This window comes from Pyrodictium delaneyi, from assembly GCF_001412615.1.
Classification (GTDB): Archaea; Thermoproteota; Thermoprotei_A; order Sulfolobales; family Pyrodictiaceae; genus Pyrodictium; species Pyrodictium delaneyi.
The window spans coordinates 226,574-341,916 of record NZ_CP013011.1 but is presented as its reverse complement, the minus strand read 5'-3'; the positions used below and the strand labels follow the sequence as shown (position 1 = coordinate 341,916).

Below are 115,343 nucleotides of genomic sequence, written 5' to 3'. Positions count from 1 at the left end.
CTAATAGCGCGCATGATCCACTCGCAACGTATCCTAGCTCTCCTACTGCTAGTACTGCTCCTAATACATGTAGCTGGCGTGGAAGACTAGCCCGGCGGGATTTCCGGAGGCGTTCCGCCACCGTTCCAGACTCATGAATCTGTGCTGGAACCAGGGACACGGAACGCGGCTCTGAATAGGAATACAACCAGGTGGTCCTTCACCTGGAGGTGGGCCCGGATTGACAGCTAGGATGAATCGTGCTAGACTAGCCTCCATAGTCTTGCTGGCCCTCCTCCTGGTACCTATAGCGGCCCCCCTAGCCAAGGCGCAACAGGAACCGGGGCTAGTACTAGCATTGGAGACAAGCATAGAGAACGCGAAGAGGCTACTAGAGCGGCTAGGTGTTCCCAGCGACTCGCCGCTATGGCAGAAACTGTCGAACATAGAGGAGCAGGTAGCCACGGTTGAACAGCTGCTCAACGAAGGCAAGAAGAGTGATGCAGCCCGACTTGCTGGCGAACTATTCCGGGAAATAGGCAGTATCATACGTGAAGCTGTAAGAGAGTACTCCCAGGCCCCGGCAACACTCGCGATCGAGGTCCGGCGGCTTCTCGCCGAGGAGAGACTGTTACTCAGGATACTAGCCAGTATAGCTGTGAGGGCAGAACGGCTAGGCAACTTGACACTAGCAACTGTCAATGCCACTAATGTTACAGCGTGTATGCCAAGCCCAGGAGAGGCCGAGGAGATCGCCGGTAAAGCGGAGGAGTTACGGCTGAAGGTTGAGAATCTCTACAACCAGACACTCGGGCTACTCGGTGGAGACGTTTCCAACGAGACACTCGCCATGATAAGGAGCCAGCTAGCCGGGCTACGGAACGAGACGCGCAGCCTTGCGAAGGAGCTAAATCAGCTATGGACACGTGCTCTAGCATGTAACGTGGCGGCGAAGCTGGAGAAGAAGATAGAGATCCTGGAGGAGAGGCTGAAACAGCTCGAGCAGCGCGCAGAAGAGCTGAGGAGCAGGGGCCTCGACAGGGCTGCACAAGCGCTGGAGAAGAGGATAGAGGTCCTACGAGAGCGGCTAGAGAGGCTCATGGCGGCGGTGAATGCTACACTAGCGGGCGAGGCGGACCAGGACGACCTGGCGCTGGTGCTTCGGAGCCGCTGGATGCTGCCAAGCCTCGACGCAAAGATCATTGCAGCCAGGCAGAAGCTCAGCCACGCCATGATGGCACACGACCTATCGCTGCTGGCCCGGCTCCTAGACCGCCTAAGCAATGCTCTCGAGAAGGCTGCCGAGAGGCCGGCTGTGCCCAGCACTGTGCGTGAAAATATCCGGAACACAGCGTCAATGCTGGCTAACCTCTCCGATGCATTGAAGAGTTATATGGCCGGCAAGGTAGGGCTCGATAGCCTACTTGAAGCGGTTAACGCGACACGTGCAGCCTTAGAGCAGGTAAGAAACAACCTAGCTGGACTAGGCCCAGCAGCTAACATTGTAGAGAAACTCCTTGACCGCGTAGAGAGGCTCCTCAACCGGGTCGAAAAGGAGGCGAGGGCTGCTCCAGCCATGACAGCGAGGGGCTCACTAGCGGCTGCGGATCATATACTGGCGGCTGCACTGAGAATAGCTAGGCTAGCAGGAGAAAAAGAGACGGCAAACGCCCTAGCAGTGCTGAGAGAGCTAGTAAACTCGGCTAGAAATGCACTAGCTGCTGGAGACAATTCAGCCGCTCTGAGCTACGTAGACGAGGCTCTTCAGAAGCTTACAGAGATAAAGAAGAATCTAGCCTCGGAGAATGGATGGATATCGGACAGGCTCGAGATACTGCTAGACCAGGCTGAGGCGCTACTAGAACAAGCCCAGCAGAGCCTAGCACCTGCAACAGCATAAAGTCACCAGATAAGCAGTACCCTCCAGCAAAACCACGTATCCCTTACATTTTCTGCCCGGTGGCCCAATTCTGGCCCCCATTGAGGGCTCTACCCGTATTAGGAACCCTATGGTTAGCCTCTAGGATGGGGCGTGAATCCACCTAGTCTGGATAGGCAGACTCTGGGGCGATAACAACGGGTAAGAAGAACAACCGGATGAAAAGCCTTAGATTCACTGTGCACCCTCTTGTCAAGTACATGCTGCCCTTATCCCTAGTTGCTGCAGCAGCACCACTACTCTTAGCGACAGTGTGGAGCCTACTAGTAGGAGAAACAGATGAATACGTCCTCTGCTTGACAATATATAGCCTAGTATACTCTCTTATAGCTCTCATCTGGCTGACGGTCACTAAGCCAACACGGCCAGTAAAGATAGGTGAAACACTAGTCCTAGTAGCTTTCGCCTGGATACTAACACCACTGCTCTCTGCGATACCGATACATTGTGCCCTCGGCATCCCGTTCATCGACGCGTGGTTTGAGTCTGTTAGTGGCTTTACTACTACTGGTCTCAGCGTGTTTAATGGCGCGGTGGACCCTGACTACAACGTATACATACCCTCAGTAGAGGAACTCCCCTTTGTCATAACGACATGGCGTGCTGTGACACAATGGCTCGGCGGCTTCGGCATTGTGGTGATGTTCTACGTGTTTGCCCGGCTAGGCGGGCTCCCAGCACACCTAGTAGGCTTCGCCGAAGGCCGATTCGAAAGACTAGAACCAAGCATAGCTCATAGTGTTAGAGCACTTTTCGGCCTATACGTGGCCCTTACGTTCTTCTTTACCGTCCTATTCTACGTATCAGGTATGCCGGCTAACGATGCTCTATATCACGCTCTTACAGCGCTGTCCACGGGAGGGTTTAGTAGCCATAGTTATAGCCTTGGCTACTATCGCACAGCTATAGCAGTACTCCTGGCTGCAGTCCTTGCTATGAGTATTGGTGCATGGAACTATGCAGACCTCTACGCACTACTCAAGGGTATCCCGAGGAAGATGAGTGGTGAAATAAACGCCTACATAGGAGTTGTAGCAATAGGCCTCGTACTAAGCCTAGTACTGGTATCTGGGCGTCTCCCTGTACTTGATATACTGTTCTATGTGGTGTCGGCTCTCTCTACTACCGGCTTCCAGGTGAGCAGCCTCTCTCATGCACCTGCGGCTCTCAAGTATGTACTCGTACTCCTCATGTTTGTTGGTGGCTCGGCTTTCTCTACCGCGGGTGGTGTAAAGCTCTACCGCGTAATGGTGCTGGCTAAGTCGGTGAAGTGGAGTAGTGCCCGGATAATATACGGATCCGATTACTATGTCGCCCGGAAGGTCGGCGGAACAATAGTTAGTGAAGAAGAGATCGTGAAAGTGGCTAGCGTCTTCTTTCTTTTCGCTATACTCCAGGCCGTTGGCGCCTTGCTGTTACTCCACCTCGTACCCGGCACAAACCTCGTAGACGCACTCTTTGAAGCTACTAGTGCGCTTTGCACGGTAGGACTAAGTGTGGGAATAACCGGGGCAAACTTACACATGGCGCCCAAGCTGGTACTCATGGCGCTAATGACGCTGGGGCGGCTCGAAATTCATACATTTATATTAGTCCCAGTACTGATAGTGCATAGTATACGCGAAGAGGTACATCATCTAGCCCATGGGCGTTACGTGGGTTTATCCTAACGTAGCAGCCCTAGACGTATCCAGAGTAGTTCCTCGGCTAGAGGGCCAATGGAGAGCAGTACTCCAGCAGCTGTTAGTAAGGCTGGAGAATCACTGATGCTGTAAGCGACTATGGCCGACGAGCCTGATAACGTTGAGGAAAGCCACGCTACTGAAACTTTCCTTGCTAGTTTTCCGACTAGCTGATGCGCCGCTCCCAATGCATATGAACGGAGAATCCCGAGGCAATCATCAATGCGGCGAAGGCTAGTGCTGTTTGAGGTTCTGGATTCTCTGCTATAATCCTTAGGATTGACATTCCGGCTAGCCATAGAAGTCCTGAAGAAAACATTATACGTAGGACTCGGTGCCCCCAAGACGGTATGCAAGCGCATCGCTTGCTAGGCTTGTGAAGAGCCAGCCTAGTAGAGCGGCACCCATGGCACTTCCCGCGAGAATATTGCCAGCAGCACTGATTGCTAATCCTGCTGCACCTATTACGCCGATAGGGCTCGCCTCGCGTAGCCCAAAGACGGGGCCAGAGCTTCTGGTCATGCAGCGTGCAGCCTCCTAAAGTGTAGTGGTGGGGGGGTGACGTCCGGGAGAACACAGTCGCCTAGGGCCATGAGTATATAAGTGCGTTACAGGTGCGGCCCACCTAGTGGCGCGAAGAAGCAGTATGAGTACACGGGTCGCATGGACCACTGCACCTCCATGGAGGGAGTATAAGGGCGATGGTACTATCTAGCATGCGTAGAGTAGTGAGAGGCAGCTATATAGCCAGCAGTACTGGGCCTAGAAGGGGTACCGGTTTGCAGGAAGAGGCGCCGCCAGGGGCAAGGCTTGTACTAGAACCTGGCGGCGAGCTAACCTTCGGAAGGATACGTGCACGACTTGGCAGTGACGGCTCGCTCGAGGCATGTGACGACTATGGCTGTATAAAGGCGCGGGTCCCCCATGGTAGTAGTGTGTTCATGGACCCGGTGCCCCCGCTCAACAGGCCTTCGAGGATCTCGAACTGCCTCTACATAGAGTTCGAGGAGCAACTAATCGTGCCGGGCGGGCGTAGCAGCTTCTGGACTACAGCACCCTACGAGTTCATGGTCCACGTAAACGGTATCGTGCTCGGCTACCTCTCGCCCCTCAGGGTAAAGTACACGCTTATCGGCGATATAGTTGATGGCGTGGTTTGTCGTTACCACCGTGCCATAGTTACTAGTAGCCATCGAGAATTAACAGCAGGTGGCGGCCTAGGACTAGTCTCCGTAAGATTCCGTGGCTCGCCCGGCAAGGTCCCTGGTATAGGCTTCTACGCGGCGGGTGCCCCATTGTTCACTAACGGCAGCTTCGTTTACTATCCTGAAATCGAGGCAGAAGTAGACCAGCTAAGACTATCGGTAAGGGCTACTCAGAGACCCCCACTGAGTGGACTGAGGGAAGCAAGACGTGCCCGCCTACGAGCAGGTGGATTGCTACCACAAGTGTTCGTAGTCACGCTAGAGGGGGCGTAAGGAACCGTGGCACCTAACATGACTCTAAGTCTCCCAGGTGGTTGGGAGACGCTAGCGAGCGATATAGCACTAGCAGCAGCTGTCATAATCGCAAGCATCTTCGTGGCACTCATTGTAAGGCAGTTTATGAGGAGAAGCCTTCAGCCTCGGCTCCCCACCTACGTCTATAAGCCGATGGAGAATATGGTGTTTTACGGTATACTGTTGCTCGGTATAGTCTCAGCACTATCGCCGTTTGGGATAAGCCTCTCCGGCCTGCTGGTAGCTGGCGGCTTCGCGGGCCTCGTGGTAGGTCTTGCCTCGCAACAGACGGTATCCAACCTTATCAGCGGCATCTTCCTACTGGTAGAGCAACCCCTCCGTATAGGCGACCCTGTGACAGTGGAGAACGTGAGCGGTGTCGTGGTGGATATCAACATTCTCTCGACCAGGGTCAGGACGTGGGACGGCTACATAGTTAGGATACCAAACTCCACGGTATTCAACGCCCTGATAACTAACTACCAGCGTACCCGGGCGCGCCGCGTCGAACTAAAGATAGGCATTCACTACCGTAGTGACCTCGATAAGGCGATCCAAGTGCTCCGCGCGATGATGGAGGAGCACCCCTATTGCCTCGTTAACCCAGCACCCGAGGTATTCGTCAGCGACTACTCTAACTCTGCCGTGGTGCTCACAGCCCGCTGCTGGGCGCCGCCACAGGTATGGTTTAAAACAAAGGTAGAGCTACAGACAATGGTAAAGAAGAGGCTAGAAGAGGCGGGTATCGAGATACCATTCCCGCAGTTAGACCTGCATATTAGGGACTCAGCACCTCTGCCCATACGCATAGAGGAATCATCGAATGATCGAAAGCCAAGCTGATAGGATCCATAGTCCTCCCCAACTTTGCTTAGTCTTATGACGTGTTCCGGCTACGTGAATCCTTAGTCGCCATTTTGTAGCAGCCGACGGAAGAGTAATGTGTATTGAAATACGTGTACCTGACGCCTACTGTGACGATTACCACTGCTTCTAGAATTTAGTTGCGTAGAGGAGGGGGTCGGCGAGGTGTCCGGTCGCCACAGCCCCTGGGCGGGGCTCTGTGGAGGTGCATCCCCAGGGTACCTCATCCCCGAGGACAGCTGAGAAACAGACGAGGCGATGGTTCCTAGAGTTTTAGACTGAGCCGGCGAAGTTTCTCTTCGAGCACTTTCAAGTCGATGTTGTCCTGGAGCTTTATCACCGCTAAACCGCCGTGACCACCTATGTTCTCAGCTATGCCTTCCTTGAGGAGTCCTATAGCCATCCGGTATGCGCCGCGGCCCCGGCTACGTATTATGAGTAGGAGTGCACCGTCATCGCGTTGTACGAGTAAGGCTACCGGTTGACGTAGCATCTTGTAGAGCTTTGAGGCTAGGGCGCTCGCGCCGCGGCCACTCCAGCTGCGCCGTGCGTCGACGAAGCGTATGTAGCCTATCCTCTTGGCCGCGAAGGCTAGGTCGCGGGCCTTCTCCTCTATCTGGCGGTCGCTTTCCTCAGCAACCTTGAGGACGCGCTCGACAAGATTCATGTCTATTGGCGCGTCTTGTGGTAGTGGGCTAGCAAGCCACTTGACGAGCTTCCTCCAAAGCTCCTTGTCCCGCAGTACTGTGGAGGCCTTGGATATGCTTGCAGCGAGCCGGACCACCCGGTTCTCGGCCTCAGTCATGGGCTTCTTGCTCCTCTCTAGCACACCCACGGCCTTCATGAAGGCTTGTAGCCTCGGTGTAAGATGGCGTATCCCGAGGCTCCGCAGTAGCTGGAAGGTTAGCACAGCTGTCGGCTTGTGGCCGAGGTAGACCTCCTCGCTGAGCTCGTAGAGCCGCTTCGACATGTATATCGTCGAGAAGTGGTGGTCGATATAGATTATCCTGGTGGATGGGCACTCTCTGGCGAAGCCACTGAGCACCTCGTATAGCTTCTCCGTGAGGGGGATGTCGAGCACCACCAGGGCGTCGGGGCAGTTACCGCTAGCCGTCACGTTGGCGAGCGCGTCGGGGAAGCCACGGGGGCCAGCTGGCTCTAGCGCTATGTCGTGGCGGCCCTGGAGCGGGTACAGCTTCCGGTAATACTGGGCATAGTATATCATAGCCGCTGACGTCACGCCATCCGCGTCCCAGTCAGCTATAACAGCTACCGGCGTCCGGACTAGGCTCCTCGGCTTCCCGGTGCTAGGCACGGAGCCAGCCCCGAGACCCGAGGACTACACGGCGTAGCCCCCTATAGCTGGGTCGCAGAAGCGAAGAGGACGCTGTGCCGAGAGACGCAATAATACTAGTAGCGGTTCATGAGCCTATGGCCTCTTATACCCTCGGCGTGCCGTGTATATGGGGCTCGGTGCTCGGCTGGATTCGTCATCCCCGGTGGGTAGGCATAATCCCTGGCTCCTCACCGCCCACGGAGACGAGCTAGTGAGTGTATCTTCTACATATCTTTGGACGCTATACCCGGGGACTATTGCGCCCTAGGGGTTCTAGCCTTGATTAGTCGTTAATTATAATCCTGGGTGGCGTAAAGCATGCTCGTCATCTATCCGTCGACGGTCATGGATGAGGGCAGCGGCGCCGAAAAAGCTGCTGAGGCGCTAAGGCTAAACATACTAGCAAGACTCGCCGTGGAGCCAGCAACGCTGCACAAGCTCCTTGACGACCTCCGCTATCTAGAGGAGACGGGGCTCCAGCCTCCGGGCTACACTCTGCGTGATGTGCTGACCGAGCTCCGGCTATATCGCAGGGCGGGGATAGTCTACGAGGATCTAGCCACAGCGAAGCTGTACGCTGATCTCAGCATACTACGGCCGGAAACTAGGAGCACAATATACAAACTGGCAGCCACTATAGCTGAAGTTCTCGGCTTAGAGAGGCAGGCTGCAGAGACAGGTATACTGGAATCGAGTATGTCTTTGCACGTGTAGAACGTTAGCTGGCTTCTGCTGTTTTCTAGTGGTTGTTGCTCCTTCTGCCCGTAGAATATTCTTGTACAACAACATGTATCCTGCCAGATACTATACCCTAGTACGATGCTAGCTGTGGAGAATTGAATAATTCTATACATGCTCTGCACTTCGCGGGGTCAAGCCCAGGATCTACCATGGCGTGGAGCTGGCATGCATAACCTCGTCTAAGTACTTCAAGCGTTATGCGTACCAGTTGGTAGTGTATGTGGTATTCGTCGGGCTTTCTTGAAACTATCTCTTCTGCTAATTTTTCTAGCTGTTCATCTATGTCTGAATAGGACTTGAGGTCTAACGCGTGGCCTCGTTCTACCGATAGATAACGGGAAACCGCTGACTGAGTTATGCGAAGTAGCTTAGCTATTTCTGTCTGGGTTAGACCTTTCTCGCTAAGCTTCTCGACGAGACGTCTTCTCACCGAGGGATAGACATAACGGGAGGCTAATTCGAAGGCGTTGATCTTCATTGTATACTCCTCTGCTAGTCTTATATACCTGGAGTCTGCGGGCTTTTCCAGTTTTCTATATTATAGAATATTATGATACATAGTGTGTTTCGAAAGATTTATATATACGTATGTCGGCGTGTGTGCCGATATGACACGCGTCATACATGGTGGGCTGTCTTGAGCGGTCAAAAAATAATTATGAAGTGTAACCAATGCAGCATGAGTTTGCCAGGCGGTTGTACAATAGCAGGCGTCTGTGGTAAAGACCCGGACCTCAACTCGCTCCAGGAGGCTCTCATCTACGGAATAAAGGGCGTAGCAGCATACTATTACCACGCCTACGAACTGGGCTACAAGGATGACGAGATAGGCTTCTTCCTATCCAAGGCGTTGTACTCGACACTGACTAACGTGAACTTCAACAAAGGGCGCTTCATCGAACTAATACTAGAGACTGGCAGGATGCACCTTAAGGCTATGGAGCTACTGGACAAGGCATACGTTGAGACGTTTGGGGCCCCGACACCCGTCGAGGTCCCCACAGGGACGGAGGAGGGGCACGGAATACTCGTCACCGGACACTCCTACAAGGCGCTATACGAGCTACTCAAGCAGATCAGGGAGATGGGGCTCGAGGACGAAATAAAGGTCTACACGCACTCCGAGATGCTCCCGGCACACTCCTATCCAAGGATCCGCGAGTTCAAGGCGCTCTACGGCAACTGGGGAGGAAGCTGGGTCTACCAGAAGCAGGAGTTTAGCGAGTTCCCCGGGGTAATCCTCGGCACCACTAACTGTGTGCTGCAGCCCCTCAAACAGTACGCTGATAGGATCTACACCACGGGTATCGCGGGCCTGGAGGGGGTACCGCACATAGACGACTACAATTTCGAGAATCTGATAAAGCACGCCCTCAAAACGCCAAAGATGAAGAGAGTCGAGAATGGTAAGATAGTAACTGGGTTCCATCACACAAATGTACTTCCGCTAATAGACAAGGTGATAGACCTAATAAACGAGGGTAAGATACGCCACATATTCGTCATAGGTGGCTGCGACGTACCTAACCCCAAGATGAGCTACTACGAGAAGCTCACCCAGATGGTGCCGAAGGACTCGATAATACTCACAGCTGCTTGTGGAAAGTTCCGCTACAACCGCCGCGACTACGGCACCATAGAGGGTATACCACGGTTCATGGACTTCGGCCAGTGCAACAACGTCTACTCGATAATAGTGCTGGCAGCCGAGCTGGCAAAGAGGCTCGGAAAGGACCTCAACCAGCTACCAGTAAGCATAGTGTTGAGCTGGATGGAGCAGAAGGCTGTCGCGATACTCTACACACTCCTATACCTAGGCATAAAGGGGATATACATAGGGCCGAAGCCCCCCGAGTTCCTCACGCCCAGCGTATTCGAGGAGCTGAGGAAGAAGTTCGACCTACGGCTAATAAGCACCCCCGAAGAAGACCTCCCCAAGATGCTCGCCAAGGGCTCAACATTATCCAGCGACTCACCGCTAACAGCCTAGCTCTAGCTTGCTTCTTCCTCCCTTTTCCTACATTCCCAGCCCTCTTGACGGAATAGCCTTAGCTTCCGTCTGCTACGAGCCCGGCTAAGAGCATCCGGGCTTTCTCCTTGAACTCTGTAGCAGGGCCCTCGTTTACCAGCATGTAGTCAGCTAAGGCTATGACGCTTCCCAAGCCAAAGCCTAGCTCGGTGAGGTCGCGCTGCCGGAACTCCTCCCAGGTCTGGGGGTCTCCTGGGCGGCCACGCCGCCGTAGCCTCTCGAAACGTGTCCGGGGCGAAGCGTGGACAGCCACTATGACTACTCTGCCGAGCTTCTCGAACACCTCGACCTCTACGAGGCTCCGGACACCATCGATGAGCACCACGGGGCTGGGATCCTCCCGCAGCTTCTCCGCTATACGCTCGGCCACTACTGCAGGGCCATACTCCTCTCTCAGGAGGCGCGCGATCATGTTGAGGTTGGCGGGTGTCGGCTCAAGCCCCCGTCGCCGCGCCTCCTCCCTTATCACGTCGCCCATGACGTAGACGGGTATCCCCATGTTCCTGGCGATACTGGAGAACATGCTCTTGCCGCTGCCCGGCATGCCCGAGACGAGGACTATAAGGCGGCTCTGCTGCTCCACGGCTATGAGCCCTTGTAGACACGTGTTAGCAGCGGAGCGGGAGGGTAAAGAACTCAGAGCTGCTGGCTGCTGAGTGGTTGCGTGTGTACGCTCTTATCCTCCAAGCTGGCTAGATATTCCCCCTGGTGCTTCTGGTGTGCCTTGGAAGTGTAGTGTATGCGGTGCAGAGAACCCTGATGACGCGGACCGCTGCCTAGTATGCGGCACGCCCCGGGATATAGAGCCCAGGGCAACAGAGGCGGAGACTACAGCAGGCATGCCGGGCAGGACGATGGCGGAAGCGCAAGCACCAGAAGCGGCTGAGGCGGTAGAGGCCGAAACGGAAACGCCAGGAGAAGCGGAGAGTATGGAGGCTGCCACTGCGGAGCATGGAGTACCGGAGACTCCTAGCCCCGAGGCCGGTGAAGCCGAGCAAACGGCTGGGACAGAGGCACCACCCAACCCTAGGACGCATCGCTACTATCTAGTCGTCATAAATAGTCCCGTCACGGAACTCATGGGGATGAAGATCCCCCTACAGTTCGAGGTCTACGGCAGGATAAGCCTCGGCAGGAGCCTGGAAAACGTCATAGTAGTACCCGACCCGAGTGTGTCGCGGCGCCACGCGCTAGTATACATCGAGGACGACAAGGTGGTGCTCGAGGACCTGGGTAGCACAAACGGCACTTACATCTACGACCCCGGTGAAGCGGTATTCAGGAGAGTAGATAGGGCAGTTCTAAAGCCGGGTATGCTCGTACGCCTAGGCGAGGCAACGGTACTACGCGTCGAGGCTGAACCGCTAGTGTAACCTCGCCATTGTTTACGCGCCTCTATTTCTTCTCAAAGGCTCTAGGTGCTAGCCCTCGGAGGGAGGCCTGTGCCTCCTCGTACACGACCGCGAGGTAGGCTAGTGCTACGCCAGCCGCCATGACTGCTAGTGAGGGCTCGACTAGGAGCCGTAGCCAGATGTTGTCGTAGGGGTTTGGCTGGTAGGGCTCCGGCGGGTTGCCGAGCATGTAGAGGTTCACGGTCACCGGTGCAGCAGTGAAGCCTGCTAGGGCTAGCCACCCGCCTAGGATAGCTACTCTCCTCGTCCTGGTGTACTCTTGTGTCGCGAGCGCGGCTAGGAGGAGGACAATGCCCCACGCGGCGAGGAGTATGTGCCAGTGGCCAATGTTGTATGCTAGCTCTGCCCAGTCCCAGGCGGGGTCGCGGAAAGCCGGGTTAATGAAGACTGTTGGTTTGCGGAGGCTAGAGGCCACGATAGCGCCGGGCACTACCACTGATGCCCAGAGCGCTAGGGTGCCGACCCGGATGCCCAGGGCTAGCAGCCTCTCTTGGGGCTGGGTGCCCGTCGTGGTGGTCTTGAAGGCTAGGATTGTGACTCCGATGAGCAGTATTAACGAGGCCGGCGTTATGACTAGGTGTGCTATGCCGCCTACTGGCCAGACAGCGTAGGAGGCAACAGCAGTAGCTACTAGCCCGACTAGAACCATGTAGGAGGCAAGCCTCGTAGAGCGCCCCCAGCGTAGATGGAGCGCCCGGAGCGCAACGAGGAACGCGGCGACATCCGCCAGCGCCACCATCGCGTGCTCGTGCGCCACCATCGCCCGCCAGAGCTCGTTATCCTCGGCATAGTCGGGGTTAAACCGGGCCGCTATCTTTGCCTCAACGAAGCCCTTGTGGGCCTCCTCGTCCATGAAGCTGCTGCCGAGGTAGCCGCCGATAACGCCACCCACGAGCATCAGTGTCAGCGTGGCTCTCAGCGCATGGTCGAGCACGTCGCGGGGCCTCAACCGCACGGCCACGAGCAGACCAGATGCGAAGAGGACCGCAAGCCCGGCTATGAAGAGCCCGTGTAGCGGGGGGCTACGAGAGTAGTAGGCGTAGCCCAGCCCGCCCACAGCAGTCATAACGGCCCCAGCTAGGCCTAGCAGCCGGGTATCACGCCACTCTCCGGGGTAGAGCCGGGAGCCCAGAACTATCATCGAGTAGAGGAGGGCTGCGAAGACCACGTGGTAGTAGTGAGCTACTCGTGCCAAGAACCATTCTGCATCCCCTCTATCGGGAGGCACTATCTCGGCAGCATGGCCGTTGAACCGCGAGGCGGGCAAGTGCTCTGGGAGTCCTAGGAGGGGTCGGATACTCTCGAATGGAGGGGAGAGTAGGATACCCCAGCCGACGACCGGGACTATGAGCGTGAAGGCTGCGAGACGATGCGAAGGCACAGGGCCACCCATGGGGCTACCTAGGATTAGGGCCAAGGGGCTATATCCGCTATAGCGTGCGGCTCACCAGAATGTTGTCTCCGAGGGGGATTATCACGACAAGGGTCAAAGAAGTGGGATGAAACATTCATTGTGCGGAGAGGACCTGCCTTTCGGGTAGGAAAAAGGGGCTCATACCTGCGTATGGTGGATTGGTTGTTAGCAGTTGGCGACGCGCTTGAGGAAGCGGCGTGCCTGCTCCTTCTCCTCCTGGCTAGCCTTGTCCTCGTAGCAGAACCACCAGTCGAAGCACTTGAACTTCTGTAGCCTCTCCTTAGCCTCCTGCTCGGTGCTTGCTGGCGGCACTATTAGCTGGTCGCCTATTAGCTCGTTGTTCGGCCAGTTGGCTGGCACGGCGCGGCCGTACTTGCTGCTTAGCTGGAGCGCCTCTACGAGCCTTAGTATCTCGTCGATGTTCCTGCCGACGTTTAGTGGGTAGTAGAGTATCGCTCTTATCACGCCCTGGTCGTCGACTACGAATACTGCGCGTACGGTGACTACGCCGCTCTCGGCGTGTATCATGCCTAGCTTCTTGGCTACCTCGCCCATGGGGTCAGCGATTATTGGGAATGGTATCTCTACGCCTAGTTTCTCCTTGATCCACTCCTTCCACTTTATGTGGCTGAAGGTGTTGTCGACGCTTAGGCCTATTAGTTCAGTGTTGAGCTTCTTGAAGTCTTCGTACCTCTTGGCGAAGGCTACGAACTCTGTCGTACACACTGGTGTGAAGTCTGCTGGGTGGCTGAAGAGGACGAACCACTTGCCCTTGAAGTGGTCTGGTAGCTTGATGACACCGTGGTCGGTGACTACCTCCATCTCTGGGAAGCGCTCGCCTATTAGGGGTATGTTTCCGGGCATGGCTCTCTTCACCTATGCTGCCTCAGTTTTCCGTTCCAGTTTCTCTCTAGAAGTTGTTTCTGGTATTTATGTCTACTCCCATAATGTCATTAGGGCATAGCCTCTTTAACCCCCTTAAACGCCCGCTGAAGAAACCTTCCCTCCGGGTATCAATGCTACGAATACGTCGTTCACATTGATGCCCGTGAAGCCGCCTGTATCAATCACGCCTCCTACACGGCTGAAGAACCCATAGCTATCGTTCTCCTCGAGCGCCTGGCGCGGGTCAAGACCGAGCCTCAGCGCCCGTCCTATGGTCTCCCAGTCGACAAGCGCTCCGGCAGCAGGGCTATTCCCATCTACACCATCGGTGCCAAGACACGCGGCAACGTAGCGGCCGGCTGCACGCCCTCGGTGGAGCTCTAGAACGAGGGAGAGACATAGCTCCTGGTTACGTCCCCCACGGCCCTGTCCCCGGACAGTCACAGTGGTCTCGCCACCAGCGATGATAGCCGCAGGTGGCTCTACCGGCGAGGGGCCCCCGGCTGCCACAGACTCGACTACACCAGCCAGTAGCCGGGCTGCTTCGCGGGCCTCGCCTCTCATCCTGTCGGTGAGGATAACCGTGCGGTAGCCCCTGGAGGATAGGAGCCTCGCGGCAGCCTGGAGCGCGTCACGGTTACCAGCAACTATAACGTTGTAGACCCTCTCAAAGATAGGATCGCCCGGCTTAGGCGTCTCCGGCGCCTCGCCTCGGAGCCCAGCCTCTATCCACTTCCTCACACTATCGGGGATGGAGCCCCATACACCGTACTTCCTGAGTACCTCGTATGCGTCGCGGAAACTAGTCTCGTCGGGCGCAGTAGGGCCCGACGCGATAGTGTCGAGCCTGTCGCCGACAACGTCGCTTATGATCAGCGATACTACTTGCTGGGCCCGCGTATAGCGGAGCAGTTGCCCGCCCTTCACGGCAGAGATATGCTTCCTGACAGCATTCAGCTCGTATATCTCAGCGCCCCGGCGGAGGAGCTCCCGGACAACCGCGGCCTCATCCTCTAGGCTCATCTCGTCGGCGGGTACCTCGAAGAGCGCGCTACCACCACCCGAGACAAGCACTAGGAGCAGAGCATCGTCCGGGACACTCTCCAGGAACTCGAGCAGCCTACGGCTCGCCCCGAGGGTCCGTGTTCCCGGTACCGGGTGGTCACCCTCAAGCACCTCTATGGGGCCTACACGGCCTGCCATCCCGGGAGGCGCGATAACGACCCCGGCCTCTACTAGTCCATCGAGCGTCTCTACAACAGCCTCGGCCATCCCCCTAGAGGCCTTCCCAAAGCCTACAACGTAGACGCCACCGGCGGGGCAAAGCCTGCCGACATTCTGTATCTCCACGCAGCTTCCGCAACGCCTTAGCCAGCGTCGTAGGAGTCTCCGAGGCTCTACGGCCTCCAGGGCTGCTTCTAGCGCGTCGAGCAGGTCCCGGTGGAGACTAGTCTTCTCCAACAGGCTACGGTTACGGATAAACGCCAAGACCTGGAGCCCCTAGACGTAACACGGCTGCCGGGGGCAAGCAAAAACCACAACCCTACAAGGTTGCCGGGAGAGGAGCCCCTGGGGGAGTCCGTGGAGGTGCAGCTAGTCCGGCTCGTTACCGGCCCGCTCGAGACCAATACGTACGTGCTAGTAGGGCCCCAGGAGGACTGCCTGGTCATAGACCCGGGAGAATGCATTGCCGATAAGCTCCCAGAGCTGGGCTGCCGGAGAGTCAAGGCAGTACTGGCGACACATATGCACATAGACCACGTAGCTGGCGTTAATTGTCTCCGCGGGCTCGGCGCGGTCTTCGCCGCGAACCCGGCTGACAAGGTTGCTCTAGAGTTCTCCAGGAAGCTAGCCAGGATATGGGGTATCGAGGCTGACTGGGAGCCCCCAGAGGAGCCCGACGTAGAGCTGGCCGACGGTACACGGATAGCCTTTAGCGGTGGAGAACTATTGGCAGTGCATACTCCCGGCCACACACCAGGCCACATGGTCTTCATACTAGGAGGCGACGTAGTGTTCACCGGCGACCTGCTCTTCGCGGGGAGTGTCGGGAGGACGGACTTCCCCGGCGGCGACTACGAGGAGCTACTGGAGAGCATCCGGAGGCTCTACAGCCTCCTCCCCCTCGAGGCCAAGATCTACCCAGGCCACGGCCCCGCCACGACGCTCGAGCAGGAGAAAAGGAGCAACCCCTTCGTGGTAGAGGCTCTAGGTGGTTAACCTCTTGCATAATCCTTTACAACAACTACTAGTGCCATGAGTAATACTGGTAATTAGGCGGCTACGTGGCGGCGTATAAGGTTGGCTAGCCTCCGCAGCCCCCGGGAGAGAGTCACGTCTCTCGGCATTCACCGGCAGCTGGCTTGGTGAGGGTGTACGTGCTGTGGCTCTCCTCGTGGATCTACGTACAAGCCACAGGTACAGCTTCAGGACGCCAGTCAAGCTTGCATTCAAACTCACGCTTCTCCCCTCATCGTCCGGCAAGGCTGAGGGACTCCACTATATACTCCTAATAGACACTAGCGGCTCGATGAAGGGCCGGAAGATAGAGCTAGCAAAGGAGGGTGCACGGCTCCTGCTCCGCAATATCCCGGAAGGCAACTATGTGACGCTGATAGCTTTTGGCACCAGGGAGCTAGTCAGCGTACTAGCGTCGAGAACACCAATGGACACAGAGAGGGAGAGACTGCTGAGACTCATAGACGAGCTAGAACCTCATGACGGTACTCCCCTCTACCGAGCGTTGCGCGACGCCTACCAGATAGCCCGGGCCTCGGGCCTGCCCGGCTACATAGTGCTGCTAAGCGACGGCCAGCCGACGGATGTTAGCAGCCTGGAGCGGTTCAGGGAGCTAGAGCAGCCGCCAGGCTACCGGATGGTGTTAGTAGGCATAGGCCTAGACTATAACCACGAGCTATTCACTCTGCTAGCCGATATGAGTGGCGGCGACTTCTACCACGTGAGCGAGGCCGAGGTCGAGAAGCTGCCCGAGATACTGGGGAGTTTCAGCGTAGAGACGGTAGCTGCCCGGAGCGTGGAATTAGTACTAGAGAGCCCGGTTGGTGGCATCAAACTACTGAACTACGAGGAGCCAGTGATAAGGTTGCCAAGCATAGAGAAGGAGTCCGTTACAGTCCTCGGTGAGGTCGAGGTGCCACCGCTATACGAGGGCACAGTGCTCCGTGCCAGGATACGCTACGAGGACCCAGCTACGGACGAAATTGTAGAAGAGGTGAGGGAAGCTGACATATCCCCGGTGCATAGCCGCGACCTCTTCCTCAAGGGGATAGACAGAGAAGTCCTGGACGAGTACAACTACTTCCTATACATGGCCCGGGCCAGGGAGGCTCTGCTAAAGGGTAAACTAGACGAGGCTACACAGAAGCTCAGCGAGGCAGCGAGACTAGCCGAGCAGACGAGGAAGATAAGCTACATTGAGGCTACCCGTAGGCTGCTGGCAGCTGCCGAGCAGACTCGGAGGCTGGGGGACCGGGCAGCAGTAGAGGATGCCACACGCCGCCTACTAAGCGAGGCCACGCGCAGGCTACGCCACGTCTAAGGGGGCAGCTTGAGCCACGGCAAGACCCCTGGGTGTGTTGCGAGAGGTGGCGGTCTTGGCTCTAGAGGAGCTGCCGGAGCTGTTACGCGAGGCAGCCGAGCTGCTGCGTAGCCGCGGCCCCGTACTCGAGGCCAAGGCGGGCCGCGTCCTGGTCGTTGGGGACACACACGGCTACCCTGAGGTCTCTGAGTGGGCACTGAGCCTCGCAGACAAGGCTGGTGCCGACCTCGTAGTCTTCCTCGGCGACTACGTGGACCGTGGCACCCGGGGCTCCGAGAACCTCGAGCTGCTCGTACGCCGGCTCCTCGACGAGCCCGATAGGATCGTGCTGCTACGGGGCAACCACGAGTCCCCCCTGATGAACCTCTACTATGGATTCCGCGACGAGGTGGTCTCAAAGCTCGGTATAGACATTCTTGAGCCGCTCTACGACTTCTACACCAGCCTCCCATACATGCTGCTCGCCGACGGTATCCTCTACGTCCATGGCGGCGTGCCCTGTAGAGTATGTGGCAACGAGCCGGAAGAGCCTATCAGCCTTGCGGAGATACGCGAGAGGCTAGAAGAGCTTCATGGTAGCCGCCGGGGCCTCGACCCGGAGGACCATGTCGCGATGCAGCTGCTATGGAACGACCCCCGTGGCACGATAGACTGGTTCCTGCCGAGCGCCCGGGGCCCCGGAATATACTACTACGGCCGAGAGGCCTGGAAGACCTTCATGGAAGCAAACAGTCTCAGCCTCATAGTCCGGGGCCACGAGTCTCTCGACGCCTTCCATGTCTGGCTCCCCGACGGCAGCCAGCGCTACCGGATAGACCACGGCGCAGTCATGAATCCTGAGGAGCTCCGCTACAGTGTTGTAACAGTCTTCTCAAGCCTCTATCACGGTGCCGGTGCTGGCGCGGCCTTGGTCACAGAGGAAGGGATGGTATTCCTACGCTACCCTGAGGAGTTGCCCGGGTAGGAGCACGGAGAGCGTGGCCGGTATGAGGCTCTACGTCGAGACGTGCCGGGGGCTCCGGTTCTGCCCCCGCCCCCTGCCAGTACCTCTCCAGGCTGCTGAGCCCACGATCCTGGCCCGGATTGACCCCCTCCTAGCTACCAGCATAGCAGGCGGAGAGTCCAGCCTCTACGAGGAGCAGCTAGCCAGGCTGACAGAGGTCATAGAGAGGTTCTCCCAGGGCAGCTGCCTCTACTGCGGTGAGCGGGCTGCGGGGGTGGCTGGCGCCTGGGAGATAGAGCTAGCCAATGGTGAGGGTCACGCGCTCCTCGAGGATTTGGTGCCTCTCTGTAGTCGGTGCCTTGTAGCATACAGGCTGGGCCGTGCAGCTGAGAAGAACCTCCTACCCGCTGCTGTAGAGCGGGTAGCAGCCGTCAACAGGGTACCGGGCGATAGGGCGCTAGAGGTGGTAGAGAGGCTGCTCAGCGAGTGGCGGGCTGCCAACAGGGTTCGCCGCTGGAGGGTCGAGATGCCGGGGCTCGCCAGACACGGTGTACAGCCGGGCCCCCTAGAGACCCTGGCGAGAGAGATCGTCAATGGGCCATACACTGTAGAGGAGACCGAGCTTGTAGTAACCAACCCGGGCGCAGAGGCTAGCCGGGGCCGAGTAGCCGAGGAGCTGGAAGCTCTGTGCCAAGGCAGGCTCTCAGCCGAGACGCTCACCGCCAGGGCCCGGGAGGCGGGCCTTGAGGCCGAGACGCGCCGGGTCAAGACGCATTTAGAGGCGCTATTATCCACCGGGCTCTGCGAGAAGCCGCTCTACGAGGCCCTCGACGAGCTCGAAGGCGCCTGGGTAATTGTGCTCACACGTGACGCGCGAGCCCGGCTAGTAAAGGAGCTAGCCGGGCTAGTAAAGGGGAGGCGTGCCGGGTGGCTGACGCGGGTCCAGACGCCTCTTGAGCCCCGGGAGCCAGTCCACCTGGCGGTCTACACGCCTAGCCTACTCGACGTAACTGGAGTTGCTGAGGCTGCACGGGCTCTCCTAGAGCTACTAGGCGGCGGACTAGCCGAGCTTGCCTACAAGCCGGTTCTCCCAGGCCGCAAGCTAGCCAGCTACGCGATATACAGGATTAGAGTTGCTGAGGCAGGGAGGGAGTAAAAGATGCGGGTCTAGAGCTAGCCGGATAGGAGCTTGGCATAGCTCTTGCGTAGCTTCTCGTGGTACCAGTGGACCAGGGTGCTCTTGAACGCTATCTTCTTGCCCAGTACTAGTACGCCCTGGTCGGGGCCTAGACCTATACCCGCCATAGGCCGGCAGCTGGTTATCAGCGGCTTGTAGGGCTTCTCCGCCTCGCCGCGGAGCCGGGCAGCAATGTTCTCGACGGCCCTCGCGGCGCTGCGGAGCGCCTCCCGGGCCATCTTTAGGCTGATGCAGTCGTCCTTCCGGAACGCCATGGCGTCGCCGACTGCGTAGACGTTACCGCCGAGCCCGCTTACGTGGAGGTACTCGTCTACCTGTAGGAAGCCGCCCCGTGCCAGCGCCTCCCGGGGCACCTCTATCCCTGGGCCTCTGAGCCCAGCAGACCAGACCACTACGTCGCCCTCCACCCGGGTCCCATCCTTCAGCTCTACGCCGCCCTCGTACACCCTGGTTACCGGTCTGCCCATCTCGAACTTGGCGCCGAGCTTCTCCAGTATCTCCCGTGTCAGCTTGGAGGCCTTCTTGTTGCCCAGGAGCTGGATAGGCTCCTCAAGCATATCCACGAGCGTCACTCGTAGCTCCCTGCCCAGCCTCCGGGCCAGCCACAGCGCCTCCGCGGCAACCTCTACGCCTACGAACCCGGCGCCGACCACAACCATGCTGGAGATCTCGCCCCGCTCTATCTTCTCGCCGAGCCCCCAGGCCTCGTCTACGCCGTACACCGTGACGCTCAGCTCCTCAGCCCCAGGCACGTTGTAGAATGCAGGCCTGGCGCCAGCCGCTATCACAGCGTAGTCGTACTCTAGAGCCTCGCCGTCCTCGAGGTGTACGCGGCCGGGCTCGAGTGCTGTAACACGTTTATCTATGAGCTCGGCGCCGACACGTTTTGCGTAGGCCTCGACACTCCACTCTACGTCTCCGGGCCGGTAGCGGCGGCTAACCAGCGCCGGCAGTAGGGGCAGGAAGACTAGCTTGGAGTTAGCTGACACCCATATACACTCGCTGCGATCGCATAACCCGAGCTCCTGGAGCCGGCGTATAGCCTCTACGCCCGCGAACCCGCTACCAATTATGAGAATCCGGGCCACAGCAGCCACCCATGTCGGCTGGAGCCCTATGGGTCTCCAGCGGTAAAAGAAGAACTCCGTCTATGCACTGGGCTACACCAATCTCCACGAGTTTAATGACGAAGTGGACTAGGGTGAAGGGATCCGCAGATTCCTAGAGGCCGGAGAGCTCTCAGAGAGGTCCGGAGCATTATAGAACAGCTACCCAGGACGCTAAGAGGCGTATGCTGCTAGATACGCGGGGATCGTGATAGTAAGTTGCTGCACAGTGTATGACAGCTAGACAGAGGTGATAGAAATAGGCAGCGTAGGCATAGCAGAAAAACTCTATGTACATGGCATGGACATACACTAGGCTGGCACGCTTCAACCATTAATCAGCGCTAGGAATGCCGTGACGGCTAAACTCCTAGCGTGGTATCGTGTACTTCTCTGCGAGTTCTGCAGCCCCGTCTAGACCTAGGCTCCGGAGGGTGTCGGGCCGTGGGACTCCGTTGGGTGCCCAGCCACGCTCCTCATAGTACATCCGGAGCATATCAATGAACCTGTCACGGTCAAGTTTAGCACCCTTCAGCGGCCCCTTAGTGAGGGGGTCGCGGAACCAGCGCTCTGGCGGCATATCCTTCTCGATGCTCCAGCCGCCGTGCTCCCGCACCCATATCATCCTTATTAGGGCGTAGACTCGGTCAGCCACGGTGAAGATGTCATCGAGGCTGTAGCTTAGCCCGGTGGCTGCCTGGAAGAGGCGCACGTAGTGCTCCAGGCCGAGACCAGTCTCGACTACAGGGAAGCGGCAGGCCACGGCTGTCTCGAAGAGGCCGCCGCGGAACCTCTGCATCCATATCAGCTTCCGTACCTTCTCCCGGTTGTACTCGGTGCGGCCGTGCTGCACCTCCCAGCCTATCATCCAGGCATCCTTGTGGTGTGCCCCTATCGGGCTCGTAGCGTACGCGAGCGCCATGCCGGGGGCTGCGCGGCAGTCGTAGGCACTCACCTCTAGGCCCTTCACGTGCATAGCATACCAGGTCTCGCCGACCCTCTGGGAGAGCCTCGCCACGCCCTCGGCTAGTAGGTCTCCGACGCCGCGGCGGAACGTGATGTCCTCTATGAGCCTGGCTATCTTCTTAGTCTCGCCCCAGCCCGCGTCTAGCTCGAGCTTGCCCCTCTCAGCCGCCTCGAGGGCGTAGCCGAGGGTGCCGCCGAGGCTTATCGTGTCTAGGCCGTAGACGTCGGCTAGCCTGTTTAGCAGCCCAACCTCCTCTAGCCGGGATATACCCAGGTTGCTTCCCAGCATAGCCACGTTCTCGTAGTCTAGCTCTACCCGGCGCCCCTCAGAGTCGTCTATCACATGGCCACAAGCCATTACGCAGAGAGGGCAGCTACGGAGATCGACCTCTATCCGCTCCATGTAGCTGCCACTTATCCCCTCATAGCCCTCGAATACGGCCTCGCGGAAGTTGTAGGCGGGGAGCACGCTAGCCTCCTGCGCCCACTCTATCGTGAACATCGTGCCCTGCCGCATCCAGAACCCGTAGTTGGGGCTGGTCTTGATCTCGCGGATAGCCTCCACAGCATACTTCATAACCGCGTCGGGGTCGAATAGCTCCGGCTTCCCCGAGCCCCGGACAACTATCGCTTTCAGCCGCTTGCTACCCATAACAGCGCCTATGCCGGGGCGGCCGCCAGCTCTTCCCTTCATCGACACCACGGTGGCGTAGCGCACTAGGTTCTCTCCCGCAGGCCCTATGAGGAGTATCCCCGCGTCCCGGCCATAGCGCTCCACGAGCCGGTCATAGGCCCGGAACGCGTCGAGCCCCCAGAGGTCCTCCGCCGGCTCCAACCACGCACGGTCATCCTCCACGACCAGGACCACAGGCTTCTCCGAGACACCCTCCACGACTATAGCGTCCCAGCCCGCAGCCCTCATCTGCACAGCAGCCCACGAGCCGATATTCCCGTCGCCGTAACCACCAGTCAACGGGCTCTTAGCGGCAACCACGAGCTTACCCGTGTTAGGCCCCGGGAGCCCAGTCAAAGGCCCCACAGCAGCGATGAACAGGTTACGGGGGCCTAGAGGATCGGCTCCCGGCTCCAGGAAGTCCCAGAGAATCTTAGCCGCGAACCCCCGGCCCCCGATGAACATCCGAGCCATCTCGCCCGGGTAACGCCACTCCCGGAACTCGCCGCGGGAGAGGTCAACCCAGAGTACCCGTTTACTCCAGCCAAACAGATTGCTAGAACCCTGGGAGCCCACGGGTAGGACACCAGGATACCCCGGCCAGCTCTAGGGTTCAAAAACCACCCGCATCAGGCTACACCGGCAACAAAGCAACACGCAAACGTAGCATAGGGATATGTAGGCACACAACCAGAAACAATAGTGTCAAACCAGCGCCCCTCTCTCCCACCAGCCTTCCACTTATAAACCCAGCGAGTCATGAACCCTGGGAGCCCTTCTTCGGCCCAGGTAAAAGGGGCCACGGCCCAGTAATACCCGGGGGCCCGGGGTGAGCACAATCGCTCCAGCAACACCAGCAATACTGCCATGCAGCAGCTGCAGCGACGAAACCATGGTAGAGCAGATAATGTACCGCATAGGCCTCGGAATCTACACTACACTAAACTACTACGCAGTAAGCCGCTACGGCAAAACATACGCCCGCCTCGTCGTAGAGAACCCCAAACAAGCCTACGAGCTACTAGAAACAATAGCCGGAGCATACAAGGCACGCATCCTCTGGCACACACTCCAGAAAAAGCTACAGGCAAGCGCCTAGACTCCAAGCGATAAATTAAGAAGAGAAACCCGAGAACAAGATGCCGATTGGGGTACCCGGGGGAGGAAAAACCGTCGTCCATCGGGGCCGCGGAGCCCGCAGAGAGGGCGAGCGGCGGGGGATGAACCCTCTCTGCGGGCTTGACCCTTACATTACCATATTGGAAGAGGAACATCCACTGGTTCGCGAGCGAGCATCTCTCTTTCACCCTCTGTGCTTTGTCCAGAGCTATACTGGGGGAGAGGACTGGTTTACCTTGCACGCAAGTTGAGCAAAATGCCCGAAGGTAGGGAGGCTTGAAAATACACAAAGACCTAGACAAGATAGCAGCGCTTCTATCCTGTTATGATTTCAGGCTGGAGGCACAACGAATAGCAGATCATTTAGGTGTAAGCGATCAGCATGTGCGAAGCATAGTGAGAAAGATAAGGAATATAGATAAGGAAGAGTTAGCACGTCATCGTAGAAAATCTATAGCCATAATAGATTATAGGGCATTAGACTTACAATCAGTAACGATAGTAACGAAAAGTATTAGAGATATTATTGATTTCTTTGACAAGGTGGAGAATAAGCGTACCATGAATATCTGGTTTAGGTTAGATTTGCCATATAATAGATATCTGATATCAATCAATAAACTATTCGGCGGTAGACTAATGTTTACATATCGTTTACCTAAAGACTTGGTCTCAGATCTAGTTCACGAATTTGAGAAAAAATTTAAAGATAAAATATTTATAATTGATAATGGTAGTGCACTTCCCGTATACAATTGTACACAAGCTGTTGCAAGAGATCTCGAGAGTATTAGATTTACGTATGATGCTCATTCTGATATGTATAACAGTGTTCTTGATGTTGTCCCTATAGGTTCACGCATGAAACTCATTGATGTGATAATTGTAGCTATGATAGAGTATTATCCGCTTCTTAAGAATATAGATCTACGTGCTGTTAACTTACTCGCACGAGCTCGTGTAGAAGAGTTGAACGAAAAATTTTCATCTGATATAAGCTTTCGTTTCCGATTCATGAAAAATCACTATGATAGATTGAGTAAGCTTCGTTATGTCGGCCGTACTTGGATTGGCAGCTTCCTCCATGGTACTCAGGGTGATATTGAAGCTATTATGGTAATCACTAGTCGCGAATGCGCGGAGCAACTTTATGTATTTGCAGCTGCTACTCTTACGGGTACACAAGTATTTGCCGGTAATGAATATGCTGTCACAGCCTTGCTAGTTAATAGTGAGATTAAGCCTCTTCTGGGTAAGTTCTTGGAGAAGTATTGTAGTGGTAAGGTTCTCTCGGAGAGTACTATTGTGTATTCGCGTGCTGTTCCTATGCCTGTTGAGATGTTTGATCCGTGGCGTAATCGGTGGGATACGAGGCCGCATGATGTGGCTGAGGCGTTGAAGAAGTTCCGGTTGGTAGAGTAGCATTCGGTTAGTTTTTCTTGGGGTGTAGTGGTGTTTCAGCTAGGTATTCTAGGCTTATGAGTATATAGATTAGGCTCCATGTGGGGTCTGTGTTTGCCTCTTCTAGGGCTTTGTAGGTGAAGAGTAGGGCGAGAGCTATGGCTAGGATTCGGCGGGTTGAAGCCGCTACTATACGTATCTACCCCGCTTTAGCAGCCCGGCTAGGGGCCTGGGCATGCCGCTTTAGCCACCTCCATACAGGCGTTCTCTGGAGTCTGGGGCTCTCTGGCCCCTACTGTATAGTATAGGAGGCTTCTTGGGGGTATTATTGCCGCTGTCTCTCTAGCGGGTGCCAGTGGCTTGCCCAGTATGCTTGCTGTCCGGCTCTACGGGCCCCGCCGGCTCCGGGTGGAGAGGGTCTCGGTGCCGGAGCCTCCGGGTGGCTGGGTTCTGGTGCGTACGGTTGCTGTGGGTGTCTGTGGCACAGATAAATCGATGTACACTGGAGGCTACCGGCTCCGTAAGACACCGTTGATCCCGGGCCATGAGGCTGTGGGCGTGGTTGTCTCTGCGCCGCCGGAGTACCGGGGCCTCGTGGGGAGACTTGTCGTCCCGGAGATCAACCTGGTGAAGCCTGGGGACCTATGGAGGGAGCCCTGCCGCAGCATGTACACTCATTGCCCGGGCCGCCGGGTCCTCGGCATAGACTACGACGGTGCCATGGCCGAGTACTTCGCGGTGCCCGGGCACGTGCTGCACCCCGTCTCGGGGCTCGAGCCGCTAAAGGCTGTGTTCGTGGAGCCTCTCGCTGCGGTTCTCCGGGCGTTCACTCTGTACCCGCCACGCCCCGGGGCCTACGCCGCCGTGATAGGCTCGGGTAATCTTGCCCTCCTGGCGGCTCAGGTAATGGAGCGGGTCTACCGGCTCCGAGTCACAGTGTTCGCTCGCCGTGGCAGCCCGAAGGCCCGGGTTCTGGAGTCCATGGGGCTCCGGGTACGCTGGGTCGACGAGCTAGCCGAGGTTGTCGCTTCGGAGACTCCGTGGGGCATGGGCTACGAGGTCGTCTTCGAGGCCACCGGGAGTAGTGAGGGCCTAAAACTAGCAGTCGAGGCGGCTGCGCCCATGGCCACGGTTCACGTGAAGTCCACGCATGGTGGGGGCGGCTGGCTAGACACCACCAGGGCGGTGGTCAAGGAGCTCCGCATAGTCGGGTCTAGGTGCGGCACCTGGCGGGAGTTCGAGGCAGCGATAGAGCTACTCCGGGGACGCGTAGTCGAGCCCGTGGTCACTCACCGGGTCCGCGGCCTAGAGAACGCCCTAGAGGCCTTCGAGAAGGCACTGGAGCGTGGTAGCTTCAAGGTTGTACTGGAGACGGGCTACGAGCCGTCCTCGATGCCCGGGGTGCCTTAGCGGGTAGTAACTGTGTAATATAGCATGGTGGGTGCGGGATCCTTCGGGGTTTGCAGGGGGCTACGTCTAGCTGGGTGCCGTTTCTCTCTGGAGGCTTTGGAGGGCTTCTAGCAGCTCCCGGGCAGCCTTGGGGAACCTGGCTGGGTCTGCTCCTAAGCCTATGCGCAGCGTGCCTGGGAGCATGAAGCACTCGCCGGGGTTGACTAGTATGCCGTAGACTTCGAAGAGTCTCTCCGCTAGCTCCATCGTGCCCCGTGCCCATGGGACCCTGGCTAGTAGGTAGGCGCCGGCCGAGGGCCAGTAGGGCTCGAGGAGCCCCTGGTGCCCCTGCTCCTCCAGCATCCCGCGGAGGGCCTCGAGGTTGGCTGCCACTATCCTGCGGGCACGCTCCTCAAGCGCAGCCCGCACCTCGGGGCTGCCTAACACCCTGGAGGCGATGTGGTCGCTGAGGACCGGTATTGCTATAGTCGTGTAGTCCTTTACGCTCCACGCTCTCTCGATGGTTTTCTGGTCTGCTACTAGCCAGCCTACCCGGAGCCCGGGGAGCCCGTAGACCTTGGAGAGCCCGCTGGTAGCGACCGCTTGGCTGAGCCCCGCTACCTCGACTATGCTGGGTACGCGGCGCCCCGTGCCGTGCTCTAGGCCCCGGTAGACCTCGTCGAAGACTAGTATGGTGCCCCTCCTTGCCGCTGCCTCGGCGAGCTCCCCTAGCTCCCTCTCGTAGGCGGCGCTGCCCGTGGGGTTGTTTGGGTTGGTGATGAAGACGGCGCTGGGCCGGTGCTCCTCGATGAGGTGTACGAGCCTGTCCACGGGGAGCTTCCAGCCGTTTGCTGGGCTCCTCCACGCCTCCAGGACGCGGGCGCCGCGGAGCCTTAGGAGGCCCCACACCTGCATGTAGTTCGGCATATCCACGACAACGGTGTCGCCGGGCTTTACGAGCGCAGCCACTGCCAGGAGGTTGGCCTCCGCGCTACCGCACGTCGCTAGCACGTTCTCGGGCCCGGCGCCCTCGTAGAGGCCTGCTACAGCCTCGCGTAGCTCGGGGCTCCCCTGGGTCCAGCCATAGCCCAGCTCCACGCCGTCGAGGCCCAGGTCTAGCCCGTAGCGTTCGCGCAGCTCGTGCAGCGTCAGCGGCTCTACGCCGCTCTCGCTGAGCAACACCCGGGCCCGGGTCTCGTGGAGGCTCTGCCACCTCTCGAGGCAGAACCGGGGCAGGCCCGGGATGGCCTCGCCGCTGTAGGGGTCTAGGAGCCGCAACGCGGGCGACAGCCCAGGAGCAGAACCATATACACGGCGCCTGGTTAAAACCGGTTCCCCGGGCCTAGGGGCTAGAGCCCCGCCCTCCCGCGGAAGAACCGGACAACCTCATCTGCGCTCGGCCTCTCCCCGGGCTCCGGGGAGAGCATACGGGCTATGAAGTCCGCTGTCTCCCCCTCGACGCCGAGCCTCTCTAAGAGCTGCCGCGTACTCTGGGGCGAGTCGAGTACGCCGCTCCTTCTCCACGCCTCTAGCTCTCCGCGGCCCAGGGCGGCTAGGAGCTGAAGCGCCACCACACCGAGCGAGTATACGTCGAGGCTCGGGTCTGCCCGGGGCGGCTCTAGACACCTCTGGTTGCTCCGGCGAGTCTCCGGGTCCTGGCACAGCGCATCGTAGAGTAGCAGCTCCGGTGCCGCGTAGAGCGGGGTGATATTCTGCACTGGCTCTCCTATCCTCGTGGCACTGCCCAGGTCGGAGAGCTTGGGTAGAGGGCCGGGTCCGCCCCGGAGCGCCGAGGCCAGGCCCCGGGCGAGCACGCTGGGGGACGCGGGCGGCTGCTCAGTGAAGAGTATGTTCTGGGGCTTGACGTCGCCGTGGATGTAGCCCCCAGCGTGTATCGCCGCCAGCGCCTCCGCGGCGGCCGCTAGTATCGCCGAGGCTGCCCGGGCCCAGTCCCTGCTACGGCGTAGCGTATCCGCGCCGTTAGCGGCTATGGCCCGGTCTAGGAGCTTCTTCAGGTCGCCGCCAGCCATGTACTCCATTATCAGGGCCGGTGGGCTCTCCAGGTAGATCCCCGGGTCGTCCCGCGCCACGGCTAGCCGGAACTTCTCAGCGTCAATGTGCACGGCCTTGAGGGCTACTATGTAGCGGCTCCTGCGGCTCAGCTCCCGGAGGCTAGAAGACTCCCTCTCCAGCTCGTAGACAAGCTCCAGCGCAGTACGCGTCACAGTAGAGCCATCAGCCTCGACAGGCGCCGGGAGGATAACCTTCACCGCCGCCGGCTCCCCGGTGTACTTCTCCCGGGCCCGGAGCACCAGGCCGAAGCCACCACGGCCAATGACAGCCTCGACCCGGTACCCGTAGACCTCCCTGCCGAGCCAGCACTCCTCCACCCTTCCCGGCTCAGAGGCGAGGAGCCGAGGCCACTCCGAGAGACGCGGACACACTCTCCTGGCGCCCTGCTGCCCCCTAGAGCCCCCAATCCCAGACACAACTGCATCAACGACAGCATTCTCGCCGCCCAGCCCTCCTCGCTGGCGGGTCGCCGCCGGCTGCTCCTCGACCCGTGTGCGCGCGGAGCTCGCTGGCAGGGGCTCACTGGGGAGCATCGGCGGGTGCTCTGGCTGGACACCCGAGGCTAGTACGAGTAGCACAGTAAGCGCCATGAAGCCAGCCACGGGAATACCGCCCGAGAGCATCCCCGCGAGCCGGGCAGCACTACCCGTCAGTAGCGGCTCGTACACGAAACCGTGCTCCACAAGCCCGCCCACTAGCAGCAATAGGCCCAGCACAGTGAGGGGTACGCCGGCAGCGACGGACTCCACGACAGAGGAGACTCCTATCCCGATAATAATGTATATCGCTGGGTTAACGATCCAAGCATAGTCAAGGACGAGTGTATCCCAGCTTAGGATAGCCGCCGATAGGAGGAGCATTATGGACAACCCGCATACAAGGCTTACAGCAGAGTAGTTTAGATAGGCAGCAATAAGGAGCCCCACTGACAATAGAGCTAAGCCGGTAGTCGACGCGATTACTGCGAGACTTACTGGATCCAACCCATCCTCCAGGATAGCCAGCACAGAGTGACGTAGATCACTAGCACTATGCAACGGGGTATAGGAGGGGACACGCAGTATAGTGCTAGCAGCGAATGCGGAAGCACCAAGCAGTATCAAGCCCACAGAGATAACATAGTTAATATAGTTGTAGGACTCTCTCCTCACGTGTTTTCACCTCAGAACTATCCTGCCTTGACCCCTAGTGTAACTGCAACCAAGCCACCCATACACTCCTGTCAGCAGGGCTACTGTCACACTTCGGGCTTGCAGAAACTTAATTTTTAGATCTAAATGATAGTTTTAACGATTTGGATATCGATAAAAATGGTAAACGTAATAAGGATTTCATCCGGGAACTCAAACCATGCTTATACCTCTGTAACTTCTATAAAACAGTACATGGAGTCACCATCTATTTTGCTCTCCACCTCCCTCGCTCTAAACCGCTTTCCAAGAATCTTCTCCAAACTCCCAGCAATCATACCAGCCTCAAGGTAGCATACATGCATATTACTAGACTTGAGCTTGTCAAAGATACCCTGGACATACCTTGTACCAGCCAGGCTAGGAGGATTCTTCATTTTCAAAATAATCCTAGTCTTGTCGACAGCATTAACCTCTATAGTGCCAAAGCCCAGCTCTTCAAAAAGCTTAGCAACAACCATTATGACATCTGTGAGTTCCCGCCTAGTTACACCCTCGCGTAGCCTATTCTCAAGCTCTTCAACAAGTCCGTGTCCTATCCTCTTACCCAGATAGTAAAGAGGTCCACCTGCCGCAACACCCACTAGGTCAAAGAACGATGCGACAATTTCTGCGTAGGCCCTCATAGGTATCAGTATGTACCGCTCATTGCCTTCACCTATTCGGAGTTCACCCTCACTAAGTCTTATAGATGTTGCAACCACGATATATCACCACCTCTAGGCTACAGGCAGTAAGAGCGTGAACAGAGTGCACTAAAATACTACGTGGCGATGAAACAGAACCAGATGTTGATAGGAAATAACTTCACTTATGGTCTCACACTATGCCACATAGCAATTCATGTAGCCCGAGGCAGTACTAGTATAGCTAACGCTGCGTTACTCTTTCTTGGTTTTGTCTGCTGTGTTGATTCTCTGTTCTGAAGTGTTTCGACTCCTCTTTCTAATCTATGGGAACACTTCTTGGCTGGATTTGAAAGCTGCCGTGGGGGCACGCCAGGCCCCTAATAAGCATTCATGGGAACACATCCCACGTACACGAAGTATACGATGGTAGGGATCGGGGCTGTTCCCAAGGAGGAGAAACAAATAAATACAGGAACTATAGAATCCTACACCACTAGACCCAACAGGGAACCATACATTCCACACAAAGCATAACTCAAAAGAGAATTGTAAGAGGACCCTAGAAGCAGAAGTAGACCAGGTGACTCTACCGAGAGAAGCATAACTCAAAAGAGAATTGTAAGTCGTCTCGCCAGAGCGTATGCAAGGTTTATGGAGGTGGTGGTTTTGGCATAACTCAAAAGAGAATTGTAAGGGAGTGCAAGGTCCCCCGGGCCGAGTGCTCATGGCTGCATTCCTGCATAACTCAAAAGAGAATTGTAAGCAGCAACACGGTAGCGGATGAGGCGATAGAGCTCGACAGCATAAAGGCATAACTCAAAAGAGAATTGTAAGCTGGCTAAGTGCTTCTTCTGCAAGCATCTAATCGGTGTGCATAACTCAAAAGAGAATTGTAAGTAAACACGCTCAGACGGCGCAGCGGGAGTGGGAGCCATGGCATAACTCAAAAGAGAATTGTAAGATCTTCATCCGAGAGATAGCAGACCAGCGGGCTAGCATCCACCGGCATAACTCAAAAGAGAATTGTAAGTCTCCTCGCCAGCAGTAGCGCTCTCAATGAGTGACTCTGCGCATAACTCAAAAGAGAATTGTAAGGGGAGTAGCCGGGCCGGGGAACCCCCTGGGTGAAGGCCCGCATAACTCAAAAGAGAATTGTAAGTCGGGGCAGCGCTCGGGATGAAGGCCAGCAGGTTGGGGTTCTTGCATAACTCAAAAGAGAATTGTAAGGTGGCACCGTACGTGTATGGTTCGATGAGACACATGATACCGGCATAACTCAAAAGAGAATTGTAAGATAGCATTACCGCGTCCGCCGCTATTCCGGCGGAGACCGATGCGGCATAACTCAAAAGAGAATTGTAAGTGTGTTACCGGTCGATGTGCTAGTGCCACCGGGGACATACACCTGCATAACTCAAAAGAGAATTGTAAGTTTAAAGTGAGGTGAGAATGGTTTGGTTAGCTGCCCCGACTATGCATAACTCAAAAGAGAATTGTAAGAGATTCTGCACAAGTCATGAGTGCTGAATCTATCCGAATTCAGCATGCATAACTCAAAAGAGAATTGTAAGCCAACCGCTCAGCAGCCTTAGCCCAGACATCCCGGAGCCGCATAACTCAAAAGAGAATTGTAAGTTTTTCCTATCCTATTTCTGCCGGAGTTAATCCTCCAAAGGGATATGCATAACTCAAAAGAGAATTGTAAGTTGAGGAGCTGCTGGTATGGATGCTGCAAAGGGGCCACAAGCATAACTCAAAAGAGAATTGTAAGATAACGGATGCCGGGACTATCCATGCAACTGTAAGCATTTCGGTTGCATAACTCAAAAGAGAATTGTAAGCGATTCCTAACAACTCGCTGACAAGCTTGGCAGTACTCTCATGTGCATAACTCAAAAGAGAATTGTAAGTCGGCTACTTCATCGCCCGCTGGGGCATACGAGCCTACCGCGAGGCATAACTCAAAAGAGAATTGTAAGTTCCCGCCCAGCCTGGCGCCGATGGCCGGCGTGGGCTTCATGGGCGGGCATAACTCAAAAGAGAATTGTAAGTCTGCGCCCGCCTGACTGCCTGCATGACCTGGGCCTGCTCGGCTGGCATAACTCAAAAGAGAATTGTAAGCTAGCAGCGTGCCGCCGGCCAGCGCGAAGCCCATGGCGCGCGCGAGGCATAACTCAAAAGAGAATTGTAAGCGGATAATAGCCAGGAAGGCCATGGACGGCGGCATCACGATAGCGGCATAACTCAAAAGAGAATTGTAAGGCACCCTGCTAGAAATAAATGCCAGAGGAGGCAATGTGTGGTGCATAACTCAAAAGAGAATTGTAAGATGACTCCATTGCAATCCACGTACTTCCAGCACACTGTCTTGTTTCTGCATAACTCAAAAGAGAATTGTAAGGTTACTTCGCTATTGCAAACTTGTGCGTCTCTAAGAAATGGCATAACTCAAAAGAGAATTGTAAGACTGACACACCCCGTAGCGCCTACCGAGGTAGTAGACCATCTTCTTGCATAACTCAAAAGAGAATTGTAAGTCTCGTTGTAGCGGGGGCTTAGCCGTGTCGATGATGTATATGCATAACTCAAAAGAGAATTGTAAGTTGAAGCTCGCGGCGCCACTACACGACGCCAAGATCTATGCTGCATAACTCAAAAGAGAATTGTAAGGTGGCGGCGCAGAAGCGGGCTATGTCTGATACAGCCTTCTCTAGCATAACTCAAAAGAGAATTGTAAGCTAAAGAACAAGCCAGCAACAAGCTAGCAGCCACGGCCTGCACCAGCATAACTCAAAAGAGAATTGTAAGGCATGGTCCTAGAGCCCGGCCACAACATACACCTAAAGATAACAAGCATAACTCAAAAGAGAATTGTAAGTCTTTCTCTCTTCTAATGCTTCTTTAAGCCAAGTAAAATACTGGCATAACTCAAAAGAGAATTGTAAGCCTAGCAGCCTTCGCAGCATAGGGAGCCACGTTCCTTATGCGGGCATAACTCAAAAGAGAATTGTAAGTGTGTTCTTCTGCACAGTCCTTGTCGCACGCCTCTATGCAGTGCATAACTCAAAAGAGAATTGTAAGTGTGTCGAGATAGTGTGCTCCCGTGACGCTGAGCTCCCTGCTCACGCATAACTCAAAAGAGAATTGTAAGTGAATTTCTCTCCGGTCTCCGTGTCTATGAAGTGGATATACTTCGGCATAACTCAAAAGAGAATTGTAAGGTCATGGGGTCTACGTTGTACTGGTACTTGTCTTTGGTCTGTGCATAACTCAAAAGAGAATTGTAAGCGCTAACATACCTCGCTGCCTCGGGGCGGCTGGCGGAGGCATAACTCAAAAGAGAATTGTAAGATGTAGACTATGAAAGCCACTGCGCTGAGGGTGCCAGTCTGCTCGTTGGCATAACTCAAAAGAGAATTGTAAGCTCTATAGAGTTTCTGGATTTCTCGCTGCAAACAATGCCCCCGGGGTGCATAACTCAAAAGAGAATTGTAAGGTCGATGTTGACGTGCCGCCGGGTATCTCTATCTCATCGACGTATGCATAACTCAAAAGAGAATTGTAAGTAACAGAGCGGGCACAGAGTCTAGACCTAACAGCCGTAGCCAAGTATGCATAACTCAAAAGAGAATTGTAAGCCGAAGAAATGTGTGGGCTAGACGCTAGAACAGGGGCACGCATAACTCAAAAGAGAATTGTAAGCTCAGCACAGGCAGGGCGCCCGGCCACGGTTTCAGGCCCGGGAGCATAACTCAAAAGAGAATTGTAAGACGCGCCGCGCTAATAGCCGGCAGGATATTCGCAAAGTACCGGCATAACTCAAAAGAGAATTGTAAGGTGTCACGTAGCATGCGCTCAGCGTGCCGTACGCACCATCGGCATGCATAACTCAAAAGAGAATTGTAAGCGTGGTTCTCGTGCCGCGAGGTGGAGTTCACCAACATACGCGTCAAGCATAACTCAAAAGAGAATTGTAATGCAATGCTGCCGTGCCAGATGTAGTCTCAACAACGACGAAAGCTTGACTCAACGGAGAATTACTAAGATTACAAGCTTAGGGAGTCTAGACTTGTGATTAATAATGTAAACAGAGATATTATTATGTCTGGAATTAAACGTCTATAAGTGGCCGGCAGGGATACAGAAGGCCAGACCGGCCTAGCAGTTTCTGCTTTCATGTCGTACTCGTGGAGCTTGTTGAACTCCTCACGGCGCTCTTTAATGGCTCTTTTTATGATTCTTATATGATAATGTTTGTGTCTAATGCTTTTACTCATAGAGCATGCCTATGCTAGGTTGAGGGTGTTTCTACATTAGGCTCGGTTATGGATGCTTTGTATTTAGGTTTAGGGCTGGAATGTCTATATGTGTTTCTTTGCTGTCTCTTTTGGCTACCAGCTTGACTCTGAACTCTTTATTGGGTAGGAGCTTCTCTAGGGTCTTTAGCGCAACTAGTGTCTGTAGTACTGCGTAGACGGGTTCACCTGGTTCCTCGCTGGCTAGGCTACTTGTGGCTACAAGTACTGGCTTTGCTATCTTTGATGTAGCTGGATGTTGGCTCCATAGTTGGTGTGCTCCGGCATCACGGGTAGCTAGTATTGTGCCGTTTAGAAGTAGAGGGTCTATAAGAGGTATTGCTATATCACACATATAGTGGTGTGAAGGGATTAGCGATGCGCCTGCAGTCTTCAGCTCACTTATAGCTGTATAAGCTAGTGTATCCATGAATGTCTCTGCGGGGTTGACATGTTTCTTGGAGTGCTCTGCGTACCTTCTGGTTACTTCTAATACTACACAATATGGGAGCCAGTATATGAGTATCCAGAAAGGCTTCATTGTGGAGTCCAGCGTAGATGAGGTTTGTATCTGCAAGCACAGGTGCTGCTAGCTCGGAGAGGCGTCTCCCTGTTATCGTCAGATGCTCTAGCCCGGTGAATGCTGGTAGCTGGTCAAGAGGTTTCCGGCCATCCTTTGTGACGAAGTACTCGGCGAGATCGCGTAGCATTGCTCGGAGGTCTCTTGCGGCTTCTTGCCAGTCTCCGAGGCTACATGTATCGCGGATTACGATTCTTCGGCTCTGGCCCCCGGGCTCTGTAATTGCCTCGAGCCTGCCGCAGCCGTCTTTGGGCCATTCTTCCCTGGTGTCTTCAGCTATTAGGGGCCCCGGCCCTGTGGCAGCATTTATCCTTCTAGCTAGCTCTGCGACTAGACAACGGAGAGGAGGCAACTTGCCTGCTATGCGGTCTCTGCAGCCTCTACCAGTCAGGCTCGGCGTCTTATCGGCTGTATTGCGGCCGTGCCAGTCTAGGGGACGATAGCGGGGTGGTATGACTGTTAGCGGCTCGACTACACGGGGTACATAGGGGTAGGGTAGGCCCCGCCACTGGCCCCAGAGGAAGTCCAGGAACGTTGTCTCCACGCAGAGACCCCGGGCTATGGCGCGGCCTACTGCGATACCGGCCTCCATTGCTAGCCGGCGGCTCGCAGGTGTGGCTGTGACTACGGTGCAGCCTTTTGCCGCCGTGGAGCGGAGTATCTGGTGGATCTCCTCTGATGCGGTAGCCTCTCTGCCCTCCCGCCGTGTAAGCCAACTAGACACCGTCACAGCTCTGGCTTGGAGGCTTATGCCCAACTCTCCCAATATAGCCTGGACGGTTTCTTCGAGCTTCTTCCGGCTCCATAGCCGCTCTGAACTGGCTACTACGAGGCTCTCTACCGGGTAGTCCTCGTAGACCCGGGCTATGCTCGAGGCTAGGGCGTGTATCTCTAGCTTGTCAGCTCCTACGAGGGCTAGGAGTGTCCAGCTCATACCCCGGCCACGCTCTGCTAAAGCCGGGCCCGGAAGGCCTGGTATCGGCGGTTCTCGCGGAGACTCTGTGCTAGACTCCACGCGTAGCCGTATATATGGTCTCGGAGCCTCCTCCTCTTGCCTGCTGCGTCCGTGTAGGGCGATGCTAGGTTCTCGAGCACCCTCCTGGCTAGCTCGCGGCGTGCTGTGTAGGTGAGGCTGCCCTGGTATAGCTCGAATAGCTGCTGGTCGATGTTAGTGAAGAGCGCCTTATCTACCGCGATTGGCTTGAACGTGTCGCTGTAGTCGTAGACGAGGCTCGGCTTCCCGCTCCGGTCGCGGTGGAGGAACCCCGCGTAGGGGTCCAGGCCCGCCACGGTGAGCGCGTCGCTGGCCACGCTGTAGAGTATCGCGTAGCTGTAGCTGAGCGCCTTGTTCACCGGGTCCTCGCCCCGTGGGTCGCGGCCCCGGAACCCTGTGTCCCAGGGTATCAGCGCCGCTAGGGCTGACCAGTAGCGGCGGGCAGCCTGTGCCTCGAGGCCTCTTACGAGGTTCTCGTCTAGCCGGCGCCCCTCGTCTAGGGTGCTGCGTAGCCGAGCCGCGTACTCCTCTACCGCATAGCCGTCGTCGCGGAGCCAGGGCTCTCGCCGGCTCTTGGCGAGGTATCGTAGGAGCCTGGCCTGGTTCACTATCTTCGCGTACACCATCTCGGCAGCGTAGGCTAGGCCCCGGCCCTCGAGCTTGACTCGGTACTGGGCCAGCCGGCTCTCTATGGTCCGGTTAACCCTATCCACGGGCCGCAGCTCGCCCGCTACCTGGCCCCTCTGGCCGAGGACGACTAGGCGTACACCCAGCTCCGAGAGGCGGCGGAGGGCACGCCCCGATATCGATACGCCGCCCGTAGCGAGTACGAGGAGCTCCGTGTCAAAGGTGACGGGTATGGGCTTGGAGTCAGGGGCTTGGATGTAGACAACGCCGTGCCGGACGTATATACGCGACCCTGGGGTCGAGACTATTAGTACGTTCTCCAGGATGGACACCCCCGTGTACCCTACGCTAGGAGCAGCCCTGGACTGTGCCGCGGAAGGGGCACCATGCGGGGCACCCGTCTCCTGCTGGGCCCGGGTCTACCCCGTTCTCAACAATCATCGCCGCCTCGTCGCGGGCGCGTAGGAAGCTACGCCTCAGACCATCATCTATCGGTACGACACGCCACTCGGGAAAGGGATCGCCGCTCTCGCGCCGCCGGATGTAGACGGCAACCCCATAGTCTACGGGGAACCCTGTCCACGCCTCAAGGGCTAGAGCATAGCCAGCGAGCTGTAGCTCCTTCCTTCCGCCATATGTGCTATAGGGATCCGCCGTAGTCACCTCGACCGGGATGAAGCCCACGAGGAGGTCAGGCTTCACCATGTCGCTTAGGCCTACAGGCGCCCCGGGGAGCTGGGGCTCGACACGGACCGGGACCCCGCCCTCTACTAGGGACTGGAGGGCTAGCGCGGCGCCGAGGCTGTAGACCCGGAGGAGAAACCGGTCCGGCCGGACACCGAGCCGGCGGGCTAGCTGGCGCCGCGCAGCCGCAAGCTCCTCCACGTCGGTGACACCGCGGTCCACGAGCCTAAAAGGCTCTAGGAAGAACTCGTGGACGAGCATCCCGTAGACAGCCTGCTGGCTGCGCGGAGGCTTCACCCCTACTACCCGGCGGAGGTATATGTCGCGGCGGCTGGGGCAGTAGCTCGCTACTTCGCTGACGCTAGGCCGGTAACGGTAGCGGGGTGCAACATAGTCGAAGCGCCAGCCCCGTATCTCGGCGTAGGCTGCTCCCTCGCTGCCTAGGCTCCTTATGTAGTCCCAGACGCGGCGGGGCAGCACCAACCCGGCAGCGCCTAGTATTACTACTAGATGGAGGCTCTAGTGATAAGTAGTACCGTGGCTGCTTTATGATAGAATTGTTTATCAATAACCTCTGCAAAGTAATACCAGGTAATACCTAGCGGGGGTGTGGGGTCGCGCCCTACGTAGTAGTCTTCTACGACATAAGCGACGACAACCGCCGCCAGCGCATGGCAAAGCTCCTAGAAGCCCTAGGTATGACACGGGTGCAACGGAGCGTCTTCATAGGCCGCGGCGGCCAGACCAAGGCCAAGGAGGCGATACGGGCAGCTCAGCGCATCATAGACCGCGCTACGGACAGCGTTGTAGCCGTGGTCGTCCCGGACGACTACGTTCGCCGCATGCTGGTAGCTGGCCAGGTTATGGGTGACCCTGGCCGTGCAGCACGCCAAGTCACAGTCGTATAGCATTGTGGACGAGGAGAGGCTCCTCCCAATAACCCTGGTGAAGGAGTATTACTGGTGTCCAATGATAGCGTACCACAAGTTGCTCCTCTGGAGTGAGCGCCCAACGCAGAGCATGCAGTCGGGAGGCCTCACTGGCGAGCAACGGGCGGAGCTGGTAGAGAGGCTAGAAGAAGCCAGAATAGAGGTTCAGGAGCTTCTATGGGAGCAGCCTGTCCAGAGCCGGCGCCTCGGCCTAGTAGGCCGGGTAGACCTCGTAGCAGTCACACCGAGAGAGACCCTGGTAGTAGTTGAGGCAAAGCTCAGCGTCTCTAGGAGGAGCCTCTATAGCCGGGCACAGCACATCCTAGCCCAGCTAGCAGCCTACACGATAGCGGCCGAGGAGACCCTAGCAATGCCAAGCGAGAAAACCCTAGTCTACGCCACGGAGGCGGCCAGGCTGATAGAGGTTCGGATAACCCCTAGGCACCGCAGACTAGTAGAAGAAGCAGCCAGAGAACTATGGAGGATACTGGAGACCGGAATCACGCCATGGACTAGGCCACGGAGAAGCCGCTGCCGGGCCTGTAGCTACAGAGGCGTATGCCCGAGCATTCAGGCATAGCACGTCGAAAATGCCGCCATGTCCAAGCGCGCCTAGGCTCTATGCCGTGCACCGGTTCTATGGCGGCTTGTACTCAGAGACGTGCCTGACTATGTGTTCTCGTCCCCTCAGCTGTCTTAGCAGTTTCCCGTCAGCCGTGTAGAAGACCGTACCAAGCCTCTTCGCGAGAACAATGTAGTAGGCATCATACACAGTAACTCCATTGTCGAGAGCATAGCCTAGAGCCTCCCTTGCAAGCTCCTCATCCATCTCCCTAAACTCTATGTCCATTTCGAGTAGGAGGCTGAAAGCTTCTCCAGCCTCTCGGGGACCCATGACCCCTCTTGCGACGTACTTTCTCAGAGCGTTAGCAAGCTCTAGCAGCGCGTAAGATGGCGCAGCTACCGCAACCCTGGCGTCTAGGTGGTCGTTAAGAATGGCCTCTGCCCTGTCACTAAACTCCTCTGGTACGAACCACTTAACGAGAATGCTCGCATCCACGACTATGAACCGCGTCATCGCTGCTCCCGGTCCTCGCGGATAAGCTCCGCAGCAACGTTTCCCTCGACGCTGCCGATCCTGCTCCTAAGCCTGGCTAGCCTCTCGCGTATCCTCTTAGCCTTCTCCTCCCGGATCCTCCGCTCGAGAAACCTCCTAATCTCCTCAGCATAGTCGATGCCAAGTCTCTCCAGCTCCTCCCGGAGCCTACGCGGAACCCTCACAGAGATTACAGTGCTCAATAAACGGTCACCAGTATACACAACTTCGTAGACAGAGCTATAAATATCATTACTATGCGCTGTAACCATGCAAAGGAGCTATAACAAGGCTAGACCAGCACATAGTGAGTTATTCACCGGACAAGGAGCACAACAGCTCCTGCCGGCGCCAGGCTAGGCTCGGCAACTGAGCATCCTCATAAGCCGTCTACAAGGGACAAGTAGCGCCACGCTATAGCCCTCACTAGGGCTCAAGAAGCGTTACATAGAGATAATAAAAATCAGCAGTACTCTATTACCGAATAGCTGTGGTGTAAATTATGGTGGTCTACACTAGCTCCACAATTACGGGAGCCCCGGTGACTGCCCGTGCAGGCACATACGCATACTGCTTCCTCGTCGTAGAGCCAGACGAGTTCCTAAAACTCCTAGACGGGAAGGAGAAGACTATGATTCTGGTACGCCGGTGAGCAAGCGCGATCAACCAGGGAGAAGTATACACATACGTGGCGAAGTAGGGCGAACTCACAGTAATAACAAGGCCAGAGACCTTGCCACCATTACCCTCTGGTACAGGGGGTCGTGGAGGCTAAGAAGCTCGTACTCTCGCTCCAAGTCCTAGCAGCACTAGCCTCAATAGCTAAGCATAGCCGGCGAAGAGGCGTAATGCGATCCAGAAAACTATTCAGAGAACCGTTTAGGCGTTCACATACGCCCTCTCTGTCGCCGTGTAGCGGCGGCTCCGCTGGTCATACTCCGCGAGCCCACGCGCCACTAGCTCCTGGAGCTTCTTATACGCCGTAGACTTTGGTATCCCAAGCCTCTCCGAGACCTCGGTAGGGCCCACCCAGCGGCCCTCCCGGCGAACCTCGACAAGGAGCCCCAACACCCTCCGGGCAGTCGGGTCGAGCTCGACATACCGGAGGTTCGCCAACTGTTCCTCGGCAACGACGTCGAAGCCCTCACCCTCCAGCCGGAGCACCATCCTCTCCACGAGTCTCTCCGGCAGAGACAATGCAGCCACAAGGGCAGCCACCACGAGAAGCCGCGGCCCCCCGGTAAGCGCCAACACAAGCTCACCAGAGCTCTCCGCGTAACTCTCTAGCAGGGCCTTAAGGCGGCCAGCAAGCACGGAAATTCTTTCACCACGATAGTCTATCCGGACAAGCTCTGCCCCGACGCCGAGCTGTTCCGCAAACAGTCTCAGCTGGGAGAAAGCCCTACTCACCCGGCTCCACGAAGACTCATCCGTATAGAGAGCTAGAGCATACAGCCGGTCAGGACGGTGCTCAGTGAGGGCCCTCAATGCAAACCTCTCGTCGAAACCCAGCGTCGCAACAACCAGACGTTGCCGCTCCACTGTAACTCCCAAAGACTAGACACGCGCCCAGCGCAGCAACCTAATAATGCAACGGCCTCCGGCCAGGCATCACGTTCATGGCAGTGTAAACAGAGAATGCTGGCGAGGCTGGCTGGATAGACTTGTACTGTCAACTACACGGTTGACGTAAGACCTTACCGAGGAGCGCCAAGTAGAAGCAAAACTGAATTATACAGAACTTGTCAGGGAGGACCATGTACTAGCTACAAGTGCCAGAGTGCTGTGCTCACCCGACAGCTTCAACGTCGTCTAAATCCTTCAGGGAGTTAAGTAGATGGAGATGATAGCCTCCTCCACGGTGCCGTGAACGCTATATCAGCAACACTTAAGTCTGTCTACAAGAACTCTGTATAAAGCGGCGGCGGATCTTGCAGGAGCAACAGCTCCGGCTCTACAGGCTACCGGAGCTACTCTCCTTCTTCGCCAGGACCCGGCGCTTCGGCGTACTTGACCGTATAGCTAACGCGCTAGGCCCTGACCAAGCCCTAGCTGCTCTCTACGATGCACTCCGCATATTCCGCAGTAGCTGTCTAAGCGGAGACCGGGGAGAGGACTGCCCCAGCAACGCAAAGGAAGTAGTTGAAAAGGCTAAGTACGAGGTTGAAAAGATAGCAGAGCTCCTCCTAGACCCCCGTAGGGCCGAAGAGGGACTTCGCTTAGCCCGCACTGCTGCACTCCTCGCACTCGGGAGATAACCCCCCGAGAGGAGGTGGAACCCTCTTGCCCGTCTTCTTCTCGCTCTCAGCCCGTTTACTCGTAAACCTCGAAGCTCTAAACATGGCCGAAAACGTGGGCAACGTCGTCCGGCACCGCCGCGCCCCCGTAGTACTCCGCACAGACCAAGGCTTCGTACTCCGCTACGTACCCGTGATCAGCGGCGAGAGCCTCGCCCACCACTACCAGCGGCTCCTAGCAGAGATAGCAAAGCAGAGAAACATACCCGTCTGCAACGCATGCAGCCAGGGAATATTTCTCAAGCACAGCAATGAAGAAGTGTTCAGGAAATATGATAAGAAAGAGTACGCAGTTTTTGAAAATGCTGCACAAGTTGAAGAATATGTTGTAAAAAACTGTGTTATCGAGGATGTAGGGGGATTCCTAGTAGCTGCAAAGGAGAAAAAGTCAAAGGCAAAGAATGCTAAACGTACGTCAAGATTCCGTATAGGCTATATGATCCCAGCACTTGACGCGCTGGAGGCTGGTGCAGCTGCAACTGAGGCACAATTCCATGTTAGATATTCACCGGAAGCCGGGCAAAGAAGAGATGAAGAAGAGACCACCCAACAAGCCATATACTATGTCGAGATAGGTAGTGCTGTTTACGTGTTCAACTTCGCCCTAGACGCTACAGGTGTAGGAGCGCGCAGCATGGAAAACGAAGGAGCTAGCGGGAAGGATCCATACATACTTCCGCTCGAGGAGCGATTCAGGCGGGTAGAGGCAGCGTTTGACGCGCTAGCAGCCTTCCTCGGTGGAATGGCTTGGGGCGCGAAGATTTCCCGGTTCCAGCCACACTGGAAGATACTAAGCCTAGTAGCAGCGGTGACAGAGCCTATACCCTTCAATGTCTCACCTGGTCACGGTAGGGACTACCTGGCAGAGACTGTATCAAGAGCATGCAGTCTTGCAAAGATAGTTGATGGGTTCAAAGCAGCAGTATACTACTACGATGCCGAAGGCCTAGCAGAGGCCATTAGATGCGACAATGTCAAAGTAGAGAAACACAAAAACTACCTTGAGACAGTAGAGAAGGCTAAGCAAGAGACACTAGAGAGGCTCTCCTAGGGTCTAGTCAAGGCCAGCAACAATTTTAAGCCCCCGTTTTAGGATGTCCTAACCCTCCCTCCGCCCATAGCCGTCACGATAGAGCCGCGGGGTAGCCATCCTCTTGAAGCCAGTAATCCTAGTGAGTAAGGCCAAGCTAGCATGGGGGTTTAGCGTACGCTATGCAGGACTCTCAGCAGCACAGCCAGCATTACCCTTACCGCCACCAACAACAGTCATAGGCTTTTACGCTGAGCCCTTAGCCAGGCTACTAGGACTTAGCGAGTACAGTCACAACGACATATGTAGCCCAGCAGGACTGCTAGCAAAGTACACTCTCGCAGCTGGGGCAGGACTGGACCCGGAGAGTCCCTCGGGGCTAACAGTGTATAGTGAAGTGACGCATGTAGTCTCGCTGCCATATCAGAGGGAGAGAAAACAATGGGAGACTTACGCCTGGAGTGTCCAGGCGCTAGGTGCTTCTTATGGTCCTTCGGCGCTACTCTTACTAGGTCTCGTAGTCGATGCAGAAGGCTTGGCACGTGAGCTTGGAGAAAAGGTGAGTAACGTTATAGATTACCTTGCGTGGGCTGGCTGGAGGCTTGGCTCCAAGGAAGGCCTTGTATCAGTTACTAAAGCATATGTATCCGATGCAATACAGTCCAACGACATGTTCTCTACCCTGCTATATCAAGACAAAGATATTGTACAGCCACTTGATCTAGGCTATGTGCGCGAGATAGTTATGTGGAGGCCTTCTTCAAGCGTATTCTGTGGTGCAAGCATAGTACCAGAGTACATCTCATACTACCTTCCTTCGAGCCCTCTCTCGTCACCCTCTACAATACTTCCGCCAGAGAGACCAGTACGCTTCAAGACGAGAAGAGGCTCGAGAACTTACTGTCTTGATGACCAAGTCGCGGGACTATGTCTAGCTGTAAGGGGTGCATAGCTGTGACGTATATAGTAGAGCTGTTCCCGCCTGGCTTCATGGGGCGTGGCTTCCAGCTATTGGCTCTCAGTATTGAGCCGACGCTCGTAGCAGGTATTGAAAAAGATAGAGCAATATTCGGTAGTAAGGAAGAATTTATCGCATTGATCCAAGTAGCTGGAGAGCGAGCACTAAGCCTATTGAGAGACAAGCTAATCCAGCCCCCACGTATGTTTGGCAACGACCATAAGCCTATACAGAAGATCCTAGGACGCACCATATCAAAGGATGAGAGGAGATGGGATATAGCAGTAAAACTTGTAGTTGATGGTATCCTGAGTGATTCTGTGAGCCTTGATAACCCTAGGATAGTCCCTATGGGACTAATGAAGCTAAACATATTTGAAAAAGCGAGAACAATGAGGGGTGGTATTAAGCCTGGCTCGAAAAGTTTGCTAAAAGAGATGACGCCTGCGGCGTTTACGCTTGCACTAGTAGGAGGATTGTTATCAAAAATTGGACGTGTAGGGAGCAGGGGTCTCTATATTCTACCGGTCCCAGAAGCCGGCACCTACGACTTAGACAATATCGGACTCTTATACTCCCTCCTAGTGTACACTGCATCAGACTCGCAACTGGCTCCACTAGGGAAACTCCTGGTCAGCGGGGGAGCCGAGAAGCTTCCAGTTAGCCTTGACGTACTACTCCTCTTGTACGGCTCAGCCTTCATAGCTGAGTTACTTGAGGAGCAGGTCGATGAGACATGTATGAAGGTAGGTGGAGTGGACTCGAAACTTAACATGCTGCTAATTGCTTCTGTAACTGAGTCTGGTAATCGTGCCATACTCAACCAGCTTCTGCCGCTGTTGTTCTCCGAGATTCTCTGCAAGCTTGGCTCAAAGCCGCTCGCCATTCTTGCGCCCTTGTTGTGGCGTAGTGTCTCTACTGGCGTCTGTGGCAGTGATCCGGATCCTGGCAGGAAGGCTGTTGCGCATTGTGTTAGCAAGCTCTTTCTGTACACTCTGACCGACAACGATGTTTACCTCTACGATTGCGTCAGATTGCTACGAGGGATAAGTGATAGTAGACAATGTATTGGCCAAAAAGGAGTACTAGACTATGCTGCTCGTGTCCTTTCAGAGTACTACGCTAGGCTACGGTACACGTTGACACCGTAACTATAGGGTGAAACCTTGTGAACCCGTGGGAGCGGCCAGGGATTGACGCGCTAGTAAAGGAGTCACTGCACGGAAATGTCGTGTTTATTGCTCCTACGGGTTATGGCAAGAGTAAGTCTGTGCCTAAGCTCCTCGAGGAAGCTAGTAGACAAGGTGTTGCTACACGTGTCATGCATATACTTCCTCTGAGGGCCCTGGTTGAGCAACAGTACCGCTTCCTTAAAGAGCTACTAGGTGAGGCCGCAGGTTATCTTGCAGGATTAAGGTTAGAGGAAAAGGGTTACTCAGGATTCATGCTCCGCAGAGCAGTGGTGTCTACTCTTGATAGTTTCGCGCTCAACATTGCGAGATTGCCGGTCGTTGAGCTCGCGGGAGTGCTTGAGGGAGTTCTCGAGGGCCATTATGAGCTGCCTCGAGCAGCTATAGCCTCGTCTCTCGTGGTGCTCGATGAGACGCACTTGTATGCCGAGCCGTGGGCTAGCGAGGGACCCTTATCTCGGTGGTTTCTCTCAGTAGTCCTCCAGGTGCTTGCAGGGGCTAATATACCAGTAGTTGTTGAGACTGCTACTATGAGCGAAAGGCTTGTCAACGATATCGCCAGAGTTATGGGGGCCAAGATAGTGGTAGTGTGTAGAGAGTGTTGTAGGCCTGACTGGCGTTGTGTGATAGATCGGGGCTACGAAGAGAAGCATAACATTGCCTGGAGAACGAGTATCGCTCCCAATAGGGATGAGGCTGTTAAGCGTGCAGTAGAATATGCTCTAGAGGGACGCCGTGTATTGGTCGTTGCTAACACTGTGACCTCGGCACTATCAATATATGAGAGCATTATAGAACGCCTAGGTAGGAAAAACGTTGTACTTGTTCATGGAAGGCTTTCTCATCGCGATAGGGAGGAAGCTATTGAGCGTATAAGCTCTGCCAAGCTCATAGTGGCGACACAAGTCGTAGAGGCTGGTGTAGACGTGGATGCTGAGATCCTTGTAACCGAGGCAGCTGCGCCGAGCAGTCTTGCACAGAGAGCAGGCAGACTGTGCAGGAGCAATAGAACCCTTGAAAGGTGCAGAACCGAGCCACCCGAGATCATCCTATATATGCCAGAAAAGACCTATCCTTACCCTAAGAACGTTGTTGCATCAACACTAGGCACGATATGTGGGATTGTAAAGAAAGGGGGTATTGAGTGGAGACTACTTGACACACATAGGCTGAATGGTAAAACCCTTACATCCTTCCGCGTGCTGGTAGAGAAATACGAATCTGAGAGCTTAGTCATGCTTAAGAGCCATGAGGCTGCTGCTTACCGCGAAATTCTCCGCCATACTATTAAAGGTGTCTTTGAGGGGTCAAAGCTCTCAAAGGTACTGTTCAGCAAGTATTGCAGCCTTGTAAGGAACGCAACACTAGTAGAGCTAGCTGTACCCCTTGAGGACAACGGTAGAGAGGACTACGATACTCTTGAAATTTCACTTGACCTACTAACGTGGCTAGAGCGTAACGGTAGACGTGTGCTAGACTGTGACAGGAATAAATGTAAAGCTGTCTTGGTGGGTTATAGTGATGAACTAGTGAAGGTGCCTGTGGAACTCCCCCGCAGCCGTGTAGCAAAGGCTCTGAGCGATTGTAGGAGCTATACAGAATTATACCCCGTACTTCTCCGAGAAGCCTCGCAGCAAGCAGGAGTAAGGGGGTTCCAACTCCTCTTTGTCACGGCACCCGGGGCATATGTGAAGGGACTGGGCCTAATGGGGGTATGATAAAGACTTTGGCCCTATACGCATGGGCTAGGGTACGATTAGGGCATCACTCATGCAATGTTGCAGGCTTGCTCTTGGGCCTCTTTAGCGAGGAACTCAGAGTCACAGCAAATAGGCTAGGCGTGAATGCTGAGAGCCTCTACATAGCAGCAGCGATTGCTGCTCTTCTCCATGATGCTGGGAAGGCCTCACCAGGGTATCAAGAGAGAGTTGCCACACGCCCCGTGTTTACGTGCCACGAACTAGTAGCAGGTAAACTTGTCCTGGATACTTCTATACGTATCCTGGAAGGACGTATAGAGGATAAGTATGCACAACTACTCGCAGGCCTAGCAGGGCTAGCGGCGCTCAGACACCACCATGGCATGAGGAGTATTGACTTCTGTCGGAGGGAGGCTAAGAAGGGAAGAGTCCACGGTCTCTCACGGGAAGACTTTGCACTACTAGCCTCGGAGTTCGAAGAGACATGTCCACCATCAAGACCCATAATAATGATCCTCAATAGCCTCGACAATGACTATGACCCCTTAGGCTCTCTTATAGCACTAAGCAAACACGTTGAGAACCTCACAAGAATAGTCGGTTTTAGAGAAGAGGGACTAGCATTCTATGCTTCACAGCTAACCGGGTTCCTAAGTCTTGCAGACTATCTTGCAGCCTCAATCCTCGATGGGAGGAGAAAAGACAACGAGCACCCTAGAGGCTATGCTGCAACAGCGCTCAAGGAACTCTCTTGGCGTCTTATGACTGGGATAGAAGGTAAGGTACAGCTCACAGACTTGCTAAAAGGGATAGCTATGGACGGTATAAAATTCATGAAAAGGCTATTGAGTAGGCTCTGACAAAAAGCCTAAGGGTACAGTGAGTCATAGGGGATAGACTGTTCAAAGACTATTCCAGACTATTTTAGGATGATTAAATTCCTGATTCTTGTACTCATATTCTCAGTACGTGACTTATAGAGCTTGTTCATGTTCTTCTGAGATTAAGCCCCTACAAGGTTGGGGGTGGAAGGGGGCTGGTTGGCTGACTTCGGAGGCATAACAGTAGTGTAGGAGCTGCCTAAGAACCGTGGACCGGCTTGGGCTGTTGTAGCCTTTATGCTGTTCTGTGGCCTATTGTTGCTGGTGCGCTTACTAGGCCTAGGTAGCCTCCGTGGACTGCATAGCTTGAGAGTACTGCGGCGTAGTCGGCGTAGAATGGTAGTCGTTTGCGGTACTCGGTGGGTAGCTGTAGCTCTTCTGCAGTCTTACGGTCTGTCCTCATGTATATCTTGGTGTTGGCTAGTGTGACTACGAGGGGGCTGAGGTCGCTCTCCCGGTGGGTGGATAGTAGTAGGGATATTCCGCGGCTCCTGCCTAGCCTTGCTAGGCGCTCGAGGGTTCTCCGGAGCATTTCGGCGTATTCGCCGCCGCCCCTGGGGAAGAATAGGTGGGCCTCGTCGACTACTAGGAGTATCTTACCGGGGCTTTCTCCCTTCTCTGCGGCTGATGCTAGGCTGCGGAGGAGCTGGTAGCCTAGTAGCACCTTGACGGCTGTGGGGTCGCTCTGGGCTCTGGCTGCAGCGTAGCCTAGGTCGAGCATTAGTGTGTCCACGGCGAGGCTCCTCATCGCCTTTGCTAGCTCGCTGTAGTCTATCCCCGGTGCTGCCGTGTTTATCACGCCGGTGTTTGCGAGGACTCGTAGCCGGCGGAGTAGGTGCTGTAGCGTCGCCTCGGGCGCGTAGCGCTTAGCCTCTTGTATCCTGCGCTCTATGCAGTGGGCGAGCTGGGCGGGGTGTGGGCTGCGGCAGCTCAGAGAGTCCACTATCGCTGGGAGTACTTCGCGGGCGCGCTCCGTCATGTAGGGGTCTATCTCTGCTAGCTGCTTTGGATCCTTCAGCTTTATGCTCCTGGGCGCGATGTACACGCTTACTGTCTCCTCGCCGCCGCAGTCCACGGCGTACCGGGCCTCGTAGACGTCTTGGATCCCCGTGTCTAGGAGCTTGGGGCTGTCTGTGAGCCTGCACTCGCCCTTGGTGCGGCTGTACATGGCTCTGGCTATCCCGGCTAATGTCTTGGCGTAGTATTCTGCCTCGTTTCTGGGGCTACAGTGGTCGCCAGGGCAGGGTATGGCTACGATGCCCCGGAGTGCAGGCCCCTTCACCGGCTCCCCGGGCTTGGCCCCTACTCCGTAGAGCCTTAGTATGCCAGCTCTCTTCGCGTCCACGAGGGACGCGGGAATGTAGCCCGGGAAGAGCCCGGCGACGTAGTCCTGGTTGGCGTCGAGCACGACTATGTGTACGCTGCCCCGGCTCGTCTTCGAAACACTGTAGAGCACGTTCTTTACAAGGCTCGTCTTACCGCTCCCCGTTGTCCCGGTCACGAGGACGTGCTTCACCATCACGCTCCAGGGGAGGGATACTGGCACCGGGGAGCCGGCTGCGAGGTATGGCTGGTCCATTATCGCTAGCGCTCCCAGCACGACGTCGCCCTTTGGAGCTATGAGGGCTGAGAGTACCCGTGGATGTGGTATAGCGACGGGGCTTCCCGGGTCGAGGGGGAAGGCTGGTGCAAGCTTCTCCGCTCCGGCTAGTAGCTGGGTTATCTCTTCCAGGCTCCGGGCCCTCGATGCTTTCTCGAACCCGTCTCTGCCGAGGTGGACTGCTAGCACTGGTCTCACGTACAACCTTATGCTGACAACGTTGCCGGCTACTGTTACTGGGCTGGGCTTGGCGAGCGGTATACTGGTGAGCGGCTCGTGCGCCCCGAGCACCCCGGGTATGCTGGAGCGCGTAGATTCCGCCACCTCGCCGAGCACTATACTCGCAGTCTTCGGGTCAACTATAGCGTAGAAGTAGCCCGGCGAGAAGACCTCAGGATGGCTATGGGCTAGCCCTATCCAGGCCTCCGGCGCCATATCCACGGGGACCAGGTCGGAGCCTATATCCCGGGACGCGGATACGCGGCCTACAAGCCAGCCATACTGCTGTAGCGTCTCCACCCCCAGCTCGGCAGCGAGGAGCCTTGCGAGCCTCTCCGCAGCCTCTACCATCTCCTCATAGCGCTGGACTATGCGGCGGCGCTCGCTCACCATCCTCTCAAAGCTCGCGCCTTCGGCCCCGCTGCTCATCACCTGGCAGCCCCCTGCTCGGCCATCGATAGGTGTGTATCGTAGCTGAAGCCCACAGCGTGGCGGAGGGTATTGTAGAGCACACGAGCACTGTGCTTGGAGACGCGGCGTGCAATGTGGTCGGCTAGCGTTATGGGGAGTGGCACCTGGGCGGCGTCAGGATAGCCCATGAGCTCTACTAGTCCTGCGAGCAGCTTGAGATCGTCCTCGATCATGTCGTGTAGCCTCCACTTGTCGAAGACTATGCTACCACGACCGTCTATGGTGACGCCATACTCGCTCTGCATCACGACGGGTATCTCGACTCGCAGCAGGATCCTGCCGTGGAGGGGCGAGGGAACGTAGAGGTAGTAGCTCCTCTTAACTAGCATCTTCTGGGCATAAACCCTTCCAAGGCCGCGGAGCTCCAGCACATCTGCGAGGTTGCGTCCGCCGCGTATAGCTGGCTGGTAGGCGTCGAGCTTGTTGTCCTTGCTATTCTTTAGACCAGCTAGCTCTCGGATAGAAGCAGCCACGCCGCCTAGGTTAAGCACCGTCAAGATGGGCCCTATAGCCGCGGGGGCCTGGTAGCCGCCTAGCCAGCCCCTGGGCCCGTAGGCGCGGACGAGCATCTCTACAAGCTGGGCGTCTCTGGAAGCGTAGAACCCAGCAGCCTCTACCCTCTTCCTCCACTCTTTATCGGCCATCAAGGCCGAGGCGAGGAAGCGGCTTCTCTCAAGCCGCTTTACGATACCTATTAGCCTTATACCGCGTATCAGCGCCTCCTCTATCAGCTTGCCCCGGTCGAGCACATTAACAAGGTAGCTTAGCGCGTAATAGGCCTTCAACGCGGTGTATGGTGAGAGTCCAGCTAGGCTTAGGCTGCGAGCGACTTGTACAAAGAGCCCCGGTGTGCTGAAGATAGGCCCGTCTACGGAGACTAGGGAGCCGCTGGGGACCCAGCTTAGCAGCCACTTTAGCGCCCGGTTCTCGAGCCATACCCGGTTCTCGTCAAGCATGGTCTGCCGGTTGAAGCCGTTCCAGTAGTCTAGCTCAGCGATCACGCGGCAGTAGGGGGGCTGCCCATTTCCACCGCTACACCCGGGTAGAAGCGAGGCGAAGATCCGGGGATCCACTAGTGGAGAGTCGGCTACAAGTCTGCCGAAGGAGGGGGTAGCAGTGTAGCCGAGCCCTAGGCTTATCACGGGTTCCTGGCCTAGCTCGAGGCGAGGGAGGACACCAATGTCGGGGTAGGAGCCAACCACGATTATGTTGGATACGTGAGAGATGGCGACGCTGTATACACCCATGAAGAGTGTTGCTGCCTCGAGCCGCTGGCTGCTACCATCCAGCCCGTAGGCTTCTAGCCGGCTCGGCGGCTCGGGGAGAGGATGGATGAGCGAGTTCAGCCGCTGGCCTACTAGGTCTGGCTCGGGGAGCCGGGACCATACTACCTTGCCCTCGGCTTCCTCCTCGCGGTCCTCCTCGCCTACACCTGCACCTCCTATGCTGGCTGGGCGGGGCTGGCTGGTAGAGGCTATGCGTAGCAGCTCACCTGCTATGCCTGCTATGTCTAGTAGGGTTGGCGTCGACAAGCATTAGAACCCGGGTATTACCTCAACTCCTGGAGATATAAGGATTGCCCACAGGTGTGGCAGCCGGCATGACGGTGGTCTACTTCGTCCACAGCCTGACACAGCTAAACCCCCAGCTCTGGCACATACTCGGCCACCCCCACGTAATGGTCTCAGCCGACGACGCTGCCCGCAACCCTCCCAGATCCGTGAAGCTCCTCCGAGGCCTCGACGTCATCGTCGATAGTGGCGGCTACCGCCTCATAAGCCGCGGCCGCCTACCGAGCCCGGAGAAGGTCATAGAGATCCAACAGCTACTAGCCGACGAGGTAGGCGCAAAACCAGTCGCGCTAGACACCCCAGTCCCCAACCCCCTAAAGGCCGATGACGCCGACTTCCGCGCAGCAAACGAAGCCACCGCGAACAACGCCAGACTCTGGACTCGAGTCTTCGGAGACCACTTCATCTACCCCCTCCACGCCCATACCCCAAGCCAGCTGTCTGATGCCCTCCAGAAGCTCCGCCGAACAGCCCCCACAGTCGAGGCTATAGGGCTCGGAAGCCTAGCACCCCTCGCACGCTACCAGCCAGCCAAAGCTCTGAGGCTCATCCACTATGCACGAGTACACATCGATAAGCGCATCCACGTATTTGGGGCCGGTAACAGCCTCCTCGCAGCACTAGCCCACACAAGGCTGGCAGACACTGCAGACACTAGCAGCCCCCTACAAGACGCCCGCTACGGGCTAACCCGGCACCCCGAGACACTTGCAATGGCCCTCACAGCGCCCCGCCAGACCCCGGGAAGACCACGCGCAACCCCCCAAGAGATAGCAGCTCGCTGCAACTGCCCAGCATGCAGAGCTAGCCCCGAAGCGCTAGCAGAGTGGGGTAGACAGGGAGTACTCGCAAGGACTATACACAACGCTTACCAGTTGCTAGAAATACTAGAGAACCCCGAAAAGACGCTACAGCTACTATCAAGACGACCGCAGCTAGCTAGAGAACTCCATCACATCTATGTTGCAATGACACAACACCATACTAGACTAAGGCTATAGATCCTAATCGGTATACTTACAGTCGTCTTTTGAGTTGTGTTCTCCACCACATAGATGTAGGTTGTGGTGATGATGTTGCTAAGCTTACAATTCTCTTTTGAGTTATGCCGCCACTGGGCTACACCATACAGGGCAGCAAGAGCGGTACCTTACAATTCTCTTTTGAGTTATGCCGGGAGCGGCCAGCAGCCTGGTCGTGGACGTGGCCATCCTGGCGGTCTTACAATTCTCTTTTGAGTTATGCCACGAGCATCAGCGGCACGACGCAGATTCCGATAACCCTCAGCAACTTACAATTCTCTTTTGAGTTATGCACTACCTGCACTTCCTCGCTTGCCAGCGTGTACCATGTCCCATCCTTACAATTCTCTTTTGAGTTATGCCTGGCAGAGGCGGGGCTGCTCGAGCGCAGAATACTGCCGAAGAGCTTACAATTCTCTTTTGAGTTATGCTTATTAGCTTACTCCCTCTTGCCACTGAACGCATAAACTAAAATCTTACAATTCTCTTTTGAGTTATGCCTATACAGACATACTCAGTCACGGACGCTGTCACCCCTCTACTTACAATTCTCTTTTGAGTTATGCTACTACACTTCATCAGGATAGCAGTCAACCACATAGCTTACAATTCTCTTTTGAGTTATGCCTGGTACGCTACAAAGACTATCGCTGCCGCAACAGCCGCGACACTTACAATTCTCTTTTGAGTTATGCATGTGGAGGATCTAGAGTTCACGATAAGGCGGTGCGTCTTACAATTCTCTTTTGAGTTATGCGCTGGCGCTGGGCCAGCATAACCCACATAAAAATTTAGAATCTTACAATTCTCTTTTGAGTTATGCCAGGCTTGAAGACTGCGCGATAAGTCCAGCCTTGGAGATGCCACTTACAATTCTCTTTTGAGTTATGCGGCTAGGACTTTAGGCACTTGCTCCACTTTCGGGGACACTCCTTCTTACAATTCTCTTTTGAGTTATGCGCCGCTGCCCAGCCTCACACCGCGCCACGCCGCACTGGCCTTCTTACAATTCTCTTTTGAGTTATGCAGGAGTTCACGATAGACACTAGCGGCACCATAAGCTTCACTTACAATTCTCTTTTGAGTTATGCACTACTCCTAGAAGCCTTATACTGCCCTCGCGATGCAGATCCCTTACAATTCTCTTTTGAGTTATGCAACGCCTACTCCCGACCAAGATCCGCATCCTCGCATACCTCGCTTACAATTCTCTTTTGAGTTATGCCCTACGGAAGGGCCGAGGTCATGCTGCCGGCGCTGGATAAGCGCTTACAATTCTCTTTTGAGTTATGCGCCCTCATGGCCGATGTCTTCGCGTTCATGGTCACGAGGAGTCTTACAATTCTCTTTTGAGTTATGCGCGACGACGTAGTGAAGGAGACCAAGCAGATAGCCGGCCCCTTCCCTTACAATTCTCTTTTGAGTTATGCCAGCCTCACCTCCACCCAGTCAGTCTTAATCATGCCAAACGACCTTACAATTCTCTTTTGAGTTATGCGGCTGACAGTGCCCTCATTTGGTATGATTAAGACTGACTCTTACAATTCTCTTTTGAGTTATGCAGACCTTGAGCTCCGCGTCGAGAACCTCCCTGGGGAGTACTTACAATTCTCTTTTGAGTTATGCTGGGCCACGTATGCTGGCATAAGTGCCGCGGCGAGCTAATGACTTACAATTCTCTTTTGAGTTATGCATATTCAAACTGTTTAATATATCCGCAGCTCTATCAACAGCTCTTACAATTCTCTTTTGAGTTATGCCTAGACGCACTCGGGCCCGTTCACCACGATATCCCAGCACCTGCCTTACAATTCTCTTTTGAGTTATGCAACTTACCGAAGAACGCCCATATATCAGCCATTAACTCCTTCAACTTACAATTCTCTTTTGAGTTATGCTCGGGGGAGAGACATGAGCGTGGAGATAAGGAGCGAGTATGAGCTTACAATTCTCTTTTGAGTTATGCGCGGGAACAGGACGGCCACAACGCGTACGATATAGTCTCTTACAATTCTCTTTTGAGTTATGCTAGGCAGGATAAAACTAGCCATACATCAGCCCGGAAAACCTTACAATTCTCTTTTGAGTTATGCCCGCGAGAGAGTTGTTGCATTCGTGAGGGCTCGACGCCCTTACAATTCTCTTTTGAGTTATGCTCTAAAACACACTGGAGACAAGGCTGAGTGTAATGTATTGAAGCTTACAATTCTCTTTTGAGTTATGCGAGTATATAGAGGAGTGGGAGGAGGACACGGGCAATGCTACCGCTTACAATTCTCTTTTGAGTTATGCAGCATGATCTTGAACTCTCTTATCCTCATCCTACTCGCTACTTACAATTCTCTTTTGAGTTATGCGAGCAGATAGATACAGTAAGTATACCCGTCACAGTAACTATCTTACAATTCTCTTTTGAGTTATGCTCCTTCCCATCACCGGGCGGTGGCTTGCCGTGGATGCCACTTACAATTCTCTTTTGAGTTATGCTTAGGTATCTTCGGCGTTTTGAGTGGCCGCTTCGCCGTGAGCTTACAATTCTCTTTTGAGTTATGCGTATTCCTCGAGTATCTCTTTGATTCTCCTTCCTCCGCAGTAGCTTACAATTCTCTTTTGAGTTATGCACGTATATAAATCTAGTGATCCTTGTTGCTCGGCTACAAGTGCTTACAATTCTCTTTTGAGTTATGCGGGCCCGCCGAGGGCCCGGTCCAAGGCGCACGCACATGCTTACAATTCTCTTTTGAGTTATGCTGGAGGACTAATGCGCTACATAGTACGTGTGGAGTACCGGGACTTACAATTCTCTTTTGAGTTATGCAAGCGCTCCAGAAGCTCCTCTATCTCCGCTAGCTTCTTTGCTTACAATTCTCTTTTGAGTTATGCTATAAGGGTGAGATGGTACGTCGAGCCCGAGCCCGCCGTGGCTATCTTACAATTCTCTTTTGAGTTATGCCTATGCCCAGGCGGGGGCGCAGCGGGGGTACGCTTCTATACTTTCTTACAATTCTCTTTTGAGTTATGCATACAGCGTGTAAGGGATGCGCTGATAGAGTGGCACTTCGAGAACTTACAATTCTCTTTTGAGTTATGCTCGTGGGTATCCATACCGCTGACAAACCCGCGGCCCTGGTCTTACAATTCTCTTTTGAGTTATGCTCGCCGGCTTGGCAGGCCGGCCGTCCCAGTCCAGGCATGGTCTCTTACAATTCTCTTTTGAGTTATGCCTCGAGGAGGTGGGGGCGCTCGACTGGGCGAAGAGTCATACACTTACAATTCTCTTTTGAGTTATGCAGCGGCCATGAGGGCGAAGGTAGCCCTTCCACTTGCCCGGTATGCTTACAATTCTCTTTTGAGTTATGCTCACGCTCTTCCCTAGGAGCTGCGGGTGGCCCGGAGTAGCACCTTACAATTCTCTTTTGAGTTATGCGCGTGGCCATAGGCCCTGCCGTCCTCGACATACCATCCGACGCCTTACAATTCTCTTTTGAGTTATGCGGCGTCGTCGAGCACCTTGACTACCTTGTAGAGCTTCATGTAGCAGAGACTTACAATTCTCTTTTGAGTTATGCTTTGTGTGGAATGTATGGTTTCTTGTTGGGTTCTGGTGGTGTAGGATTCTATGGTTCCTGTATTTATTTGTTTTCTTCTTCTTGGGAACAGTCTCAATTCCGTTACCGTCGGGCACTGTGTCTCCGTGAAGTGTGTTCCCATGAAGACTTATAAGGGTGTAGGCGTGTTCCCAAGAACACTTTCAAATCCACTAATTACGTGTCCCCATAGAGTTGAAACCAGATCCAAAACACCCCAGAACAGAGAATCGACACAGCAGACAAAAGCTGGGAGAGAATAGCGTTAATGTTGTGTCGTCATTGCCTGCTCTGGCTAGTTGCTTTCCTTTTCTTCGATCCATGGCTCGAGCGGAGGTGGTATCCGGTGGCGGGGCTTCTCTATCTTGACTTGGTGTATTTCGCCTAGGCCTAGGCCTGGGCTTGCTCCGGCGCCGGTGTAGAGTCCTGCTTCTAGTAGCTGGTGTAGTGCTTCGGCGAGGGCTCTGGGGCAGGCTGCGTGGTATGCTGCTTGGCCGTGGAATACTGGGGGTTCGGCTCCGTGGCTTATGCGTATCCGTATCCGTCTCGTTCGGTCTACTGCTAGCTCTAGGCATGGCTGGAGGCGGCGGGCTAGGGGCCGGTAGTCTATCCCGGTGGCTGTGCTGAGTCTGCGGGCTATGCTTGCGACCAGCCTCCAGGGGCTCGGGTAGGCTACGACTGCGCCGTGGAACCGGTAGAATGTTGGGCCGTGGCGTACCTCTATGAGCGCTGCTATGGGTTCTCCTTCGCCCTGGGTGTCGGGGTGTGGTAGTTTGAGCCTCTTCTCCTCGATGCGTAGCTCCTCTACCTGTAGCTCCTGTGTCCAGAGCCCGAGGCCAGCCATGAACCCGGTGGCTAGCTGCTGGGCTGTAGCTATGCCGGGTGAGCCCCAGAAGACGGCGCGGAACCAGTACGGCTCGCCGGGCGCCAGGTAGCCGCCGACGGGGGCTGTGGAGCCCTGGGGGTATATGGGGGAGACGCGGAAGAGCCCGCCTTTGTCGAGGACTATGCCGGCTCTATTGAGGCTCTCGTAGACTGTGCGGCCCGCGTAGACACCGCTCCATGCTGTGAGCCGTACGCGGCGGAGTGGACGGAAGACTACGTGGGCTACGTAGAAGATTGTCTCTATTGTCAAGGTGCTGGGCAGCCCTCCCGGGGGAGCTGTGGGTGACACAATAGGGGCCTGGGCATAAATACGGTGCTTGGGTTCGTGTTTGCCCGGCCTCCTTGGTGTTGTAACAGTGCCATGCCCTATAACCCTGTTATCGTAGTTTTGAAAAGGGGGCCGGTGATGGGCCTGGTCTCCTGGGTAGAAGCTCTTTCACGGGGGTGTATGGCTGGTCTTGGCGCAGCGCGGTGTATACTTCCTGGTGGGCGTCGCGATTATAGCGGTGCTCGTTGCAGCATCGTATCTGGTGGCGCAGGAGAAGAGTGGAGCCCCGTCGCCGGCGGCGGGGGAGGCGACGGCTACTGCTACGGCTACGGGGCATACTGCCGGGCACACGGTAGCAGCTACACATACTGCTACGGCCACTGAGGAGGAGCACGAGGCAGAGCACTCGGCCATGGAGACGGAGGTGGAGGCGGCTAGAGAGACTGAGGCCAGTACACACACCACCTCGGCTGCCCAGGCTGGGAAGAAGCTAGTGGTCTACGTGTACGAGGACTTCATGGCGTGGGGCGAGGACCCGGAGCTGTTCGACAAGCTTGTGGAGAACTTCACCAGGGAGACCGGGATCGTTGTCGAGCTGCGGCGGTTCGACGGAGCCCGCAACATGGTTACCCAGGTGATAGCTGAGAGCCGCGCCGGGATGGAGACCGCTGACGTGGTTATAGGCGTGGACCCAGTGCTCCTCGTCGAGCTGAAGAAGCAGGGCCTGGTTGAGTGCTACGCCTCCCCGCTAGCAACGGGGAAGCTGGTAGAGGCGCTTGACCCAGAGGGCTGCGCGACACCGGTAGACTACGGGCTTATAGCGCTGGTCTACGACCCGGGCCGGCTCAACGAGACCGAGCTGGCTATGCTCCGGGATGGCGTCACGCTAGACGAGCTTGTCGCACTAGCACCGCGGATAGTAGCAGAGGACCCGACGCAGAGTAGTACAGGGCTCAACTTCCTCCTCTACACGGTAGCGGTCTCTGAGCTGGAGAACCGGGACTGGAGAGACCTATGGCGGGCCATGAAGGAGAACGGCCTAATGGTGGCGGCGAGCTGGGGCGACGCCTACGACGAGTTCTTCCGCGAGGGCAGCCCCAGGGCCATAGTAGTGAGCTATGGCACCGACCCGGCGTATAGCGCCTGGTACAACGCCCGGGAGGGTGGAGAGGAGAAACCGAGCGTCGAAGCCACCGTGCTGGTGGCGGGCGGCGAGAAGATAGGCTGGCTACAGGTAGAAGGCGCAGCGATAATCAAGGGCGCGCCCCTCGAGGAGGCCAAGAAGTTCGTGGACTGGCTGCTGAGCAGGGAGGTCCAGGAGGAGATACCGACTAGCCAGTGGATGCTCCCCGCCAGCAGCGAGGCCGGGCTGCCGAGCTTCTACCGCTACGCTCTAGGCGTAGACAGCGTTGATAAGCTCGGGAACAAGCTGCTCCCCGGCAGCAGGGTCGCAGGGGAGCTTGAGAAGTGGCTCCGCGACTGGCTAAGCGTGATGAGCGGCTAAGGCTCCTCGGGGGCCTCGGCCGCGCGCTAGAGGCGGCAGCGTGGCTCATAGCGCTGCTCTACACGCTCCCCATAGCCGTGGCCCTGGCTCTTTTCTGGCCCCCAGGCGGGGCTCCACCCTTCAGCCTCCCGCGCGTCCTAGCCTGGACCATCGGCCAGGCCGCCGCGAGCGCGTCCATCGCAGTGGCCCTGGGCTGGCCTCTTGGCGTGCTCGCCGGGTTCTACTGGCTCCCCGCCGCCCGCGCCGCCGTGGCGGCAAGCCTGGCGCCCTTCATGTCCCCGGTCGCCGCGGTGGCTCTGGGGCTCCGCGCGGTCTACGGCGAGGGCGGCCTGCTAGGCGAGAAGGCCCCCATGCTCCACGCCTTGGCTGAGGGCTGGACGGGGGTACTAGCGCTACACAGCTACTTCAACATAGGCCTAGCAGCCGCCATGACCGCGGCCGCTGCGGGCTCGACCGAGAGGAGCGTAGTCGAGCACGCCCGTGTACTAGGGCTACGGGGGCCCCGTCTATGGCTCCGGGTGCTCATCCCCCTCACCCGGCGCGCCGCGGCCTACGCCTGGAGCCTGGCATTCCTCTACTCCTTCACGAGCGCCGCCCCGCTCCTCGTCCAGGGCGCAGCCTACCGCTACTACACGCTCGAGGCCTGGCTCTACACCCTGTACCGCGGGTTCCCGGGGCTCATCGGGCTCGTACCAGTGCTCGCCCTCGCGGAGCTGGCGCTAGCTGCCCTAGCGGCGTGGCTGGTTCTACGCCTGTCCAGGGGCCTAGTCTCGTCGCCGCTAGCTGCCCGGGGCGAGGGCGTGCTAGAGCTGCGTGGCGCCTGGAGGCTCCTAGCCCTCGCCTATGTAGCTGTGCTGCTGGGCTACCTCTACGCGCCCGTGGCTGGCCTCGCGCTCCAGGCGCTAGACGCGGACCCCGGGAGGCTCCTGGCCTACGCGGAGCGGGGCCCAGGGCTACTCGGCGCCGTGGCTAACAGCCTACTCTACGCAGCCGCCTCCACCACGCTGGCCCTAGTCCTCGGGCTCACGGCTGCCGAGGGCGGCCTAGCCGTGGCAGCTCTCTCGCTCATAGCCGTGGCCCCCGTAGCCTACGGTGTCGCTGCTAGCCTCGCCTACTACCGGCCCCTAGCAGGCCTCCTCGGCGGCGACACAGCCTCCAGGCTACTCATACTCCTAGCCCACACAGCTGCCGGCCTCCCCCTAGCCAGCCGGGTCATGGCGGAGGCCTGGGCCCGGCTCCAGCGCGAAGTCGGCGACACCATGCTCCTCCTCGGGCTCCGCGGAGCCAGGCTCATCCGCCACCTACTAGCAGCCACAGCACCCCTCACGGTCCTCGCCGCAGGGCTAGCCGCAGCCGCCAGCCTGGGAGAGTTCGGCGCAAGCATAGTCGTCTCAATCCCCAGCACCTGGAGCCTAACAGTCCTAGTCTACAACATGCTCGGCAGTGGCAGGTTCTTCCACGAAGCCTGCCTAGCAGCACTCATCCTAGAAGCCATGAGCCTAGCAGCCATAGGCCTAGCCGCAACAGCCGCCAAATACATAGCAAGAGCTAGAGCCTAGCCAGGACAAGGCGCCGGCCTCCCAAGCCGGTGATTCCAGGTTCAAGTCCCGGCAGACCTTGTCATATACATCATATGAATAAGCTATCATTCAATTACTGCTAATTAATCCGCAAATGTAAGTGTATTTAAGTTATGATGTTCTTATAATCTCTATGTTGTTGATCTTAACCCTCTATACGCATTATAGAGTACCTAGTGGGTATTTCAATTGGTGACTCTGACGATTTCAGAGAGTATGTAAGGATTTACCGTCTATCTTTACATAATTTTTCTGAACTCGTGAGGATCCACTATAGGGGCTTAAGGGCGAGGATATTCTTACACAATATGTGTGCTCATTATAAGCGCCTTACTTTCACTTGCTGGGCGAAGGATTACTTCACAAGAAAGCAGGCCACAGGAGGATGCTCTGCTCCGTTCTTCCATTTCTCGTAAGCTTTATCCCATCTTCTTAAGAGGTCCTTCCTCTTGGCTTCGTCTCTTATTTTCTCTACATACCTCCTTGGAATATAGGCTAGGTAGTGTGGCAGCTTGGGCTCAAAGACTCTGCTCTCAACGATCCTCCCGCCTGTATTCTCTATAAGCTCCCTGAGCTTCTCCATCGGGAAGTGGTGGAGATCATCTTTTCTCCATATAAGGCCTCGAAGATTTCCTCGCGTAGGTTGTAGAACTCTAGGTGGGCTTTCTGTCGCTCATTCCTTGCTATCGGGAGGCTCTCCGCTATGAAGACCATTTCCGAGACGCGGAGCATTTCCGAGATTACCTTGACTATGGTTTCCTCGTTTTCAAGCTCCTTATCCTGTGGACGAGAACGGCTAAATCGAAAGTCTTGAAGGGAAACGGGAGCTCCCTTGCATCAAGCTTTAATGGGATTATCCTGTGCCTGACGCCGGCTGCTGCGGTTATCTCCTCGAAGAAACGCCATCTTGCTTTATCGACCGCAACTACTCGGCCAGTTTCGCCTACGAGGTAAGCTAGTGGAACCGTTGCCAACGCGTGGGGACCACAGCCTATCTCGAGGACGTTCATTTCCTCCTCCAGAGGGGCGAATTTGAGGACGCGGAAGCGCTCAAGCATCTCGACATGAAGCCAATTAGGAGGAAGCGGGGGCTCGTTCCGGGGCGGGATTTTTCGAGAGGATATCTTTCCTGAACGCTTCCTCGTCTCGGAGCACATAAATCACCTATTAACAGCCATAACCGGTGTCATCCTCTTTTTATAAGGCTTTTCAGAGAAATTTATCAATTTAATTTATTCTAAGAAAATCGGATCCTTGGCATCAACGTAGCAGAGTGGCTTCCTCTATAGCCCTAATGTTGGCATAGACTAGGTCTCCTTCAGCCAAGATACTCTCTACGGGGATCAGACTGTAGTTTCACACCATGTAGAAGGTAGACTAGCGTATTCGAGCCTATGTGGATCAAAGAGATTCAGCCCTTACTGCCTTCTCGGCGAGCTTTTGGTCTACTAGGCCTAGGACGCCTTTACACCTCCTCAATATACTTCAGCGCCCTCAACATCGACTACAAGGTGTGTTTCCATATTATCATGAAGTAGAATCTTGCTTGATTACCATTATTGCATAGTGTTTCCAGCTAATAGTTTCCATCGGAAACATTGCTTATAGGTCCCAAGCCTCCGGAGCCGGAGGCTTCAGAGTTCTAGCCTACGAGAAGGGTTACGGCCACGATGAGTGGGCACAGCTCTTGAAGAGCTTTAGCATCGTCGGTTCATGAATGTTGAGGTTCCAGAGGCTGGTGATGATTATGCCGGCCTTGAGATATTATCAGGTCTGTTAGGGCCTCCTTGAATCCTAGGTATGAATCACTTCTATGCCTAGCTCTTTGGCTACGCTGCTTTGCTTCTCGTCGAGTGTTAGTAGCGGCAGGTTCTTCTCCCTAGCCAGGGCTAGGTATAGGGCATCGTAGACGGTTATCCTATGCCCGAGTGCTATCCTCAATGCTTTCTCGACGTACTTTTCCTCGGGCTCTATAACGATGTTCACGTTTATCATGCTGTCGAGTATCTTGTAGAGCTTTACTGCGTCTGTCTCGCTTATTATCTTCTTAACTGCACACGCTTTCCAGATAGCGTTAGTAACCTCCTTGATTATGTGGTCGACGGATACAGCGTTGACGAGGTATAGGGCGAGTTTCTTCCATCCGGGTTCTTTTAGTATGAAGGCTGAGAGTGCAGAAGCGTCAACCGCTATCACGGTCCTCCCTCACAGAGTCCTTCGAGAAGCCGGAGGGTGTCTGGACTGGTATCTTCTCGAGCTCCTCAATAATTCTCTGCATATTCTCCTCGGCTTCTAGCTGCCTAATCTTCTCCTCGACGAATTTTCTAAGCTCCTCAGGCCAGTTGACTCTATCCCTATACTTCTCCATCTTCTCTTTGATCTCCTTTCTCACTTTGAAGCTGACTACGCTCAGTGCAAACACCCGCGACACAGAGCAGAGGGTATACCATGTAATAAGACTTGTCGGTATACCATTAGGTAGACTCACGCCCCTATAGGACTCGGGTTAATGGGTTCTGGTCTCCGAGGCTCTCTGTATCGCCCCCAGCAACCTACCTTGGTAGCGGTAGAGGATTACAGCTATAGACAGCTATCCGACGCGGCATCCACATTCCTCACTGGAGCGTTGCAGCGTTTCAGATGCTGGAGCGTTATTGGGGCTCTAGCAGAGTTTCTCTGCTGCTCTGGGTTCTGGGGCATTGGCTGGCGCGGCTGTTGTGGATACGAGTGTGCTCCACGCGTACCTCGTGGAGGAGGATGTGCTCCACCCTTTGGCGGCTGGGCTGCTTAAGGCGCTGGAGGAGCCGGTGGCGCCGTCTATTGTTGTGCATGAGCTTGTGTGGAGTCTGAGGCGGCGGCTTGGCCCTGGTGCTGCGGGGTCGCGGGTTGGCTGGCTGCTTGCTGGTGGGCTGCGGGTGGAGCCGGTCCGGCTGGAGGACATCTGGTTCGCGTTGCGCGACCCTAGGCGCTACGAGGACTTGTTGGTGGTATCGGTTGCACGGAGGCTGGGGCTCCCCTTAGCCACTCTCGACGAGGGCATGGCCCGGCTCGCTTCCCGGCACGGCGTAGAGGTTCTATCCGCGTAGCCCGCCAGGGGCATGGACGCTGTGGAGGGGCTGGGCGCGTGGAGGTGGTGGGGCACCGTGCCAACACGGTGAGGTGGCTCCGCCGCCACCTCGCCTGCACCCGCAGCGTTGAGATAGACGTGTACCTGCGCAGCGGCGTCCCCGTCGCGGGGCACCTCCTCCCCCGGGCGAGGCCGCTGCTTCTCCGGGAGCGGCTAGCCCGGCTCCTCGAGGGCCTACACTTCACCCCCAGTAGGCCGCTACGGGAGCTATTGGCCCACGTGCCGCCTGGGAGCATGGTTATGCTCGACCTCAAGGATCGGGTGCCCCCGCGGCTCCTCGCCGAGGCCCTGGAGGGGGCGTGGGGGTTGAGGCTGGTCCTCGTCACACGGTGGCACAGCGACACCCGAGAGTTGACCGAGGCGCTCCCGGGCGCACGGGTGCTGCTGAGCATCGATAGCCGTCCAGCCGAGCCACGCGTGCTAGTGGAGGCGGCGGGGGCGCATGGTGTTAGTGTCCGGGCTAGCTACGTGGACCCGCAGCTAGTGGAGGCGCTGCACCAGGGAGGCTACCTGGTCGCGGCGTGGACTGTGAACGAGCCCCGGGAAGCACTCCGGCTAGCAGAGCTAGGCGTAGACATGATTGTGAGCGACGTGCCGTGCAAAGTGGCTAGAGTGCTCCAAGCAGGAAGGAGCAGCTAATGTGGTATGTCTCGGGCGATAGCTTGTTGTCAGCCCCGTAGTCACGAGTCGCCTAGGACTCCTCGGAGAACACGGTTACCCGGTTGAAGCAGTGCCGTCTTGAGGCACGGCTATTAGAGAGCTAGATTATAACACTAGATGACACTGTAATGTAGAAGGGGAAAGGCTAGGTGACTATCTTCTCGAGTATGCCCTTCTCGGCTGCCTCGCGTAGCTCCCGGGCTATCCGGCGGCCCATGTACATTGGGTCCTCCCAGTAGAGGCTAGCGTAGGGCGTCTGGAGCCCCATGTACACGTTGGTGCCGGCTACTATCCTGCCGCTGAATTCGAATATCTTGTACTCTAGGTTCTCGGTGACTATGCCCTCGAGGCTGTAGGGCCCGGCTGCGGGGTAGCCGGTGGCCCTCTCCACGGCCCTGGCGAAGCGCTCACCATAGTCCAGTACCCGGGCGAGGAGGCTCTCACGCGCCACGATCGGCATGTTGGCTACCACGGTGTAGCTGGGCTCTAGGCCTAGCTCCTCCTGGAGCCGGGGCGGTACCCGGGCGAGCCCGTCCACGTTGCTCTCTAGCCGGATATCCATGCCTAGAAGCTCCACCCGGCCGTGGACTAGGCTGTTGAAGTAGTGGCTGTAGAGACGGACACCCACCACGTACTCCTGGATGACCAGGTCCTCGAGCCGGTAGCCCTGCTTCTCTAGCTCCCCGACGACCCTCTCCACGCTGCCGGGAGCTGCTAGCCGGTAGCCGCGGCCACCCTTAGCCCCGGGGAGCTTGACTATCACCGGGACACCTGCCTCGGCTGCTTCGCGGGGCGAGCTGAACCTCCGGGGCGTGTCTATCCCGGCGTCCTCTAGCAGGGAGAGCTTCCGGTCCCAGCTAGCCTCTATCTCCAAGAGGTACCGGTTGCCGAGAACGGGGAGCTCTAGCTCGAGGAGCGTCTCCACACCCACGTACTCGATGAGGCTCGCATGTGGCACGAGAACAGCGTTGGCCTCTCGGAGCTCCCCTACAACGCGGGGGCTGAGGAGGTCCCGCCAGGACTCGACCACTATCGCGCGGCTGTAGAGCCACGGGAACCGCGAGTATATCGCATCATAGTAGCGGCGGTGCGCGACCAGTATAGCCTCTACACCCTCGTCCCGGGCACCACGCAGCAGCTGCAAAGCGGAATGGCTTGCAGGCACAGCTAGCCGGATACGTCCTAGGTCGTAGCCCCTCACAGCCTCCTGGCCGGGACTCCTACCACGAGCCAACCCGGGACAACCCGGCGGGAAGACAGAGGCCAGTACTCTAGTACCTTTACGCTCCTGGGGTCGCTAGGCAGCCACCATTACTTAGCGATCCTTAATAGAGTTCCATGATCGTCAAGACAAGGTTGACGGGCTACTGTCTGGGCTGTATATGCGGAGAGGAGGCCTACATGATACGGGAGAAAGACTATGGACGTATACTATTGTCATACCTCAGTAGCTTCCCTGCATCCTCTGTACATAGTCCATGAATCCTAGCACGGAGTTTAGTATCATCCGGCGGCCGTGGGGTGTCCCGCCGAGCCTCTGGTAGAGCCGGGCTGTGTAGGGGTCGCGGTCGAGTATCGCTTCTAGCGTCTTCTCTGGGTCTAGGCCCCTGGCTAGTGCTTCTCGTACTGTCTCCTCCCAGATGTCTACCTGCCACCGGTGCGTCTCCAGCAGTTGTGCCGGGCCGAGCCCGATGTGGGTGAATGCTATCCTGTCGGGCTTCTCGTCGATCATACGTCTCAAGCTTTCTCTGTACATGTCTAGGCGTAGGGGTGGTGGCGTGGTCGGCGCTAGGCCTTGTGAGCTCGGGTCGTACATACCGGCGGAGTCGCCTGGGAACAGTATGCGTTCGCCCTGGCCCACAGCGGGTTCTAGTAATATGCTCTGGTGGTGGCTCGCGTGGCCGGGGGTATGGATTATCCGTAGCCGGGCTTGGCCGAGACACAGCTCCATGCCGTCCCGGGTCTCGTGGACAGCGCTACTAGGAGCTGGCTCGGGCTCCCCGTAGACGAGCGCGGTCTCGCCGAGGGCCTCGTTTGAGGCTTTCCAGAGCTTCGAGGGGTTCACTATGTGTGGAGCGCCCCGGGGGTGGGCCCAGATGGCCACCTGGAGTCCTTGCTCGGTGAGGAGCCCCGCGACGCGGCCCGCGCCGCCGCCATGGTCTATGTGGACGTGTGTCAGGATGATCTCTACTTGTCTACCGTTAGCTATCTCGGCGACCGCCTTGGCGACACTCTCTGCCACCGAGGCGGGGCCGGTCTCTACAACTGCTACTGCTTGCTCACCGCCATCGACAATATAGACGCGTATATACTCGGCGCCGAAGTCCCGGGGTGTAGCGTCCAGGACGTATAGCCGGGAGTAGCCCAGGTCGATCTGCTCCCTCATGGCCTGCACGCTTCCGCCCCAGAAGAGTAGAAGTAAGGGCATCGAGGCATTATTAGAGCTGATATGTAGGAACGTTTGCCCGGTCGAGGCCCGGGGCCACAATATATAGGGGGCGGCTATGGATAGGTAATACTGTGTAGAGTGTGGATGAGATGATGTCTCTTGCTGAAAGCTGCTAGAGAGTATCGTTGGCTACGGAGCCTAGGGGTAGAGGAGCGCGACGTGCTCCGTGCTCTCCGGCTAGCTTCTCGTTCAACCCTAGTGAAGGCTAACGATGAGGCAGTAGTGGCTGTGCCTAGCCAGCGGCTCGGGAGGCTGCCACGTGAGCGCGTGGTGAGTCATAGCGACTTGCTAGCACTACTGAAAGGTGCAGGCCACCGAGTCGTAGCTACCCGTGTAGGCAGGCTCCCCGAGGAGCAGCAGGTCTACATGGTACACGTGAAGCGGAGTGGAGCCGAGTGTAGCTGCCCGGCTAGCCGGCTAGCTGGCGACCCTCTATGCGTGCACCGTTTGGCGGCAGCAATAGTGCTCTATCAGCGTGGCCGCCTCGACCTCCTCGAATGGCTTCCAGCAGCTGTCGACGAGAAAAAGAAATGGAGACGAACACGTAGGATGAAGACGTTTAGAAGCCGTAGACGGCTAGGGGCCTCTAGGCCTCTAGAGTTCTAGCAGCTCGGCCTCCATAGTCTCCGTGTCTAGTAGTGCTACAGTTCTCCGGCCTGTTAGGCAGCCGCAGGCCTCACCGGGGTTGAGTATCAGGGTGGAGCCTATTCTCCTCATGTCCACCTCGTGGGTGTGGCCATAGAGGACTGCATCATAGTGGCCGCTCGCAGCGAGTGCCTCGACGAACTTGCGGGTCTTCTCCGCCGGGCCGATGCCGTGGATCATTAGTATGCGGCGGCCCGCTATCTCCACGGTGTGTGGCCAGTCGTGTATCTCGTAGCCCAGGCTGGCTGCTACGCGTTGCAGGCCAAGGCGCTCGCCGCAATTGTTACCATAGACAGCTATGAGCTTCTTGACGCCCTCCTCGTGGAACCTGCGGAGCGTGAATGGGGCCACTATATCGCCGAGGTGCAGGACTAGCTCGGCGCCCCGGCTCAGTAGCAGCCGGGCTGCCCGCCTGGCAGCCTCCTGGCTGTCGTGGGTGTCACTCACAACTCCTATCAACATCTTCAAGCACCTCCGGTAAACTCCTAGGCAATGCTCTAGGGTGTCCACGAGTCTTAGGGCTTTGCTGCGTCAAGTGTTTATCCGGCTAGTAGGGCTAGAGACGCGTTAATGGCTGTAGAGAGCCATGAGGCCGTGTGTTGCTGTACTCCTTGCTCTCCTAGCTATCTTGACTCCAGTAGCCTCAGCTGCCGAGGCTCCCAGCTTACTCACAAGCAGCATCTATAAGCTCGACGAGCTCGGCGTAGCCACAGTTACTATTGAAGTTAGTGGTGAGAACCTAATTGTCGTAGAGCTACCGCTAGAGCAGGGCTACGAGCCCGAGAGCATCGTTGTCTATGGACCTGATGGCCTGCCCCTAGACTACGACATTGTTAACAACACACTCATAGTCTACGCTGGCAACGCTACAAGATTAACCGTAGAGTATACAGCGTTACTGGGCAGACAAGCTGACGGCATAGTGGAGGCTACAATACATCCATCAGGCCCTGCCACAATCTACCTACCCCGAGGTGCCGCCCTAGCAGGCTTCACGGGCGAACCCACTATAGACTACTCATCGGGAAGGATAGTTCTCCGCTATAGCGGGCCCGGGGAATACACTATAGATTATGTCCCATCAGCTCCGCCCTCCACTGTATCACAGAAAGCCGGGAACATCGAGACACAAACTGTATCCGAGAAGGAGACAAGCGGGGGCACTAACTCCAATGCACCCATTATAGCAGTCCTCGCCGCTGCGGGAGCCAGCACAGCTGGGGCAGCTATCCTGTTTCGTCGTAAACGTAGCGAGAAGAATAGCAGCTCTGCTGCAACTGACGTAGTCATAGTTGCTGATTCTACCCTCGACGAGAGAGACCGGGCTATACTAGAGCTACTGCGGAGCCGTGGCCCAATGGGGGTAAGCGATGTTGCCAGGAGCCTAGGTATAAGCAAGTCCACTGCCTGGAGGAAGCTCCAGAAGCTAGTAAACATGGGGCTGGTAGAGAGAATAGCAGTAGACGGCTCCCCCCTCTACCGGGTGAAGGAGAGCAACCAGAAAGAAGACTAGCATCTAGTCTAGTTATTCGTGTAGGTGAAGCCTCCGGGGCTAATGCTTCATCTTTGCAGCTGTTATCACTGTGTACTTGTACTCGAGTAGTTCGCCTATGTCTAGCTTGATCCCCGTGGCCTCTACGTGGGCTCGTAGTATCTTCTCCAGCTCCTCTGCTTCGTCCCCGCGGAGGTAGCGGTACTCTGCCTGCGGATAGCCCACGTGCAGTACTCCCCAGAGCTTTGCTAAGCGGTCGAACTTGTCGCCTAGGGCTCTCCGTAGCTCGTCTACGGTCTGGCTCTGGAGGGCCTGGTACATCTGCTCCATCGTTATCTCGCCGCGATGGGCCATAGCCTTGATGTAGCGCTCTATCTGGTTACGGGGCGGCGCTTTGCCTATGTGGCTTAGCGGTACGTGGCCCCGTATGTAGATCTTCCCACCCACCATGCCGGTGGCGATGTAGCGGCCTACCCTGCCCAGTACGACTATCGTGCCGCCGGCCATGAACTCGCCTAGGTAATCGCCAGTGTCGCCCCTCACTACTATCACGCCGCCCTTCATCTGTATTCCGAGCCTGTTGCCCGCGTCGCCTAGTATGTGTAGTTCCCCGCTCCTCATAGCCTGGCCGGCTGCGTCACCCACGTTGCCGTATACAACTACCTTTGAGTCCTCCATACTGTCGCCGAGGTCCTCCTGTGCGTCACCGTAGATCTTCACGTCGAGGCCGCTAGCCACGTTGAGGCTAGCGTTGCCCACTGTTCCCCATAGCTCGAGGCGACCAGGCCCGAGCCCGTTGGCCACGTAGCGGTGGCCCCGGAGGTTGTAGGCCGCAGCGTAGCCGGTACGCTCTAGCATAGCTGCTAAGGCCTGGTTGAGCTCTGTCCGGCTCATCCGGCTAGCGTCTACCGCCCATGCCGGGGGCTTCGGGGGCTCCGGGAACATCTTGGCCTCAGTTAAGCCGCGTACCTCAATCTCGCCGTCTGGGTACACGATTACGTAGCCGCCGCCGCGTAGCAACCGAGGCCTGGCGCGCGGATCCATCGCCTTTACCGCTGCTGCCTCACTTGCAGCGTAGACGCGGTCCTCGGTAACGGCTACGTAGAGTGGGCGGAGGTGGTGCCGGTCCACAAAGGCGCCGAAGACTGGTCCCTGTGGCTCCCCGTGAATGAATATGACTGCGTGGGGACCGTCTAGCCTTGCCCAGCGGGGCCCGCGGCCCTCAACCAGTATCTCCACGATGTCGCGGGCGTTGTACCCGTCGCGGAAGAAGAGCTCCATAAGGTAGGCTATTACCTCACTATCGTTGCCCGTGAACCCGTTGAGCCCCATCCAGTACTTGACGAGCCTCCGGTTGGCGCCGTAGCTGCTGAGATCACCGTTGTGTACTATCACCGTCTCGCCGCTAGTGAAGGGGTGGGCGAGCCAGGGCTGGAACCCGGGGCTGTTAGTGGGGTACCTCGTGTGGCCTATCCAGGCCTGCGCCCGGCGCCCCCACAGCTCGTAGACGTCCGCCACCTCGCGGGGCCAGCCGATACTCTTCCATACCTCGAGGAACCGGGCCGCCTGTAGCAGCCAGAGTCTACCGACAACGCTGGCGGGCGGGTAGTCGAGGAGAAGCCTCTCGTCGACAGCTATCCCGTGCCCCAGCTCTGCTATCCTGCGGGGCCCTTTCTCGGTAAGACTGCCCAGCAGCTCGTCAGCTACGGGCTCGTCGAGGCCTATCCGGGTAAACACCCTAGCACGCACCAAACCGCGGGGCTCTGGACTATAGGCGGCGTAACCAGCGCCGTGCTCTGTGCCACGCTCTCTCATAGCCTCGAGTGCCTCGATGACGAGCCTAGATTCTACCTGGCTACCGTCAAGGCTGACTACCCCAGCTATACCGCACACGGCCTACACTCACCTCATGCGCTAGCTCTACCCTATGAGTGTTTTTCACGCCCAGGGACTGCTGCCCGCACCGAGGGAGCCCTGGGCATGCAATGCGGCAAGGGTAATCTGCTAAGTTGTGCCCCTGGTGGGAGCCTAGGGGGCCTAGACTAGCCGGGCAGGGTTATAAAGAGGCTCGGGGATGGCGGGGAGCGCATCTGCACCAGGGCCGTGCCCTCGCCGTACGGGCGTAGCCCTGGGGCTACTCGCCTGCCACTGATACGCGGAGCCGCTGGGCGACCTCGCCGTCGAGGCTGCGGAGGAGCCACCGGTTACCCTGGAGGCTCTGGTAGCTAGTCAAACCGCCGGCACCCATCAGGAGTTTCAGCTCCCAGGTGACTGCTATCAGTGTGTTCTCGTACGCTTCTCTCCTCCTCTCAGCGGGCCACCCGGCTATCTTCTTGCTCAGCCAGCGTAGAGGCCGGCGGAGCGTGACCAGGTCAGCGCCTAGGGCTAGCAGTTTGTAGACGTCGGCAGCGCTCCGGAGGTCGCCTGCCGCCACGAGGGCTACGTCGCTCCGTATCCCACTGCTCCACATTTCGTCGTCTAGCCAGACTATCCACTCCTCTAGCCATGGCTTGGAGCGGCCGCCGCGACCCCGTAGCTCCTCGTCGACTATAACCAACGTAGTGCCGGGTGGAGGCTCTAGGCCCGGCGGCAGAGCTATCGCGTACGGCCTCTCCATCAGCTCGCACTCTAGCGGGTAGCCGAGCCCCTCCGCGGCCTCCACAAGGGGCTCCTCCAGGCATGGGACCGCTATCGGCGCCTCGTATACCGTGCCGTCGGGGAGCCTTACTGTGAGGTCTATCTCCTCGCGATACGGGTCTACACTGGGCCGGGTCACCTGCGCCGCCTCTACCCGGAGGAGGTCTAGCGGCCTCTCGGCGGGCGTCGTGTAGCCCGGCACGTAGCCGCCCATGCCTAGAACCGGGGTCTTAGCCTCCATGTAGACCTCGCGTGGCAGCGGCTCCTCGCCTGGGTCACCATACCAGGCTATCTGCCCAGGCTCGGCCAGCTCTACGCCGACGACCTTGGCCACGTACTCGTCGGCGTTGTAGAGCTCTAGTAGGCCGCGGCGGCCTACGAGCTTCTGTAGGCTGTCCTCGCCGAGTGCGTAGGTTATCAGCTTCAGTGTTCTCTCGACTGCGCGTAGCCAGTTCACGACCCTTGCAACGGCCCAGTCTATGTCGATCTTGAACGCACTGTCAATACTGTTCGTTAACGCTGCAGGACAGTTGCCAGTATTGCATATATGACACATGATGCACCCCATAGCTATGAGTGCCGCAGTCGCTATGTTAGCCATGTTAGCGCCGAGCAGGATCAGTTTGGCTATATCCTCACCACTGGATATCATGCCGCCGCCTATCACTAGGAAGCCGTCTCTGAGCCCGTTCTCCCGGAGCAGCCGGTCGGCGACAGGTACAGCGTAGTCCACGGGCATGCCCACATGGTCGCGGACGATCCGCGGTGTAGCCCCGGTGCCTGCGCCAGCACCGTCGATGATTATCCCCATGGCTGTGGCGCGTGCTGTGCCAAGGGTCACAAAGCCGACCTGGTTAGTAGCAGCAGTCTTGACGAGAACTGGGCGGCCTGTGAGCTCGCGGAGCATCTTCACCCTTTGTGCTAGGTCTTCTATGCTGTAGATATCGTGGTGGGGTGCGGGGCTTAGGGCTTCACTACCTGGTGGGAGCTTACGCAGCTTAGCTATTTCGCCTACGACCTTACGGGCTGGGAGGTGCCCGCCTATGCCAGGCTTCGCGCCCTGTCCTATCTTGATGTTGACTGCGAGGCCGCGACGGAGCATGTACCTGTCTATCCCGAAGCGGCCGCTAGCCCACTGTATGACGATGTTCCTGCACCGTGCCACCTCGGGGTGGAGGCCGCCCTCGCCTACACCCACTACTGCGCCAGCTATGTCGGCGGCTCTCGCTAGCGCTATATTGGGGCGGCCGGAGAGCGCTCCGAAACTCATGTCGCCCAGGTAGACTGGGACGCGTAAATGTACGTCCGCGAAGTCTACGCCCGCGTCAACGTCTAGCCGGTCGATGCCCTCCGGGCCAAGCTTCTGAGCGAGTTCCCGGAGCTCGCGGGGGTCTAAGTCGCGTATAGCAAGGCGGTCGAGAAGCCTCCCGCGAGCCTTTGGCTTGCTGAGGATAGTCTTCTCCATACCGTGCTCTGCAGCATATCTTATCGCTGCTATGCGGTCGCGGCTCCAAAACTCTGGTGTACGGCCGCCGCCCACGGGCGGCTTATAACCCGCTACTAACCTTATGCTCGCTGGCAATGCAGTGGGCCCCGGCGTACAGCCCACGAGGCTCCCACGGTTATATTAGTTGGCCTGGAGGCCGGGCTGAGAACCCTCGATCTAACACGTATCAACACTCTCCCACATTGTAGATAGTGCTAGAACAATGGGCTTAGAGCCAACGGCTAACGTCGAAGAGTACCAGCTATAACCCTCCGGCACAAGCCTCTCCCATCCGGTGACGAGAGAGCCGGAGGCTTGAGCAGACTTGCCTATACTCGATACCTACCTAGTAAGCCCCCAGCTAGTGCTCCAGGACCTCTTGAGGGCCCTACCCCTTGCAGCATGGGTTCTCTTCGTAGTCCACGGACTGTCGCGGTGGAGCTACCTCTGGGCGCGTAGCCGCTGGGGCGAAGGCGTAGGGGTATACTTCGCACGCAAAGTCATACACATGGCTGCCGGCGGATTCGTAGCACTCCTAGTGCCCTTCCTCTTCAGGGAGCCTTGGACGCCTCTCATCCTCGGTCTCATACTCGCCGCCTATGTTTACATCCCTCGCCGCATGGGCCGCCTTATGACCTGGTTCCAGGATCCCAGCAATATTAGCGAGGTCTACTACTGTGTAAGCTGGGGCCTGGCCGCCTTCCTAGCCTGGCCCTTTGACGTTAGGATAGCAGTATTCCCGCTCTTCCTCATGAGCTTTGGCGACGGCGTAACCGGGATAATAAGGGGGATAAGGCAGCGCCGCCGCGTCAAGAGCTGGGACGGCACAGTAGGCTTCCTAGCAGTAAGCCTACCAGTCGGCCTAATAGTGTTCGGGGCAGCTGGCGGCCTGGCAGCCCTAGCAGCAGCATTAGCTGAGAAGAGTGGTCTTATAGATGATAATATTAGTGTGCCTGCAGTAAGTCTAGCTATACTCCTCACAGCCCACCAGGCTGGAATACTACCAGCCTAGCCCGTAATGGAGCCGGAGAATCGGCCACATAGATGCCGATAAATACCCTGTTTATAGGGTGTTACTACACGGGGCTCTCCTGTGCCGAGTGCCGGCGGCAGCTGCATCGGCCTAGAGACAGAGGCGCTGATAGCGGGCCGGCTGGTAAGGCTGCCGAAGCACAGCCCCGTTATAGAGTTCTACGGTGTCCTCGAGGAGGCCGAGGCGCTGATAGCCAGGGCACGGGTACAGCTGGAGCCCCGCGACCCCGGGCTAGCCGAGCGGCTCTACAAGCTACAGCGTGCAGTAAGACTCCTCCCAGGAGTCCTCGCAGGCTCCGTAGACCCTAGAGAGCCGCTACGCTTCATAGAGGAGGCTGGGGAGGGGCTCGAGCAGCCCAGCGGCTGGAGCCTAACAGGCTGCACACCCGAAGACCCAGACATAGTCCTAGCGATGACCAGGCTCCGGGCTGGCGACAGGCTAGTAGCACGCGCCCACAGCGAGGGAGTAATCCCCCGCGACATGGCTCAGCTCCTCTCAGTGCTTCTCGAAAGGGCTAGCTATACGCTCTACACAATACACTGGAGCCTCTGCGCCAAGGCCCCGGCGAGCCAGAAGCTGACAGCCCGGAGCATCCTCGAACTAGCCTAGGAGGGTCAGGAGACTGGCCCAGCAGAACGTTTACCCCCATTAAAGAAACGCCCGGATGGCATCGCACGGTACACGGCTGAGCGCGCCCCTCTAGCCTCCGCTGGCGCTCCCGGGCGTTATCCAAGTAAGCCCCGGGTAGACCTGGAGAAGGCACGGCGCCTCGGCCGACACCCGGGGGCGAGGCCGCCGCCTCTGGCGGGCTGTGACCCCGGGCCCGGCGCTAGAGGCCGCGGGCACTCACCTTCTCCATACTTGTCTACTATGATTCCCACTAGCTATGCTGGCTTCTCCTGCTCATAGCCTGCCAGGGTCTCTAGGAGCTGGTCTATTGCCTCCGCCACTTGACGGCTAACATCCACGGTCTCTACGCCCTCAGAGGGCTCCACAGTGTTTGCGGCTAGTATCTTGGAGACCCCGGCGCGGCGGAGCTTCTCGATAGCATTGCCAACGAATAAGCCGTGAGTACAAGCTGCTACCACCGTCTCGGCGCCTTGCTCGAGAAGCATAGATGCGGCCCTAGCCATCGTGCCTCCAGTGCTCACTATATCGTCTATCAGCACCACTGCCGCGCCCCTAACGTCTAGCGTCTTAGGCTTCACTGTTATCTCGCCGGTGACACGGTCCCGGCGCTTCTCCAGATAGTCGAACGCGGCGCCAAGCCTCTCGGCTAGCCGGTGGGCACGTGGTAGTGCGCCACGGTCGGGGGCTATCACGTAAACCTTCTCGGCAGCCTCTAGTAGTGGGCGGAGCTTCTCCGCAAAAGCAGGGCTCGGGTCCACGTTGGCTACGGGCCCTGGGAACCAGGTGAGGCTAGTAGGTTTGTGGACGTCAACTGTGGCTACTGCCTCGGCGCCGCTGGAGGCTAGTAGCGAGAGTACAGTCCGCACGCTGATCGGCTCGCCGCGGATAAAGCGGCGGTCCTGCCGGCTATACGGGAGGTAGCCCATGAATGCTACCACGTGGCTCGCGCCCAGGCCCCGAGCGGCCTCGGCTAGAAGTGCTGCCTCCCAGAGCCGGCGCGTAGGCTCCGGGTATCCTGTCGATGCAATAATGGCTGTAGCTGCTTCCAGGCCAGCGGATATCCTCACATAGCTCTCGCCGTCGGGGAACAGCTTATGCTCAGCCCAGACTAGCTCAGCTCCAAGGCTCTCTGCGAGGCCCTCAGCTAGGCTTCTCGGGAGACCGGGCGCAGCGACGACTACGTAGCGGTGCACAACGCTCCCCAGGAGTGCAGCAGCTAACACTACTCTGGCGATTTATACCCGGTTCCCATGCATGGGGTTAGAACCCCTTTAGCGTGAAAAGTATCGGAAGAAGAGATGTAGTCTGTACTTCTCAGCCTAGCTTAAGAATCCTGCTAGACCCGACATGACGTATCCGTCGGCAGACGGTATGGGTGTCGCAAGGTGAGGCCGAGCCCTTAACGTGCACCTACTCGAGAAACGGAGGAATACAATACCGTAATATAGCTAGCTACTTAACCCCTTGTTCCACAAATATACTAGCAGTTGCTGTTATTGTCTTAGACTAGGGCTCGTGGCTACTGTAAACGGGATTAGTCCTGAGTTTTCACTATCGTATACCGGCTATGCGTGGCCCTCCCAACGACATTGTTATGCGGCGGCAAGTGTCACGCAATTCTCCTGTCACAAAGTCGCGAAACATGTTCCTCCGTATGGCCTCCGTCATCTCATTGTAGAGCTTTTCGAGAAGCCGCGAGTTTATCCTGCCCCGAAAGACGGGGAACCAGCTTAGCTCGTTAGCGTGTTCTTCGAAGCTCTGGGCAGGTAGGCCTATCCTTGCCGCCACGTAGACCTCCAATAGCCTTGCACCGACCTCCTCTATGCAGAGGACAAGATACTCATCTATCTCCCGAATAGAGTCTAACTCCGGATAAACCGTTTGTATCGAAGCATGGCTAAGTTCATGCAATATCACGTTAACTGCACTATAGATAGCACGGTTAAGCTTCTCGCGCGAGATAGACATACCGGTAATACGTTCTAGGAGCATGAGCGCCTCTAGCGTCTTTTCTACAAGGTTGTTGAATACCTCCCGTGCCTCCTCCACATAAAACCCCAGTTAATACAGCATACAAAACCTCACCAAGTTATATAGAGTTGGGTTCTTCAACTTAGTTCTATAACAATTCCCCGAGGACTAGGACTTTATTGTACACCAGCTCAGGAATCGGATAAGAGTAGCCGTATATTGACGGCAACCCTTATGTAGCTTATAGCCTCTAATAACCCTTTTACCATAGTGCTGTAACTTATAGCACCTAAGTACTCTCTAGGGAGCAATATCCATGGGATCCCTGGCACAAGACTAACTACGATGAAGACTTAGGAGACCCCCACACTCTGACTCTCCCGGGCCCCTGCGGCGCCGGGAGGGTATGAAGAGCAGGCTAGGCTCAGAGTATCCCGCCATATCACTTGGCGGCTAGTACTCGTCGAGACCAAGCTTTTGGAGCACCTGGAGAGCCGCGGATAGCTCACGTAGAGCCTTTAAGCCCTCCCTGGTTATCCGAACCCGCCGACGCCCATTTTCTTCATACATCTCTACTAGACCCTTCTCTGCGAGCTGCTCTAGTAGCGGCGCAAATCTGTCATAAGGCATCCTGGCTACGTATGAGAGCCGTGTAGGCGGCATAGAACCCTCCCGCGAGAGCGTAGAGAGTATCTCGTAGACTATCCGCGCCCGGCTCCGCCTCCTCGACGGCATACCATCCACCAGTCTCCGAGATGTCTCATGCAGAGTCCCGGCCCGTGGATGGCGCACGTGCAGCCAAGACAAGCACCAATGTCATAGCTGCTAGTGATGTGGCACGTAGAGCAACAGCTGTTATAAGTAGTCCAGGGTAAAGTATGCCTAGCAGCGCTACTGCCTCCAATAGATGACTAGCAGCGACACCTATGCCGGCAGCACGTAGCCTACCCGGCATCCCGAGAAATGCCGCCAATGCCAGTATGCCTGCAATCACGGAACCCATCATCGCTACGGGCGCGTAGTGATAGGGAGCAATAGTGGGCGGCCATGTGGCCAGAGCTAGAGGTGTAGCTGTGTACGCTTCTGCCCCAGCACGTTCAGCTACATCGCGTGCAGCCAGCATTACCATGTAGCCAATCATGTAGGCGAGCCAGCTAAGACTCGTAGAGACAATTATGCCCGTAGCCAGGTCCATAACAGAGCCTGCAGCCACAAGCCCGAATCCGAGAGCCAGCAAAGCTAGCCTCCGATCCCCCGAGACCAAGTAGCCGCGATAGAGGAGGAAGGATACACCAATTGCTGCTACAGCCGACACAAGGTAGAGAATTCCCAGGATCCAGCCTAGCCCTGTAGCAGCCATACCAGTACCCATTTCATGCAAATGCATCATCCACGGATAGGGTCTACCCCATGGCGGACCTCCGTGACCCCCATGCGGCCCCATGTACGTTGTCATGTGCCAATTCATGATTCATCAACTCGCTACCGGTACTCCAATAACGTCTACCCCTTCTCCAGGCCTACAGAGGTTCCAACCCACTATAGTGCCTCTCCCAGGCACGACACAATATTTCTCTCTAAACATATAAAAAATTGATAGACAAATCGTCTAGACAAAAGGTGCGTGAGATGTATAAGTAGTTAGAGTAGCCAAGGATACCTGGAAGAGTAGAATAAACGAGACAATTGCTAGGGTGGCAAGAATGCCCTCTAGGTTAGGAATAATAGCACTCGTAGGTATACTAGCAGCTGTAGGCATAATGGCAGGATACACATTCCGTTATGGACAGCCGCAAGTAACTAGCACTGAAGTATCTACACTACCACCTAGCTCGCACGGACCAGGAATGACGACCACCAATACTATGCCGGCATATACACAGACGACAGGAGCCACGACTACAACCACTGCAACTACCATTGCGACTAGTATGGGTCCTCATGGTCCAGGCAACGGCATGATGCAGATGAATAGCACAATTCAAGCTGCATGTATTACTGCAGGCCTAAACGATAAACCAATTGGCCAGAACATTAAATGGCTCTTCGATAACCACGATATCTTCAACTATAAGCTAATGGAGTTTCCAGAAAACAAGACACTAATATGGATAATATCAGCACCGGATAAGGCTGCACTAGAAACACTAGTAAGCCATGTAATGCAGATGGAATGTGTAGTCGAACATGGTGGCAACCCCAGGCCGTTTGATCCATTGTTCCGAGTAGATGCTGCGATAACAAGCAAGTATGTGCATACGGAAATAAAGTGGCTCAATGATACGACAGTAAAAATAGTTAAAGTCGCTAACAATGATTGTGCATTCGAGGTAATAAAGCTTCATGCTCAAGTAGTTAAAGGCTTCTTTGATACAGGTAGAATAGAGGCACAGAAGATTCACGAGGTTCCAGAATACGCTCTGGAGCTTTGTAAAACATACCTAGGAGACACATCCTAGCCACGACCGTTGTAATAATCGCCCATGGATTAATGGATTATGGGTGGAGTTGCATGAAGAACATACATGTAGGCCTCATAGTGGCTGTTGTGGCCGGTATACTTGTAGCCTTGTTTCCGCTCTATGCTGACCGGGTTGCACCATACCTTTGGAGTTTTAACCCAAATGTGCAGGAAGAAGGCGAAGCAGAGAGCATCATACATGGTATAGTAAAGTCTGTGGATCCCGAGAAACTGTATATCGTTGTAGATGGGAAAGAGATCTCAGTACGAGGATACTGGACAGTAGAGATTGACGGCGCTAAGCATGAGAATGTATGGGCTGGTGACCTCATATCACAATACATAAAACCTGGAGTGAAAATTACCGTGGAGTATAAGGAGAGTAGTCGTTGGGGTATAGTTGCTCAACGTATCGAAGGCCCAGGATTTATTGCATACACCGAAGGCTAAATCTATCAACACAATTTGATTACACGTGCTCTAGAGCTGGGGTGAATTCATATGGCAAACATAATATTGTTAGCACGCAGGATAACTGTAATACTATTGGTTAGCCTAGGATTCCTAACTCTGATATCAGGCTTCCTACTAGAAACTATGCCAAGAGGCCCTGGTAGCGGTTATGCAACAGCACTTGGACTAACCAAGGACTTATGGACAGACATTCACGTCTATGCTGGGTTTGCTGCAGCTGGTGCTGCAATAGTACACGTGTATACCAACTATCGTGGACTACTGTATCATCTCGGCCTGATAAGGCCTCGACACCGGTCAACAGTAGTAAAGACTGCTAGCACCCAGAAGACCGGCCGCAAGGAGGCAGAAGTAGCTAAGAGTTAAAGATCTAGAAGAGGCGAAAGACTAGGAATCTATGCAGACACTTAACACGATGGGATTAGAGTCCGTGTACAAGCCTAGTTTTTCTTAAACATCTCTAGGCTCCGCTCCATTGCTTCGCGCGCCTTCTTGGCTTGAACGGGGTCTAGCTCTACCCGTGGTGCAAGGCGCTCGAGTGCTTCTACTATGCTGCGCAGTGTTATCTTCTTCATGTTTCTGCAGATTGCTTTAGGGTTTAGCGGCTTCACGTCTGCTGTAGGGTAGAGCTTCCGGGCGCGGTATGCTAGGCCCTCCTCTGTGCCTAGCAGGTAGGTGCCCTGGGCCCCGGTCTCGCCTATGTAGCGTACCATCTGGCTCGTGCTCCCAACGTAGTCTGCTAGTCTCCGTGCCTCCCGGGGTGCCTCGGGGTGGATTAGCACCCTGGCTCCGGGGTAGCGGCGCCGGGCCTCCTCGACGTGGCGTGCTGTGATGAGATACTGGTGTACGGGGCAATGGCCGTGAAGCGGTACTGGTACTATCCGCTTACCGGGAAGGTTCTCAGCGACATAGTCTGCTAGGTTGCGGTCAGGGCCGAAGAGCACAGTATCGTCCTCCAGCATCGAGACCAGTTTTACCGCGCTACTGCTCGTGACGATGTAGTCTGCCTCAGCCTTAGCGTCTAGGTGGGAGTTAATGTAGAGCACGACTGGTGCTCCGGGGTGCTCCCGGCGTGCTTCACGGATAGCGTTGACTGTCAGGAAGTCTGCAAGAGGACAGCCAGCGTCCGGGACGGGGTGGAGGACTATCCGGTCAGGGTTGAGTAGCTTAGCCGTCTCGGCCATGAATCTGACGCCAGCGAGCACTATGACGTCTGCATCAGTCTCCATAGCTTTCCTTGCTAGCTCTAGGCTGTCGCCCACAAAGTCGGCTATGTCCTGGACTTCTGGCGGTTGGTAGTTGTGCGCGAGTATAACAGCGCGCCGCCTACGGCGGAGCGTTTCGAGCTTCTCGACAAGCTCTCTGTGCATCCCCAAGCCCCAGGGACGCGTCTCTAGGACAGCTTAGCCCCTATCAACTCGACTCTAGACCAGCAGAACCGGTATTGAGCCCCTATCCGCCCTGGACGGTGCCGTAAACTGCTCTATTACTCGTATATCAGCCTGGTCAGCCTCTCGAGCCCTGGGTGGGAGCGGTAACGGGGCTCTGCTATCCCGTCCCTTCTCGCGGCCTCCTGGAGGCACTTGAGCACGGCCAGCGCCTGGCCGAGGACTGTGCCCCAGCAGCCCCCAGAGCAGGGCACAGTGTAGACTCTTAGGCCAGCTGCATGTAGCGTATCTACGACCTCTTTCTGCCTCCCAGCGGGTGCGATGGAGGACTCGTAGACCGTCACGCTATCCGTGCTGTAGACTGGGGCGTGTACAAGCTGCTCAAGCCTCTCGTAACGGGCGGGCCGGCCATACACCTCATAGAGCTTCAGTACGGCGAATAATGCGCTACTATACGCCTCCCCTGCCCCCGCGTGTATGCCGGCCCAGAGGGCATTACAGTCAATGTTTGGGGTCTCGATGGGCCCCGGGTTTTCACCGAGAGAGGCGGCGAGAGCAGCGAGCATGACGAGGTGCCTTAATGCGCCTATCCCAGCTGCGAGCCTTGTATATGTGAGCTCTATCACCCCGTCAGCCAGCCTAGCTAGGGGTGTATCTGAGCCCGTAACGGCTACGACGATGCCACCTAGACTCCGGTAGATCCTGGCGGCCTCAAGTACAGCTCTCGTTCGCCCACCGACACTGAGAGCAACGAGTGTACAACCGTTGCGGATAAGTCTTTCGAGTTTCCCTGTCGAGACAGCATCTAGGGGGTCAAGCGCCCACGCCCGACCCCGGCTACAGGCCTCTAACGCTACTGCGGCTGCGTAGCTGTCGCCAGCTCCCACAGCTGCAATACACTCCGTACTAGCCAGAACGGGTTTTGTCGACTCTAGCTGACGTCGCAACACTTCTGGTGCATTGCTAAGCTCCCATTCAGGATCCCCGTATAGCGTCATCTATCATCCCTCGAGTTGAATTTAGCCGCGAAGACGCTTAACACGTATCTAACTATTACGATATCGCCACTGCTGTATATACACTAGCCATTGGGGTCTCGCGTACCTGGTTAGCTGCCCTAGGGATTCCATTATTTGAGCATATTACATTACTGCATTGAAGACGCTGATCCGGCAATAGTACATTTGCTGAAATGGGGTGGTTCGACTACTGTGCAAGTAGGCTACTATGTGTGGACGCTGTGTAGCGGGTAGAGGTTATTAGTTAGAGGGGGGTGCTAGGGTAGGACAGGGACTCTGTGCTAGGGGCTGAGTAAATCTAGAGTTTAACGCTCTTAATGTTTTATCGTGTAGAAACCCCTTGGGAAGGGGCTGCAAGCCCCAGGCGTCTAGAGGAGCGTATGGAGCCGTATAGGTGGGATTTGGTATGCCCCGTGTAGAGATTAGGTTTCATGGCCGTGGAGGCCAGGGTGCAGTCACGGCAGCTGAGGTTCTTGCAGCAGCCGCGATAAGCGAAGGCAAGTACGCTATGGCCTTTCCCGAGTATGGTGCAGAGCGCCGTGGTGCACCAGTGCTGGCGTTTACCCGTATTGACGACAAGGCGATACTCGAACGCGAGCCTATACTCGAGCCAGACATAGTGGTAGTTCTCGACTCGAGCCTAGATCCGAGCATATACATGAAGGGGCTCCGGCGCGACGGGCTACTCGTGGTAAACACGAAGAAGAAGCCGGAGGAGGTAGCCGAGCTCCTACGGGGCCGTGGGCTCGAGCCACCGCGCTGCATAGCCGTTGTAGACGCTACAGGCATAGCGCTGAAGCACCTAGGCGCCCCAATCGTGAACACGTCTATGCTCGGCAGCCTCGTTCGCGCCTCGAAGGTCGTAGAGCTCGACTCGCTCGAGCGTAGCATAGAGGAGCGTTTTAGCGAGAGGCCCCGCATAGCGGAGGCCAACCTACGCGCTGTAGAGGAGGCCTACTCCTCCACGGAGGTGGTCTGCCTGTGAGCCTCGAACGCTTCCTCGGGAAGAAGTACCCTGAGGCCTGGGAGGACGCTCCCATCGCCGGCATAGTCCCCTGGCCTGGCAGCACCGAAGAGGTTGACACTAGCGCTTGGAGGACCTTCAAGCCGGTCATCAACCAGGATAAGTGTATCCGTTGCAGGCTTTGCTGGGTCTACTGTCCAGACGGCGCGATACTAGAGGTAGACGAGGAGTACACAAACAGCAAGGGCCGCACATTCAAGATCAGTTTCAAGGTCGATTACGCCCACTGTAAGGGCTGTGGTATCTGCGCCTACGAGTGCCCCGTAAAGGCCATAGACATGGTTCCGGAGGAGAGGTGATCCGTATGGCCGCAGTGGAGGTCAAGACCCAGGAGAAGCCCAAGGCAAGGGAGTCCCGGAGAATAGCTGCCAAGGGTAACCATGCAGCTGCGCTGGCAGCCCGTGACGCTGACATAGACGTGGCGGCGATATACCCGATCACGCCACAGGTACAGATAGCCGAGAAGATAACAGAGATGGTCGCTAACGGCGAGCTAGACGCCGAGGTCATCCACGTAGAGAGCGAGCACAGTGCTATGAGTGCCGTGGTTGCGGCTGCTGCCACCGGTGCCCGCGTCTTTACAGCCACGAGCAGCCAGGGCCTAGAGCTGATGCATGAGATACTTTACATAGCTAGCGGCCTCCGCCAGCCCGTGGTAATGGCTCTCGCTACTCGCGCGCTCAGCGCCCCAATAAACATCTGGAACGACTACGGCGACGCCATGGGTATGAGGGACACCGGCTGGATAATCATATTCAGCGAGAACGTTCAGGAGGTCTATGACAACCTCATCCAGGCCTACTATATCGCCGAGCACCCTGACGTGCTCCTACCCACGGTAGTCACACTCGACGGCTACATACTAAGCCACACAGTAGAGCCCCTCGAGCTGATACCTCGCGACGAGGTGCTAAGCTACGCAGTGAAGAGGCCGCGTGGCTACCGCCCCGTCCTAGACCCAGACCAGCCCATGACCTTCGGCGTCCTGGGCGCGCCGAACTGGTACTACGAGATAAAGATGCAGCAGATAATGGCTATGAGAGAGGCGCCCCGCGTCATAGAGGAGGCTGCACGGGAGTTCGAGAAGCGGTTCGGCCGCAGCTACGGCTTCATAGAGGAGTACATGATGGACGACGCTGAGGTGGCTATAGTCAGCCTCGGCGCGACCGCTAGCCTCGTCAAGGCCGCTGTAAACAGGCTACGCGAAGAGGGCGTAAAAGCCGGCATGGTGAAGATAAGGGTCTACAGGCCGTTCCCCGCCGACCAGCTCGCCAAGGCACTAGAGAACGTAGCAGCTGTGGGTGTACTCGACCGCGCTGTATCCTTCGGTGCACCACTAGAGGGGCCGCTATTCCTGGACGTCGCCTCAACGCTAGCAGTACGGGGTATGGTTAAGCCGATGGCAAGCTTCGTCCACGGTCTAGGCGGCAGAGACATCTTCGTCAGGGAGGTCATGGAGATGTTCAAGAAGCTCCAGGAGATGGCCCGGAGCGGCCGGAGCGAGACCCGCACACTATTCTACGGAGTAAGAAGCCGCACTAAGCTCCACTAGCCCCTCCATAGTTTTACCATGTGAATCCCTCAGCTAGAAATGGGGTGGCCCGGCATGGCGCTCGCAAAGCCTGTCCGCACAGTATGGGATATACCTCGTGAAGAGCGGTTCGCCCCTGGCCACAGTATGTGCCAGGGCTGCGGAGCAGCGCTGATAATGAGGCACTTGATGAAAGTCTTAGGTAAGGACGCTATAATAGCCATGGCTACAGGCTGTGTCGAGGTAACCACGACGTTATTCCCCAGGACCTCCTGGAAGAATCCCTGGATACACCTGGCCTTCGAGAACGCTGGCGCAGTAGCGAGCGGCATAGAGGCCGCAATTAAGGCACTCCAAAGGAAGGGTGTGTTAAACCCTGACCGCCGAATAAAGGTTGTAGCGATAGCAGGCGATGGTGGTACCTTCGACATAGGCCTACAGAGCCTCAGCGGCATGCTCGAGCGCGGCCACGACGTGATGTACGTGGTGTATGACAACGAGGCCTACATGAACACGGGTATTCAGAGGAGTGGTGCGACCCCGCTCGGTGCTTGGACGACTACAACACCTATAGGCAAGCGTATGAGGGGCGAGATGAGGCCCAAAAAGGACATAATCGGTATAGCGCTGGCTCACCGCATACCCTACATAGCGACGGCTAACCCAGCCTACCCGACTGACATGATAGAGAAGTTCCGCAAGGCCTTCGAGACCCGTGGGCCCAGCTTAGTACATGTGCTCTCGCCCTGCACTCCCGGCTGGAGGATAAAGAACGAGCACACAATAGAGGTCGCGAGGCTAGCAGTACAGACCGGCATGTGGGTACAACTCGAGATAGAGAACGGCAAGCCCAGAGTAACGGTGAAGGTGCCCAAGAGGAAGCACGTCCGCCATTACCTAAAGCTTCAAGGCAGGTTCCGCCACCTGACTGACGAGGAGATAGAGCAGATACAGCGCATGGTGGACCAGTACGTAGAGGAGATAAACCGCTGGGTAGGCGAGGAGGCGATAGGTCCCGTCGTTGAGTAGGCTTTGATCTTTTAAATAGTCTTCCAACACCCATCCTTGTACTACTATAACTCCGACTATCGTCGAGAAACTACCTTTATAGCATATCGTCCCTTGTCTAAAGATGCCGGTGTATACTCTCCCTAGCATGGGGTGTACACGGCCCTGCCATTACTAGATAAGGCACTACAACTGCTAGAAGAACTACCGTGTATAGCGGACGCACACGTTCATCTGCTAGACAGACGTAGCCCATGGGAGCTTGCACTAGAACTGGCAGGCTACCGTGTCTCTCTAGCCCAGGTAATAGAGATAAGGCCTCCGATACAACTCGTCTCCGAGAAAGCCTCCCGGCTCCTCCCTCGCGCCTGGAAACTATCTCATCCTGTTCTCGAGAAGCTAGCTCCGTGGCTGCTAGAGCACTACGAGTCCCCGAGCAGACTCCTCACCGAAACCGTGATGTTTCTCTCCCGGTTTAGAGCAATAGATCCTAAAGAGGCTGCGGCAACCAGCGGCGCCGACCTGGTAGTCTACGCCGATCCCGAACCCAGCGCTGGCGCTATGGAGGCCTATAGCCGGGCGCGGGGCCGGCTAAGCAGTGGCTATCGTGGACTCAAACTGATAACTACACTCCACATGGTTTGGCCCGACTCAAAGGAAGTCGAGGCAGTCTTCGAGGCAGCTAACGAAAGAGCAGCACCCATACTCGTCCACGCTGGCTGCGACCCGGGGCTCTGGGAGCTCCCTGTGTTCTGTGCGCTTGGTAACCCAGCCAAGCTGGAGCAGTACATAGCAGCGTACCGTGATGTGCCGGTGATAATAGCTCACTGTGGTGGCTACAGCGCAGCCGCGCCTGGCGTCTATACCAGGGAGGCTATTGAGCTAGCCCGCCGCTACTCCAACGTCTACCTTGACACGAGTGCCGTGCCACTTGAGGTTCTAGAGATAGTGCTGGGGAGTCTATCCCCGGAGCGGATTCTCCACGGCAGCGACTATCCCGTAGTAGAGGAGGACACTCCAGCCCGTAGCGCAGCGAGGCTAGCAGCAGCCGCTATATCTAGGGGCGTGACGAGCCGAAGAGCACTCGAGGCAATGATGTACCAGAACCTAGAGGAGATACTCGGACAGCAATGCAGGCCGATAGAACCGCCGTAGTGGCAGCTGCGGACGCCTAGCACTATATTGTGGCTTCTCTCTGCCCACCTATTCCCGGTACCTTGTAGCAGGCGTCTGCTAGCCCTAGGCAGGGAATAGCAGCTATTATTAATGCTTAAGTTGTTATCAAACTAGTAAACGCTAGGACACACAGACACAATCTGTATACTCTACACGACAGTTCTTTACGATGATGTTGTACTAGTTACACGCGATCAGGAACCCATAAGATTCCTATAATCACGTGACTTAGAAACAGATATCATATCGTCAAGTAGAGTTTGTTCTGTTCTCAAGGTTGCTCGTTTACGATGCTCTGCTGCACTACGCGTAGCTGCTGCTAAGAGAGGACTAGGTGGTTCGGTAGTCTCCCTGGGGTCTGCTATGAAGCAGGTATGCGTGGCTATAGCTACGGATGATGGGCAGCATGTTAAGATAGGGCACTTCGGAGATGCACGGTTTTACCTCCATTATGTCCGTGAAGAGGATGGATGGAGGCTTATTCGACGTGTTGAGAACCCATATGCCGGCCACGAGCACCACCATCACGGTCATCATGGCGGCCATAGACACGGGGAAAAGCGGAGACGCATACTAGAGCTAAACCGTGATTGCACTCATCTAGTTGCCACCGCGTTCGGGCCCGGCGGGAAGGAGTTCATGGAGAGCCAGGGACTCCGTGTGGTGATTGTGAAGCCTGGAACAACCGTGGAGGAAGCATTATCAATAGTGGAAGAGATGCTCGGCATTAATTAATCCCAAGACCTTCACCTAGCATTCTAGCGGTGACAGTTGGCACAGTCGACCCGGACTATGTCTGGCGGTGTTACAGCCACATCATGGCAGCTAAAGCAGTTGACATCACCTGAGAGCTCATGACCGGGAATATTGGGGTAGGGAGACGGCTTCCCGGGGCCGAAATGGCATCTAGTACAGTCGGGGGAAGCTCCCTGGTGCATGAAGTTGTGCGCTTCAAGCATGGTCGAGCGCTCGTGGCAGCCCAGGCATGGCTTCCTTATCGCAGGATCGTGGGGGTCATGACAGACTGTACAGCCGAAGTTCTGAGACACGAATGCATGACTACTATGGAGTCCCGGCTTATGAGGGATCTCCGAGTGGCATGCCAGGCATGGCCTGCTACCAGTAGAGACCCTCACCTGGAAGCTCCCGGATAGCATGTCGGGTATAGTTAGCGGCTCAGCATCCTGGTGACAGACGCGGCATCCTTGCTCCTCTGCTACACTCCTATGGCTGCCAGCCTCTAGGATCGCTGCAACGTCGGCGTGGCAGCTCTTACAGACAGCTAGTTGCGTCTCCGGTGTAGCTAGATAGAATGCCTCGACGAGGCCTACTAGAGCTAGCACTATGAACGCTAGCAGCATTAGGCGTTGCCGTCTAGTCCATTCTCTACTTCCGCCTACCAGAGCCAAGCCGCCACACCATCCTACGGACTAGGTCTTCAATGCGCTCTGCATGCACCGCTACTAGTCGGGCGACCGGTAGCATTAGTATAATGACTGTAGCAGCAACTACCCAGTTTACACCACACACCTCCCTATACATAAGCTCGACCGGTGCATCCTCAAGCCGAGGCTCCGTACCAGTAAGCAGCCATAACTGTACCTCAGCCCTTTGTGTAGGCGACGGCGCCGGGTCGATAGCATAGACGCAACCGCTTCCAGCCAAGGTGTAGCCTAGTGCTGGCTCACTAGTCCACTCGAAGTCACTCAACTTCAACCAGAAAACACCATCACAGTCCTGGAGGCTGTAAACTGCTTCGGCCCAGCCATTGCTATACCTCGTATCCGTGAGGTCAAGTGTACAATTGACCCCATGCAGCTGTATCTGAGTTCCTGGGGTTATACTATAGCTGCCACTATGAATCTTCACTTCCCCGCGCAACGAAGCAGTATAGCCTCCAACTACGATAAGACCCGCAACGATATAGGGCAATATCCTAGCTACGCCGAGCCTCTTAAGGACAACAATAGCTGCTAGAAGGCTGCCTGCAGCCAGAAAGCCCAACTGCCCCAGAGAGGGCCACATAACTGCTACCAGCAAGAACTCCACGAGGATGACGCCAAGAGCGAGTATTAGCCGGCCGAAGACGTAGTAATATATTACTGGACTAAAGTTATATAGGCCGAGTCCGGTCACTATACCCACAATCTTTAGCTTCTCCGGAGGAGACGCCATCAACCACACCGATATGAGGCTCCAGATAAGCCCGGCAATAGCCACCCTAGGTTTGACGTCACCAATACCCCCTAGTAGCGAGTGACGGGCTACATACAACAGTAGCACTAACCCTACAGTCATTAGCGCTGCTAGTCCCACAGTTACCCCCAGCCACATGCCAGCAACTATTACGTAGACGAGAGACGCTAGGATACCAGCATAAGGCTCGATAATCGATACAGCAGCGGTAACAGGGAATCCATACAGCACACGATGGTCGGGAACCCTAGAGATGTAGGCTATAGCAGAGAATATATACAGTACATAGGCGGCTGCAAGCGTAAAACCTGAATACACTATAGCAGACATACAGCGCTTCTCCGAGCCTCTACATCCCGGCACATGAATAGACACAGAAAATAGTGCAACGAACCCCGAATATACCAGGCCTAGGGCAAGCGAGCCCATCCAATCAGAGCTATTGCCGATCATCGTTAATCCATACGAGTAACCATAGAGTGTACTCGCATAGAACGCAACATCCCAGCCATATAAATGTATAAGCAATAGAGCTAGAGCTACCGGCACAACAATGCCAGCATATCCGTCACCATAGTACTCCCCTAGAAGGGCAAGGAGCCCGAAAGCTATGAACGTGAACCTAGAAGCAAATCCAGGCTCCCACTTACCGGTTAGAACATAGTACAGCGCTACGAGAGACAGCCCAATAAGTCCTACATCAACCAGCAGCACTCTACAGCACCTATGCCCCTAACCTCTGGCAACAATGAAGCCTGGGAGTAGGCGGAGACAAGCATTTGGATTATCCGCTATTGTAGATACTTTCAACATCTGCCGTAATAGTACCTAGAATACATGATAAAACAATACTATCACACGGGTTTCACCAAAATGCAAAAATATGTTAGAGATGATCGATTAACAAAAATATTAACTGCCTTGTTATTTCTTCCGGGAAAGTACGATCGCAAATAGTACCAGAGATGCCAGTATGTTTATGCCAGCAGCTGCTACCGGGAAGCCTTCGATAGCGAAGCCCTCTTCACCACTGGAGAGTAGCTGCTGTAGGGCATCCTCAGTTATCGCGTGCGGATTGAGCTGCAGTGCCTCGGCGGGTATACCTATCTTCACTATACCGTTCTCTATCTTATACATGCCTAGGCCTGCTGGACTCTCTACTAGGAAGTGACAGTTGAAACATATGTAGAACCTCTCGCTGACACCGCTAGGCGCGCTACCGTTTATGTAGAACCAGCCCACGTACACTTTGGCGTCAGTCATATTCGTCGGATCTACTGGTACAGCACTCGTGCCCGTGTCGTAGTATAGTTGTAGCGTTGTACTGGTAACTGTTGCAGTGCTGGTGTCGTTTGTGTAGAATCCAGTACCGTTATAGAATGTTACGTACTTTACCAGGTCATTTGGATTCGGTGCCGCTGCACCTCCATTTACTGTTGGTAGATAGTAGTACATCCACACGCCAGCACCGACTGTCGGGTTTATGTTGAAGCCTGCGTGCACTATTGTATGGCACTTACAGCCTATCTGTCCATGTACGCTATTTGGTACGTAGTCGCCAGCGGCCGGCGCCGGCTCGCCATAGTTTGTGCCCCATATTGAACCGCTCCAGAGGCCAGTGTTATTTGCACTAGAATGACACGTTAGACAGTAGAACCATGCATTCTCGGCTGCCTTCACGTCGTGTGGGCCTACAGTTGTATCTGTTATGTTTGCTGAGTGGCAGCCATAACATACTGTTGGATGGTCACGGAGTAGCGCTTCGCTAGCCGCAGCCGGCGTCGCTGATGCTACTAGAGCTAATATGGCTATGAGAGTTATTGCCCCAACTAGGGAGGTGCGAACCTTCATTTTTATCCCCCGTTTAACATCATTCGTACCATTCATCACTCTCATTAGGTTTTGATGCCGTATTTGGGTATAAATACTATCTCCCATTTATCGCATTTATCATGTTACAGTAATTTTAATAAAGAAATGCATCAATTTAACATAATGTTTGCCTCGGCACATAGGGTGTTGCAACAGCCTCCTATCGCGCATCTATCATTGTATATCTCACTATATTCAAACAACGTAGACAGTTGTAGGTGCTTGCAAATTTTACAACGACATAACTATGCTAATGGTATAAATAGCTGTTAAGCGGAGTGTTTACAGCTATTTATTTATTTTTTATGCGTTTTTATATCTATACGGGAATAGGATTATTTAAGGGTAGCTTGTAGCCCGCAAAATTACATGAAGGTAATTGTAAAATAATTAATAATGGCATTGCATGCTGACAGCTCCGAATTCGTACAGAACACAGCACTTTTGCACGCATCATAAAAAACATGAACTGTGGGGATAGAGAAGAATGGAGAATGACCGACTTAGGAAGCTAATACAGTACATAATTTACAAGCATAGATGCTAGCAGCTAAAGGTGAACAATCATGAACGGGTCTGGGCTAGTACAGCTTATAAAGGGTAGAAGAATGATAGCAGTATCTGCAATAACGTTTGCAGTCGTAATCATGAGTGTATATGCTATGTGGAGTGGGAACGATACCAATATAGTTAATGGGTTCTGCCGCTCGTGCCATCTAATGGATTCTGTTGCCGAGCAACTTCAGGGAACTCCTCACGAGAACTTTAAATGCACAAGATGTCATGATCCACCGTTATCAATGTATGTTAGGGGTATAGCTGCCGAGATGGGTTTTATCCGTGTCGACATGTATGAGCTCCAGGCACGCAAGATGAGAATGGAGCAGGAGTGTACAAGCTGTCATAGCCCGGTGACACTACAGCAACAAGCAATACACGTTGTTCATTTCCGCGTAATATCGACAGCTAAGAGTTGTACTATTTGCCACTCTAGCCACGAGGTTAAGCCTACACCTAGCGATTGTCTCAGTTGCCACAATATGCAGAATATCCGGTCAAGTCATGGCGGGTTCCACAGTTATGCTCTTGAGCAGTACCGGCGCGGCGTAATAGTGTGTGGCCAGTGTCATTCACAGCAAGCACTATGGGAAATACCAATACCCGCAAGCGCGTTTCGTGCAAGTGTAGAAGGATTCGGCTGCTTCCACTGCCATGCTTCACTCAAGCCTGTAACTAACGTTGATGATTGTCTACGATGTCATTCGCGCTGAGCACGGTGTCTAGCCTTGACCCCCCATGAAGCTGGAGCAGCTGTAGGCGACTGGTTCGTAGCCCTAGCCGGCATTATAGCCGTCGCTCTAGTGATGGGGGGTCTTGCCCTAGCATATGAGCCCACAATACCTCTCCTTGGAGGTGGATCCTCAAATTCATCAATAGCGCATACCACACCTCTAAATATATCATCAATAGCCATAGAGTTCGTACCCGGCTCAAAGCTTGAACCCAGCTACGGCTCCTCATCAGCCCTCGTGATAGGGTACGTCGATAACGTTCCTCAGTTCTATCGTGTCTATGTACAAGTCGAGCCTGGCAATGGAACCCTTGTCGCCACTGGCGTAGGTTTCGACGAATCATTCATGTTGTCTACAAAGTTTGCCGCTTATCTTGCAGCTATAACTATAGGTCACAGTCCTTGGGCCTTTGACTACTATGTCCGGATAGAGCCGGTAAATGGCTCTAAGCCACTTGTTGCTGGTCCCAGCGCTAGCCCTGAGATATACCTGGCTTTCCTTCGTGCCCTTGGAGTGCCCGTCGGCAACGGATACATAGCTACTGGTATGCTCGGACTAGATGGGCTTGTAGGTGCTGTAGGCGGTCTAGAAGTGAAGGCTGAAGGTGCACAGGAGGCTGGCTATAGGCTTCTATATGGCCGTGGCTCAGAGTATGAACTGTCGCGTGTATGCCGGGTCAACATTATGGGACCTTTCGTGTCTAGCGATTGTGGTGTAGCCGCCGAAGCTGTTAAGGTTAGCAACGCTATCCCGGTTGTCAGCATACTAGAGTTCTTTAACCAGAGTCTAGACTACAACGATGTCGGGACCGTCCTCTGGAGTCTTTACTGGGATAGTGCGTGCCCTATACTACGTGATTATCTTGAGTATCTTGCCAGGCTCTCTACCCGAATCGAGCTTGAGGCACGAAGCCTGCTATCGTATATAGACCGGCCCCAGCTACGCGACATAGTAGTAAGGCAATTAGCTCAAGCACTTGGCTACATAGATGCTGCAGAAGATGCAAGGAGGAATGGTTACTGTTTTGTAGCAGTAGACTATTATGCAGCTGCACTATCATCGCTATCCCAAGTCTACCTAGTGTACGGCAAAAACGGCTACCAGATAACCAAGGGTTATGCAGAGATGCTACGAAGCATGGCACGTAGACTATTAGATACTGTTGACGTGACACGCATTAGTGGTAGCATGCTGGCAGCATACGCTAGAGCGTCCTCGCTGATAGCTAGTGGTGATAGCAAGATCTCTTCAGCCCTAAAGATTGAGCACGCTTTGGACATATTTGGTGCTAGGTCTGAACTCGTCGAGGCTGCTATACGCGAGTATAGTAGCGCAGTATCCTACTACACACGGGCTATAGCAGTACTTGTTGTACTCAGTGAAGTCTATAGAGACTCCGGCCTCGCGGATAGCAACACTACTAGAAGCACTATGGACTTGAAAATTGCTGCAGAGAAGATAGTAGATACAGCTGCAGAGTATGCACGCTACGCTCTACTAGTATCTGTGACAGGAAAAGCACGCTCTAACTTACCCAATGCTGCTCTATATGAAGCTTCTATAGCTGCCCGTCAGCTCGAGAGCAATCCTGCTAGTGCAATAGATCATGCAGTGAAGAGTTTAGCGTACTCGCTTACATTCTTCGCGTTACATCCCGGTGTGGAGGAGCTCTGGAGCGAGCGACTACCATACATACTCCTTGCCTCTATAAGGCTCGGTGAGCCGGCAGGTATAGTCCAACACTACTACGTAGAGCGTTTACTTTATGCACTAAAGAACAATAATGCACGTATTAACACACTCATATACGAGGCCGAACACTTATACGCTTGGGCTCTAATCTCTCGGTTGCTCAGCTATATGAACAGCTATCCACTAGAGCCGAGATAGCGGGGATTGATGCCATTATGAGCCCGCGGACACTCCAGTTAGCTAGTATAGCTAGTCTACTCCTATTATCGGTGCTCATCTCTGCTTCTACCCACCTAGCTGCCGCAAATAGCTCAAGGGAAGCTAGTGCTGGTGTACCACTTGCTAAAACCATTATAGCAAAGCAGGGAGGTTCGAAGCTAATTGTTGGCTTCTATGTCGATGGCAAGTTTATCGGCTCAGTAGCTGCTAGCTTCAAGGGTTTATATAAAAACGAAAATATCTCATTGGCAGAGGATATACGCCTAATAGTAACTATGAGGACTAATCGGCTGAAAAGTTTCCTAGGGGAGCTAAATGCTGTACATGTGATTCTCTTCTACAGTATTGTTAGTGATGATGGAGAGGTTTCGCGCGGCGTATATTATCTGAGACCTATCGGTGGTGTTAGTCTATCTCGACTGTTACCACATAGTCGGGGAGAGGGTCCTCACATATACAATGTGAATACGTTAGAGCTCGTAGTGCTTGCCGAAAAAGGCAACAATACATTGCTTGTCGCGGCAGTAGATCTTGCCAGGGCATTCCGTGATAACGGGCTCCCGCTCACCGTATCCCCCAACTATCTAGCCTATGTTCCTAAAATCGATTGCAAACTAACTGACATTAAGCTAGTCAAATGCAGTCTGAATAATATGAAAGGCTATCGCTTCGCCGAGGTATACATTGTTGGCGAGCCAAGCCTCTTCGAAGCCTACCGGTTATATGTAAATCCCGTCGCCCTTACATCGGAGTCAAAGATACCCTTCAATATCTCCATTACCCTTGAGGGTATAGCTACCAATAATACTATGTTTAATGAGACAGTTTACATCTACAGCGAGAAGCCTATAGCACTACATAATCTCGTACCCAAGAAGCCAGCATTAATAACCAAGCTTATAATCTCAGTAAACACTACTGAAGAGAAGAAGAGCGTTAATATTGTTGGCCTCCTGGGTGGTCGTATAGCACTAACACTACCGCCAAGAAAAGCAGTCTTTAGCAATGCTACCGTAAAACTCGTTGACGGTAATCGAGCTGTCTGGGTAGTCAGATTTACAGACATGATACCAGCAAGGCCAGTGGCAGGCATCGTTGAGGGCGCTCTATTCTGGAATATTTCCAAGACTAGTCCGGCTGAGCTAGAGATAGCTGCGATTCTACCTGTTAATACAACGCAAAGCATCTTGCCTGTAGCCGTTATTTTTGATGATGGGAGTATTGCTAAGTTTAATTTAACCTTGCCAGTATTGACCGGCCTCAAATACATAGTGGATAGTTATCATATCGAGGCTATGGTCTCGCCAGGCGAGCCATACTACACCAAGAGGCTCGAGAAACTTGAGGAAGTTCTCTATGATCATACAGCTGAGCTGAGCAGCTGGGAGGAATACAACATTCTTTCCGAGGTAAATAGACTCAAGCGTAGTCTCACCATGGAGGACGTACCAAGACTGATAGCTTACGGTTTCCTAAACAACCAAGACAATATTGATACCAGCCGGGGCCTCCTCATAGTCTTCCGTGGCGTAAATACTGGAAACTATACCGGTTGTGCTGGTGATGTATTTATCCTTGTAGGGCGTGGAGACAAGGCTAATAGCTACTTCGTTGAGGCGCCAGTCGCACGTATAGCATTAGTAGAAGGAGACTATGGAGTCTACGTTAAACCTGAACAACTTCAGCTATGGCTGCAACCAGGCAGCAATATACATGTGCTAGGTGTCTCGCTTCACACCGATTGTCCTAAACTGAGCCTAGAGTCAATGGAGATACGTATACCTCGCCCTATAGGCTCCGGTACTGGGAAGACCACTGGCTTTCTCGGTAGTCTTTCAACGTGGGAGCAAACAGCCATAGTTATTGCGTTCATTGCTGCAGCACTTGCTGTCTCTAGTCTCCAGTCTGTGCGCGATCTCGGCGGCAGGATACGTAGCCTCCTAAGCAGCATTATCTGAGAGCAATAAGCCTGGTAAACTCTATCGTGGCGAATAGCTGAGCGTTTCTTCTATTATATATCTCCGGATACTATTATAACATTTATATCTATTTTTTCGTTTTTAATATTTTTTACCGTATCTGCAGACCTCGCTATTCCTATGTTAATTTTAATAATCCCGAAGGGTTCCCGAGCTGCTGGGATATAACATTGTTGACCGGGCTCAAAGCTAAAATATCTTCAACAATTTCAAAGATCACAACATATCTAAAGGAGAAAGCTACACCTGTGAATGTTGCGCTAGTAGTGTTAATTATCCTGGTAGGTTATGCAGCATGGGCATTCTTTGAACACAGTCCAGCTGCTAATGTTTTCTGTGCTACCTGTCACGTTATGAAGCCCTTCTATGAAGAATTCCAAGAATCTCCCCATAGACAGTTCAACTGTCATGTATGCCATGTCTTTGATCTAGAAACAGCTCAGGGTACAATACGCGAGTTATACCTAACAATAACAGGCCAGGCACCGGATCCCGAGGAACTCAGACTCGAGGCACGGCTGCATATTGAAGATGAATGTCTGCAATGTCACCGACGTGAAGATTTAGCGAAATTACCACTCCACAATATACATTTAGAGGTTGCAGAGATAGCTGACAGCTGCACATTTTGTCACTCAAGCCATCTACTAAAGCCCCATAATAGCGACTGTACACAATGCCACGACTTGGAGAGAATGCTTGAAAAACACAAAGGCTATCACCGTTATGCCTTTGCTATAACTATTCTAGAGGAGCAGAATGTTACACGTAATTTACCTCCAGAGGTACTGGATATAATCAAAGAAGTTGCAGGGCCTAGCGTAGAATGTTATAGATGTCACGGAGAGACCGCAACATGGAATGTACCACTAGATCCACAATGCTATGTTGGTGCCCTCGAAGGCAAAACCTGTCTAGACTGCCACAAGGATTTGCCAGAAATCGACATAAGCGACGATAGATGCACCGAGTGTCACAGGAAGTAATAAGTTGCTCCATTTAAGCATCTTTTCTTTTAGCTACACCAACCAAGATGAATAAAATAATATGTGGTTGATACTATTTAGATAAACAGTATAAATGTGTGTAAGGTGGGAAGTCAATAGGCGACCTAGATAAAACACTCAAGTACATTGCTCCTCCATTACTGGGACGTTTTAAAAGACCAATATCTCGGTTAAAAGGGTGCACATTTATGCCCTCTAAGCCGTTAACCCCTACTGTCCGAAGGGTAAGCATAGCGGTAGCCGCATTATTAGTTATTATCCTGATAGTTGCTCTCATTCAAACTAGCAAATCTATGGCTCAGTTGTCTGTTCCAGGCTGGTGGACCCAGTTAGGCTACGATCCATACCATACAAGCTTCATACCTCGTAATGTTATAGTTGGTAATTTTTCCAACACAATTTACCGTGTATGGAGCTTTATAATGCCAGCACGTGAAGGCCAAATGGGGTTCAACATGAATCCCTTAATAGCAGATGTCGACAATGATGGCTTTACCGAGGTTGTTGCAGTAGACGCGGGAGGCAGAGTCATAGTACTTTATGGATCTGATGTACCTGGTCTCGACACAAATAACTTTACAACAATATATAAGTTAATCATAACGGTTAATGCTTCGTTATACTCAACACCAGCGTTAGCAGACGTTGACGGAGACAATGTTCTGGAAGCCATTATTGGGTGCCGCGATGGTTATCTAAGATGTGTGGATCTCGCAAGCGGTACGATTGAGTGGGAGCAACGTGTGGGAATCAATATTGCATCCTCACCACTAGTGTACGACATCGATAGAGACGGAGTTATCGATATAGTTGTATCTACTGCTAATGCCACATATAGGATTAACTCAGTCAGCGGAGAAGTTCTCTGGAAAACACCCTTTGGTCGTGGTCTTCAATCTGCTGCCTCGCCAGTACTTCTTGACGACATTAACAACGACGGTACTCTTGACATAGCTGTAACAAATCTATGGGGATATATATTTGTAATAGATGGTGCAACTGGCCAGCTAATTAAGAGCATCGACTTGTGGAGAAATGGCTTTAAGGGTCTATTCATAACACATTCACCTGTATCTGCAGACATTAATGGCGATAATTATCGCGAAATTATAGTGAGTGCTGGCATAGAGCTTATTGATACAACAACAATATCAAGAGTAGGATATAATGGCAGTATCATAGTTGTAGATCCCCGCCAGGGTAGTATCATCACATTTATCGATATTGGTTCATTTGCATGGCATGCTCAGCCATCCATCGCAGCAGCTGACGTAGACAACGACGGGATGGCCGAAATATTCATAGCATCTATAGACGGGTACCTTTACAGACTTGATTACAGTAATGGCTCCCTCTCGATATCATGGCAGTACCAGTACGATACTTATTGGCCAGCGCAATCACTAGTTCTTACATCTCACGCCGCAACAATATCTGTTGCCGACATAAATAACGACACGTCTTACGAAGTAGTGTTGATAACGCCGTACTATACTTTAACTACCGTCTACCGCCTCTATGTAATTGATGTAGAGACAGGTTCGAGTATAACAATATATGATGTAATGGATAAATATACAGTAGCACAATATGCGCCTTTTACTTCTACGGATTATGACGCCAAGGCTACCATGCCCTCACTCAGTATAGCTGATGTTGATGGTGACAACGCTTTAGAAATAATCGTGACGAGTTTCCAGGTGGTATCATGTTTAGATGCAGGATAAGCTTCAACAGACTATTCGCGCTCATACTTATAGCATTTAGCGTGTTGGTGGCTGCTAAAATTATCAGCGATACTGCACATGCCTATACACCTACTGCTGACCACGGGCCGTATGGCTGCCACATCTGCCATGGCGGACTAGAATATAAGACTACCTCGCGCGAAACTGGCGACTTCGTATTCACTGAATTCCGCTGCATAGAGTGCCACTATCAAATAAATAGTGGACCCATAGAGGCGCTGCGTGCCACAGCACATAGAGACATAGGATGTACATGCCACGCAACACTCCATGTAGGCCATACTGGATGGGGAGGAGGCTACTACTATACATCAGTTACGGGTTACACAGGATTTGCTGGCTGCTCCTACGATTCTTGGCGTAGTGGCGGCTGCCATAACATAGTTAGCACGCGTGTCGATGGAGCCAAAGAAGCCCTGAATATACTATATCCAGTGTCGTTTGAAAAGTTCGATATTGAGGTCGACCAGAACTCGTCAAAGTCGATTACCCTTGATACGCACTACGATTTTTCATCTAGCTTTGTAGCGGCAAGAGGTGTCTATACTATAGCATTTGTGGATCCTTTTGATATAGATAATGTAGAAGGTGTTCCAACAGGCAGAGAATATCTCCTATGTATGTATTGCCATATGAATCACTATGATGGGCTATCCGCACCTTATATCCAGCAGAATTATCCACTCATTCATCCAGATAACTGCCTTGACTGTCATAGCGACCCGACCTTTAGCGGCACACTACCCCATGCTATCCGCGACTCCAAATACTCTTGGCAGACTTGTTCTGGAGCAAGCGGCGTTGATAGCACTTTATCATGCCACGGCACTACTACGCCTGACATATTGAATTATGTGAACAATAGCGTACATGCTTCTATAGGGTGTCGATGCCACCCAGTTGTCCATATTTCACGTTGGAATGGGACTGCATCCTGGATGTTTGTCTATGCGCCTCGGGGTGCTTATGCTAAGCCAGGCGTTGAAACACTGCTGCTGAGTGGCCGGCTTACATGGTTCTATGATGCAGGGAACTCTAGTACCTACTATGTCCCGGTCAATGAGGTTAACAATACTGCTGCAGGGTACACTAGTTATCTTGTCATGATTTATGCTGACCGTATGGGTGATGCAAGCTATATGGTTAACAATACAGCCATACGGTACCTGATGTGCCTCAACTGCCACTTTGTTGTTGATAATCCATCAGCCTTAGGTGCTTATGAAAAGGCTAGAGAGCTTGGACTAATACCTATTCCCCATAGCGTGTTCGAGAATCTCAAGGACCCGCATAATGTTACGCGTCTACTCCTTAGTATCGGAGGTAGTGCAGCCGAGAATACCAGCGGCATCGAGCCATGGAGGTTGATGATAATTGTTGGCAGCGTATTAGGACTAGCAGCAGTAGCTATGGCTGGTGTAAGACGCCGTTAATGTAGCCATAATTAATTTAATAATCGCTATAGTTTTTGTACTCTATTGGCTTGTCATCGGTCCGGCCTCATAGTTGTTATTTCCTGCAACCATTCAGTCAAGTCTCGAGTGTAGTTGACTGTATGCTTCGTATCGTACTGGTAGGTTAGCCCTCCTCCTACCTGCTAGTGTGCACGTGCACCGGGGTCGCTGAGTTCAAATATTCCAGGCGGTGGTCAAGGAGACTCAGGCTTAGGGGGTCTCCGAGCTAGTCTTCTATAGCCAGGCTATGTAGGGTGTGGTAGCTGTGCCTATGGTGTACCATGAGGGCCGGAGAAGGGCAGCTATATATGCTCCTGGAGCCTATGGCCGGGAGGAAGGTAAGACAGGGCACGATCTCGTAATATTTGACGGCGGGCTCCTATGGGACCTCGTCGCAGTTATAGATCCGTTTAACGCCGGTCGTGATGCTGGCGAATTCATTGGCCTGGGCCGGAAGGGCATCCCCATAGTGCAGGGGCTTAGGGAGGCGGTCGAGAAAGGCGCTGAGGCCTTGATTCTTGGAGCTGCTCCGGTAGGTGGCCGGCTGCCAGAGGAGTGGAAGCGGGACATCCGCGACGCGCTTGAGATGGGTCTCGACGTCTACAGCGGGCTCCACACCTTCCTATCCGATGACCCCGAGCTACGGGCTGCCGCCGAGAAGGGTGGTGCCAGGATAGTCGATGTACGTAAGCCTGATCCCCGTTACTTCCGCGTCTGGGATGGACGTGTACTCGGCACCAGGATGAAGCGCGTCCTTATAGCCGGGACAGACTGTGAAGCGGGGAAGAATATCGCCACCTATACTATCTACAAAGAACTCGAGCGCCGCAGCGTAAAAGCTTGTATGATCGGCACTGGGCAGACGATGTTGCTCCTCGGCGCACGTGGCTTAGTCGTGGACGCTGTGCCGAGCGACTTCGTAGCCGGAGCGCTCGAGCAGGTGATAGTCGAGGCCTACGAGCAGGGCTGCGAGGTGGCTGTGGTCGAGGGCCAGGCGGCGATAACTCATGAAGCTTACGGCCACGTGTCTCTGGGCATACTGCGTGGCGCCTCTCCCACACACATAGTCGTGGCGCATGTGCCTGGCCGCCGCTGGCGGGCAGCATTCAGCCACGCATGGAAGCCCCTACGTAACCCAGAGCCCGGCGAAGAGCTAACCTACTTGACAGCGCTGAACCCCTACCCTAACGCGGTGCTGGCGGGGATAACGCTGAATACTAGCATGTATACGATAAACGAGGCTAAGAGAATCGAAAGAGAATATAGTGAGACTTATATGGTGCCCGCATTGGATCCTTTAAGGACTGGTGTGAAAGCTATAGTAGATAGAATTATCGGTGAATAACTTAGTGTGTTATACAACACGTGAATAGAAATTTTCAATTCTAGCCTAAAATCAATAAGCAGCTAAATAATAATGAAAGAAAACAATTTTGAGGTACAAAATTAGAGGCAACAAAGGAGGCATCCATTCGTGCCAGACAGGAGGAAGATAGGCTTCATAGAGGCATTCAGCATAGGAGTTGGCGGAATGATAGGTGGCGGTATTTTCGCCGTTCTGGGGCTTAGTCTCCAGCTTGCTGGTACTGCTGCACCCGTAGCGTTTCTCCTCGCAGGCTTAGTGGCTCTGGCTACGTCGTATTCTTACGCGAAGCTTTCCATCCGCTATCCGAGCGAAGGCGGGACGATAGAGTATATTGTGAGGGCTTTTGGCCGCGGCATTCTTGCCGGCGGGCTCAATATTATGTTGCTTACGAGCTACATAGTGATGATTGCGCTCTACGCGTACGCCTTTGGGAGTTACGCGGCAAGCCTGTTTGGCGAAGCTGTCCTCCTTAGGCACGTGTTTATCGCCCTCGCTATAGCTATATTCACGTTTCTGAACGCGCTCGGCGCTGTAGTAACTGGAAGAGTTGAAGATGCTCTCGTATTCTTCAAGCTTGCTATACTAGTCGTAGTTGCCGGCGCTGGACTCGGGTTTGTAGAATGGGGTAGGTTTAGCCCCTCCCAGTGGCCCAGCTTAGTCAACATAGTAGCAGGCGGTATGATAATATTCTTAGCGTACGAGGGGTTCGAACTCATAGCTAACGCTGCCGCTGATGTCGAGGATCCACGTGTCCTGCCTAGAGCGTTCTTCGCCGCTGTACTGGTCGTGACAGCTATATACGTCATGGTAGCTCTTGTTGCTGCAGGTACACTCTCTCCCGAGGAGGTTATGCGGGCACGTGACTACGCGCTCGCGGAAGCCGCTAAGCCTGCTCTAGGAGAGCTAGGCTTCGGCATTGTTGTCGCTGCCGCCCTAGCCTCTACCAGTTCTGCAATAAACGCGACGCTCTATGGTACTGCTAGGATAAGCTACATGGTTGCCAAGTATGGCCAGTTGCCTGCCAGCGTGGGGCGGAGGATATGGCGACAAGCGCCTGAGGGCCTAGCTATAATTAGTCTACTCTCGCTCGTCCTCGCCGAGGCTGCAAGTCTTGAGGCTATATCTACGGCTGGTAGTGCAGGCTTCCTCCTGATATTCACAGCCGTCAATGTTGCAGCCCTCCGGCTTCGTAGAGAGGCGAGGGTTAACCCACTAGTGGCAGGCGCCGGGGCGCTGGCCACCGTTATGGCGTTAGCGCTTCTCATCTACCGTACAGCTACTCTAGACCCTCGCCAAGTGACCGTGTTCATCCTACTACTTGCAGGCTCCTTTACTGTAGAATACGTCTACCGGGTGCTGACTGGTAGGGAGATAGCAGAGTACATCGACTACAAGCTACACCTAAGAGAGGAGAACATCAGGAACTGGGCCACCTGGGTACCACGCATAGTAGCAGTCATTGTTAGGAGGTTTCACGACGCCAAGGTATACTTGGTTGGGAGCGTAGCGCGTGGCGAACTCCACCGAGCGCACGACGTAGATGTGCTTGTAGTCACATCGAGGACTCCCCGGACGCGTAGAGAGGCTGAGGAAGAGGCTAGACGTATACGCGAAGAGGCGGGCCTTACACCCCAGCACCCCCTTCACATACACTTCGCTAGGCCTGGCGAGGAGAAGCGATGGCTAGAGCACAGTAGGAGGTGGCACTATCTCTACACGTCTAAGGAGGACAAGGGTACTCCAAGCCAGTAGACTAGCAGGAGGTTGTGGTAAAGCTGAAATCCATAGCAGCCCATAGCTGCTTTTGGCGGCTAGCGGGGCCTAGGCCTTGCCGCGGATAGAGCGGGTTCGGGTCTACAAGCTTCAGGCGAGACTACGGGGCGTCTTCCGCATAGCTTACGCGGCGTCAGCCACGATGGAGAGCATCGTGGTGGAGCTTAAGCTAAGCGACGGTACGAGGGGCTGGGGTGAGGCAGCGCCTGCTCCTAGGGTTACCTGGGAGAATACGGCGGCAGTGAAGGCCTACGTAGAGACTGTGGCGAGGAGGCTTGAGGGGCTAGATCTTCCGGGCGAACTGGGCGAGGCGCTCCGCCGTGTACACACGGGTGCACCGGGCTTCAGCTCGGCCCGTGCCGCGCTGGAGGCTGCCGTGCTTGACGCTTCTGCCCGTGTACTCGACACGCCGCTCTACACGCTCCTCGGCGGCAGGGTGTACAATAGCCTCGAGACCGACTATACTGTCTCGATACCTGACCAAGAGGCTCTAGAGGAACTCCGTAGGGGTAGTGGGCCCCGCCGGGACGCCTTCATAGAGGCTGTCGAGTACCTCGTCGGGCTCCGCCGCGAGCCCCCAGAGGATCCTGGTTTCCCGCTTCCCGGTGTGCAGGGCTTCCGCGTGCTCAAGGTGAAGCTTGGGACTGGGAGCGTTGAGGACGACGTGCTCCTGGCGGAGACCGTCTACGAGGCTGCTCGGGGTAGGGCGAGGATAAGGGTGGACGCTAACCAGGCTTGGACGAGGAAGCAGGCAATATGGGTGATACGCCGGCTTGAGCGGAGCCTCGGCACAGCCCTGGAGCTGGTAGAGCAGCCGGTCCCGGCAGCTAGGATCGAGGACCTGGCGGCCGTGAGGAGTGCTGTCGAGGCCCCGGTAGCAGCTGACGAGACGGCACGGAGCCCCGAGGAGATAGCCAGGGTGGCGGCCATGGGCGCGGTGGACGTCGTGAACATCAAGATAGCGAAGATAGGGGGCCCGCTTAGGGCGGCGCGAGCCGCCGCGATGCTTGAGGCCCACGGGCTCGAGGCTATGTGGGGCTGCATGGTGGAGACGGGGCTGGGCATAGCGCAGGCACTGCATCCAGCATTGACGAGCCCGGTTACAAGGTACGTGGACCTAGACGCGGCGCTATTCCTAGAGGAGGATCCGGTCGAGAACCCGCCAGTCTATCGGCCAGAACCGGGAGGCGTAATCCTCCAGCATCCACGGGAGCCAGGGCTAGGCCCAGAGCCGAGAAAAGAAGCGCTGTCCCCACTATAGCTGGCATCATACTCTAGTAGACGTAGTGCTGGAGCGGCATCAGAAGATGGAGGGGTATTTGCGGGCGCCCCCAGAGGCCGTGGGCCCATCCCAGGCGCCACGTCGGCGGCTACGGCCCACGGGGCTCCGGAGCTAGAGTGGGCTAAGTGGGAGGGTTTCAATGTTACCTTCTACTGACGGTCCCCCTTGTATGTGGGCCTCTAGGTTCTCTCTTGGTACAGCTTCCCGGCAACGCTAGATGATGAATGTGTGTTACTGTTTCTGCCTCTTGAGCATCTCCCGGTATATTTCTACGGGGTTCTCGGCCGCCAGTAGCGCGTATACTATGTCCTCGGTGCTGCTTCCTTCGAGGAGGAGATACCGGTTATCCCAGCCGGGGCACTTTACGAGTATGTGTCTCCGCGTCTTCTCCCTAGCTAGCTGTGCAAGGTAGCCGTCTAGCACAGCGGGGTGTATTAGGCAGTCGAGACCTGTTCTATGCAGCCTTCTCATCCGGTCAAGGTACTGGGCTAGCTCTTCTTCACTTGGTTCCTCGCCTAGGCCATCTCGGTAGAGCTTCCTGATATCCTCTAGGTAGCCAAGTAGGAGGTCTGCGTAAGCTTCCGCCGCGTCCTTCAAGGCCTCTCTGACTGCCTCTTCTTCGGGCAGACCATGGAGCCTTAGGAGGGCTCGGTCTAGAAGCCTTCTAGCCTCCTCTAGTAGCTCTTCGCGGCTTGGTAGAGGCATCTCTCGGCGCCCCTCGTTAGGGCCCAGGAGACCGTTGGTACTATTATTACGCTTCTCTACGAACAACAATGCAGTACATTAGAGTCTTTATGCCTCTATCTTGTAACTCCTTCAGGCTGGTGTCCCGGCAGTGGGCGCGAAGCCCGTAGACCAGTGCAGCCAGGCCATCGAGAGCCTAACTATCTGTATGAGATTTGTGACCGACCTCACATTCTACTCTGTGCCCGATGTGCTCGAGAACGCTATTGGAGGTAGTGCCGGGTTCGTGCTCCTCGCCAGGATATTCGCTGCAACTGCTAATAGGATATACTCTGAAGTCCGCAAGATGTGCTGTCCCAACGAGACTAGCCCTGTACCACTATTCCAGAGGCTAGAACGGGTAACAGCCCTTATAGCAGGTGCTAGCTACAAGGCCCGTGCCCACATTAAGCAGGAGGAGGGCCGGATACGGCTAGTCTTTACTGGGCTCGAGCACCTGCGGGGCAACGTGCTACACGCTGCCCCAATAATAGGCGTCATAATGGGGATGATAGAGGCTGTAGGCGGCAAAGCCGTGCCGCTTACCAGCAAGGATGGGCTCCGCCACGCGCCCCGCGACGCCTACCGGGTATACCCCGACCGGATAGAGGGCGACACCCTCGAAGTAGTGGTAGTACCTCCCGGGCAGGAGTAGCTCTTCTACACTCTTATCGGCAGCTTTGCCAAGTCCTCGGCCACCACTACGCGTGAGTAGAGCCGGCGGGCTTCGCGGAGCAGCGGATCCGGTGTCTCGTAGCGGGCGCTTATGTGGAAGAGCACCAAGAGCCCCACTCCCGCCCTGCGTGCTATCCTGGCAGCGTCGAGTGCGGTGCTATGGCCCTGCTCGTGGGCCTCTTCCTCCATGTCGCTGGCGAAGGTGGAGTCGTGTATCAATACGGTGGCGCCCTGGGCTGCCTCCACCACGGTCTCCGATGGCCGAGTATCCCCAGTGTAGACTATCACCGCGCGTGGCTGCTCCCGGAGCACGTCCTCGGGGCGTATCACCCGGCCGCCGACCTCGACCGGCTCGCCGCGCTGAAGCCTCCCCAGGAGAGGCCCCGGCTCTAGGCCGAGGCGCCGTGCCTTCTCCAGGTCTACCCGGGGCTTGCGCCGCGGCTCTTCCACCCGGTAGCCCAGGGCCGGCACTGTGTGGTCCACGGAGAAGGCCTTCACGTGGAGTCCACTGGGTAGGGCCAGCTCCTCGCCGGGCTCTAGCTCGACCACGTATATGGGGAACGGAGGGAGCCACCGGGTGTACCGGTAGGCTTCACGGAGGAACCCGTAGACCCCAGGCGGCCCCGCTACAAGTAGGGGCCGGCGACGCCCCAGCATGGCCATGGACTGGGTGAGCCCGGGAAGCCCAAACACGTGGTCGCCATGGAGGTGCGTGACTAGGACCGCCTCCACCTTCAGGGGGCTGAGACCCGCCCGGGTCAGCGCCGCCTGGGTACCCTCGCCACAGTCCATCACTACTATGCTCCCGCGGTACACCAGCGCTATTCCGGGAAGCCCCCGGCGCCGAGTAGGTACTGCAGCGCTTGTCCCCAGGAACACTATGCCAAGCTCCAAGGCTGTGGACGCCTCCAGAAGGCTCGCAGCAATGAATCGTACCTGTTCGGTATCCACGCTCCCTGGCTAAGCCGGGTCAGAGAAATTAGCTGCAAGAAGTTCGGGCTAAAACTTGTAGCCAAGGGTCTCTAGGACGCGGCGGGCGTCACGGAGCACACGGAGCGCTTCACGCCCCTTCTCTGTTATCCGGTAGTGGCGGTCCTCGGTCTCCTCTACCAACCCTTCATCTACTAGCCTCAGAAGTGTCTCTCGGAGCCTGTTATAGGGCAGATTAGCAGTATACATCAGCCTTGTCGCTGGCTGTGGGCCTTCTCGTGCCAGTACCTCTAGTATGTCGAGTATTATGCCGGCTTGACTGCGGTACTTCCTCCGTGTCATCCCTGCATCACTTCCCCGCGAGCATCGTTAACGCAGCGAACCCGAGAAGAGCCACTGCCCTTAGGATCATGGAGACTGGTATCAGTATCGGGTTGAGGATAAGTGCCAGGGCAACCGCCGTGGCGTGACTGGCGGCTGCGAGCAAGTAGAAGACTATACCAGGGCCTTTGACCCCGCCGTACCTCCTGGTTGCGAGGAGTACCGCTGCTGAGAGGACCACGAGAGCTACTAGGTTGTAGTCAACATACATCTGGAGTACTAGGGGCGTAACAGCGTATACGCGGTTTCTACGCCCGTCTTCTATGGGTACATGGGTGTAGTAAAGGGCTACAGCAGATAGTGTGTAGGCGACTATGTAGAGTGGTGCTGCGAGGAGTGTACCCCGGTTGAGCGCAAGAAGAGAGACCGTCTCGGGGCGCCGGCTCCAGGAAGGGGCTACTGCACCGGCACCATACGTGTAGATGTTCCCAAGCGCCTCAAGGACGAGTCCAGCAGAGTAAGCGAGAAACGCGAGCCCCGTTATGCAGAGGCTCCTCTCGCCAACCAGTCTTGACGCCCTACACAGCTTATCAAAGAGGAGAACCCCGGTTATACCGCCAATGGTCTCGATAATTGCTGCAGCTAGTAGCAGTGCTGGCACTTCGCCGTAGGGTAGCACGGCTCCAGTACACCTCAGACGTCTCTGGGCCCTTGTATAGAGCCCGCGACCGTCTCGGGAAATTACTGTGGCGCGTAGCCTGGTGAGGACCTAGACTAGACGGCGGGCTAGACGGCTAAAATACCGGCGATAGATAATGGCGAACGCCGCTGCGCGGACAGCCACATCGATGTCCATTATCAGCCAGGCCACGAGGGGACATGTGATACCAGATGCCACACGGCCGACAAGAATGTAGGCCGGAGCTACGCGTACGAGGTATAGGCCTATGAGGTTAACTAGTGTCGGGACGAGAGTATTCCCTGCACCCCTTATCGCGCCCCCTATACTCATGACCGCGCCTAGAGCCGGCTCCGAGACGGCAGCGAGCAGCAGGTATGCTACTACGAGCTTTGCTACATCCCCGCTAGGTGCTAGGAGTAGCGAGGCCGGGACAGAGACACCGGCCAGAACCAGGGCCATGAACGTCATGAATGCTGCACTTGCACCCGCTATGCTCCAGCCTCTTCTCTGGGCATCCTCGAGCGCCCCAGCACCGACTAGGCGGCCTACCTCACCGCTCGCATAGGTCGAGAGGGCGAAGGCAGGTAGGAATGCTAGCGATTCTATCCGTATGCCTATCGTGTGTGCTGCTAGAGCCGCCTCGCCGCAGCGCGCCACCGCTGCAAGATAGACCAGGTTACCTCCGGCGAACAGCAGCCTCTCCGCCATAGCGGGCGCGCCTACCCGGAAGACCCGGACAGCTAGCCCTCTGGGGACACCGACTATGGAGCCGTAGCCTGCCTGACCCCGGGCACGAACCGCGAGCACGAGGGTTCCAGCAGCATAGCTGGCAGCCGTAGCAAGGCCTGCGCCGCTGACGCCGAGCCCAGCGAGGTATATCAGGATGGGGTCTAGAACCGTGTTCACGATGGCCGTGGCGGCTGCACCGTAGAGAATGCCGCGATTAGCTCCCGCCGCCCGGTAGGCCGCATCAAGGACAAGCATTGCAGCGAAGAAGCTATGGCCTAGCAGCCGCGCCCGGAGATAAGCCGCAGCAGCCTCTGCGACTCCAGCGTCGCCACTGGATAGCCACAAGCCCAGTTCGTAGGCAGCCGCTATACCGGTTGCCGCCAGGGGCAGAGCCGCCAGCATCGCCGCGGAGAAGCTTTCGCCCACTATCCTATCGGCCAAGTCTCTTCGTCCGGCACCGAGCGCCTGGCTCGCGAGTACTAGTACACCAATGTAGAAGGCCGCTAGGGGGACATTGAGGAACCAGCCGGCGTAGCTCCCCACGCCCACCCCAGCGAGCGCGGTGACGCCGAGCCGAGAGACGAAGGCTAAGTCTATCAGCGAGACGATACTAGAGACGCCCTCAGCGAGCATCAACGGCCATGCTTCGCGGAGTATCCTCCGAACCTCGGCGAGCCCCACTACTCTACCACCAGGCAACCCGTCAGCTGGCGCTCCTCTACAGCCCATGCGAGGCCGAGAAGGCCTGGTAGAGGGGTCTATAGAGCCTCTCCCAGGGAGTGCTACGACACCCGCCCTGCAGAAGACCCGACGGAGAACTGGGTGGACAACACGGATCCAGCAGAGCCAACGGAAACAGGTTCTTCTGCAGCGATACTTGCTCCTTGGGCCTAGGAGGGCCGGCGAACTAGGAGCCTCGGCTGTGCTAGGTCTTGGGCTCTTAGGGCTCTCCGGGGCCCCTGGCCGAGTATGAAGACCCTTCTGAGGCCTTGGAGCTCGAGCAAGTCTACGTCGCGGAAGAGGAGCCATACAAGTGTAGCTAGCTCGGCTATGCTCCAGTAGTAGAACCCGTTGGCCACGCTTCTCCCGCTGAGAAGATCCACGGTGACCCTCTTGATCATCCCGGTAGCCGGGTCGTAGCCCGCGTGCACGTCGAGGACGACTCGGTCTTCTCCGACTGCCGCCGGGAGCACATACCGGTAGCCCTTGGATAGGAACACTGTTAGCCTCCGATCAATCTCCTCGAGAGCTATCACCCCGTCGTCGCTGGTTATCTCCGCCGCTGAGGCGAGGACCCGCGCCATGTCCCAGGGGCTGAAGTGGGGCGCTGACCACCCGTAGACCAGGACTATGTCGAAGCCCCCTTGGAGCCGGTACGCCTCACGAGCGTCGACCACGTGTACCCTGGCCTCTACGCCTAGTATGTCTCGGCTGAACCTCTTGCCGGTCTCCAGAGCGCTCTTCCTGAGATCGGCGAGGTGTAGTTCGACGCTATAGCCCTGGTCCATGAGCGTCTTAGCCAGCGCTACCCCGCCAACCCCAGTGCCAGCACAGAGATCTAGTATCCTGACACTCTTCCGGCTCTGCAGCAGCCGCTGCACATATTCGTGCTCTACCAGCCGGGCCATGTGGCCCAATGCCTGCCGAAAGCGCTGCATACCTACGTCAGTGTAAGGGTCCTCAGGCCATATCCCGAGACTATAGAGCTTCTCAAGTTCCTCCGACGTCTTGTTATACTCCATCTCTTAGTCCCATAGGTAGTCGTTAGTCCGAGGCCTCGGAGGGTGTAATTATATTATCTCGTTCTTCGGATCATGGGGAAGTAAACTCTCGGCAATCCATGTAACATTTATTAATTATGCGATCTGGGTCTAGAGAGGATCAATCTAGAATCACCGTCTCTAGACTATACGGGCTAGCATCGCTAGCCGGCGAGCTGCCTCCCAGAACAGCGACGCTTCCTCACGGAGCCCCATCTCCTCGGCTTCCCGTGCTGCCTGCTCTAGCTCACGTGCAGCTGCTTCGACGGCCACCGGGGGCCGGGGTATGTAGGGCGCTAGCTCTATCTCCCTCGCCTCGTCGAGAGCCGCTGCCAGCACGTCTTCCAACCGTTCGCATATACTACGTAGCCGGGGGCTACGGCAAGCCTCACTAACGTAGCTCCATGCCTCTGTCGCTAGCTCTGCCACCGCCTCACTCCTATCCATCTCCATGACGTGAGCACCTCCCCAAGAGCCGTGAGATAGATCTCTAGGGATTCCTTCTCTCCGGAGTAGCCTCCGGGGGATGATGTGTTCCAGGCCCACGACCCTTCCGGGGGTGACGTGGGGATTAGCCGCCTGACCCCGAGGCACGCATCCTACTCCATAGTCTATGGCTTAAACCTATAGCTGGGCCATACTGCCCACCTATAGCGGAATACACCATGGCGCTGCCATAAACGATGCCGGGGCTCGTGAGGCTCTGGAGCGTACAAGGAGAGCAGAAAGAGCTTCTCGCAGGCCATGCTCCGGCTCATAGAGGAGGCAGACAAGGGGAGGGTTCCAACTAAGGTTTTACTGGCGCCCGCCAGTGAGTGTGGCAACTTCGGTGTTACAGAGTGTACGCTACGACTGTTAGGGCTAGCAGATGTCCTGCTAGGAGCCATGTTGTTAGACGGAATAGCTCTACTAGCAGCCGGTAGCCCCTTGGAGCACTCGCGAACCTCGCCGTTAGTAGCTCCACTGAGGCTATAGCGTGTAGCACGCCGACTGACACGAGGGCTAGAGGGAGGAGCTCCACGTGGAGGTAGCTGCAGAGCCCGTAACCTCCTAGGAGGCTTAGGGGAGGTACCTGGGCTAGTGATGGGCTACGGAGGCAAAGTCCAGTGATTGCTGAGAGGTAGGAGAGGCTCAGCAAAAGTATGCCCGACATGGAAGATACGAGGCTCGTAATTCGTAGAACGTTTGATCCTGCGCGCGGCATGGCCTATTCGAGCCCTCCCGGACCGGCTTCTATGCGAGCCTGGGGGAATTGATACCTCCCCCAAGGGGTGCTCTACTACATGTGGAGGCGAGCCAGCCTTGTTGTCTCGGCGACGTTTCCTCCAGGCCATAGTCGCTGCAGTATTGGCCTCTCTCGGGCTCCTCCTGGGGCTCCCACTGAGCTACCGAAGGCTAAGAACACGCTATGAGGCCCCGCCTCCTCAGATCGAGGGACAGATAATCCACCTCCCTATGCCCCGGCTCAGTGGCGTAGTGAGCCTCGAAGAGACACTGGCTAATAGGAGGTCTATACGCGAGTACACCGACGAACCGCTCACTATCGAGGAGTTAGCACAGCTGCTCTGGGCCGCCCAAGGGATATCGGAGACACGGCATGGATTCCGGACAGCGCCTAGTGCTGGTGCCACATATCCATTAGAGGTCTACGCGGTAATTGCGCCCCAGGGCGTCCTGGCGGGGGACATGTTCCTCGAGCCAGGGTCCTATAGGTACCTGCCTCATAGCCATACACTCGTCCAGGTACGGAGGGGAGACCTTGTAGAAGAGCTGTACCACGCAGCGCTGGAGCAGGAGTGGGTCCGGGAGGCTCCTGTGAACCTTGTCTTCACCGCTGTTTATGAGCGCACTACAAGGCGTTATGGGGCTAGAGGTGTACGCTACGTCCACATAGAGGTTGGGCATGCCGGGCAGAACGTGTACCTCCAGGCGGTTGCGCTAGGCCTCGCTACTGTTGCTATAGGCGCATTTCACGACGAAGCTGTACGGGAGATTATAGGGGCTCCTGAGGAGGAAAAACCTCTCTACATCATGCCGGTTGCCCGGCCTGCGTGGCGCTACCGGCTCGATCCCCGCGAGCTAGCCGAGTACATAGAGCGGCGCCGCGGCTAGCCTTTGTTACGGGCTTCGCCGCGGCCTAGGAGCCTGTGGGCGCGGGCGAGCTCGTTGGCGGCTAGGGCTGCTAGGAGGTTAAGCTCTCCCGCGAGCACTGTAGCCGCAATTATCTCTGCTAGCTTTCTCGCGTTTGTGCCAGGCGGGTCTCCGCCGCCGGCAACGCCCAGCATCGCGAGGGCCTCGCGCTGGGTGGGGAGCCTAGTCCCGCCTCCCACGGTGCCCACTTCTAGGCTTGGCAGGGTCACGGAGATGTAGAGGTCTCCGTCCCGCACCTCTGTCCAGGTGTAGCCCATACTGCTCTCCACAACCTGGGCGACGTCCTGCCCCGTCGCGATGAATATCGCGGCGATGATGTTGGCGAAGTGTGCGTTGTAGCTTAGGCTTCCGGCGCGGGCGCTGCCTAGGAGGTTCTTGACACGGTTCACAGCGTCTATCTCCTCTGGCGGCGCCTTGAGCACCTTTAGCGCTACATCTCTCTTTATCACCGCCTCCGCGATGACGGTTTTGCCGCGGCCTAGCAGCATGTTGATCATGGCCGGCTTCTTGTCGGTACACATATTGCCGCTGATAGCGACGAGCCTCACGGTGCCCGGGTAGTTGTTGAGGATCCACTCCGCAGCCCGGTCAGTAGCTATAGTAGCCATGTTCATGCCCATAGCGTCGCCCGTGCTGTAGACGAAGCGGAGCCAGACGATGTTACCCGCGAGGAATGGCTGTATCTCCACGAGCCTGCCGTGCCGGGTCGTGGACTCCGCCTCTCTGCGGATATCCTCTATTCTCTCCCGCACCCACTGGATGAAGCGCACAGCCTCGTCTACGCTTGGGGTCCAGAAGGCGGGGGCACGCGCCATACCGTCGTAGACTACGCGGGCCCGTGCCCCGCCGCTCAGCGTGACAGCCTTCGCGCCCCGATTAATGCTGGCCACGAGAGCGCCCTCGGTAGTGGCTAGGGGAACGTAGAAGTCTCCGCGGGCGTACTCGCCGTGGACGCGGAGCGGCCCCACAACGCCCACAGGCACCTGGACTGCGCCGATAGGGTTCTCGATGTTCCTACCCACGAGCTCCTCGAAGTCAAGTATAGTACTGCCGATGCTCGAGAGGCCTACGCCGAGCATGCGCTCGAGCGCGAGCCGGCGCGCGAGAGCAGCAGCGTTAGCATTGCCCAGGATCTTGTCTGCCTCATGTAGCTTTATCCTGCCCTCGACTATCCCCTGGACTACCTCCTCGAGCTTCTCATTCCAGGACTCGGCGTCACCAGCCAAGAAGCAGCCCCTCAGAGAAGCCACGCAGCTACCAGGGCCTATTAGATGCATCCTCCGGGATAGCCCTCTGCGTAAGAGGAGCCGCGGGCCCCTAGGGCCCGGGTGGAAAACCCTCAGGCTTGTTGCTGGCTGTCGGCTTTCCTCCCGCTAAATAGGGCTGGACGGAACGCTACACCGTAAGCTATCACGCCGTGCTCGCCGTCGCGCCTTATGCGGCGTAGTACTGCTTCCACCCTCATCCCGGTCTTGACCTCGCCTGGCTCAGCGTCTGTTATCGGTGCTAGTACTCTCGTACCGTCGTCGAGCTTTACTAGGGCTATCACGAGGGGTGCCCTGTCGCGGAACCCGTCCATCACGGTGTATATCACTGTGTAGGTCTCCACTGTGCCCGTCTGGGGGAGCTCGACGTCTACGAGCTCCCTGGAGCCGCAGTGGGGGCAAGCGGGGCGCGGCGGGTAGTGGCGGCGCCCGCACTTCTTGCACTCTCTGCCTACTAGCCGGTAGCGGGGGATACGCTCTCTCCAGACACGCACCGGGGACATGCGAAGGGTCATTCTGGGGACACCTCCCTACGGCTTTTACACGCGGCGGAGTACGTGGGCGATGAGTGTGGAGCCGTCGCCTCCCATGTTGACCGCCAATCCTGTCTCGGCGCCGTCGACTCGTACGCCGGGGAAGTCGCCGCGCAGCTGCATAGTCACCTCGGCTATCTGGTAGACGCCGGTGGTTCCTACGGGGTGGCCGCGGGCCTTCAGGCCGCCGCTGGGGTTGAGCGTTGGCCGGTCGCCTGGGTGGAAGCGGCCCTCTGCTAGCAGCCGGGCCGCCTCCCCGTAGGGGGCGAAGCCCAGCTCCTCTATGAGGAGCACCGCGTTTATCGTGAAGGCGTCGTGTATCTCCGCCACGTCTATGTCGCCTGGGCCTACGCCTGCCATCCGGTAGGCCTGCTCAGCCGCCGCCCTGGCCGCAGGTATGCGGTCTAGGGCCTCACGGTTCGAGAGCTCCACCGTGTCCGTGGCCATGCCGGCGCCGGCTATGTAGACGCTAGGCTTCTCGGGGAGCTCCGCTGCTGCCTCCTCGGAGACGAGGAGTACTGCTGCCGCGCCGTCGCCGATGGGGCTGCTGTCGAGCAGCCTTATCGGGTCCGCGACTACCTGGCTCCGGGCTACGTCTTCGCGTGTTATGCGACGGCGTATCTGCGCGTAGGGGTTGCTGAGGGCGTTCTCGTGCATCATCACCGGCCACTCGCTCATAGTGTCTCTGTCGACATTGTGCCGCTCCATGTAGTAGCGCATCATCAGCGCGTTGAGGCCCGTGAAGCTCGCGCCGTAGAACAGCTCGTACTCGGCGTCGGCTGCCTGTGCTAGCGCGGAGGTGACTGTGGATGTCGGGTAATCTGTCATCTTCTCGACGCCTACCACGAGGACGCTACGGGCGAGCCCCGAGCGCACCATGCTGTAGGCCGTGTAGACGCCTGCGCCACCGCTGCCGCAGGCTGCCTCGACGCGGAGTGCCGGCTTGCCGCGGAGCCCGATGCCCGAGGCTATGTAGGCGCCGAGGTTGTCCTGCTCCTGGAGCCTGCTAGCAAGCATGTTCGTGACCACGACCACGTCTGGCTCCAGGCCGGCCTCGTCGAGTGCCTTGAACGCTGCCTCTGCGGCGAGGTCTAGGAGGCTCTTGCCGTAGTGGCGGCCGATGGGGACCATGCCTACGCCCGCGATGTAGACGCGCGTCACGGGGTCCACCTCCCATTGGGGCTAGATGCGTACGTAGAGGCTCCTCATCTTCGCGTAGGCTGCGTAGTCGATGTAGCGCTTGGCCTCGATGTAGTCGTCAACCTTTGGGGCCCGGTCTCTGCGCTCCTCTATCTTATCGGTCACTATGAAGCTGTAGGCGTCGCTCCCCGCGCCGCTGCCGAATGGGGCTACTAGGATCCGCTGCCCGGGCTTAGCCTGGTCGAGGACCCGGGCTAGGCCGAGGAGCGCGCTCCCGTTGTACGTGTTGCCTATCATTGGGGTGACTAGGCCGGGGAGGATCTTCTCCTTGGGGAAGCCTAGTTTTTTG

Annotated in this window: 105 protein-coding genes, 1 tRNA gene, 1 pseudogene and 2 CRISPR repeat arrays (2 of these 109 running past the window's edge); of the genes and pseudogenes, 54 read left to right on the top strand and 53 right to left on the bottom strand. The window is 55.8% G+C overall.

Annotated elements, in window-relative coordinates:
- The 3 genes from Pyrde_RS01735 to Pyrde_RS01725 form a co-directional block, all read left to right on the top strand.
- Positions 1-90: the 3' portion of a hypothetical protein gene (locus Pyrde_RS01735; RefSeq protein ID WP_055407672.1), read on the top strand. 393 nt of this gene lie to the left of the window's left edge; 90 of the gene's 483 nt are visible here — the last part of the coding sequence; the start codon falls outside the window, past its left edge; its stop codon occupies positions 88-90.
- A 130-nt stretch (positions 91-220) separates the two neighbouring features.
- Complete coding sequence (locus tag Pyrde_RS01730; RefSeq protein WP_055407671.1) at positions 221-1,879, top strand: hypothetical protein; 1,659 nt, start codon at positions 221-223, stop codon at positions 1,877-1,879.
- Between the two features lie 197 nt (positions 1,880-2,076).
- Entirely contained in the window at positions 2,077-3,588 is a 1,512-nt protein-coding gene (locus Pyrde_RS01725; protein ID WP_055407669.1) for a TrkH family potassium uptake protein, read from the top strand.
- On the opposite strand, the gene Pyrde_RS10580 is transcribed toward Pyrde_RS01725, so the two are convergent.
- Positions 3,585-3,899 carry a hypothetical protein gene (locus Pyrde_RS10580; RefSeq protein WP_156327978.1) on the bottom strand — a complete coding sequence of 105 codons (315 nt, stop codon included), beginning with the start codon at positions 3,897-3,899 and terminating at the stop codon, positions 3,585-3,587. The two genes, Pyrde_RS01725 and Pyrde_RS10580, sit on opposite strands and share 4 nt — an antisense overlap.
- A 19-nt stretch (positions 3,900-3,918) precedes the next feature.
- A complete protein-coding gene (locus Pyrde_RS01720) occupies positions 3,919-4,122 on the bottom strand; it encodes a hypothetical protein (RefSeq protein WP_055407668.1) in 204 nt (67 codons plus the stop codon).
- Between the two features lie 257 nt (positions 4,123-4,379).
- Here Pyrde_RS01720 and Pyrde_RS01715 point away from each other — a divergent pair, with 257 nt between their 5' ends.
- Both Pyrde_RS01715 and Pyrde_RS01710 read left to right on the top strand, forming a co-directional pair.
- Positions 4,380-5,078, top strand: a complete 699-nt coding sequence (locus tag Pyrde_RS01715) for a DUF432 domain-containing protein (RefSeq protein WP_197272708.1) — start codon at positions 4,380-4,382, stop codon at positions 5,076-5,078.
- Positions 5,079-5,084: 6 nt separating this feature from the next.
- Positions 5,085-5,942: a mechanosensitive ion channel family protein gene (locus Pyrde_RS01710; protein WP_231656770.1), complete on the top strand. Its 858-nt coding sequence runs from the start codon at positions 5,085-5,087 to the stop codon at positions 5,940-5,942.
- A 286-nt stretch (positions 5,943-6,228) separates the two neighbouring features.
- On the opposite strand, the gene Pyrde_RS01705 is transcribed toward Pyrde_RS01710, so the two are convergent.
- Entirely contained in the window at positions 6,229-7,278 is a 1,050-nt protein-coding gene (locus Pyrde_RS01705) for a hypothetical protein (RefSeq protein WP_055407662.1), read from the bottom strand.
- Between the two features lie 339 nt (positions 7,279-7,617).
- On the opposite strand from Pyrde_RS01705, the gene Pyrde_RS01700 reads away from it, so the two are divergent.
- On the top strand, positions 7,618-8,013 hold the full coding sequence (locus Pyrde_RS01700) for a hypothetical protein (RefSeq protein WP_143522206.1): 396 nt from the start codon (positions 7,618-7,620) through the stop codon (positions 8,011-8,013).
- 97 nt (positions 8,014-8,110) lie between these two features.
- On the opposite strand, the gene Pyrde_RS01695 is transcribed toward Pyrde_RS01700, so the two are convergent.
- On the bottom strand, positions 8,111-8,518 hold the full coding sequence (locus Pyrde_RS01695) for a transcriptional regulator (protein WP_055407658.1): 408 nt from the start codon (positions 8,516-8,518) through the stop codon (positions 8,111-8,113).
- A gap of 180 nt (positions 8,519-8,698) precedes the next feature.
- On the opposite strand from Pyrde_RS01695, the gene hcp reads away from it, so the two are divergent.
- A complete protein-coding gene (gene hcp, locus Pyrde_RS01690) occupies positions 8,699-10,030 on the top strand; it encodes a hydroxylamine reductase (RefSeq protein WP_055407656.1) in 1,332 nt (443 codons plus the stop codon).
- Between the two features lie 58 nt (positions 10,031-10,088).
- On the opposite strand, the gene Pyrde_RS01685 is transcribed toward hcp, so the two are convergent.
- Positions 10,089-10,652 carry an AAA family ATPase gene (locus Pyrde_RS01685; RefSeq protein ID WP_257640416.1) on the bottom strand — a complete coding sequence of 188 codons (564 nt, stop codon included), beginning with the start codon at positions 10,650-10,652 and terminating at the stop codon, positions 10,089-10,091.
- A 136-nt stretch (positions 10,653-10,788) separates the two neighbouring features.
- Here Pyrde_RS01685 and Pyrde_RS01680 point away from each other — a divergent pair, with 136 nt between their 5' ends.
- Positions 10,789-11,442: an FHA domain-containing protein gene (locus Pyrde_RS01680; protein WP_055407654.1), complete on the top strand. Its 654-nt coding sequence runs from the start codon at positions 10,789-10,791 to the stop codon at positions 11,440-11,442.
- A 22-nt stretch (positions 11,443-11,464) separates the two neighbouring features.
- On the opposite strand, the gene Pyrde_RS01675 is transcribed toward Pyrde_RS01680, so the two are convergent.
- From Pyrde_RS01675 to Pyrde_RS01665, 3 genes are all read right to left on the bottom strand, one after another.
- Positions 11,465-12,862 (bottom strand): hypothetical protein, encoded by a 1,398-nt coding sequence (locus tag Pyrde_RS01675; protein ID WP_197272706.1) that lies wholly within the window; start codon positions 12,860-12,862, stop codon positions 11,465-11,467.
- A gap of 198 nt (positions 12,863-13,060) precedes the next feature.
- A complete protein-coding gene (locus Pyrde_RS01670; RefSeq protein WP_055410609.1) occupies positions 13,061-13,759 on the bottom strand; it encodes a peroxiredoxin in 699 nt (232 codons plus the stop codon).
- 114 nt (positions 13,760-13,873) lie between these two features.
- Positions 13,874-15,268 (bottom strand): glycerate kinase type-2 family protein, encoded by a 1,395-nt coding sequence (locus Pyrde_RS01665; protein WP_082419396.1) that lies wholly within the window; start codon positions 15,266-15,268, stop codon positions 13,874-13,876.
- A gap of 93 nt (positions 15,269-15,361) precedes the next feature.
- Between Pyrde_RS01665 and Pyrde_RS01660 the strand changes: the two genes are divergently transcribed.
- The 4 genes from Pyrde_RS01660 to Pyrde_RS01645 all read left to right on the top strand — a co-directional run bounded on the left by Pyrde_RS01660 (position 15,362) and on the right by Pyrde_RS01645 (position 19,438).
- Positions 15,362-16,000 (top strand): MBL fold metallo-hydrolase, encoded by a 639-nt coding sequence (locus Pyrde_RS01660; protein ID WP_088172004.1) that lies wholly within the window; start codon positions 15,362-15,364, stop codon positions 15,998-16,000.
- Positions 16,001-16,163: 163 nt separating this feature from the next.
- Entirely contained in the window at positions 16,164-17,339 is a 1,176-nt protein-coding gene (locus Pyrde_RS01655; protein WP_055407650.1) for a VWA domain-containing protein, read from the top strand.
- 55 nt (positions 17,340-17,394) lie between these two features.
- Positions 17,395-18,303, top strand: coding sequence for a metallophosphoesterase (locus Pyrde_RS01650; RefSeq protein ID WP_055407648.1), 909 nt, complete (start codon positions 17,395-17,397; stop codon positions 18,301-18,303).
- A gap of 13 nt (positions 18,304-18,316) precedes the next feature.
- Positions 18,317-19,438 (top strand): hypothetical protein, encoded by a 1,122-nt coding sequence (locus Pyrde_RS01645; protein ID WP_055407646.1) that lies wholly within the window; start codon positions 18,317-18,319, stop codon positions 19,436-19,438.
- Positions 19,439-19,455: 17 nt separating this feature from the next.
- Here Pyrde_RS01645 and Pyrde_RS01640 read toward each other — a convergent pair whose 3' ends face one another.
- Entirely contained in the window at positions 19,456-20,568 is a 1,113-nt protein-coding gene (locus tag Pyrde_RS01640; protein ID WP_180385506.1) for an NAD(P)/FAD-dependent oxidoreductase, read from the bottom strand.
- A gap of 388 nt (positions 20,569-20,956) precedes the next feature.
- Complete coding sequence (locus Pyrde_RS01630) at positions 20,957-22,801, bottom strand: aldehyde ferredoxin oxidoreductase family protein (protein ID WP_231656769.1); 1,845 nt, start codon at positions 22,799-22,801, stop codon at positions 20,957-20,959.
- A 253-nt stretch (positions 22,802-23,054) separates the two neighbouring features.
- On the opposite strand from Pyrde_RS01630, the gene Pyrde_RS01625 reads away from it, so the two are divergent.
- The 3 genes from Pyrde_RS01625 (at position 23,055) to Pyrde_RS01615 (ending at position 26,155) form a co-directional block, all read left to right on the top strand.
- Positions 23,055-23,324 carry a hypothetical protein gene (locus Pyrde_RS01625; RefSeq protein WP_143522204.1) on the top strand — a complete coding sequence of 90 codons (270 nt, stop codon included), beginning with the start codon at positions 23,055-23,057 and terminating at the stop codon, positions 23,322-23,324.
- A 296-nt stretch (positions 23,325-23,620) separates the two neighbouring features.
- Positions 23,621-24,766: a hypothetical protein gene (locus Pyrde_RS01620; protein ID WP_055407639.1), complete on the top strand. Its 1,146-nt coding sequence runs from the start codon at positions 23,621-23,623 to the stop codon at positions 24,764-24,766.
- 348 nt (positions 24,767-25,114) lie between these two features.
- Positions 25,115-26,155, top strand: a complete 1,041-nt coding sequence (locus tag Pyrde_RS01615; RefSeq protein ID WP_055407637.1) for an alcohol dehydrogenase catalytic domain-containing protein — start codon at positions 25,115-25,117, stop codon at positions 26,153-26,155.
- 66 nt (positions 26,156-26,221) lie between these two features.
- Here Pyrde_RS01615 and Pyrde_RS01610 read toward each other — a convergent pair whose 3' ends face one another.
- The 7 genes from Pyrde_RS01610 to cas4a all read right to left on the bottom strand — a co-directional run bounded on the left by Pyrde_RS01610 (position 26,222) and on the right by cas4a (position 37,686).
- Positions 26,222-27,412 carry an aminotransferase class I/II-fold pyridoxal phosphate-dependent enzyme gene (locus Pyrde_RS01610; protein ID WP_055407635.1) on the bottom strand — a complete coding sequence of 397 codons (1,191 nt, stop codon included), beginning with the start codon at positions 27,410-27,412 and terminating at the stop codon, positions 26,222-26,224.
- Positions 27,413-27,483: 71 nt separating this feature from the next.
- The gene (locus Pyrde_RS01605; RefSeq protein WP_055407634.1) at positions 27,484-29,358 is read right to left on the bottom strand and encodes a protein kinase domain-containing protein; all 1,875 of its coding nucleotides are present in this window, start codon (positions 29,356-29,358) and stop codon (positions 27,484-27,486) included.
- 203 nt (positions 29,359-29,561) lie between these two features.
- On the bottom strand, positions 29,562-30,101 hold the full coding sequence (locus Pyrde_RS01600) for a hypothetical protein (protein ID WP_055407632.1): 540 nt from the start codon (positions 30,099-30,101) through the stop codon (positions 29,562-29,564).
- A 453-nt stretch (positions 30,102-30,554) separates the two neighbouring features.
- A CRISPR array of direct repeats spans positions 30,555-34,004; the repeat unit is 25 nt; unit sequence GCATAACTCAAAAGAGAATTGTAAG.
- 345 nt (positions 34,005-34,349) lie between these two features.
- The gene (locus tag Pyrde_RS01595; RefSeq protein ID WP_055407630.1) at positions 34,350-34,751 is read right to left on the bottom strand and encodes a hypothetical protein; all 402 of its coding nucleotides are present in this window, start codon (positions 34,749-34,751) and stop codon (positions 34,350-34,352) included.
- Positions 34,720-35,835, bottom strand: coding sequence for a hypothetical protein (locus tag Pyrde_RS01590; RefSeq protein ID WP_055407628.1), 1,116 nt, complete (start codon positions 35,833-35,835; stop codon positions 34,720-34,722). The genes Pyrde_RS01595 and Pyrde_RS01590 overlap by 32 nt, the downstream gene beginning before the upstream one ends.
- 17 nt (positions 35,836-35,852) lie before the next feature.
- Positions 35,853-36,854 (bottom strand): CRISPR-associated endonuclease Cas1, encoded by a 1,002-nt coding sequence (cas1, locus tag Pyrde_RS01585; RefSeq protein WP_055407627.1) that lies wholly within the window; start codon positions 36,852-36,854, stop codon positions 35,853-35,855.
- A 16-nt stretch (positions 36,855-36,870) separates the two neighbouring features.
- Positions 36,871-37,686 (bottom strand): type I-A CRISPR-associated protein Cas4/Csa1, encoded by an 816-nt coding sequence (gene cas4a, locus Pyrde_RS01580; protein ID WP_231656817.1) that lies wholly within the window; start codon positions 37,684-37,686, stop codon positions 36,871-36,873.
- 155 nt (positions 37,687-37,841) lie between these two features.
- Here cas4a and cas2 point away from each other — a divergent pair.
- Positions 37,842-38,114: pseudogene (gene cas2, locus Pyrde_RS01575) on the top strand (CRISPR-associated endonuclease Cas2); the annotation flags it as partial.
- Positions 38,086-38,715 (top strand): CRISPR-associated protein Cas4, encoded by a 630-nt coding sequence (cas4, locus tag Pyrde_RS01570; protein ID WP_143522203.1) that lies wholly within the window; start codon positions 38,086-38,088, stop codon positions 38,713-38,715. The pseudogene cas2 and the gene cas4, both read left to right, overlap by 29 nt.
- Before the next feature lie 57 nt (positions 38,716-38,772).
- Here cas4 and Pyrde_RS01565 read toward each other — a convergent pair whose 3' ends face one another.
- Together Pyrde_RS01565 and vapB (Pyrde_RS01560) are read right to left on the bottom strand one after the other, a co-directional pair.
- Positions 38,773-39,213, bottom strand: coding sequence for a type II toxin-antitoxin system VapC family toxin (locus tag Pyrde_RS01565; RefSeq protein ID WP_055407619.1), 441 nt, complete (start codon positions 39,211-39,213; stop codon positions 38,773-38,775).
- Positions 39,210-39,434 carry a type II toxin-antitoxin system VapB family antitoxin gene (gene vapB, locus Pyrde_RS01560; RefSeq protein WP_055410603.1) on the bottom strand — a complete coding sequence of 75 codons (225 nt, stop codon included), beginning with the start codon at positions 39,432-39,434 and terminating at the stop codon, positions 39,210-39,212. The genes Pyrde_RS01565 and vapB (Pyrde_RS01560) overlap by 4 nt, the downstream gene beginning before the upstream one ends.
- Before the next feature lie 299 nt (positions 39,435-39,733).
- On the opposite strand from vapB (Pyrde_RS01560), the gene Pyrde_RS10575 reads away from it, so the two are divergent.
- On the top strand, positions 39,734-39,883 hold the full coding sequence (locus Pyrde_RS10575; protein WP_156327977.1) for a hypothetical protein: 150 nt from the start codon (positions 39,734-39,736) through the stop codon (positions 39,881-39,883).
- A gap of 227 nt (positions 39,884-40,110) precedes the next feature.
- Here Pyrde_RS10575 and Pyrde_RS01555 read toward each other — a convergent pair whose 3' ends face one another.
- Positions 40,111-40,773, bottom strand: coding sequence for a helix-turn-helix domain-containing protein (locus Pyrde_RS01555; protein ID WP_143522202.1), 663 nt, complete (start codon positions 40,771-40,773; stop codon positions 40,111-40,113).
- Positions 40,774-41,162: 389 nt separating this feature from the next.
- Here Pyrde_RS01555 and Pyrde_RS01550 point away from each other — a divergent pair, with 389 nt between their 5' ends.
- The 6 genes from Pyrde_RS01550 to Pyrde_RS01525 all read left to right on the top strand — a co-directional run bounded on the left by Pyrde_RS01550 (position 41,163) and on the right by Pyrde_RS01525 (position 47,266).
- Positions 41,163-41,489: a hypothetical protein gene (locus Pyrde_RS01550; RefSeq protein WP_055407615.1), complete on the top strand. Its 327-nt coding sequence runs from the start codon at positions 41,163-41,165 to the stop codon at positions 41,487-41,489.
- A 25-nt stretch (positions 41,490-41,514) separates the two neighbouring features.
- The gene (gene cas7a / locus Pyrde_RS01545) at positions 41,515-42,579 is read left to right on the top strand and encodes a type I-A CRISPR-associated protein Cas7/Csa2 (protein WP_055407614.1); all 1,065 of its coding nucleotides are present in this window, start codon (positions 41,515-41,517) and stop codon (positions 42,577-42,579) included.
- 103 nt (positions 42,580-42,682) lie between these two features.
- Positions 42,683-43,510, top strand: a complete 828-nt coding sequence (locus tag Pyrde_RS01540; RefSeq protein WP_055407612.1) for a type I-E CRISPR-associated protein Cas5/CasD — start codon at positions 42,683-42,685, stop codon at positions 43,508-43,510.
- Between the two features lie 2 nt (positions 43,511-43,512).
- Positions 43,513-44,667 (top strand): hypothetical protein, encoded by a 1,155-nt coding sequence (locus Pyrde_RS01535; RefSeq protein ID WP_055407610.1) that lies wholly within the window; start codon positions 43,513-43,515, stop codon positions 44,665-44,667.
- A 17-nt stretch (positions 44,668-44,684) separates the two neighbouring features.
- Positions 44,685-46,424: a CRISPR-associated helicase Cas3' gene (gene cas3, locus Pyrde_RS01530; RefSeq protein ID WP_082419389.1), complete on the top strand. Its 1,740-nt coding sequence runs from the start codon at positions 44,685-44,687 to the stop codon at positions 46,422-46,424.
- Between the two features lie 8 nt (positions 46,425-46,432).
- Positions 46,433-47,266, top strand: a complete 834-nt coding sequence (locus Pyrde_RS01525; protein ID WP_180385504.1) for a CRISPR-associated endonuclease Cas3'' — start codon at positions 46,433-46,435, stop codon at positions 47,264-47,266.
- A gap of 256 nt (positions 47,267-47,522) precedes the next feature.
- On the opposite strand, the gene Pyrde_RS01520 is transcribed toward Pyrde_RS01525, so the two are convergent.
- The gene (locus Pyrde_RS01520; RefSeq protein WP_055407604.1) at positions 47,523-49,535 is read right to left on the bottom strand and encodes an ATP-binding protein; all 2,013 of its coding nucleotides are present in this window, start codon (positions 49,533-49,535) and stop codon (positions 47,523-47,525) included.
- Positions 49,535-51,109, bottom strand: a complete 1,575-nt coding sequence (locus tag Pyrde_RS01515; RefSeq protein ID WP_055407602.1) for a DNA double-strand break repair nuclease NurA — start codon at positions 51,107-51,109, stop codon at positions 49,535-49,537. The genes Pyrde_RS01520 and Pyrde_RS01515 overlap by 1 nt, the downstream gene beginning before the upstream one ends.
- A 44-nt stretch (positions 51,110-51,153) precedes the next feature.
- Between Pyrde_RS01515 and Pyrde_RS01510 the strand changes: the two genes are divergently transcribed.
- Positions 51,154-52,149, top strand: coding sequence for a tRNA guanosine transglycosylase family protein (locus Pyrde_RS01510; protein ID WP_055407600.1), 996 nt, complete (start codon positions 51,154-51,156; stop codon positions 52,147-52,149).
- A gap of 15 nt (positions 52,150-52,164) precedes the next feature.
- A CRISPR array of direct repeats spans positions 52,165-55,739; the repeat unit is 25 nt; unit sequence CTTACAATTCTCTTTTGAGTTATGC.
- A 313-nt stretch (positions 55,740-56,052) separates the two neighbouring features.
- On the opposite strand, the gene cas6 is transcribed toward Pyrde_RS01510, so the two are convergent.
- Positions 56,053-56,892 carry a CRISPR system precrRNA processing endoribonuclease RAMP protein Cas6 gene (gene cas6, locus Pyrde_RS01505; RefSeq protein WP_055407598.1) on the bottom strand — a complete coding sequence of 280 codons (840 nt, stop codon included), beginning with the start codon at positions 56,890-56,892 and terminating at the stop codon, positions 56,053-56,055.
- A 208-nt stretch (positions 56,893-57,100) separates the two neighbouring features.
- Between cas6 and Pyrde_RS01500 the strand changes: the two genes are divergently transcribed.
- The 3 genes from Pyrde_RS01500 (at position 57,101) to Pyrde_RS10570 (ending at position 60,027) form a co-directional block, all read left to right on the top strand.
- Entirely contained in the window at positions 57,101-58,414 is a 1,314-nt protein-coding gene (locus Pyrde_RS01500) for a thiamine ABC transporter substrate-binding protein (protein WP_055407597.1), read from the top strand.
- Positions 58,378-59,973: an ABC transporter permease family protein gene (locus Pyrde_RS01495; RefSeq protein WP_055407595.1), complete on the top strand. Its 1,596-nt coding sequence runs from the start codon at positions 58,378-58,380 to the stop codon at positions 59,971-59,973. The genes Pyrde_RS01500 and Pyrde_RS01495 overlap by 37 nt, the downstream gene beginning before the upstream one ends.
- Positions 59,962-60,027: transfer RNA gene (locus Pyrde_RS10570), tRNA-Gly, on the top strand. The genes Pyrde_RS01495 and Pyrde_RS10570 overlap by 12 nt, the downstream gene beginning before the upstream one ends.
- Before the next feature lie 322 nt (positions 60,028-60,349).
- Here Pyrde_RS10570 and Pyrde_RS10795 read toward each other — a convergent pair.
- From Pyrde_RS10795 to vapB (Pyrde_RS01480), 4 genes are all read right to left on the bottom strand, one after another.
- Positions 60,350-60,577: a hypothetical protein gene (locus Pyrde_RS10795; protein WP_197272703.1), complete on the bottom strand. Its 228-nt coding sequence runs from the start codon at positions 60,575-60,577 to the stop codon at positions 60,350-60,352.
- A gap of 166 nt (positions 60,578-60,743) precedes the next feature.
- Positions 60,744-61,151, bottom strand: a complete 408-nt coding sequence (locus Pyrde_RS10790) for an SAM-dependent methyltransferase (RefSeq protein ID WP_197272702.1) — start codon at positions 61,149-61,151, stop codon at positions 60,744-60,746.
- A gap of 637 nt (positions 61,152-61,788) precedes the next feature.
- Complete coding sequence (locus tag Pyrde_RS01485) at positions 61,789-62,190, bottom strand: type II toxin-antitoxin system VapC family toxin (RefSeq protein WP_055407593.1); 402 nt, start codon at positions 62,188-62,190, stop codon at positions 61,789-61,791.
- Positions 62,177-62,407: a type II toxin-antitoxin system VapB family antitoxin gene (gene vapB / locus Pyrde_RS01480; protein ID WP_055410602.1), complete on the bottom strand. Its 231-nt coding sequence runs from the start codon at positions 62,405-62,407 to the stop codon at positions 62,177-62,179. Before vapB (Pyrde_RS01480) ends, Pyrde_RS01485 begins: the two co-directional genes overlap by 14 nt.
- 286 nt (positions 62,408-62,693) lie before the next feature.
- Between vapB (Pyrde_RS01480) and Pyrde_RS01475 the strand changes: the two genes are divergently transcribed.
- Entirely contained in the window at positions 62,694-63,080 is a 387-nt protein-coding gene (locus Pyrde_RS01475) for a PIN domain-containing protein (RefSeq protein ID WP_055407591.1), read from the top strand.
- Between the two features lie 38 nt (positions 63,081-63,118).
- Positions 63,119-63,760: a glycerophosphodiester phosphodiesterase gene (locus tag Pyrde_RS01470; RefSeq protein ID WP_055407589.1), complete on the top strand. Its 642-nt coding sequence runs from the start codon at positions 63,119-63,121 to the stop codon at positions 63,758-63,760.
- Between the two features lie 166 nt (positions 63,761-63,926).
- On the opposite strand, the gene Pyrde_RS01465 is transcribed toward Pyrde_RS01470, so the two are convergent.
- On the bottom strand, positions 63,927-65,015 hold the full coding sequence (locus tag Pyrde_RS01465; RefSeq protein ID WP_082419386.1) for a formate--phosphoribosylaminoimidazolecarboxamide ligase: 1,089 nt from the start codon (positions 65,013-65,015) through the stop codon (positions 63,927-63,929).
- Positions 65,016-65,225: 210 nt separating this feature from the next.
- Positions 65,226-66,167, bottom strand: coding sequence for an MBL fold metallo-hydrolase (locus Pyrde_RS01460; RefSeq protein ID WP_231656816.1), 942 nt, complete (start codon positions 66,165-66,167; stop codon positions 65,226-65,228).
- Between the two features lie 162 nt (positions 66,168-66,329).
- Between Pyrde_RS01460 and Pyrde_RS01455 the strand changes: the two genes are divergently transcribed.
- The gene (locus Pyrde_RS01455) at positions 66,330-66,836 is read left to right on the top strand and encodes an SWIM zinc finger family protein (protein WP_055407585.1); all 507 of its coding nucleotides are present in this window, start codon (positions 66,330-66,332) and stop codon (positions 66,834-66,836) included.
- Here Pyrde_RS01455 and Pyrde_RS01450 read toward each other — a convergent pair.
- Positions 66,825-67,337 (bottom strand): metallophosphoesterase, encoded by a 513-nt coding sequence (locus tag Pyrde_RS01450; protein ID WP_055410598.1) that lies wholly within the window; start codon positions 67,335-67,337, stop codon positions 66,825-66,827. The genes Pyrde_RS01455 and Pyrde_RS01450 overlap by 12 nt on opposite strands.
- A gap of 124 nt (positions 67,338-67,461) precedes the next feature.
- Here Pyrde_RS01450 and Pyrde_RS01445 point away from each other — a divergent pair, with 124 nt between their 5' ends.
- Positions 67,462-68,388, top strand: a complete 927-nt coding sequence (locus Pyrde_RS01445; RefSeq protein WP_055407583.1) for a helix-turn-helix transcriptional regulator — start codon at positions 67,462-67,464, stop codon at positions 68,386-68,388.
- A gap of 39 nt (positions 68,389-68,427) precedes the next feature.
- On the opposite strand, the gene Pyrde_RS01440 is transcribed toward Pyrde_RS01445, so the two are convergent.
- Complete coding sequence (locus Pyrde_RS01440) at positions 68,428-70,260, bottom strand: GltB/FmdC/FwdC-like GXGXG domain-containing protein (RefSeq protein WP_055407581.1); 1,833 nt, start codon at positions 70,258-70,260, stop codon at positions 68,428-68,430.
- A gap of 241 nt (positions 70,261-70,501) precedes the next feature.
- A complete protein-coding gene (locus Pyrde_RS01435; RefSeq protein ID WP_197272701.1) occupies positions 70,502-72,586 on the bottom strand; it encodes an FMN-binding glutamate synthase family protein in 2,085 nt (694 codons plus the stop codon).
- Between the two features lie 229 nt (positions 72,587-72,815).
- Between Pyrde_RS01435 and Pyrde_RS01430 the strand changes: the two genes are divergently transcribed.
- Both Pyrde_RS01430 and Pyrde_RS01425 read left to right on the top strand, forming a co-directional pair.
- The gene (locus Pyrde_RS01430) at positions 72,816-73,502 is read left to right on the top strand and encodes a diacylglycerol/polyprenol kinase family protein (protein ID WP_055407579.1); all 687 of its coding nucleotides are present in this window, start codon (positions 72,816-72,818) and stop codon (positions 73,500-73,502) included.
- A gap of 81 nt (positions 73,503-73,583) precedes the next feature.
- Complete coding sequence (locus tag Pyrde_RS01425) at positions 73,584-74,132, top strand: ATP:cob(I)alamin adenosyltransferase (RefSeq protein WP_055407577.1); 549 nt, start codon at positions 73,584-73,586, stop codon at positions 74,130-74,132.
- A 275-nt stretch (positions 74,133-74,407) separates the two neighbouring features.
- On the opposite strand, the gene Pyrde_RS01420 is transcribed toward Pyrde_RS01425, so the two are convergent.
- The 4 genes from Pyrde_RS01420 to Pyrde_RS01405 form a co-directional block, all read right to left on the bottom strand.
- The gene (locus Pyrde_RS01420) at positions 74,408-75,346 is read right to left on the bottom strand and encodes a ribose-phosphate diphosphokinase (protein WP_055410594.1); all 939 of its coding nucleotides are present in this window, start codon (positions 75,344-75,346) and stop codon (positions 74,408-74,410) included.
- 358 nt (positions 75,347-75,704) lie between these two features.
- Entirely contained in the window at positions 75,705-76,202 is a 498-nt protein-coding gene (locus Pyrde_RS01415) for a hypothetical protein (RefSeq protein ID WP_055407575.1), read from the bottom strand.
- A gap of 375 nt (positions 76,203-76,577) precedes the next feature.
- Positions 76,578-76,859: a winged helix-turn-helix domain-containing protein gene (locus Pyrde_RS01410; protein WP_143522199.1), complete on the bottom strand. Its 282-nt coding sequence runs from the start codon at positions 76,857-76,859 to the stop codon at positions 76,578-76,580.
- Positions 76,860-76,884: 25 nt separating this feature from the next.
- The gene (locus tag Pyrde_RS01405; RefSeq protein WP_143522198.1) at positions 76,885-77,505 is read right to left on the bottom strand and encodes a hypothetical protein; all 621 of its coding nucleotides are present in this window, start codon (positions 77,503-77,505) and stop codon (positions 76,885-76,887) included.
- A gap of 322 nt (positions 77,506-77,827) precedes the next feature.
- Between Pyrde_RS01405 and Pyrde_RS01400 the strand changes: the two genes are divergently transcribed.
- From Pyrde_RS01400 to Pyrde_RS01390, 3 genes are read left to right on the top strand one after another with little or no spacing between them, the layout of a single operon-like run.
- Positions 77,828-78,583, top strand: coding sequence for a hypothetical protein (locus Pyrde_RS01400; protein WP_055407569.1), 756 nt, complete (start codon positions 77,828-77,830; stop codon positions 78,581-78,583).
- A 53-nt stretch (positions 78,584-78,636) separates the two neighbouring features.
- The gene (locus tag Pyrde_RS01395) at positions 78,637-79,035 is read left to right on the top strand and encodes a hypothetical protein (protein ID WP_055407567.1); all 399 of its coding nucleotides are present in this window, start codon (positions 78,637-78,639) and stop codon (positions 79,033-79,035) included.
- Between the two features lie 51 nt (positions 79,036-79,086).
- A complete protein-coding gene (locus Pyrde_RS01390) occupies positions 79,087-79,425 on the top strand; it encodes a DUF4405 domain-containing protein (RefSeq protein WP_055407565.1) in 339 nt (112 codons plus the stop codon).
- A 74-nt stretch (positions 79,426-79,499) separates the two neighbouring features.
- Here Pyrde_RS01390 and nadA read toward each other — a convergent pair whose 3' ends face one another.
- Complete coding sequence (gene nadA / locus Pyrde_RS01385) at positions 79,500-80,429, bottom strand: quinolinate synthase NadA (RefSeq protein WP_055407563.1); 930 nt, start codon at positions 80,427-80,429, stop codon at positions 79,500-79,502.
- A gap of 116 nt (positions 80,430-80,545) precedes the next feature.
- A complete protein-coding gene (locus Pyrde_RS01380; RefSeq protein WP_055407561.1) occupies positions 80,546-81,445 on the bottom strand; it encodes a hypothetical protein in 900 nt (299 codons plus the stop codon).
- A gap of 427 nt (positions 81,446-81,872) precedes the next feature.
- Between Pyrde_RS01380 and Pyrde_RS01375 the strand changes: the two genes are divergently transcribed.
- From Pyrde_RS01375 to Pyrde_RS01350, 6 genes are all read left to right on the top strand, one after another.
- Positions 81,873-82,451, top strand: a complete 579-nt coding sequence (locus Pyrde_RS01375; RefSeq protein WP_055407559.1) for a 2-oxoacid:acceptor oxidoreductase family protein — start codon at positions 81,873-81,875, stop codon at positions 82,449-82,451.
- Entirely contained in the window at positions 82,448-82,789 is a 342-nt protein-coding gene (locus tag Pyrde_RS01370) for a 4Fe-4S binding protein (RefSeq protein WP_055407558.1), read from the top strand. Before Pyrde_RS01375 ends, Pyrde_RS01370 begins: the two co-directional genes overlap by 4 nt.
- A gap of 5 nt (positions 82,790-82,794) precedes the next feature.
- Positions 82,795-84,042, top strand: coding sequence for a ferredoxin oxidoreductase (locus Pyrde_RS01365; protein WP_055410592.1), 1,248 nt, complete (start codon positions 82,795-82,797; stop codon positions 84,040-84,042).
- 54 nt (positions 84,043-84,096) lie between these two features.
- The gene (gene porB / locus Pyrde_RS01360) at positions 84,097-85,050 is read left to right on the top strand and encodes a pyruvate synthase subunit PorB (RefSeq protein ID WP_055410590.1); all 954 of its coding nucleotides are present in this window, start codon (positions 84,097-84,099) and stop codon (positions 85,048-85,050) included.
- A 132-nt stretch (positions 85,051-85,182) separates the two neighbouring features.
- Positions 85,183-86,184, top strand: coding sequence for an amidohydrolase family protein (locus tag Pyrde_RS01355; protein WP_055407555.1), 1,002 nt, complete (start codon positions 85,183-85,185; stop codon positions 86,182-86,184).
- A 384-nt stretch (positions 86,185-86,568) separates the two neighbouring features.
- A complete protein-coding gene (locus tag Pyrde_RS01350; protein ID WP_055407553.1) occupies positions 86,569-86,940 on the top strand; it encodes a NifB/NifX family molybdenum-iron cluster-binding protein in 372 nt (123 codons plus the stop codon).
- A 23-nt stretch (positions 86,941-86,963) separates the two neighbouring features.
- On the opposite strand, the gene Pyrde_RS01345 is transcribed toward Pyrde_RS01350, so the two are convergent.
- The 3 genes from Pyrde_RS01345 to Pyrde_RS01335 all read right to left on the bottom strand — a co-directional run bounded on the left by Pyrde_RS01345 (position 86,964) and on the right by Pyrde_RS01335 (position 90,252).
- A complete protein-coding gene (locus tag Pyrde_RS01345; protein ID WP_143522197.1) occupies positions 86,964-87,614 on the bottom strand; it encodes a hypothetical protein in 651 nt (216 codons plus the stop codon).
- The gene (locus tag Pyrde_RS01340; protein ID WP_055407549.1) at positions 87,592-89,115 is read right to left on the bottom strand and encodes a hypothetical protein; all 1,524 of its coding nucleotides are present in this window, start codon (positions 89,113-89,115) and stop codon (positions 87,592-87,594) included. The genes Pyrde_RS01345 and Pyrde_RS01340 overlap by 23 nt, the downstream gene beginning before the upstream one ends.
- Before the next feature lie 210 nt (positions 89,116-89,325).
- Positions 89,326-90,252, bottom strand: coding sequence for a hypothetical protein (locus tag Pyrde_RS01335; RefSeq protein WP_055407548.1), 927 nt, complete (start codon positions 90,250-90,252; stop codon positions 89,326-89,328).
- Positions 90,253-90,839: 587 nt separating this feature from the next.
- Here Pyrde_RS01335 and Pyrde_RS10565 point away from each other — a divergent pair.
- The 9 genes from Pyrde_RS10565 to Pyrde_RS01300 all read left to right on the top strand — a co-directional run bounded on the left by Pyrde_RS10565 (position 90,840) and on the right by Pyrde_RS01300 (position 104,064).
- Positions 90,840-91,544 carry a hypothetical protein gene (locus Pyrde_RS10565; protein ID WP_143522196.1) on the top strand — a complete coding sequence of 235 codons (705 nt, stop codon included), beginning with the start codon at positions 90,840-90,842 and terminating at the stop codon, positions 91,542-91,544.
- Between the two features lie 15 nt (positions 91,545-91,559).
- A complete protein-coding gene (locus tag Pyrde_RS01330; RefSeq protein ID WP_055407546.1) occupies positions 91,560-93,455 on the top strand; it encodes a hypothetical protein in 1,896 nt (631 codons plus the stop codon).
- A 17-nt stretch (positions 93,456-93,472) separates the two neighbouring features.
- Entirely contained in the window at positions 93,473-95,434 is a 1,962-nt protein-coding gene (locus Pyrde_RS01325; RefSeq protein WP_055407544.1) for a hypothetical protein, read from the top strand.
- Positions 95,435-95,628: 194 nt separating this feature from the next.
- Entirely contained in the window at positions 95,629-96,441 is an 813-nt protein-coding gene (locus Pyrde_RS10560) for a cytochrome c3 family protein (protein ID WP_180385502.1), read from the top strand.
- Positions 96,442-96,650: 209 nt separating this feature from the next.
- Positions 96,651-98,189 carry an FG-GAP-like repeat-containing protein gene (locus tag Pyrde_RS01320; RefSeq protein ID WP_082419385.1) on the top strand — a complete coding sequence of 513 codons (1,539 nt, stop codon included), beginning with the start codon at positions 96,651-96,653 and terminating at the stop codon, positions 98,187-98,189.
- Positions 98,171-99,643, top strand: a complete 1,473-nt coding sequence (locus Pyrde_RS10555; protein ID WP_143522194.1) for a hypothetical protein — start codon at positions 98,171-98,173, stop codon at positions 99,641-99,643. Before Pyrde_RS01320 ends, Pyrde_RS10555 begins: the two co-directional genes overlap by 19 nt.
- A gap of 292 nt (positions 99,644-99,935) precedes the next feature.
- Positions 99,936-101,009, top strand: a complete 1,074-nt coding sequence (locus Pyrde_RS01310) for an N-acetyltransferase DgcN family protein (RefSeq protein WP_231656815.1) — start codon at positions 99,936-99,938, stop codon at positions 101,007-101,009.
- A 129-nt stretch (positions 101,010-101,138) separates the two neighbouring features.
- Positions 101,139-102,782 carry an amino acid permease gene (locus Pyrde_RS01305; RefSeq protein ID WP_231656767.1) on the top strand — a complete coding sequence of 548 codons (1,644 nt, stop codon included), beginning with the start codon at positions 101,139-101,141 and terminating at the stop codon, positions 102,780-102,782.
- Between the two features lie 76 nt (positions 102,783-102,858).
- Entirely contained in the window at positions 102,859-104,064 is a 1,206-nt protein-coding gene (locus Pyrde_RS01300) for a mandelate racemase/muconate lactonizing enzyme family protein (protein WP_055407538.1), read from the top strand.
- 252 nt (positions 104,065-104,316) lie between these two features.
- Here the strand turns inward: Pyrde_RS01300 and Pyrde_RS01295 are convergent, their stop codons facing one another.
- Positions 104,317-104,790 (bottom strand): hypothetical protein, encoded by a 474-nt coding sequence (locus Pyrde_RS01295; protein ID WP_143522193.1) that lies wholly within the window; start codon positions 104,788-104,790, stop codon positions 104,317-104,319.
- A gap of 130 nt (positions 104,791-104,920) precedes the next feature.
- Between Pyrde_RS01295 and Pyrde_RS01290 the strand changes: the two genes are divergently transcribed.
- Entirely contained in the window at positions 104,921-105,463 is a 543-nt protein-coding gene (locus tag Pyrde_RS01290; RefSeq protein WP_055407534.1) for a hypothetical protein, read from the top strand.
- A gap of 5 nt (positions 105,464-105,468) precedes the next feature.
- Here the strand turns inward: Pyrde_RS01290 and rnz are convergent, their stop codons facing one another.
- From rnz to Pyrde_RS01255, 7 genes are all read right to left on the bottom strand, one after another.
- Positions 105,469-106,434, bottom strand: a complete 966-nt coding sequence (gene rnz / locus Pyrde_RS01285) for a ribonuclease Z (protein ID WP_082419384.1) — start codon at positions 106,432-106,434, stop codon at positions 105,469-105,471.
- 48 nt (positions 106,435-106,482) lie between these two features.
- Entirely contained in the window at positions 106,483-106,755 is a 273-nt protein-coding gene (locus tag Pyrde_RS01280) for an Sso10a family chromatin protein (protein WP_055407531.1), read from the bottom strand.
- 7 nt (positions 106,756-106,762) lie between these two features.
- Complete coding sequence (locus tag Pyrde_RS01275) at positions 106,763-107,413, bottom strand: hypothetical protein (protein WP_055407529.1); 651 nt, start codon at positions 107,411-107,413, stop codon at positions 106,763-106,765.
- Positions 107,414-107,503: 90 nt separating this feature from the next.
- Positions 107,504-108,844 carry an MATE family efflux transporter gene (locus Pyrde_RS01270; protein ID WP_180385501.1) on the bottom strand — a complete coding sequence of 447 codons (1,341 nt, stop codon included), beginning with the start codon at positions 108,842-108,844 and terminating at the stop codon, positions 107,504-107,506.
- Positions 108,845-109,035: 191 nt separating this feature from the next.
- Positions 109,036-109,887, bottom strand: a complete 852-nt coding sequence (locus Pyrde_RS01265) for a class I SAM-dependent methyltransferase (protein ID WP_055407525.1) — start codon at positions 109,885-109,887, stop codon at positions 109,036-109,038.
- A gap of 159 nt (positions 109,888-110,046) precedes the next feature.
- Positions 110,047-110,358, bottom strand: a complete 312-nt coding sequence (locus Pyrde_RS01260; RefSeq protein WP_055407524.1) for a hypothetical protein — start codon at positions 110,356-110,358, stop codon at positions 110,047-110,049.
- 379 nt (positions 110,359-110,737) lie between these two features.
- Positions 110,738-111,109 (bottom strand): hypothetical protein, encoded by a 372-nt coding sequence (locus Pyrde_RS01255; RefSeq protein WP_143522192.1) that lies wholly within the window; start codon positions 111,107-111,109, stop codon positions 110,738-110,740.
- Between the two features lie 101 nt (positions 111,110-111,210).
- Here Pyrde_RS01255 and Pyrde_RS01250 point away from each other — a divergent pair, with 101 nt between their 5' ends.
- Positions 111,211-112,017 (top strand): SagB/ThcOx family dehydrogenase, encoded by an 807-nt coding sequence (locus tag Pyrde_RS01250; RefSeq protein WP_231656766.1) that lies wholly within the window; start codon positions 111,211-111,213, stop codon positions 112,015-112,017.
- On the opposite strand, the gene hmgA is transcribed toward Pyrde_RS01250, so the two are convergent.
- The 4 genes from hmgA to Pyrde_RS01230 form a co-directional block, all read right to left on the bottom strand.
- Positions 112,014-113,282, bottom strand: a complete 1,269-nt coding sequence (gene hmgA, locus Pyrde_RS01245) for a hydroxymethylglutaryl-CoA reductase (NADPH) (RefSeq protein ID WP_055407519.1) — start codon at positions 113,280-113,282, stop codon at positions 112,014-112,016. The genes Pyrde_RS01250 and hmgA overlap by 4 nt on opposite strands.
- A 113-nt stretch (positions 113,283-113,395) precedes the next feature.
- Positions 113,396-113,836, bottom strand: coding sequence for a Zn-ribbon domain-containing OB-fold protein (locus Pyrde_RS01240; RefSeq protein ID WP_055407517.1), 441 nt, complete (start codon positions 113,834-113,836; stop codon positions 113,396-113,398).
- A gap of 24 nt (positions 113,837-113,860) precedes the next feature.
- On the bottom strand, positions 113,861-115,015 hold the full coding sequence (locus Pyrde_RS01235) for a thiolase domain-containing protein (protein ID WP_055410584.1): 1,155 nt from the start codon (positions 115,013-115,015) through the stop codon (positions 113,861-113,863).
- A 21-nt stretch (positions 115,016-115,036) separates the two neighbouring features.
- Positions 115,037-115,343, bottom strand: partial view of a hydroxymethylglutaryl-CoA synthase gene (locus Pyrde_RS01230; protein WP_055407515.1) — the final stretch only. Its footprint extends 743 nt past the window's final position; 307 of the gene's 1,050 nt are visible here — the last part of the coding sequence; its start codon lies beyond the right edge, outside the window; its stop codon occupies positions 115,037-115,039.

Bases quoted from the DNA above. Each gene is read 5' to 3' on its own strand.
- Pyrde_RS01350 (WP_055407553.1), top strand. From the start codon at position 86,569: ATGAAGCAGGTATGCGTGGCTATAGCTACGGATGATGGGCAGCATGTT.
- Pyrde_RS10575 (WP_156327977.1), top strand. From the start codon at position 39,734: ATGGTGGTCTACACTAGCTCCACAATTACGGGAGCCCCGGTGACTGCC.
- Pyrde_RS01445 (WP_055407583.1), top strand. From the start codon at position 67,462: ATGAGGCCGTGTGTTGCTGTACTCCTTGCTCTCCTAGCTATCTTGACT.
- hcp (WP_055407656.1), top strand. From the start codon at position 8,699: ATGAAGTGTAACCAATGCAGCATGAGTTTGCCAGGCGGTTGTACAATA.
- Pyrde_RS10790 (WP_197272702.1), bottom strand. From the start codon at position 61,151: ATGTGCTCCGAGACGAGGAAGCGTTCAGGAAAGATATCCTCTCGAAAA.
- Pyrde_RS01325 (WP_055407544.1), top strand. From the start codon at position 93,473: ATGAGCCCGCGGACACTCCAGTTAGCTAGTATAGCTAGTCTACTCCTA.
- Pyrde_RS01255 (WP_143522192.1), bottom strand. From the start codon at position 111,109: ATGCCGCGCGCAGGATCAAACGTTCTACGAATTACGAGCCTCGTATCT.
- Pyrde_RS10555 (WP_143522194.1), top strand. From the start codon at position 98,171: ATGTTTAGATGCAGGATAAGCTTCAACAGACTATTCGCGCTCATACTT.
- Pyrde_RS01615 (WP_055407637.1), top strand. From the start codon at position 25,115: ATGCTTGCTGTCCGGCTCTACGGGCCCCGCCGGCTCCGGGTGGAGAGG.
- Pyrde_RS10580 (WP_156327978.1), bottom strand. From the start codon at position 3,899: ATGGCTAGCCGGAATGTCAATCCTAAGGATTATAGCAGAGAATCCAGA.
- Pyrde_RS01450 (WP_055410598.1), bottom strand. From the start codon at position 67,337: ATGTTGATAGGAGTTGTGAGTGACACCCACGACAGCCAGGAGGCTGCC.
- Pyrde_RS01595 (WP_055407630.1), bottom strand. From the start codon at position 34,751: ATGGATACACTAGCTTATACAGCTATAAGTGAGCTGAAGACTGCAGGC.
- Pyrde_RS10795 (WP_197272703.1), bottom strand. From the start codon at position 60,577: ATGGAGAAGCTCAGGGAGCTTATAGAGAATACAGGCGGGAGGATCGTT.
- Pyrde_RS01670 (WP_055410609.1), bottom strand. From the start codon at position 13,759: ATGCCCGGAAACATACCCCTAATAGGCGAGCGCTTCCCAGAGATGGAG.
- Pyrde_RS01725 (WP_055407669.1), top strand. From the start codon at position 2,077: ATGAAAAGCCTTAGATTCACTGTGCACCCTCTTGTCAAGTACATGCTG.
- Pyrde_RS01365 (WP_055410592.1), top strand. From the start codon at position 82,795: ATGGCCGCAGTGGAGGTCAAGACCCAGGAGAAGCCCAAGGCAAGGGAG.
- Pyrde_RS01520 (WP_055407604.1), bottom strand. From the start codon at position 49,535: ATGAGCAGCGGGGCCGAAGGCGCGAGCTTTGAGAGGATGGTGAGCGAG.
- Pyrde_RS01265 (WP_055407525.1), bottom strand. From the start codon at position 109,887: ATGGAGTATAACAAGACGTCGGAGGAACTTGAGAAGCTCTATAGTCTC.
- Pyrde_RS01380 (WP_055407561.1), bottom strand. From the start codon at position 81,445: ATGACGCTATACGGGGATCCTGAATGGGAGCTTAGCAATGCACCAGAA.
- Pyrde_RS01565 (WP_055407619.1), bottom strand. From the start codon at position 39,213: ATGACGCGGTTCATAGTCGTGGATGCGAGCATTCTCGTTAAGTGGTTC.
- Pyrde_RS01460 (WP_231656816.1), bottom strand. From the start codon at position 66,167: ATGAGGGAGCAGATCGACCTGGGCTACTCCCGGCTATACGTCCTGGAC.
- Pyrde_RS01695 (WP_055407658.1), bottom strand. From the start codon at position 8,518: ATGAAGATCAACGCCTTCGAATTAGCCTCCCGTTATGTCTATCCCTCG.
- Pyrde_RS01395 (WP_055407567.1), top strand. From the start codon at position 78,637: ATGAAGAACATACATGTAGGCCTCATAGTGGCTGTTGTGGCCGGTATA.
- Pyrde_RS10565 (WP_143522196.1), top strand. From the start codon at position 90,840: ATGAACGGGTCTGGGCTAGTACAGCTTATAAAGGGTAGAAGAATGATA.
- porB (WP_055410590.1), top strand. From the start codon at position 84,097: ATGGCGCTCGCAAAGCCTGTCCGCACAGTATGGGATATACCTCGTGAA.
- Pyrde_RS01280 (WP_055407531.1), bottom strand. From the start codon at position 106,755: ATGACACGGAGGAAGTACCGCAGTCAAGCCGGCATAATACTCGACATA.
- Pyrde_RS01375 (WP_055407559.1), top strand. From the start codon at position 81,873: ATGCCCCGTGTAGAGATTAGGTTTCATGGCCGTGGAGGCCAGGGTGCA.
- Pyrde_RS01410 (WP_143522199.1), bottom strand. From the start codon at position 76,859: ATGCCGTCGAGGAGGCGGAGCCGGGCGCGGATAGTCTACGAGATACTC.
- Pyrde_RS01590 (WP_055407628.1), bottom strand. From the start codon at position 35,835: ATGAGCTGGACACTCCTAGCCCTCGTAGGAGCTGACAAGCTAGAGATA.
- Pyrde_RS01400 (WP_055407569.1), top strand. From the start codon at position 77,828: ATGCCCTCTAGGTTAGGAATAATAGCACTCGTAGGTATACTAGCAGCT.
- Pyrde_RS01335 (WP_055407548.1), bottom strand. From the start codon at position 90,252: ATGAAGGTTCGCACCTCCCTAGTTGGGGCAATAACTCTCATAGCCATA.
- Pyrde_RS01320 (WP_082419385.1), top strand. From the start codon at position 96,651: ATGCCCTCTAAGCCGTTAACCCCTACTGTCCGAAGGGTAAGCATAGCG.
- Pyrde_RS01295 (WP_143522193.1), bottom strand. From the start codon at position 104,790: ATGCCTCTACCAAGCCGCGAAGAGCTACTAGAGGAGGCTAGAAGGCTT.
- Pyrde_RS01240 (WP_055407517.1), bottom strand. From the start codon at position 113,836: ATGACCCTTCGCATGTCCCCGGTGCGTGTCTGGAGAGAGCGTATCCCC.
- Pyrde_RS01390 (WP_055407565.1), top strand. From the start codon at position 79,087: ATGGCAAACATAATATTGTTAGCACGCAGGATAACTGTAATACTATTG.
- nadA (WP_055407563.1), bottom strand. From the start codon at position 80,429: ATGCACAGAGAGCTTGTCGAGAAGCTCGAAACGCTCCGCCGTAGGCGG.
- Pyrde_RS01310 (WP_231656815.1), top strand. From the start codon at position 99,936: ATGGTGTACCATGAGGGCCGGAGAAGGGCAGCTATATATGCTCCTGGA.
- Pyrde_RS01700 (WP_143522206.1), top strand. From the start codon at position 7,618: ATGCTCGTCATCTATCCGTCGACGGTCATGGATGAGGGCAGCGGCGCC.
- Pyrde_RS01260 (WP_055407524.1), bottom strand. From the start codon at position 110,358: ATGGAGATGGATAGGAGTGAGGCGGTGGCAGAGCTAGCGACAGAGGCA.
- Pyrde_RS01720 (WP_055407668.1), bottom strand. From the start codon at position 4,122: ATGACCAGAAGCTCTGGCCCCGTCTTTGGGCTACGCGAGGCGAGCCCT.